This is a genomic window from Halorubrum ezzemoulense, from assembly GCF_004126515.1.
In the GTDB taxonomy this organism is placed as follows: Archaea; Halobacteriota; Halobacteria; order Halobacteriales; family Haloferacaceae; genus Halorubrum; species Halorubrum ezzemoulense.
In genome coordinates this window covers 1,232,102-1,341,413 of the sequence record NZ_CP034940.1, presented here as the reverse complement: position 1 = coordinate 1,341,413, position 109,312 = coordinate 1,232,102, and the positions used below count along the sequence as shown (strand labels likewise).

Annotated in this window: 118 protein-coding genes and 1 tRNA gene (2 of these 119 cut by a window edge); 59 read left to right on the top strand and 60 right to left on the bottom strand. The window is 70.7% G+C overall.

The window, feature by feature from the left end; translation table 11 throughout:
• Together EO776_RS06735 and EO776_RS06730 are read left to right on the top strand one after the other, a co-directional pair.
• Positions 1 to 565 carry the final stretch of an oligosaccharyl transferase, archaeosortase A system-associated gene (locus EO776_RS06735; protein ID WP_100050438.1) on the top strand. The gene continues 2,585 nt to the left of window position 1, outside the view, so the window shows 565 of its 3,150 coding nt (coding positions 2,586–3,150); the start codon falls outside the window, past its left edge; its stop codon occupies positions 563 to 565.
• A 43-nt stretch (positions 566 to 608) separates the two neighbouring features.
• Entirely contained in the window at positions 609 to 1,553 is a 945-nt protein-coding gene (locus EO776_RS06730) for a DUF368 domain-containing protein (protein WP_094521233.1), read from the top strand.
• A 153-nt stretch (positions 1,554 to 1,706) separates the two neighbouring features.
• Here the strand turns inward: EO776_RS06730 and EO776_RS06725 are convergent, their stop codons facing one another.
• The gene (locus EO776_RS06725) at positions 1,707 to 2,204 is read right to left on the bottom strand and encodes a PIN domain-containing protein (protein WP_246041501.1); all 498 of its coding nucleotides are present in this window, start codon (positions 2,202 to 2,204) and stop codon (positions 1,707 to 1,709) included.
• A gap of 368 nt (positions 2,205 to 2,572) precedes the next feature.
• Between EO776_RS06725 and EO776_RS06720 the strand changes: the two genes are divergently transcribed.
• The gene (locus tag EO776_RS06720; protein ID WP_094521234.1) at positions 2,573 to 3,865 is read left to right on the top strand and encodes an RNA-guided endonuclease InsQ/TnpB family protein; all 1,293 of its coding nucleotides are present in this window, start codon (positions 2,573 to 2,575) and stop codon (positions 3,863 to 3,865) included.
• On the opposite strand, the gene EO776_RS06715 is transcribed toward EO776_RS06720, so the two are convergent.
• Positions 3,805 to 4,122 carry an AbrB/MazE/SpoVT family DNA-binding domain-containing protein gene (locus EO776_RS06715; RefSeq protein WP_094521236.1) on the bottom strand — a complete coding sequence of 106 codons (318 nt, stop codon included), beginning with the start codon at positions 4,120 to 4,122 and terminating at the stop codon, positions 3,805 to 3,807. The two genes, EO776_RS06720 and EO776_RS06715, sit on opposite strands and share 61 nt — an antisense overlap.
• Before the next feature lie 178 nt (positions 4,123 to 4,300).
• Between EO776_RS06715 and EO776_RS06710 the strand changes: the two genes are divergently transcribed.
• The 4 genes from EO776_RS06710 (at position 4,301) to EO776_RS06695 (ending at position 6,509) form a co-directional block, all read left to right on the top strand.
• Positions 4,301 to 4,861: a thioredoxin family protein gene (locus EO776_RS06710; RefSeq protein ID WP_094494305.1), complete on the top strand. Its 561-nt coding sequence runs from the start codon at positions 4,301 to 4,303 to the stop codon at positions 4,859 to 4,861.
• 96 nt (positions 4,862 to 4,957) lie between these two features.
• Positions 4,958 to 5,653: a hypothetical protein gene (locus tag EO776_RS06705; protein ID WP_094494315.1), complete on the top strand. Its 696-nt coding sequence runs from the start codon at positions 4,958 to 4,960 to the stop codon at positions 5,651 to 5,653.
• 66 nt (positions 5,654 to 5,719) lie between these two features.
• Positions 5,720 to 6,136 (top strand): MPN domain-containing protein, encoded by a 417-nt coding sequence (locus EO776_RS06700; protein WP_049929741.1) that lies wholly within the window; start codon positions 5,720 to 5,722, stop codon positions 6,134 to 6,136.
• 46 nt (positions 6,137 to 6,182) lie between these two features.
• Positions 6,183 to 6,509: a DUF5789 family protein gene (locus EO776_RS06695; protein ID WP_100050437.1), complete on the top strand. Its 327-nt coding sequence runs from the start codon at positions 6,183 to 6,185 to the stop codon at positions 6,507 to 6,509.
• A 37-nt stretch (positions 6,510 to 6,546) separates the two neighbouring features.
• On the opposite strand, the gene EO776_RS06690 is transcribed toward EO776_RS06695, so the two are convergent.
• On the bottom strand, positions 6,547 to 6,861 hold the full coding sequence (locus EO776_RS06690; protein WP_049929743.1) for a PRC-barrel domain-containing protein: 315 nt from the start codon (positions 6,859 to 6,861) through the stop codon (positions 6,547 to 6,549).
• 147 nt (positions 6,862 to 7,008) lie between these two features.
• Between EO776_RS06690 and EO776_RS06685 the strand changes: the two genes are divergently transcribed.
• The gene (locus tag EO776_RS06685) at positions 7,009 to 10,086 is read left to right on the top strand and encodes an FAD-binding and (Fe-S)-binding domain-containing protein (RefSeq protein ID WP_094521238.1); all 3,078 of its coding nucleotides are present in this window, start codon (positions 7,009 to 7,011) and stop codon (positions 10,084 to 10,086) included.
• Positions 10,087 to 10,174: 88 nt separating this feature from the next.
• On the opposite strand, the gene EO776_RS06680 is transcribed toward EO776_RS06685, so the two are convergent.
• The 3 genes from EO776_RS06680 to EO776_RS06670 form a co-directional block, all read right to left on the bottom strand.
• Positions 10,175 to 10,477, bottom strand: a complete 303-nt coding sequence (locus tag EO776_RS06680) for a hypothetical protein (protein ID WP_094521240.1) — start codon at positions 10,475 to 10,477, stop codon at positions 10,175 to 10,177.
• A 74-nt stretch (positions 10,478 to 10,551) separates the two neighbouring features.
• The gene (locus tag EO776_RS06675; RefSeq protein ID WP_094521241.1) at positions 10,552 to 11,484 is read right to left on the bottom strand and encodes a hypothetical protein; all 933 of its coding nucleotides are present in this window, start codon (positions 11,482 to 11,484) and stop codon (positions 10,552 to 10,554) included.
• Positions 11,481 to 11,942 carry a hypothetical protein gene (locus tag EO776_RS06670; protein WP_094521243.1) on the bottom strand — a complete coding sequence of 154 codons (462 nt, stop codon included), beginning with the start codon at positions 11,940 to 11,942 and terminating at the stop codon, positions 11,481 to 11,483. Before EO776_RS06670 ends, EO776_RS06675 begins: the two co-directional genes overlap by 4 nt.
• 130 nt (positions 11,943 to 12,072) lie before the next feature.
• Between EO776_RS06670 and EO776_RS06665 the strand changes: the two genes are divergently transcribed.
• The 4 genes from EO776_RS06665 to EO776_RS06650 are packed head-to-tail and all read left to right on the top strand — an operon-like array spanning position 12,073 to position 16,690.
• Entirely contained in the window at positions 12,073 to 13,548 is a 1,476-nt protein-coding gene (locus tag EO776_RS06665; RefSeq protein ID WP_094521245.1) for an extracellular solute-binding protein, read from the top strand.
• Positions 13,549 to 13,560: 12 nt separating this feature from the next.
• On the top strand, positions 13,561 to 14,568 hold the full coding sequence (locus EO776_RS06660; RefSeq protein ID WP_094521247.1) for a carbohydrate ABC transporter permease: 1,008 nt from the start codon (positions 13,561 to 13,563) through the stop codon (positions 14,566 to 14,568).
• Positions 14,565 to 15,563 carry a carbohydrate ABC transporter permease gene (locus EO776_RS06655; RefSeq protein ID WP_241898007.1) on the top strand — a complete coding sequence of 333 codons (999 nt, stop codon included), beginning with the start codon at positions 14,565 to 14,567 and terminating at the stop codon, positions 15,561 to 15,563. The genes EO776_RS06660 and EO776_RS06655 overlap by 4 nt, the downstream gene beginning before the upstream one ends.
• A gap of 2 nt (positions 15,564 to 15,565) precedes the next feature.
• A complete protein-coding gene (locus tag EO776_RS06650) occupies positions 15,566 to 16,690 on the top strand; it encodes an ABC transporter ATP-binding protein (RefSeq protein ID WP_094521249.1) in 1,125 nt (374 codons plus the stop codon).
• A gap of 32 nt (positions 16,691 to 16,722) precedes the next feature.
• Here EO776_RS06650 and EO776_RS06645 read toward each other — a convergent pair whose 3' ends face one another.
• A complete protein-coding gene (locus tag EO776_RS06645) occupies positions 16,723 to 17,796 on the bottom strand; it encodes a TrmB family transcriptional regulator (RefSeq protein ID WP_094521250.1) in 1,074 nt (357 codons plus the stop codon).
• Between the two features lie 172 nt (positions 17,797 to 17,968).
• On the opposite strand from EO776_RS06645, the gene EO776_RS06640 reads away from it, so the two are divergent.
• Complete coding sequence (locus EO776_RS06640; protein WP_094521251.1) at positions 17,969 to 19,333, top strand: glycoside hydrolase family 68 protein; 1,365 nt, start codon at positions 17,969 to 17,971, stop codon at positions 19,331 to 19,333.
• Positions 19,334 to 19,428: 95 nt separating this feature from the next.
• Here the strand turns inward: EO776_RS06640 and EO776_RS06635 are convergent, their stop codons facing one another.
• Together EO776_RS06635 and EO776_RS06630 are read right to left on the bottom strand one after the other, a co-directional pair.
• Positions 19,429 to 19,908 (bottom strand): universal stress protein, encoded by a 480-nt coding sequence (locus EO776_RS06635; RefSeq protein WP_094521253.1) that lies wholly within the window; start codon positions 19,906 to 19,908, stop codon positions 19,429 to 19,431.
• A gap of 264 nt (positions 19,909 to 20,172) precedes the next feature.
• Positions 20,173 to 22,299, bottom strand: a complete 2,127-nt coding sequence (locus tag EO776_RS06630; RefSeq protein ID WP_094521255.1) for a glycoside hydrolase family 32 protein — start codon at positions 22,297 to 22,299, stop codon at positions 20,173 to 20,175.
• A 219-nt stretch (positions 22,300 to 22,518) separates the two neighbouring features.
• Between EO776_RS06630 and EO776_RS06625 the strand changes: the two genes are divergently transcribed.
• Both EO776_RS06625 and EO776_RS06620 read left to right on the top strand, forming a co-directional pair.
• Complete coding sequence (locus EO776_RS06625; RefSeq protein ID WP_094521257.1) at positions 22,519 to 24,192, top strand: glycoside hydrolase family 13 protein; 1,674 nt, start codon at positions 22,519 to 22,521, stop codon at positions 24,190 to 24,192.
• A 156-nt stretch (positions 24,193 to 24,348) separates the two neighbouring features.
• Positions 24,349 to 25,287, top strand: coding sequence for a carbohydrate kinase family protein (locus EO776_RS06620; RefSeq protein WP_094521259.1), 939 nt, complete (start codon positions 24,349 to 24,351; stop codon positions 25,285 to 25,287).
• Between the two features lie 31 nt (positions 25,288 to 25,318).
• Here EO776_RS06620 and EO776_RS06615 read toward each other — a convergent pair whose 3' ends face one another.
• The 3 genes from EO776_RS06615 to EO776_RS06605 form a co-directional block, all read right to left on the bottom strand.
• Positions 25,319 to 25,528 (bottom strand): hypothetical protein, encoded by a 210-nt coding sequence (locus tag EO776_RS06615; protein WP_094521261.1) that lies wholly within the window; start codon positions 25,526 to 25,528, stop codon positions 25,319 to 25,321.
• 21 nt (positions 25,529 to 25,549) lie between these two features.
• Positions 25,550 to 26,545 carry a DUF5787 family protein gene (locus tag EO776_RS06610; RefSeq protein WP_094521262.1) on the bottom strand — a complete coding sequence of 332 codons (996 nt, stop codon included), beginning with the start codon at positions 26,543 to 26,545 and terminating at the stop codon, positions 25,550 to 25,552.
• Positions 26,546 to 26,642: 97 nt separating this feature from the next.
• Positions 26,643 to 27,089, bottom strand: coding sequence for a bis(5'-nucleosyl)-tetraphosphatase (locus EO776_RS06605; RefSeq protein ID WP_049929747.1), 447 nt, complete (start codon positions 27,087 to 27,089; stop codon positions 26,643 to 26,645).
• A gap of 172 nt (positions 27,090 to 27,261) precedes the next feature.
• Between EO776_RS06605 and EO776_RS06600 the strand changes: the two genes are divergently transcribed.
• Positions 27,262 to 27,594 (top strand): uS10/mL48 family ribosomal protein, encoded by a 333-nt coding sequence (locus EO776_RS06600; RefSeq protein ID WP_049929748.1) that lies wholly within the window; start codon positions 27,262 to 27,264, stop codon positions 27,592 to 27,594.
• Between the two features lie 84 nt (positions 27,595 to 27,678).
• On the opposite strand, the gene tgtA is transcribed toward EO776_RS06600, so the two are convergent.
• The 8 genes from tgtA to EO776_RS06560 all read right to left on the bottom strand — a co-directional run bounded on the left by tgtA (position 27,679) and on the right by EO776_RS06560 (position 35,032).
• Positions 27,679 to 29,157, bottom strand: a complete 1,479-nt coding sequence (tgtA, locus tag EO776_RS06595) for a tRNA guanosine(15) transglycosylase TgtA (RefSeq protein WP_049929749.1) — start codon at positions 29,155 to 29,157, stop codon at positions 27,679 to 27,681.
• Between the two features lie 85 nt (positions 29,158 to 29,242).
• Entirely contained in the window at positions 29,243 to 30,046 is an 804-nt protein-coding gene (locus tag EO776_RS06590; RefSeq protein ID WP_094521263.1) for a Nif3-like dinuclear metal center hexameric protein, read from the bottom strand.
• 77 nt (positions 30,047 to 30,123) lie between these two features.
• Positions 30,124 to 31,464: a glutamyl-tRNA reductase gene (gene hemA, locus EO776_RS06585; protein WP_094580559.1), complete on the bottom strand. Its 1,341-nt coding sequence runs from the start codon at positions 31,462 to 31,464 to the stop codon at positions 30,124 to 30,126.
• Positions 31,461 to 32,132, bottom strand: a complete 672-nt coding sequence (locus EO776_RS06580) for a precorrin-2 dehydrogenase/sirohydrochlorin ferrochelatase family protein (RefSeq protein ID WP_049929752.1) — start codon at positions 32,130 to 32,132, stop codon at positions 31,461 to 31,463. The genes hemA and EO776_RS06580 overlap by 4 nt, the downstream gene beginning before the upstream one ends.
• 31 nt (positions 32,133 to 32,163) lie before the next feature.
• The gene (gene ahbB, locus EO776_RS06575) at positions 32,164 to 33,249 is read right to left on the bottom strand and encodes a siroheme decarboxylase subunit beta (protein WP_094521264.1); all 1,086 of its coding nucleotides are present in this window, start codon (positions 33,247 to 33,249) and stop codon (positions 32,164 to 32,166) included.
• A gap of 96 nt (positions 33,250 to 33,345) precedes the next feature.
• Entirely contained in the window at positions 33,346 to 33,813 is a 468-nt protein-coding gene (locus EO776_RS06570; RefSeq protein ID WP_094521266.1) for a DUF7112 family protein, read from the bottom strand.
• Between the two features lie 10 nt (positions 33,814 to 33,823).
• A complete protein-coding gene (locus tag EO776_RS06565; RefSeq protein WP_094521268.1) occupies positions 33,824 to 34,222 on the bottom strand; it encodes a 30S ribosomal protein S6e in 399 nt (132 codons plus the stop codon).
• A 66-nt stretch (positions 34,223 to 34,288) separates the two neighbouring features.
• Positions 34,289 to 35,032: a lipoyl protein ligase domain-containing protein gene (locus EO776_RS06560; RefSeq protein ID WP_094521270.1), complete on the bottom strand. Its 744-nt coding sequence runs from the start codon at positions 35,030 to 35,032 to the stop codon at positions 34,289 to 34,291.
• 137 nt (positions 35,033 to 35,169) lie between these two features.
• Between EO776_RS06560 and EO776_RS06555 the strand changes: the two genes are divergently transcribed.
• From EO776_RS06555 to EO776_RS06545, 3 genes are all read left to right on the top strand, one after another.
• Positions 35,170 to 36,846, top strand: a complete 1,677-nt coding sequence (locus EO776_RS06555) for a sensor histidine kinase (protein WP_094494312.1) — start codon at positions 35,170 to 35,172, stop codon at positions 36,844 to 36,846.
• A complete protein-coding gene (locus EO776_RS06550) occupies positions 36,843 to 37,814 on the top strand; it encodes a hypothetical protein (protein ID WP_094521272.1) in 972 nt (323 codons plus the stop codon). Before EO776_RS06555 ends, EO776_RS06550 begins: the two co-directional genes overlap by 4 nt.
• 75 nt (positions 37,815 to 37,889) lie before the next feature.
• Positions 37,890 to 38,351, top strand: coding sequence for a PaaI family thioesterase (locus EO776_RS06545; protein ID WP_049929759.1), 462 nt, complete (start codon positions 37,890 to 37,892; stop codon positions 38,349 to 38,351).
• Here EO776_RS06545 and EO776_RS06540 read toward each other — a convergent pair.
• The 4 genes from EO776_RS06540 to EO776_RS06525 all read right to left on the bottom strand — a co-directional run bounded on the left by EO776_RS06540 (position 38,321) and on the right by EO776_RS06525 (position 44,280).
• Positions 38,321 to 40,357: a molybdopterin biosynthesis protein gene (locus EO776_RS06540; RefSeq protein WP_094521274.1), complete on the bottom strand. Its 2,037-nt coding sequence runs from the start codon at positions 40,355 to 40,357 to the stop codon at positions 38,321 to 38,323. The genes EO776_RS06545 and EO776_RS06540 overlap by 31 nt on opposite strands.
• Complete coding sequence (locus EO776_RS06535) at positions 40,354 to 41,613, bottom strand: molybdopterin molybdotransferase MoeA (RefSeq protein ID WP_099288480.1); 1,260 nt, start codon at positions 41,611 to 41,613, stop codon at positions 40,354 to 40,356. The genes EO776_RS06540 and EO776_RS06535 overlap by 4 nt, the downstream gene beginning before the upstream one ends.
• Before the next feature lie 108 nt (positions 41,614 to 41,721).
• Positions 41,722 to 42,654 carry a CehA/McbA family metallohydrolase gene (locus EO776_RS06530; protein ID WP_049929762.1) on the bottom strand — a complete coding sequence of 311 codons (933 nt, stop codon included), beginning with the start codon at positions 42,652 to 42,654 and terminating at the stop codon, positions 41,722 to 41,724.
• 87 nt (positions 42,655 to 42,741) lie between these two features.
• The gene (locus EO776_RS06525) at positions 42,742 to 44,280 is read right to left on the bottom strand and encodes a universal stress protein (RefSeq protein ID WP_049929763.1); all 1,539 of its coding nucleotides are present in this window, start codon (positions 44,278 to 44,280) and stop codon (positions 42,742 to 42,744) included.
• Between the two features lie 194 nt (positions 44,281 to 44,474).
• On the opposite strand from EO776_RS06525, the gene EO776_RS06520 reads away from it, so the two are divergent.
• On the top strand, positions 44,475 to 44,996 hold the full coding sequence (locus EO776_RS06520) for a nucleoside deaminase (protein WP_049929764.1): 522 nt from the start codon (positions 44,475 to 44,477) through the stop codon (positions 44,994 to 44,996).
• Positions 44,993 to 46,096: a carbohydrate kinase family protein gene (locus EO776_RS06515; protein WP_049929765.1), complete on the top strand. Its 1,104-nt coding sequence runs from the start codon at positions 44,993 to 44,995 to the stop codon at positions 46,094 to 46,096. The genes EO776_RS06520 and EO776_RS06515 overlap by 4 nt, the downstream gene beginning before the upstream one ends.
• A 30-nt stretch (positions 46,097 to 46,126) precedes the next feature.
• Here the strand turns inward: EO776_RS06515 and EO776_RS06510 are convergent, their stop codons facing one another.
• Positions 46,127 to 46,954 (bottom strand): BtpA/SgcQ family protein, encoded by an 828-nt coding sequence (locus EO776_RS06510; protein ID WP_094494927.1) that lies wholly within the window; start codon positions 46,952 to 46,954, stop codon positions 46,127 to 46,129.
• A 76-nt stretch (positions 46,955 to 47,030) separates the two neighbouring features.
• Here EO776_RS06510 and EO776_RS06505 point away from each other — a divergent pair, with 76 nt between their 5' ends.
• The 3 genes from EO776_RS06505 to EO776_RS06495 all read left to right on the top strand — a co-directional run bounded on the left by EO776_RS06505 (position 47,031) and on the right by EO776_RS06495 (position 48,492).
• On the top strand, positions 47,031 to 47,510 hold the full coding sequence (locus EO776_RS06505; RefSeq protein WP_094519518.1) for a DUF7124 domain-containing protein: 480 nt from the start codon (positions 47,031 to 47,033) through the stop codon (positions 47,508 to 47,510).
• A gap of 85 nt (positions 47,511 to 47,595) precedes the next feature.
• A complete protein-coding gene (locus EO776_RS06500) occupies positions 47,596 to 47,943 on the top strand; it encodes a 4a-hydroxytetrahydrobiopterin dehydratase (RefSeq protein ID WP_049929769.1) in 348 nt (115 codons plus the stop codon).
• Positions 47,944 to 48,009: 66 nt separating this feature from the next.
• Positions 48,010 to 48,492 carry a hypothetical protein gene (locus tag EO776_RS06495; protein WP_094519519.1) on the top strand — a complete coding sequence of 161 codons (483 nt, stop codon included), beginning with the start codon at positions 48,010 to 48,012 and terminating at the stop codon, positions 48,490 to 48,492.
• Between the two features lie 32 nt (positions 48,493 to 48,524).
• On the opposite strand, the gene EO776_RS06490 is transcribed toward EO776_RS06495, so the two are convergent.
• From EO776_RS06490 to idi, 6 genes are all read right to left on the bottom strand, one after another.
• Positions 48,525 to 49,439, bottom strand: a complete 915-nt coding sequence (locus EO776_RS06490; RefSeq protein WP_094519520.1) for an ATPase — start codon at positions 49,437 to 49,439, stop codon at positions 48,525 to 48,527.
• Positions 49,436 to 49,777: a DUF5827 family protein gene (locus EO776_RS06485; protein WP_049929775.1), complete on the bottom strand. Its 342-nt coding sequence runs from the start codon at positions 49,775 to 49,777 to the stop codon at positions 49,436 to 49,438. Before EO776_RS06485 ends, EO776_RS06490 begins: the two co-directional genes overlap by 4 nt.
• Before the next feature lie 434 nt (positions 49,778 to 50,211).
• Positions 50,212 to 50,811 carry a superoxide dismutase gene (gene sod, locus EO776_RS06480; RefSeq protein ID WP_049929776.1) on the bottom strand — a complete coding sequence of 200 codons (600 nt, stop codon included), beginning with the start codon at positions 50,809 to 50,811 and terminating at the stop codon, positions 50,212 to 50,214.
• A gap of 384 nt (positions 50,812 to 51,195) precedes the next feature.
• Positions 51,196 to 51,279 (bottom strand) — tRNA-Ser (locus EO776_RS06475).
• A 78-nt stretch (positions 51,280 to 51,357) separates the two neighbouring features.
• Positions 51,358 to 52,113 carry a DUF2064 domain-containing protein gene (locus EO776_RS06470; RefSeq protein ID WP_049929778.1) on the bottom strand — a complete coding sequence of 252 codons (756 nt, stop codon included), beginning with the start codon at positions 52,111 to 52,113 and terminating at the stop codon, positions 51,358 to 51,360.
• Positions 52,114 to 52,209: 96 nt separating this feature from the next.
• Entirely contained in the window at positions 52,210 to 52,818 is a 609-nt protein-coding gene (gene idi / locus EO776_RS06465; protein WP_049929779.1) for an isopentenyl-diphosphate Delta-isomerase, read from the bottom strand.
• Between the two features lie 157 nt (positions 52,819 to 52,975).
• Between idi and EO776_RS06460 the strand changes: the two genes are divergently transcribed.
• Positions 52,976 to 54,403, top strand: a complete 1,428-nt coding sequence (locus EO776_RS06460) for an ATP-binding protein (RefSeq protein WP_086216548.1) — start codon at positions 52,976 to 52,978, stop codon at positions 54,401 to 54,403.
• Positions 54,404 to 54,454: 51 nt separating this feature from the next.
• On the opposite strand, the gene EO776_RS06455 is transcribed toward EO776_RS06460, so the two are convergent.
• The gene (locus tag EO776_RS06455) at positions 54,455 to 55,030 is read right to left on the bottom strand and encodes a class I SAM-dependent methyltransferase (protein WP_049929783.1); all 576 of its coding nucleotides are present in this window, start codon (positions 55,028 to 55,030) and stop codon (positions 54,455 to 54,457) included.
• Between the two features lie 72 nt (positions 55,031 to 55,102).
• Between EO776_RS06455 and EO776_RS06450 the strand changes: the two genes are divergently transcribed.
• Positions 55,103 to 55,732, top strand: coding sequence for a GNAT family N-acetyltransferase (locus EO776_RS06450; RefSeq protein ID WP_049929784.1), 630 nt, complete (start codon positions 55,103 to 55,105; stop codon positions 55,730 to 55,732).
• Here EO776_RS06450 and EO776_RS06445 read toward each other — a convergent pair.
• From EO776_RS06445 to EO776_RS06430, 4 genes are all read right to left on the bottom strand, one after another.
• A complete protein-coding gene (locus EO776_RS06445) occupies positions 55,729 to 56,241 on the bottom strand; it encodes a TspO/MBR family protein (protein WP_094519521.1) in 513 nt (170 codons plus the stop codon). The two genes, EO776_RS06450 and EO776_RS06445, sit on opposite strands and share 4 nt — an antisense overlap.
• Before the next feature lie 35 nt (positions 56,242 to 56,276).
• Entirely contained in the window at positions 56,277 to 57,293 is a 1,017-nt protein-coding gene (locus EO776_RS06440) for an AI-2E family transporter (RefSeq protein WP_086216545.1), read from the bottom strand.
• 113 nt (positions 57,294 to 57,406) lie between these two features.
• Positions 57,407 to 58,003, bottom strand: coding sequence for a DUF6149 family protein (locus tag EO776_RS06435; protein ID WP_049929791.1), 597 nt, complete (start codon positions 58,001 to 58,003; stop codon positions 57,407 to 57,409).
• Between the two features lie 72 nt (positions 58,004 to 58,075).
• The gene (locus tag EO776_RS06430) at positions 58,076 to 59,296 is read right to left on the bottom strand and encodes an outer membrane protein assembly factor BamB family protein (RefSeq protein ID WP_241897928.1); all 1,221 of its coding nucleotides are present in this window, start codon (positions 59,294 to 59,296) and stop codon (positions 58,076 to 58,078) included.
• Between the two features lie 106 nt (positions 59,297 to 59,402).
• On the opposite strand from EO776_RS06430, the gene EO776_RS06425 reads away from it, so the two are divergent.
• The 6 genes from EO776_RS06425 (at position 59,403) to EO776_RS06400 (ending at position 65,266) form a co-directional block, all read left to right on the top strand.
• Positions 59,403 to 59,972, top strand: a complete 570-nt coding sequence (locus EO776_RS06425; RefSeq protein WP_049929795.1) for a DUF1684 domain-containing protein — start codon at positions 59,403 to 59,405, stop codon at positions 59,970 to 59,972.
• A gap of 158 nt (positions 59,973 to 60,130) precedes the next feature.
• Positions 60,131 to 61,369, top strand: coding sequence for an NAD(P)/FAD-dependent oxidoreductase (locus EO776_RS06420; protein WP_049929797.1), 1,239 nt, complete (start codon positions 60,131 to 60,133; stop codon positions 61,367 to 61,369).
• A gap of 61 nt (positions 61,370 to 61,430) precedes the next feature.
• Positions 61,431 to 63,641, top strand: a complete 2,211-nt coding sequence (locus EO776_RS06415; RefSeq protein ID WP_100050435.1) for a PAS domain S-box protein — start codon at positions 61,431 to 61,433, stop codon at positions 63,639 to 63,641.
• 126 nt (positions 63,642 to 63,767) lie between these two features.
• Positions 63,768 to 63,983 carry a hypothetical protein gene (locus EO776_RS06410; RefSeq protein ID WP_049929801.1) on the top strand — a complete coding sequence of 72 codons (216 nt, stop codon included), beginning with the start codon at positions 63,768 to 63,770 and terminating at the stop codon, positions 63,981 to 63,983.
• Positions 63,984 to 64,086: 103 nt separating this feature from the next.
• Positions 64,087 to 64,503 (top strand): DUF7124 domain-containing protein, encoded by a 417-nt coding sequence (locus EO776_RS06405; protein ID WP_049929803.1) that lies wholly within the window; start codon positions 64,087 to 64,089, stop codon positions 64,501 to 64,503.
• Between the two features lie 109 nt (positions 64,504 to 64,612).
• Positions 64,613 to 65,266, top strand: a complete 654-nt coding sequence (locus EO776_RS06400) for a MogA/MoaB family molybdenum cofactor biosynthesis protein (RefSeq protein ID WP_049929805.1) — start codon at positions 64,613 to 64,615, stop codon at positions 65,264 to 65,266.
• A gap of 11 nt (positions 65,267 to 65,277) precedes the next feature.
• Here EO776_RS06400 and trpG read toward each other — a convergent pair whose 3' ends face one another.
• From trpG to EO776_RS06370, 6 genes are all read right to left on the bottom strand, one after another.
• On the bottom strand, positions 65,278 to 65,871 hold the full coding sequence (gene trpG, locus EO776_RS06395; protein WP_086219379.1) for an anthranilate synthase component II: 594 nt from the start codon (positions 65,869 to 65,871) through the stop codon (positions 65,278 to 65,280).
• The gene (trpE, locus tag EO776_RS06390) at positions 65,868 to 67,559 is read right to left on the bottom strand and encodes an anthranilate synthase component I (protein ID WP_094519523.1); all 1,692 of its coding nucleotides are present in this window, start codon (positions 67,557 to 67,559) and stop codon (positions 65,868 to 65,870) included. Before trpE ends, trpG begins: the two co-directional genes overlap by 4 nt.
• A complete protein-coding gene (locus EO776_RS06385) occupies positions 67,556 to 68,200 on the bottom strand; it encodes a phosphoribosylanthranilate isomerase (protein WP_086219377.1) in 645 nt (214 codons plus the stop codon). The genes trpE and EO776_RS06385 overlap by 4 nt, the downstream gene beginning before the upstream one ends.
• Entirely contained in the window at positions 68,200 to 69,273 is a 1,074-nt protein-coding gene (trpD, locus tag EO776_RS06380; protein WP_094519524.1) for an anthranilate phosphoribosyltransferase, read from the bottom strand. Before trpD ends, EO776_RS06385 begins: the two co-directional genes overlap by 1 nt.
• 151 nt (positions 69,274 to 69,424) lie before the next feature.
• Complete coding sequence (locus EO776_RS06375; protein ID WP_086215715.1) at positions 69,425 to 70,123, bottom strand: universal stress protein; 699 nt, start codon at positions 70,121 to 70,123, stop codon at positions 69,425 to 69,427.
• A 158-nt stretch (positions 70,124 to 70,281) separates the two neighbouring features.
• Positions 70,282 to 71,565, bottom strand: coding sequence for a tRNA pseudouridine(54/55) synthase Pus10 (locus EO776_RS06370; protein ID WP_094519525.1), 1,284 nt, complete (start codon positions 71,563 to 71,565; stop codon positions 70,282 to 70,284).
• Between the two features lie 121 nt (positions 71,566 to 71,686).
• Between EO776_RS06370 and nth the strand changes: the two genes are divergently transcribed.
• From nth to EO776_RS06340, 6 genes are all read left to right on the top strand, one after another.
• Positions 71,687 to 72,370 carry an endonuclease III gene (nth, locus tag EO776_RS06365; RefSeq protein ID WP_049929815.1) on the top strand — a complete coding sequence of 228 codons (684 nt, stop codon included), beginning with the start codon at positions 71,687 to 71,689 and terminating at the stop codon, positions 72,368 to 72,370.
• 151 nt (positions 72,371 to 72,521) lie between these two features.
• On the top strand, positions 72,522 to 73,079 hold the full coding sequence (locus EO776_RS06360) for a DoxX family protein (protein ID WP_049929816.1): 558 nt from the start codon (positions 72,522 to 72,524) through the stop codon (positions 73,077 to 73,079).
• A gap of 197 nt (positions 73,080 to 73,276) precedes the next feature.
• A complete protein-coding gene (locus EO776_RS06355; protein WP_094519526.1) occupies positions 73,277 to 74,356 on the top strand; it encodes a glutamate--cysteine ligase in 1,080 nt (359 codons plus the stop codon).
• Between the two features lie 88 nt (positions 74,357 to 74,444).
• On the top strand, positions 74,445 to 75,044 hold the full coding sequence (locus EO776_RS06350) for a winged helix-turn-helix domain-containing protein (protein ID WP_094494936.1): 600 nt from the start codon (positions 74,445 to 74,447) through the stop codon (positions 75,042 to 75,044).
• A 90-nt stretch (positions 75,045 to 75,134) separates the two neighbouring features.
• Positions 75,135 to 75,629, top strand: coding sequence for a phosphopantetheine adenylyltransferase (locus EO776_RS06345; protein ID WP_049929820.1), 495 nt, complete (start codon positions 75,135 to 75,137; stop codon positions 75,627 to 75,629).
• Positions 75,626 to 76,093, top strand: coding sequence for a hypothetical protein (locus tag EO776_RS06340; protein ID WP_094519527.1), 468 nt, complete (start codon positions 75,626 to 75,628; stop codon positions 76,091 to 76,093). The genes EO776_RS06345 and EO776_RS06340 overlap by 4 nt, the downstream gene beginning before the upstream one ends.
• A gap of 36 nt (positions 76,094 to 76,129) precedes the next feature.
• On the opposite strand, the gene EO776_RS06335 is transcribed toward EO776_RS06340, so the two are convergent.
• The 5 genes from EO776_RS06335 to EO776_RS06315 all read right to left on the bottom strand — a co-directional run bounded on the left by EO776_RS06335 (position 76,130) and on the right by EO776_RS06315 (position 79,341).
• The gene (locus EO776_RS06335; RefSeq protein WP_049929822.1) at positions 76,130 to 77,557 is read right to left on the bottom strand and encodes an FAD-dependent oxidoreductase; all 1,428 of its coding nucleotides are present in this window, start codon (positions 77,555 to 77,557) and stop codon (positions 76,130 to 76,132) included.
• A gap of 122 nt (positions 77,558 to 77,679) precedes the next feature.
• A complete protein-coding gene (locus tag EO776_RS06330) occupies positions 77,680 to 78,117 on the bottom strand; it encodes an RNA-binding protein (RefSeq protein ID WP_086219220.1) in 438 nt (145 codons plus the stop codon).
• A gap of 21 nt (positions 78,118 to 78,138) precedes the next feature.
• A complete protein-coding gene (locus tag EO776_RS06325) occupies positions 78,139 to 78,327 on the bottom strand; it encodes a hypothetical protein (protein WP_006113388.1) in 189 nt (62 codons plus the stop codon).
• 100 nt (positions 78,328 to 78,427) lie between these two features.
• Positions 78,428 to 79,009 carry a DUF7524 family protein gene (locus EO776_RS06320; RefSeq protein ID WP_176454919.1) on the bottom strand — a complete coding sequence of 194 codons (582 nt, stop codon included), beginning with the start codon at positions 79,007 to 79,009 and terminating at the stop codon, positions 78,428 to 78,430.
• A gap of 137 nt (positions 79,010 to 79,146) precedes the next feature.
• Positions 79,147 to 79,341 carry a methytransferase partner Trm112 gene (locus EO776_RS06315; protein ID WP_004596226.1) on the bottom strand — a complete coding sequence of 65 codons (195 nt, stop codon included), beginning with the start codon at positions 79,339 to 79,341 and terminating at the stop codon, positions 79,147 to 79,149.
• Between the two features lie 142 nt (positions 79,342 to 79,483).
• Here EO776_RS06315 and EO776_RS06310 point away from each other — a divergent pair, with 142 nt between their 5' ends.
• A complete protein-coding gene (locus EO776_RS06310; RefSeq protein ID WP_049929827.1) occupies positions 79,484 to 79,768 on the top strand; it encodes a ribonuclease P protein component 4 in 285 nt (94 codons plus the stop codon).
• Between the two features lie 108 nt (positions 79,769 to 79,876).
• Positions 79,877 to 80,539: an HAD family hydrolase gene (locus EO776_RS06305; RefSeq protein WP_004596230.1), complete on the top strand. Its 663-nt coding sequence runs from the start codon at positions 79,877 to 79,879 to the stop codon at positions 80,537 to 80,539.
• 115 nt (positions 80,540 to 80,654) lie between these two features.
• Here the strand turns inward: EO776_RS06305 and EO776_RS06300 are convergent, their stop codons facing one another.
• The 3 genes from EO776_RS06300 to EO776_RS06290 form a co-directional block, all read right to left on the bottom strand.
• Positions 80,655 to 81,338, bottom strand: coding sequence for an HAD-IIB family hydrolase (locus EO776_RS06300; RefSeq protein ID WP_094519528.1), 684 nt, complete (start codon positions 81,336 to 81,338; stop codon positions 80,655 to 80,657).
• Positions 81,339 to 81,422: 84 nt separating this feature from the next.
• Positions 81,423 to 82,595 carry a Cdc6/Cdc18 family protein gene (locus EO776_RS06295; protein WP_049929831.1) on the bottom strand — a complete coding sequence of 391 codons (1,173 nt, stop codon included), beginning with the start codon at positions 82,593 to 82,595 and terminating at the stop codon, positions 81,423 to 81,425.
• 94 nt (positions 82,596 to 82,689) lie between these two features.
• Entirely contained in the window at positions 82,690 to 82,893 is a 204-nt protein-coding gene (locus tag EO776_RS06290) for a hypothetical protein (protein WP_049929833.1), read from the bottom strand.
• A 160-nt stretch (positions 82,894 to 83,053) separates the two neighbouring features.
• Here EO776_RS06290 and EO776_RS06285 point away from each other — a divergent pair, with 160 nt between their 5' ends.
• Complete coding sequence (locus EO776_RS06285) at positions 83,054 to 83,452, top strand: hypothetical protein (protein ID WP_094519529.1); 399 nt, start codon at positions 83,054 to 83,056, stop codon at positions 83,450 to 83,452.
• Between the two features lie 113 nt (positions 83,453 to 83,565).
• Here the strand turns inward: EO776_RS06285 and EO776_RS06280 are convergent, their stop codons facing one another.
• Together EO776_RS06280 and glpK are read right to left on the bottom strand one after the other, a co-directional pair.
• Positions 83,566 to 84,732: a hypothetical protein gene (locus EO776_RS06280; RefSeq protein WP_094519530.1), complete on the bottom strand. Its 1,167-nt coding sequence runs from the start codon at positions 84,730 to 84,732 to the stop codon at positions 83,566 to 83,568.
• The gene (gene glpK / locus EO776_RS06275; protein WP_049929837.1) at positions 84,733 to 86,271 is read right to left on the bottom strand and encodes a glycerol kinase GlpK; all 1,539 of its coding nucleotides are present in this window, start codon (positions 86,269 to 86,271) and stop codon (positions 84,733 to 84,735) included. It lies immediately after the preceding gene.
• A 380-nt stretch (positions 86,272 to 86,651) separates the two neighbouring features.
• Here glpK and glpA point away from each other — a divergent pair, with 380 nt between their 5' ends.
• The 14 genes from glpA (at position 86,652) to EO776_RS06205 (ending at position 100,288) form a co-directional block, all read left to right on the top strand.
• On the top strand, positions 86,652 to 88,484 hold the full coding sequence (glpA, locus tag EO776_RS06270) for an anaerobic glycerol-3-phosphate dehydrogenase subunit GlpA (RefSeq protein ID WP_086215703.1): 1,833 nt from the start codon (positions 86,652 to 86,654) through the stop codon (positions 88,482 to 88,484).
• On the top strand, positions 88,484 to 89,863 hold the full coding sequence (glpB, locus tag EO776_RS06265; RefSeq protein ID WP_094519531.1) for a glycerol-3-phosphate dehydrogenase subunit GlpB: 1,380 nt from the start codon (positions 88,484 to 88,486) through the stop codon (positions 89,861 to 89,863). Before glpA ends, glpB begins: the two co-directional genes overlap by 1 nt.
• Entirely contained in the window at positions 89,860 to 91,368 is a 1,509-nt protein-coding gene (locus EO776_RS06260; RefSeq protein WP_086215701.1) for an anaerobic glycerol-3-phosphate dehydrogenase subunit C, read from the top strand. The genes glpB and EO776_RS06260 overlap by 4 nt, the downstream gene beginning before the upstream one ends.
• A 128-nt stretch (positions 91,369 to 91,496) precedes the next feature.
• Entirely contained in the window at positions 91,497 to 92,489 is a 993-nt protein-coding gene (locus tag EO776_RS06255; protein WP_049929843.1) for a hypothetical protein, read from the top strand.
• An 80-nt stretch (positions 92,490 to 92,569) separates the two neighbouring features.
• Positions 92,570 to 93,976 (top strand): CRTAC1 family protein, encoded by a 1,407-nt coding sequence (locus tag EO776_RS06250; protein ID WP_094519532.1) that lies wholly within the window; start codon positions 92,570 to 92,572, stop codon positions 93,974 to 93,976.
• Positions 93,977 to 94,068: 92 nt separating this feature from the next.
• On the top strand, positions 94,069 to 94,269 hold the full coding sequence (locus tag EO776_RS06245; RefSeq protein ID WP_049929846.1) for a DUF7576 family protein: 201 nt from the start codon (positions 94,069 to 94,071) through the stop codon (positions 94,267 to 94,269).
• Positions 94,270 to 94,367: 98 nt separating this feature from the next.
• A complete protein-coding gene (locus EO776_RS06240; protein ID WP_094579642.1) occupies positions 94,368 to 95,093 on the top strand; it encodes a ribosome assembly factor SBDS in 726 nt (241 codons plus the stop codon).
• A gap of 160 nt (positions 95,094 to 95,253) precedes the next feature.
• Positions 95,254 to 95,739, top strand: coding sequence for an aminoacyl-tRNA deacylase (locus tag EO776_RS06235; protein WP_086220561.1), 486 nt, complete (start codon positions 95,254 to 95,256; stop codon positions 95,737 to 95,739).
• Positions 95,740 to 95,872: 133 nt separating this feature from the next.
• The gene (locus EO776_RS06230) at positions 95,873 to 96,916 is read left to right on the top strand and encodes a metal ABC transporter substrate-binding protein (protein WP_094519534.1); all 1,044 of its coding nucleotides are present in this window, start codon (positions 95,873 to 95,875) and stop codon (positions 96,914 to 96,916) included.
• Between the two features lie 100 nt (positions 96,917 to 97,016).
• On the top strand, positions 97,017 to 97,757 hold the full coding sequence (locus EO776_RS06225) for a metal ABC transporter ATP-binding protein (RefSeq protein ID WP_094519535.1): 741 nt from the start codon (positions 97,017 to 97,019) through the stop codon (positions 97,755 to 97,757).
• Positions 97,757 to 98,833 (top strand): metal ABC transporter permease, encoded by a 1,077-nt coding sequence (locus EO776_RS06220; RefSeq protein ID WP_049929856.1) that lies wholly within the window; start codon positions 97,757 to 97,759, stop codon positions 98,831 to 98,833. The genes EO776_RS06225 and EO776_RS06220 overlap by 1 nt, the downstream gene beginning before the upstream one ends.
• A 98-nt stretch (positions 98,834 to 98,931) precedes the next feature.
• Positions 98,932 to 99,216 carry a DUF7545 family protein gene (locus tag EO776_RS06215; RefSeq protein ID WP_049929859.1) on the top strand — a complete coding sequence of 95 codons (285 nt, stop codon included), beginning with the start codon at positions 98,932 to 98,934 and terminating at the stop codon, positions 99,214 to 99,216.
• Positions 99,217 to 99,294: 78 nt separating this feature from the next.
• Complete coding sequence (locus EO776_RS06210) at positions 99,295 to 99,738, top strand: thioredoxin domain-containing protein (protein WP_049929861.1); 444 nt, start codon at positions 99,295 to 99,297, stop codon at positions 99,736 to 99,738.
• Positions 99,739 to 99,775: 37 nt separating this feature from the next.
• Complete coding sequence (locus EO776_RS06205; protein WP_086220563.1) at positions 99,776 to 100,288, top strand: GIY-YIG nuclease family protein; 513 nt, start codon at positions 99,776 to 99,778, stop codon at positions 100,286 to 100,288.
• A gap of 62 nt (positions 100,289 to 100,350) precedes the next feature.
• On the opposite strand, the gene EO776_RS06200 is transcribed toward EO776_RS06205, so the two are convergent.
• From EO776_RS06200 to EO776_RS06190, 3 genes are all read right to left on the bottom strand, one after another.
• Complete coding sequence (locus EO776_RS06200) at positions 100,351 to 100,836, bottom strand: acyl-CoA thioesterase (RefSeq protein WP_100050356.1); 486 nt, start codon at positions 100,834 to 100,836, stop codon at positions 100,351 to 100,353.
• A 79-nt stretch (positions 100,837 to 100,915) separates the two neighbouring features.
• Positions 100,916 to 101,374: a bifunctional nuclease family protein gene (locus EO776_RS06195; protein WP_049929866.1), complete on the bottom strand. Its 459-nt coding sequence runs from the start codon at positions 101,372 to 101,374 to the stop codon at positions 100,916 to 100,918.
• 72 nt (positions 101,375 to 101,446) lie between these two features.
• The gene (locus EO776_RS06190; protein ID WP_049929867.1) at positions 101,447 to 102,136 is read right to left on the bottom strand and encodes an ArsR/SmtB family transcription factor; all 690 of its coding nucleotides are present in this window, start codon (positions 102,134 to 102,136) and stop codon (positions 101,447 to 101,449) included.
• 124 nt (positions 102,137 to 102,260) lie between these two features.
• On the opposite strand from EO776_RS06190, the gene EO776_RS06185 reads away from it, so the two are divergent.
• From EO776_RS06185 to EO776_RS18920, 4 genes are all read left to right on the top strand, one after another.
• A complete protein-coding gene (locus EO776_RS06185) occupies positions 102,261 to 104,045 on the top strand; it encodes a TraB/GumN family protein (RefSeq protein WP_094519536.1) in 1,785 nt (594 codons plus the stop codon).
• Positions 104,042 to 104,716, top strand: coding sequence for a zinc metalloprotease (locus EO776_RS06180; RefSeq protein WP_086215691.1), 675 nt, complete (start codon positions 104,042 to 104,044; stop codon positions 104,714 to 104,716). The genes EO776_RS06185 and EO776_RS06180 overlap by 4 nt, the downstream gene beginning before the upstream one ends.
• 82 nt (positions 104,717 to 104,798) lie before the next feature.
• The gene (gene purM / locus EO776_RS06175) at positions 104,799 to 105,845 is read left to right on the top strand and encodes a phosphoribosylformylglycinamidine cyclo-ligase (protein ID WP_049929871.1); all 1,047 of its coding nucleotides are present in this window, start codon (positions 104,799 to 104,801) and stop codon (positions 105,843 to 105,845) included.
• A 105-nt stretch (positions 105,846 to 105,950) separates the two neighbouring features.
• Positions 105,951 to 106,115 carry a hypothetical protein gene (locus EO776_RS18920; RefSeq protein WP_169514826.1) on the top strand — a complete coding sequence of 55 codons (165 nt, stop codon included), beginning with the start codon at positions 105,951 to 105,953 and terminating at the stop codon, positions 106,113 to 106,115.
• Position 106,116: 1 nt separating this feature from the next.
• On the opposite strand, the gene EO776_RS06170 is transcribed toward EO776_RS18920, so the two are convergent.
• The 5 genes from EO776_RS06170 to leuC form a co-directional block, all read right to left on the bottom strand.
• Positions 106,117 to 106,659: a CBS domain-containing protein gene (locus EO776_RS06170; RefSeq protein ID WP_049929872.1), complete on the bottom strand. Its 543-nt coding sequence runs from the start codon at positions 106,657 to 106,659 to the stop codon at positions 106,117 to 106,119.
• 96 nt (positions 106,660 to 106,755) lie between these two features.
• Positions 106,756 to 107,127, bottom strand: a complete 372-nt coding sequence (locus tag EO776_RS06165) for a DUF555 domain-containing protein (protein ID WP_006113355.1) — start codon at positions 107,125 to 107,127, stop codon at positions 106,756 to 106,758.
• A gap of 95 nt (positions 107,128 to 107,222) precedes the next feature.
• Entirely contained in the window at positions 107,223 to 108,221 is a 999-nt protein-coding gene (locus tag EO776_RS06160) for an isocitrate/isopropylmalate family dehydrogenase (RefSeq protein WP_049929873.1), read from the bottom strand.
• Positions 108,222 to 108,226: 5 nt separating this feature from the next.
• Complete coding sequence (gene leuD, locus EO776_RS06155; protein ID WP_049929874.1) at positions 108,227 to 108,850, bottom strand: 3-isopropylmalate dehydratase small subunit; 624 nt, start codon at positions 108,848 to 108,850, stop codon at positions 108,227 to 108,229.
• Positions 108,850 to 109,312, bottom strand: the 3' end of a protein-coding gene (gene leuC / locus EO776_RS06150; RefSeq protein ID WP_094579646.1) for a 3-isopropylmalate dehydratase large subunit. The gene runs 998 nt beyond the window's last position; the window shows 463 of its 1,461 coding nt (coding positions 999–1,461); its start codon lies off the right edge, out of view — the gene reads right to left on this strand; its stop codon occupies positions 108,850 to 108,852. Before leuC ends, leuD begins: the two co-directional genes overlap by 1 nt.

Genomic DNA, 109,312 nt, shown 5'->3' with positions numbered 1-109,312 from the left:
GTTCGGCGCGTTCAGCGACGACTTCGTCAAGACGTTCGAGCGGGTGCCGGGCGCGACCGTCGAGGGATCGGGCGCGGCCCCCGGTCAGGAGGTCGAGGCGACGGTCGAACTCGAGAAGCCGAACGGACAGACGTTCGAGTACACGCAGTACGCGACCGCGGACGACGACGGGAACTTCGAGTTCACGCTCCCGTACTCGACGACGGGGTACGACGAGTTCGGCCCCGAGAACGGGTACACGAACACGAGCGTCCGCGCGACCGGCCCGTACAATGTCACCACCGAGCGAACGACCGGCGACGACCTCTACACTACACAGCGCGTCGGCCAAGTCGAGGTGACCGAGGGCCAAGTCGTCGGCGCCGACGACGCCGCAGCCACCGTCGAACTCGAAGAGCAAATCGTGGACTGTCCGAGCGGCGACGCCGACTGCCCGGTCGGCGGCGGGAGTGACGGCGGCGGCTCGACGAACTCGACCGACGCGGGATCCCCGCTCGGCGCCGAGCCGACCGCGGCGACGACCGCGAGCGGACTGGTCGCCCCCACCGAGCCCGCGGCCGCCTGATCTCGGGTCTTTCATTACGGACGCTCCGCTTTTTATCGTACGAATGGCCGGACTCCGCGACTGGGCGACGCTGTATCTGAAGGGCGTGGCGATGGGCAGCGCCGACGCCGTCCCGGGCGTCTCCGGCGGCACCATCGCCCTGATCGTCGGGATCTACGAGCGCCTGATCGCGGCGGTCACCGCGGTCGACCCCGAGCGGGCGCGCCGCGTGCTCGCGGGCGTGCGGCCCGGACGCCGCGCCGACGCTCGGGCCGCGTTCCGGGAGGTCGACGGCGCCTTCCTCCTCGTGCTGGGGGGTGGGATCGGGACCGCGGTCGTGACCGTGTTGAGCGCGGTGAACCGCCTGCTCGCCACGCAACCGGTGGCGACGTACGGCTTCTTCTTCGGGCTGATCGCGGCGAGCGCCGCGGTGTTGCTCGGCGATGTCAACCTCTCGACGCCGCGCCGGAAGTCCGCCGCAGTCGCCGGGTTCGCGCTCGCGTTCCTCGCGTCGGGCGTCGCCGCGACCGCGCTCGGGAGCTCGCTGCCGGTCGTCTTCGTCGCCGGGGCGGTCGCGGTCAGCGCGATGGTGCTGCCGGGGATCTCGGGTTCGCTGCTGCTTATCGTCCTCGGCCAGTACGAGTACATGTCCGGCGTCGTGTCTCGATTCGTCGACGGCGCGGGCGCGCTCGCGCTCGGAAACGGGGGAGACGCGCTCGTCGAGACGCTGCCGCCGGTGGCGGCGTTCCTGCTCGGCGGCGTCGGCGGGCTCTTCACGATCGCACACGCCGTCCGATACGCGCTGGCCCGGGCGCGGGCCGCGACGCTCGCCTTCCTCGTGAGCCTGATCGTCGGGGCGCTGCGCGCGCCGCTCGTGGAGGTGTCCGCCCGGCTGGCCGAGAGCGGCGAGTCGTGGCGGGCGGCGGCCCCGCGGTTCGCGCTGGCGGCGCTCGTCGGTGCCGGGCTCGTGGCCGTTCTGAATCGTTACTCCGCGGCGATCGAGTACTGAGCGGCGGGTCCGGTCGCGGCCAAGAAGGGAAAGCGGGTCACAGCTAGTCTGCCGTCACCAACCACCCCCAAATGGGTGGCCTTGTCGGTGGCCCCGGTTCTGGCCGACCTTACAGAGAACAGAGGAGAGAGCCCACAACAGTCGTGGAGGAAGTCAAGCTGGTTCGGTCCAGAACCGAGTGATCGGAACACCGATGACATCGTCGTAGCCGTCGTCGGCACCGACCAACAGCACCCCGCTGACGTGGGCTGCTGTCCCGAGCGCAAAAGCATCACCGAGTGCTGGCGAGTAGCGGAATTTGAAGTCGGCTGCTCGCGCCCATGTCTGTTCGGTGTCGATGCGACGGATGCCACTTTCCTCGAGGACGTCGACGACGGCATCAGCCCGGTCCTCGCCGTCGATTGCCCGCACGATATAGTGGACCTCGGCAAGATTGATCGCCGAGATGTAACCGTCTGCTGCGCCTTCAATGGCGTCAACGTACGTCTCGACGGTGTCGCTCCCTGGTTCGTTACAAAAACACGCGATTAGTGGTTCAGCGTCGAAGACGATCGTTTCGGGAATCTCAGCGCAGTCCGTCGTCACCCTCGTCGTCACCGGCGTAGCGCTGTCGCAACTCTTCTTCACAGTAGTAGCAAGGCGGATGCCCACCGGCTTTAGCCCTGTCTCTTACCCACAAGTTCACTGAGTCCCAAACAGACGTTTCAGACGCTGTCGAACCCAATCTATTCTCGGAAGATCGAGGTGAGGAGTGATTCGGACGGTGATATCGACAGTGGGGGTTGCTGAATGTGGTAAGCGAGATCAGCAAAATCGTCCCATAGAAGTGTTAAATCTGTAGATATCGAGGCTTCGGTCGGATTTATTGACCGCAACAACGACTCGATTTGTGGGTAAGAGACAGGGCTTTAGCCGTGGGAGGAAGCCGACAAACAGAGCACCAAACCACACTGCGATCGCTCTACTGACTCCCCATCAATAGTAAACTATAATAAAAATTGGATACTACTGTGAGATACATGGCGTGGGACGTAACTCGAACGGTTCAGATCCGGCTTGACGTTCCTGACGACCGCAAGAGTGACCTCCACGCCACCAACCAGCAGTTCCAATACTGCGCGAATCGAACCGCTGAGTGGGCATGGCGATACCCACACGGCGACTGCGTAACCAGCAAATCCGAAGCTGAACAAGCCATCTACGACGAGTTGCGGGAAGCGACCGACTACCTTCACGCCAATCTCGTTCAGAAAGCAATCAAGCGAGCAACCAAGGACATCGGTAACTGTGTTGATCGGCTTAGTGATGGGGAGAAAACAAGCCAACCCCACTACGATACATTCAGCATCGTGTACGACAAGCGAGCGGCTACATTCTACCGTGACAAGGTGAGTCTTGCCACTGTCAACGGGCGGGTTGAGTGTGAGTACGACCTACCGGAGCATCCTGAACAAACGCCGCACGGTGAGTACCTGTTGAACGACGACTACTCCTTTTCGACCAGCACTGTCCACTACGACAACGAAACCGACGAGTTCTATCTACACGCCGCGATGGAACGGACAATCGACGCTGACAGTCCTGAGAAAGCTGAGGATTCGAAAGTCCTTGGCGTGGACTGTAACGTTGACGACCACATCGCTGTGACCTCAACAGGCCGGTTCGTCGGGAACGCTGACCTGCTTAATCATGAACGCCGGGAGTTTGAGAAACGCCGTGGCGACCTGCTACAGACCGGCACCCGGAGCGCACACCTGACGTTTCAGCGAATCGGTGATCGTTTCGGGCGGTGGAGCGAAGATTACATCCACCGCTGCTCGAAAGCGATTGTTGCGGAAGCACAGCGGCACGACTGTACGCATATCGCATTCGAGGACTTGGGGCAAATCCGCGAGCGGATCAGCGATGGCAAGAAATTCCAACAGTGGGCCTTCGGAGAGTTGCAAGAGCAGGTCGAGAACAAGGCTGAGATGACCGGAATCGTCGTCTCGAAGGTTGAACCAGCCTACACCAGCCAGCAGTGTTCGCAGTGCGGGTGTACGCTTGAGGAGAACCGCAATGGGCAGAATTTCGCCTGTTTGGATTGTTCGTATGCCGTGAATGCCGACTATAACGCGGCGAAGAACGTCGCCCGGAAGTTAGCGTTACAACTCCAGCGAGGGCAGAAGTCCCCCGCTGGAGGAGCGTTCTGTCAGTACGCTCTGAAGTCAGGGACGTTGATCGTGAACGCTACTGGAGTGGCGTCCGACCACTATTGGTCGGCAGAACGGGAGTCCACTGACAAGCCCATCGCTTCAGCGATGGGTAGCTGACTGGCTTTGTCCGCTGTACGTTCTTCTTGGAGGCGCTCGGTTGCTGACCGCCCCTGCTCGTCGGTTTTCCCTTCCAAAACCCCACGCAGGTCTGTAACCGAGTGGATGGGGCGAACAACGATATCACCCTCTTCAGTCCGAATGAATTTCACACGGCCAGGCGTGTCGATACCCAACTCCTCCCGGAACTGCTTCGGGATTGTGGCTTGCCCGCGCGACGATACGGACACCACCTTTTCAGACTCTACGTCACTCATACTATTCTCTATTATTACTTTTGTTTATTCATAAAAAAGATCAGCGTTGAGTTGGGTAGTTAATAGATCAGATCGGACATTGACTCGCCGGTCTCGAGTGTGCGGCCCGTCGTGGACCCTGACTCGACACCTAGAGTAGCTCGCAACGCCTTTTCGGCTCCCGCTCGTACGCTCGGATATGGTCCAGATGGAATCCGACTCGGAACTCGACCGCGACGACGCCGCGCCCGACTTCGAACTGCCCGGCGCGGACGGCGAAACCCACGCGCGCGACGACTTCGAGACGGACGCGCTACTCGTCGTCTTTACGTGTAACCACTGCCCGTACGCGAAGGCGAAGATCGACCTGCTGAACGAGCTTGCGGCCGAGTACGACGATCTCGCGGTCGTCGGGATCAACCCCAACGACGCCGACGCATACCCGGAGGACTCCTTCGAGGCGATGCGCGAGGCCGTCGCCGACGGCACCGTCGCGTACGACGCGTACCTTCGCGACGAGACCGGCGAGGTCGCGGCCGCCTACGACGCCGTCTGTACGCCCGACCCGTTCCTCTTCGGCCGCGAGGACGGCGAGTGGCGGCTGCGCTACCACGGCCGGCTCGACGACGCGCTCAACCCCGACGACGAGCCGACAGAGTTCTACATCCGCGACGCAGTCGACGCCGTCCTCGCGGGTGAGGACGTCGAGATTCCGGACCGGCCCTCGCGCGGCTGCTCCATCAAGTGGCCCGGCGAGTAGCGGACGGTAGTGAGCGACCGACGCCCTCCCGAAGTCGGAACGCCGCACTAACAGAGACGACTTAACAAGGGACCGGGTCGAACGGGTGGTATGAGCATGAAAGGCGACGAGCCGGACCTCCACGAGATCGACCGGTACGACGGCGGCGTCGGCTGGATCGCGTACCCCGACGAGACGATGGAGCGCGCGAGCCACGCGTTCGCGGTCGAGAACGAGGAGGCGGACGCGGACGACGTGTGGGTCGTCGACCCGGTCGACGCGCCCGGTGTCGACGACCTCCTCGACGGGCTTGGCTCCGTCGCCGGCGTCGTGGTCGGACTGGACCGCCACGTGCGCGACAGCGGCGAACTCGCCGCCCGCCACGACGCCCCGGTGTACGTCCCCGAGTGGATGACCGGCGTCACCGAGGATCTCGGCCCCGATGTCGACGTCGAGCGGTTCGGGTCGCGGCTCGCGGACACCGGCTTCGAGGCGATCCGGATCCGCGACTCGTCGGTGCCGCCGTGGCAGGAGGTCGGGCTCTTCGACGGCGAGACGCTGATCGTCCCGGAGTCGCTCGGGTCCGCGTCGTACTTCCGCGGCGACCGCGAGCGCCTCGGCGTCCACCCGATGCTGCGGCTCACCCCACCGACGAGCGCGCTCTCCGGGCTCGACCCCGAGCGCGTGCTCGTCGGTCACGGCGTCGGCGTCCACGAGCGAGCCGCGGTCGCCGTCGAGGACGCCATCTCGGACTCGCGGCGCAAGGCGCCCGGGCTGTACGCGAAGACGCTCGCGTCCGCGCTGCCGTTCTGAACGCGACCGAGCGGGACGACCCGTGCGTGTCCTTTTGCCAATCCGTCCCATAGCGGAGGTCGAACAGTGATCTACGTCACCCGCGACCTACTGGCCGTACTCCGCGAGCGCGCCGCGAGCGAGGACCCAGACGGTGTGAACGTCCGGCTCTCCGCGACGCCGGCCGGCGAGTTCGAGGCCGACATCGGGCTCGACCCGGAGACGCCGGTGGTGACTCACTTCACACTGCCGTCGGTCGGGAATTCGGTCAACTCCGTGTTCGGCGTCGACCTCGGCACGCCGGCCGGCGAGGGGGGCGCGCGGTTCCTCTCGCACCCGGACGGGTTCCTCGGGGTGTCGCGCACCGACGACCTCGCGGCCGTGGTGATCGTCGCCGTCCCGCCGTACGACGGCGACTCTGTCGCGGCCTTCGACCGCTCCGGAACGGGAGTCGAACTGGCGGTCGTCGACGCCGCTCCGCCGAGCGAATCCGTGCCGGAGTGAGCGGAGAACAGGGGTTTCAAGCCGTCGGAGGGAATACCCCGGCGTAATGGCAGCACGGCCACCCGGCGGCGGCGACACGAAAGAGCCCGAGGCTATCGAGTTCGGTATCGCCGCGCTCGACGCCCGGCTCGACGAGGCGGACGTGTCGTTCCCCGCGACGACCGCGGAGCTCCGCGACGCGCTGGGCGATCAGGAGGTTCCCTACGACGCGCAGGGGCGCTCCCTCGCGCTCGCGGACGCGCTCGACCGCGTGCCGAAAGAGAAGTTCGAGAACGAGACCGATTTCCTCGACGCCCTGTACCCGGTGTTCGACGAGGCACGCCGCGAGGAGCGCGGCGTGATCGCCAGCCTCCGCGACGCGTTGCCGTTCTGAGCGGGAGCCAAGGGGGTCTGGGAGCGGCCGGCCGCGCCTAGCGCGCCTCCGAGCGCGCCTCGACCTCCGGCGCCTCCTCGTCGGGCTCGCCGGCGTCGTATCGTTCGATGACGTCGTTGATTAGGACGACGTCGCCGACGGCGCGGACCCAGCGGTACGGAACGATGACGCCGGTCGAGCCGCCCACCTGCCCGGCGAACAGCTCGTGGTTGAGTTCGGCGAGCGCGAGTCCGGTCACGGCGCGGGCGTCCAGATCGAGCTGGATGTCCTCGACTTCGCCGACGAAGACGCCGTTGCTCGAGTACACCTCGCGACCGACGAGCGACGTGATCTCCTCGGGGGCTGCGTTCATACTCGGTACGGTCACGAGCGCGCCTATTAAGCGTTCGTTGTCGAACGACGCGCGTCGGACGGTGAGCGCGGGCTGGTCCCGCGGCCCGGGTTCCCGCCGCGCGCCGACGGCAGGAGGTTTTTCATAATTCGACCGTGAGGGATTCGTATGGCGACGAACACCTCGGAGCCGGACCCGACAGACGGCGGGGACTTCGACTACACCGGCGGGACGGTGGAACGGCCGGATCTCGTCGACGCGCTCGATCGCCGAGTGGACGGCGACGTGCGGTTCGACGACTACTCGAAGCGGCTGTACGCGACCGACGCCTCGGCGTACGAGGTCACGCCGATCGGCGTCGTGATCCCGGAGTCGACCGCGGACGTGGCCGCGGTCCACGAGTACTGCTTCGAGGAGGGGATCCCCGTCCTCCCCCGCGGCGGCGGTACCTCGCTCGCCGGCCAGACCGTGAACGAGGCGGTCGTCCTCGACCTGACCGACGAGATGGACGGCGTGCTGTCGACGGACCCCGACGCGGAGACCGCCCGCGTTCAGGCTGGCGCGTACGTGGGCGACCTCAACGCCGCGGTCGAACCGGCCGGGCTGAAGTTCGCACCCGACCCGGCGTGGCGCGACAAGTCCGCGGTCGGCGGGGCGATCGGCAACAACTCCACCGGCGCGCACTCGCTGAAGTACGGCAAGACGGACCACTACGTCGAGGAGTTGGAGGTCGTCCTCGCCGACGGCACCGTGACGACGTTCGGCGAGGTGGCGGTCGAGGAGCTCCGCGAGTCAGCGGACCCCGACGCCGACGGGCTCCTCCCGAGGATCCACGCCGAGGTCGTGCGGATCCTCGACGAGGAGGCGGACGAGATCGACGAGCGCTTCCCGGAGCTGAAGCGGAACGTTTCCGGCTACAACCTCGACCGCCTGCTCGCCGAGTACCGCGGCGAGCACGGCGAGGAGGGCGTCGTCAACCTCGGCCGCCTCATGGCCGGCAGCGAGGGGACGCTCGCGACCGTGACTGAGGCGACCGTCTCGCTCGTCGAGATCCCGGAGACGAAGGCGGTCGCGCTGCTGACCTACGAGGACCTCCTCGACGCGATGGAGGACGTCGCCGCGTGCCTCGAACACGACCCCGCCGCCGTCGAGGTAATGGACGACGTCCTCCTCGGGCTCGCGGCCGACACGCCGGAGTTCGAGGACGTCGTCGGGATGTTACCCGACGGCACCGACTCCGTGCTGCTCATCGAGTTCTACGCCGAGGACGACGCGACGGGAGAACAGAAGGTCGCGGACCTGATCGCGGACCGGGTCGGCGCGGCCGACGGCGCCGCGGGAGCCCGCGTCGAGACGACGACAGACCCGAGCGCGGGCGCCGCAGAGACGACGAGCCACCCTCGCCGCGCAGTCGACGCGCTGGAGGCGCACGACCCGGACGAGCGCGACCGGTTCTGGAAGATGCGGAAGGCGGGGCTACCGATCCTCCTCTCGCGCACCACCGACGAGAAGCACATCTCCTTCATCGAAGACTGCGCCATCCCGCCGGAACACCTCCCGGAGTACACCCGCGAGTTCCAAGAGATTCTGGAGGACAACGACACCTTCGCCACCTTCTACGCGCACGCCGGCCCGGGTGTGTTACACATCCGTCCGCTCATCAACACGAAGGAGGTCGACGACGTGGAGGCGATGCTCGACATCGCCGACCGCGTCACCGACGCGGTGGTCCGACTCGGCGGCTCCGTCTCGGGCGAACACGGCGACGGCCGCGCGCGGACCCAGTGGAACCGGAAGCTGTACGGCGACGACCTCTGGGAGTCGTTCCGCGACCTCAAGACCGCGTTCGATCCCGACTGGCTGCTCAACCCGGGCAACGTCTGCGGCGACGTCGACATGGGCGAGAACCTCCGGTTCGACGCCGACTACGAGTACGACGCCGGGTTCGACCCCGCGATGGAGTGGGCGGTCGACAACGGGATGCAGGGGATGGTGGAGCTCTGCCACGGCTGCGGCGGTTGCCGCGGCCCGCAGGAGACCACCGGCGGCGTGATGTGTCCCACTTACCGCGCCTCCGAGGAAGAGGTCCAGTCGACCCGCGGGCGGGCGAACATGCTCCGCGGGGCCATCTCCGGCGAGCTCCCGGACGACCCGACGGACGACGAGTTCGTCACCGAGGTGATGGACCTCTGCGTCGGCTGTAAGGGGTGTAAGGTGGACTGCCCGAGCGGCGTCGACATGGCGAAGCTGAAGGCGGAGGTCGAGCACGCCCACCACGAGGAGCACGGGATCGATCTGCGGACGCGGCTGCTCGGACGCTTCGAGTCGCTCGCGCCGCTCGCCTCGAAGCTCGCGCCGCTCTCGAACCTCCCGAACAAGATCCCAGGGAGCGGGCTCATCGCGGAGATGGCGCTCGGGATCGCGAGGGAGCGGGACCTCCCCGAGTTCCGCTCTGAGACCCTCGTCGACTGGTTCGAAGCCCGCGGCGGCGCGGGCGTCTCGCGCGAGGAGGCCGACCGCGACGTGCTGCTGTTCCCCGACGTGTACACGACCTACACGAACCCCGGCGCGGGGAAGGCCGCGGTGCGCGTGTTGGAGGCCGCGAACTGCCACGTCGAGATCCCGGACGTCGACGGGAGCGGGCGGCCGCCACACTCGAAGGGGATGCTCGACGTGTCGCGCGCGACGGCGAGGGACGCCGTGGAGACGCTCGCCCCCCGGGTCCGGGATGACTGGGAGGTGGTCGTCGTCGAACCGTCCGACGCCGTGATGCTCCAGTCCGACTACCACGACCTGCTCGACGGCGACGCCAGCGACGTGCCCGACGCGGACGTGGCCGCGGTCTCGGAGAGCGCCTACGGCGTCATGGAGTACGTCGACGCCCGTCGGCTCGACGAGGAGCTCCCGCTCGACGCGCCGACCGAGTCGCTCACCTACCACGGCCACTGCCACCAGAAGGCGACGAAGAAGGACCACCACGCGGTCGGCGTGCTGCGTCGCGCCGGCTACGGCGTCGACCCGCTCGACTCCTCCTGTTGCGGCATGGCCGGCTCGTTCGGCTATGAGGCCGAACACTACTCGATGAGTCAGGCGATCGGTGAGACCCTGTTCGAGCAGGTGGACGCCAGCGACGGCGACGCTCTCGTCGCGCCCGGCACCTCCTGCCGGACGCAGCTGGAGGAGGGTCCCGGCGAGGTGCCCGAGCCGACGCACCCGGTCGAGAAGCTGGCCGCGGCGCTGGCGTAGGCGGTCGGGGCGCCCCCGACGAGCAGGAGGGCGTCCCGTCCGCGGGACCGCGCGGTCCGGCTCGGCCGAACCGGCTGGTCACGCGGGATCACTCGTTCCCCTCGATCGGTCGTCGGCACTCCCGACACTCCGTCTCGCCGGCGACCGCGACGGTCCCACAGGTCGGACAGCGCCTGTCGTCGACGCCCGACGTCGCGGCCGCGAGGACGTCCGCGGCCGCGGGCCGCGGCCGCTCGACCGCCTCGCGCGCGGCGAGCCGTTCGATCAGCGCGTCGTCGCGGAGCCACTCCAGGAGCCGCCAGAGTCCGAGGTACAGGAGCGTCGGACCCGCGACCGCGACCGCGGCGACCGCGAGGCGCCACCCGAGCGCCGCCGCTCCGACCGTGTCCATGGGTATAGTTCGCACGGGAAGAACGTATGCGTGTCGCCGCCCGGTCGCCGCGCGACCGAGCGCCGCCCGGCCGGTCACCGCTCCGTGAACACGACGGCGTCGCAGTCGGCGCAGGCCCGGACCGGCCGCTCCGGGTTCCCGCTGACGCCGTTGGGACCGCCACAGCAGTTCCGGAGGGTCGTGTCGCGGATCGGACCGCCGCAGGCCGGACAGGTCTCCAGGAACGCGCGGAGGGGCCGGGCGGCGCTCCGCGCGACCACCGGGTCGACGCCGCGCTCGCGGAGCAGTTCCCCGACGGCCGTCTCCGCGATCGCGATCGGTCGGCTGAGCCACGCGTCGCGCCGCCCGTCGAGGAGGATCCGGCCGTCGTGAACCTCGCCGAAGACGTCTTCGCCCGCGACGGCGGCCGCGCGCTCGGCCAGCTCCTCGTCCGCGGCCCCCCGGAGCGACTCGACCCGCTCGTCGAGGGCGGTCCGGAAGCCCTCGGCGAACCGGAGCGTCCCCTCGTCGTCCACGAGGGCGTCCGCGTCGAGCAGCGCCTCCATCGTCGCCTCCGGGTCCGGGTCGCCTTCGCCGCCGTCCCCCACCCCGTCGGGGTCCGCCGGGTCGACCGCGGGACCGTCGCCCGCCGCGTCCGGGTCGTCGGTCCCACGGTCGACCGCCTCGGAAGCGCCCGCCTCGGAAGCGGCTGCTCCGGAAGCGCCCGCCTCGGCGAGCGACCCCGAGTCGACCCCGTCGTCGTGGTCGGGGCCGAACGCCACGGGGAGCGGCTCGACGAGCCGCGGCGCGAACCGCGGCGTTCCCGGGACGACGTACCCGCGCAGCCGGATCGCAGCCGCGCCGAGCAGCGCGACCGAGACGCCGAGCGCGCGCCGGCGCCGGCCGACGAGGAGCGCGACGACCGCGACGCCGACCGCGTTGACCGCGGTACAGGGCCAGCACCGGTTCTCACCGGTGTGTTCCGGCCGCGAGACCGCGTCGACCGCCTCGCGGAGGTCGTCGATCATCGCTCGACCGCCGGGTGGGTGACCGGCTCGCCGTGGATCGCGTTGTACACCGTCGGAAACGCCGCGACGCCGACCGCCTGGACCGCCGCGCCGGCCGGCGTGACCCACAGCGAGCCGACGACGTCGACCGCGAACACCCCGACCCCGACCGACGCGGTCAGGAAGACGAGGCTGAAGTGGACGGTCCGCAGCGGCAGCGTCACCAGCTCCCCCCGCCTGGGCCAGTCGCCGACGTCGACGACGCCGGCGCGGAGCAGCGCGACCCCGACGCTGCCCGCCGCGAGCGCGAAAAGACCGGCGATCGGGATCGCGTCCGGGTACCGGTTCTGTGACACGAGCGCGACGGCGAAGGCGGGCGTCGACAGCACGGCCAGCTCCGCGCCGCCGAAGAACACCAGTTCGAGCCACTGTACGACGCCGCTCCGGAGCCGACCGACGACCGTTCCGGCGGTTCCCATTGACGAACCGCTCGACGCTCGGGACTCAAAGCCGTTCCGGCGGCCGACGCGACCGCCCCGGCGACTGTCACGGTCGTCTATTATTGGCATCAATAGTTATATACGGATGTATTTTATAACAACAGCTGTAATGGTAGATACAGACTCCGGTTCGGACGGCGGACGCGTGGGGGTATCACGACGGCGCTTCATCGAGGCGGCCGGCGCGACGGGCGCGACGGTCGGTCTCGCGGGCTGTGGGGGCGGCGGTGGGAGCGGCAGCGGGCCGATCCAGATCACCATGGACGCCGAGTGGGAGGGCATCTCGGACTCGGTGACACAGAGCCTGTACGACGCGGGGTTAGACGAGTCGATCGAGGTCGAGATCCTGCCCGGGGACTTCGAGTCGGGCGCCCGCCGCTCGGAGTTCACCTCGGCGCTCGACGCCGGCCGTGCGAGCCCGGACATCTTCATGATGGACTCGGGGTGGACGATCCCGTTCATCGCGCGCGGCCAGCTGGTGAACCTGAGCGAGGAGCTCTCCTCGGAGACGGTCGAGTACGTCCAGAACAGCTACCTGTCGAGCGCGGTGAGCACCGCGAGCGACCCCAGCTCCGGCGACCTGTTCGGGGTCCCGCTTTTCCCCGACTACCCGGTGATCCACTACCGGCGCGACCTCGTCGAGGACGCCGGCTACGACCCGGACGCCGAAAACTGGGCGACCGAGCCGCTCAGCTGGCAGGAGTTCGCCGAGGTCGCGGCCGACGTGTGGGAACAGAACGGCGGTCCCGACGGCGACCAGATCGACTACGGGTTCACCACGCAGGCCGACAACTACGTCGGACTCGCCTGCTGTACGTTCAACGAGACGATGACCTCCTTCGGCGGCGGGTACTTCGGCGACCACGAGAACCTGTTCGGTCCCATCGGCGACCGGCCGATCACGGTGACGGACGAGCCGGTCCTGAACACGATCCGCATGATGCGGTCGTTCATGGAGGGACCGGACGCGGAGTACGCGCACCCTGACTTCCCGCAGATCTCCACGACGGACCTCCTCTCGTTCACCGAGGAACCGTCGCGGGAGCCGTTCACCTCCGGGAACGCGATCTTCCACCGCAACTGGCCGTACGCGATCCCGCTCAACCTCGACTCCGACGCGTTCGACGCCGAGGACTACGACGTCATGCCGCTGCCGTACGGCGTCGAAAGCGGCGAGGGACAGTACGAGGGCACCGGCGGCCCGGCCGCGGCGCTCGGCGGCTGGCACCTCACGATCAACCCCAACACCCAGCGGCTCGACGAGGCCGTCCAGGTGCTCGAGGCGTTCGCCAACGAGGAAGTGATGGTGAACAACTTCTCCGAGGGCGGCTACCTCCCGCCGGACCCGTCCGTCACCGAGTCGGTCGACCCGGAGGAGGTCGGCGCGCTCGGCGACTTCCTCGACACCCTCGCGGTCTCCGGACAGAACACGGTGCCGCGTCCCGTCACCGTCGCGTGGCCCGACCAGGGGTCGCAGGTCGCCTCGGAGGTCTCCGCCGCGTACCAGGGCGAGAAGTCGCCCCAGCAGGCGATGTCCGACCTGGAGAGCTCGCTCAGCTCCATCGAATCCGACCTGGCCGAGTAACGAGGGCAGAGCATGTCCACCGACACGCGGAGCGACGGATCCGGTTCGCTGCTCGCTCGCCCGCTCAACTGGCTGGAGACGCAGAGCGAGGAGGTGTACGCCTACGTCCTGTTAGTGCCCGCCTTCGCGCTGCTCGCAGTCGTCGCGTTCTACCCGCTGATCGAAACGCTCCGTTTCTCGCTCCTGGCCGACGCCGTCGCCTCGGCCGACCCGTTCGGCGAGTTCGTCGGTCTCGAGAACTACCTGAACCTGCTGAGCGGCGACACGACGTTCACCCAACAGTTCATCTCGGTTTCGACGACCGACTCGTTCCCGTTCGTGGAGTTCGGTGCGCCGTTCCTCCAGCAGGCGCTTTTCGTCACGCTGGCGTTCGCGGTGTTGAGCGTCCTCTTCGAGACGCTGATCGGATTCGGACAGGCGCTCGTGCTCGACCAGGACTTCTACGGGCGGCGCTGGGTCCGCGTGTCGATCATCATCCCGTGGGCCATCCCCATCGTCATTCAGGGGATGATCTTCTTCCTCATTTTCAACCCGACGATCGGGTTCGGCACCGAGTTCATGCAGTGGCTCGGCGTGTTCGGTAGCAACCCGCTCGCGAGCAGCAGCGACTCGTTCATGATCGTGCTCGTCGCCGACATCTGGAAGACGACCGCGTTCATGGCGCTTCTCATCCTCGCGGGGCTCCAGAGCATCGACCGCGGGCTCTACGACGTCGCGAAGGTGTCCGGCGCCTCGCCGTGGCAGCGTTTCAAGTACATCACGCTGCCGCTCGTCGCGCCCGCGCTCATCGTCGCGATGCTGTTCCGGACGATGGACGCGATGCGGATCTACGGGCTCATCGACGCGACGGCCGGCTGTGAGACGGTGCCGTCGCTGACCTGTCTCGTGATCATCGCGCTCCAGGAGAGCCGGCGCTGGGCGACGGCCTCCGCGGTGGCGTTCCTCACCGCGGTCGTGATAAGCGGCTTCGTGGCGGCGTACCTACTGGCGCTGCGGAACAACGACGGGGGTGTGGCATGAGCGACGGAGCCACCGACGGGGGGACCGCGGCGGAGCCGGACCCGACGGCGGACATCGCCGAGCAGGCGCGGACGGAGGAGCCGGACCTCGACCGCGGCCTCATCGAGGCCTGGGCGGCGCGGATGATATCGAACCCCGACCTCGCGTACCGCGCGACGTTTTACGTGGCGACGATCTTCTTCCTCGTCACGACGCTTTTCCCGTTCTACTGGCTGTTCGTACTCGCGGTGACGCCGCGGAACAACCTCTCTGAGGTCGGCGTCTTCCTGCCGGCCGGGTTCAACCCCGCCGCGTTCCTCGAAATATTCACCACCCTACCGTTCCACCGGTACGTGTTCAACAGCTTCCTCATCGCGACGATCGCGACGGTCGCGGTGCTTTTCGTCGGGAGCCTCGCCGGCTACGTGTTCGGCCGGCTCGACTTCCGCGGCCGCAACCCGCTGCTGTTGTTGGTGTTAGTGACGTCGTTCTTCCCGCCCGCGGCGTTCTTCATCCCGCTGAACCGGCTGTTCAACACGAATGTCGACGTGTTGCGGCCGCTGCTCTCGTCGGGGTCGCTGTACAACACGCCGTACGCGATCTTCATCCCGCTGTCGGCGATCTTCCTGCCGCTGTCCATCTTCATTCTAATGACGTTCTACTCGCAGATCCCGGACGGCTTAGAGGACGCGGCCCGCGTCGAGGGGACGACCCGAATCGGGGCACTGTTCCGCGTCATCGTGCCGCTGTCCGCGCCCGGCGTCGCGACGGCGGGCGTGTTGACGTTCATCTCGGTGTACAACGAGTACTTCTTCAGCTCGCTGATGACCGACGGACGGCCCGGAAGCTGGGCGCCGATGCTCGAGGGCATCCTCCGGTTCCAGGGCGAGTTCGAAGTGTTGTACAACCTGATGGCCGCCGCCAGCATCGTCGCGGTGCTGCCCGTCGCCATCCTCGTCGTCGTCGCACAGGAGAAGATCGTCAGCGGTCTCACCACGGGCGCGGTCAAGGAGTAACCATGGCATCAGTCAAACTCGAAGGAATCACGAAACGGTACGAAGACGTAACGGCAGTCGACGACATGAACCTGGGGATCGAGGACGGCGAGTTCGTCACGTTCGTCGGCCCCTCGGGGTGCGGGAAGTCGACCACGATGGAGACGATCGCGGGACTCACCCTCCCCACCGAGGGGACGATCGAGATCGGGGGCCGGGACGTCACCGACCTCCCGCCGAAGGACCGCGGGATCTCCATGGTGTTCCAGAACATCGCGCTGTTCCCCCACATGGACGTGTACGACAACATCTCCTTCGGGCTCCGCCTCCGGAAGTACGACCAGGAGGAGGTGGACCGCCGCGTGGAGGAGGCGGCCGACATCGTCCAGCTGGAGGGGATGATGGACCGGATGCCGAGCGAGATGTCCGGCGGGCAGCGTCAGCGCGTCGCCATCGCCCGCGCCATCGTTCGCAACCCCGACGCGTTCCTGATGGACGAGCCGCTGGCGAACCTCGACGCGGAGCTGCGCGTTCACATGCGCACGCAGCTCCAGCGGCTCCACCGCGAGCTGGACACCACCATCGTCTACGTCACGCACGACCAGGCGCAGGCGATGACGATGTCCGACCGGATCGCGGTCATCAACGGGGGAGTACTCCAGCAGGTGGCGCCGCCGCTCGAGTGTTACAACGAGCCGGCGAACCGGTTCGTCGCCGGCTTCATCGGGTCCCCGTCGATGAACTTCATCGAGGGGAAGGCGGTCGAGAGCGGGTTCGAGTCGACCTACGCCGACGTCGAGTTCGACCCCGACGCGCAGGGAGTGTCGCCGGGACAGGACGTCACGGTCGGGGTTCGCCCGGAAGACGTTCACCTCGAGCGCAACGCCGAGGAGGCGGGCGCGCCGACGAGGGCGTTCGACGCCGTCGTCGACGTGATCGAACCGGTCGGCAAGGAGGTGAACGCGTACCTCCTGTTCGACCGCGACGTCGAGGCGAGCGCCGAGGGCCGCGGCGAGGGACAGCTGCTGATCAACCTGGAACCCGACACGACCATCGCCGAGGACGACGACGTGCAGGTCGTGTTAGACCGCGAGAACGTTCACCTGTTCGACCGGGCGAGCGGCGACGCGATCGGTCACTCGCTGTAGTCGGCGCCCCGCGGTCGAAGCCGCCCCGACCGTTACGCGACGCCGACGAGCGTGATCCGGTGGGCCTCGATGTCTTCGACCATCGCGCCCCACCCGCCCACCTCCACGGGACCCTCGTCGGTCTCGACCACGAGCGCGACCTGCCCGCCGTAGCTCGCGATGACGTCGACGTCGGCCGCGTTCTCAGTGCCGGTGACGAGGATTTCGGAGAGCTCCCCCTCGACGGTCCGCGTCGCTCCGCTCTCGGTGTCGGTCCCCTCGATCCGGACCCTGACGGTCGCGCCGTCCCGGACGAGCGGCGCGACGTCGCGGACGCAGTAGCGGATGTCGACGTACTCGATCGGCGGCTCGTCGCCGATCGAGGAGTAGATCGGCTCCCAGGTGTCCCACTGCGTCGTGAGGAAGTACCAGTGGAACACGTACGTGTGGGTCCGGTCGTCGACTAAGACGCCGTACTCGTTCGTCGACCCGGCGTGAGGGGCGAAACACGTCTTCGTCCGGTCGACGATCACCGCGAACGGCGAGGGGAGCCGACGGTGCCGCGCCTCCGAGCAGACGTCGCTCAGCGCCTCGGGGTCGGGCAGCGCCGCCGCTTCGTCCTCCGGCGTGTGGATCGAGAGGTTGACGCGGACGCCCCGCTCCGTCGCGTCGCGAAGCGCGGGTCGGAGCTGTTCGAAGTCGTCGACGGCGACCGAGACGTTCACTTGCGACTCCGCCCCGCGGATGAACTCGTCTGCGTTTTTGATCACGGTCTCGAACCGCGTGACGATGGTCACGGTCGACTGCTCGACCGAGGGCTCGTTCCAGCGGCGCTCGATCTCCTCGGTCGCCGCGGCGAAGCGGCTCGCCCGTGACTTGAGGTCGTCGACGATCGCGTCGAGGTCGTTCGCCCGCGCGTACATCGACTCCCGCTCGTACGTCTCGATGTACCCCGTACTCTCTAAGTCGCGCAACACGTCGTAGATCCGGGGGTCGGGGACGCCGCTCGCGTCCGCGATGCGGGTCACCGGCGCCGCCCCGAGCTCGAGGACGGTGATGTACGCGTCCGCCTGATACGGCGAGAGTCCCGCCTCCTCTAACGTCTCGGAGAGCTCTGCGCGCTCCACGGTTACCACTCGACGGCGACACCGACTCGGCCGGCCGTTCGATCGGTCATGGACCGAGCTACCACGGCTGTAATAAAATGTTTTATCATTGTGTTTCCGGGCGGCGGCGTCGCCGAGCCGGGACGCGATTCCGACTGAAAAGGCTTTATTCGGTCCGTCGTCGATGGGGGGTATGAACAACGAGCGCGCCGGCGACGGGGGTCAGCCGCGGTCGCGGTGGACCCGAGAGCAGGCGGGAGGGATCGAGCGGCGCCCCGGAAACGTCGCCCCGGTCGCCGGCCCGCCGGGGGTCGACCCGTTCCCGGACCTCCACGTCTGGGACACGTGGCTGCTGCGGGACCGCAACGGGGCGATCGCCGACGTCGACGGGTGGCGCCTCGCGTTCTCGCTCACCGCCGACGCGGACCTCCTCCCCGGGACCCGGCACGACGTGGCCGAGATCCGGTGTTTCTACTCGGCGGACGGCGAGCGCTGGCGCGACGCGGGTCCTGTCTTCGACGGCGGCGCGCTCGGGCAACGCCAGTGGGCCGGCTCCGCGCTGTACGACGACGGAGACCTGTATCTCTACTACACCGCCGCCGGCCGCGACGACGCCGCGGAGCTGACGTACACGCAGCGGATCGCGGTCGGACACGGCGGATCGGTGACCGCGGACGACGACGGGGTCGCGCTCGAGGGACCGTGGCGCCACGAGACGCTGTTAGAGCCGGACGGCGAGTGGTACGAGACCGAGGCGCAGTCGAGGGGGATGACGTACACCTTCCGCGACCCGTGGTTCTTCGAGGACCCCGCGACCGGCGAGGCTCACCTCCTCTTCGAGGCCAACGTCCCGGCGCCGGAGCGCGAGGGCGACGACGCCGAGACGAGCGAGCGCCGCGAGTTCAACGGCTGCGTCGGGGTCGCCGCCGCCCCCTCGGGCGACCCGCTCTCGTGGGAGCTCCGCCCGCCGCTCCTCGACGCCGTCGAGGTGAACCAAGAGCTCGAACGGCCGCACGTCGTCGCCGCCGACGGCCGCTACTACCTGTTCGTCTGTAGTCACGTCCACACGTTCGCCCCGGGCGTGACCGGCCCGGACGGCCTGTACGGCTTCGTCGCCGACGCGTTCGAGGGACCGTACCGCCCGCTCAACGGGACCGGCCTCGTCGCGACGAATCCTCCGGACGCCCAGTTCCAGGCGTACTCGTGGATGGCGTTCGCCCACGACGAGGAGGTGTTGCTCCAGAGCTTCTTCAACTACCACGACTTCGCGGGCGACTCGCTCGACGCGGTCGCGGAGTTCTCGGAGACCGAACAGCGCGCGCGGTTCGGCGGCACGCTCGCGCCGACCCTTCGGCTCGCGCTCGACGGCGACGAGACGCGGCTGCTCGGCGCGCTCGACGCCTGGCGGATCCCGACACCGGACGAGGCGCTCCCGCCGGTCGACGAGTCCGGACTGCCGGACGACGACTTCGACGGAAAGATCCGCGAGAGCGGCGTTCGCGGCGGCTACGACGCCGACGCGCGGTCCGGGTCGGAGTACGACGAGCCGTTGCCCTAGCTCGCGGGCTATTTCGCGGCGTCTGCGACGCGTGCGATCGCCGAGTGGCCGAGGCTCGGTCTCCGGTGCGTCCGGCGCGGCGAAAGGCGACGGTCTCAGGCCGGGACCGCCGCTTCCGTCCGCTCTTCGGACCGTTCTTTGACGAACGTCACCGGGCAGTCGGCTCCGAGCAGCACGCGCTGCGCGGTCGAGCCGAACAGCGCCTTGCCGGTCGCCGAGCGGGTTCGCCCGCCGACGACGACGAGGTCCGTATCGAGGGCTTCGGCCTCTTCGAGGATGCTCTCGGCGGTCTCGCCGAGCGCGCCGCGGACTTCATAGTCGACGCCGGCGCGCTCGAGGCGCTCCGCGACATCGGTGACGATCTGCGACCGCTGCGAGACGTCGTCGGGCGTGACCTCCGAGTCGGGGTCGATGTTCAGCTGGGTCTCGATCGTGTCGTACCGCTCGTGGTCGAACACGTGGAGGAGGGCGATGCGACCGTTCGGGTCGACGACGGACGCGGCGGTCTCTGCGAGCTCTTCGAGTCGGCTCTCGTCTTCCGATCCGATAGCTAGGAGGACGGTGTTCATGCTCATATCAACTACACGTAGGTGACGAGGGAATTTATATCTTCGCAAAGTTAATCCGGAGTTGAGTTAATATTCATGTAGTTCGGGTCATGCGTGCTCGGGGTCGCGCTCGCGGACCGTCGGGGGAACGGAGACGCGAGGCGGCCGTCGATGGGGTTCAGTCGCCCTACCTCCGAGAGTGGCAAAAAGGCACAGCCGCCGGTCACGGCGAGATGAATCCCGAGTCGAGGCGGGCGACAGCCTACCGTCGTCGCCTCGGTGCCCGCCGAGTCAGTCGGTGCGCGGCGTCGCAGAGTCCGTGTACGCGTCTCCGAGCTCCCAGACGGACACGTCCTCGACGGCGGCGCGGCCGCCAGACGCCGCGAAGGAGATCCCGGTGCTATCCGCTCGGGTCGGGTACACGCGGCTCGTCAGGCAGTGCCGCTCGTTGGCGAATATCTCCACCGTGGAGCCGTCGAGGAAGACCCGGAGCGTGAGCGGTTCGTCGTACGGCGTCACCGACATCCGCTGCTCGTCGCTCCGGGCGCGCGGGTCCTCGCTCGCGGCCGAGCGGTCGACGACGAGCTCGTTCGTCGCTTCGTACCGGATCTCGGTGCGCTCCCGCCGGTCTGGCGACTCGAAGACCGAGAGCGTCACGCCGTCGGCGTCGTCGAGCGCGACCGTCGCGGTCAGTTCGAGCGCCCGGCCGCCGCAGGGCGGGGTCCAGCGGTCGCCGTCGAGCGAAGCCGACTCCCCATCGATTTGTTTCGCCTCTCTGAGGCCGGTCAGCTGTGGCGCCGGACGCTGGGTAAGCTCGCCCGATTCGTCCACCTCGATCCGCCGCGGCACCGACAGCGAGCCGGACCACCCCGCGTCCCACTGCGCCGCCTCGTCGCGGGCCTCCGGGAGCCACCCCCACGTCAGGTAGCCGTCGTCGACGGCCATCGACTGCGGCGCGTAGAAGTCGCCGTGGTCGAGAACGCCTCGGGACGCGACTTCGAACGCCCCGTCGCGTCGCTTACCGACGAAGTACGGCACGGTCTCGTAGTCTGAGACGTGGAGGAGGTCCCACTCTCCGAACCGGAGCAGCTCGGGGCACTCCCAGACCGCCCCGGCGTCCGCTCGCTCGGCGGTCAAGAACTGTCCCTCGTAGCGCCAGTCGCGGAGGTCCTCGGAGCTGTACCGGAAGACCGTCCCGCCGACGTCGGCGAGTCCGGACCCGATGAGCTGGTGCCACCGGCCGTCCTCGCGCCAGACGCAGTGGTCTCGGAACTCCGCCTGCCAGTGTTCCGTCTCCAGCACGTCGACGTCGTCCGGCGGCGCCTCGATGACCGGGTTCGACCGATCTTTGGTCCACGACCGGAGCGTCGGGTCCGCGGCGGTCGCTAGGCAGGGGAGCTGACGACGGTCGCGCCCGCCGGTGTACAGTATCGTCGGTTCGCCGTCGAACTCGACCGCACAGCCGGACCAGCAGCCGTCCCGGTCCGGGCCGTCCGGCGAGGGCGCCAGCGCGACCGGCTCGTCCCGCCAGTGAACGAGGTCCTCGCTCGTGGCGTGGCCCCAGTGGATCGAGTTGTGGTACGGCCCGCCCGGGTTGTACTGGTAGAACAGGTGATACGTTCCGTCGCGCTCGATCAGCCCGTTGGGGTCGTTGAGCCAGTTCGCCGGCGACGTGACGTGGTACCGGGGGCGCTGCCGGTCGCCGTCGAGTCTCGCGCGGAGGCGCCGGAACCCCTCGGCGTCGACCGGGCGGTCGAACCGCGGGTCCGGGCCGCTCGCCAGCGACTCGACGAGCCCCTCGACGAACCGGTCCCGGTTCGTGCCGTACGGCTCCGCGATCTCGGAGGCGAGCGACAGTTCGCTGACGCCCAACACCGCACCACCCTCCGGCTGCCACGAGACCACGCCGGTCTGCGTCGGCCGGTCGCGTTCGCCCTCGACGGTCGACGCGAGCACCTCGCCCTCAGCGGGGAGCTGGTCCTCGTAGCGGGCGTACGGGAGCGTTCCGCGGTCCGCGACCGGGGTCCGGAGCCCGTCGAACGCCTCGACCGCGGGGTGGTCGTCGTACACCGACCGCCAGAGGGGCCCGGTGGGAGCCGTGACGGTCCGCGTCCCGACGGCGTCGGGAGCGACGGACTCGAAGCCGAGCGACGTCACGGCCTCTACGGCGCGGAGGCTCAACAAGAGCCCGCCGTTGCCCCGGACGTACGCCGCGAGCGCCGACGCGGTCCGGTCGTCGACCGCCGGCGCCTCCGCGCGGTGCCACCAGAGGACGTCGTGCGGCGTCGACGCGGTGACCTCTGCCGGGTCGACGGTCTCGACGTCGTACCTGGCGTCCGCCCACTCGCGCGCTGCCTCCTGTCGGTCGCTCGGGGCCCCCTCGACGAGAAGCCCGACGCGAACCGGCGTGGCTGTCATGCGTCGGTTACCGCGTCCCGGGGTAAAAACGCGATCCATCTCGCGGCGCGGGGGCGGCGGTCGTCTGCCGCCGCCGACCGCTCGAACCGGGTGACTGCGAACGCCCCGGTCGGTTTCGATACTTATAATCAACGAGGGGCAAATGACGACGTAGTACCGGTCGGACCGGCGGGGCGCCGCGCGGACCGTGGGCCGCGCCGACCGGATCACACGCACAAAATGACAGAGCGCACATGGTGGAAGGAGGCGGTGGTGTATCAGATCTATCCGCGGAGTTTCAACGACAGCGACGGTGACGGGGTCGGCGACATCCCCGGAATCGTCGAGAAGCTCGACTACGTCGACGAGCTCGGCGTCGACGCCGTCTGGCTCAGCCCGGTGTACGAGTCGCCCCAACGCGACAACGGGTACGACGTCAGCGACTACCGCTCGATCCACTCGGAGTACGGGACGATGGACGACTGGGAGTCGCTGCTGGACGGCCTCCACGACCGCGACATCCGCTTAGTGATGGACATGGTCGCGAACCACACGTCGTCCGAACACGAGTGGTTTCGTCGGTCCCGCGCGGATCCGGACGGGGAGTACGGCGACTACTACGTCTGGCGCGAGGGCGACCCCGACGAGCCTCCGAACAACTGGGAGTCGTTCTTCGGCGGCTCGGCCTGGAGCTACGATGACGGGCGCGAGGCGTGGTACCTCAGCCTCTTCGACACGACGCAGCCCGACCTCAACTGGCGCAACCCCGACGTCCGGGCGGAGATGTACGAGGTGATGAACTGGTGGCTCGACAAGGGGATCGACGGGTTCCGGCTCGACGTCCTCAACCTCATCTCGAAGCCCGAGGAGCTGCCCGACGGCGATCCCGACCGGGAGCTGGTCGGCAGCGAGCACTTCGTCGACGGGCCGCTGATCCACGAGTACCTCGCGGAGATGCGCGAGGAGGTGTTCGCCGGCCGAGACATCGTCACCGTCGGCGAGATGCCGGAGCTCACCCTCGAATCCGCCCGCGAGTACACCGGCGAGGACGGCCCGCTCGACCTGGTCTTCCCCTTCGAACACGTCCAGATCGACTTCGGCCCGAAGGGCCGGTGGGACGCCGGCGAGTGGACGCTGCCGGAGCTCAAGTCGGTCCTCGACAGGTGGCAGCGCGGCCTCGGCGACGAGTGGTGGACGACCCTCTTCTTCGAGAACCACGACCAGCCGCGCAGCGTCTCGCGGTTCGGCGACGACGAGCGGTACCGCTACGAGTCCGCGACCGCGCTCGCGACGGTCCTACTGACGCTTCGCGGAACGCCGTTCGTCTATCAGGGCCAGGAGCTCGGTATGACGAACACGACCTTCGAGAGCCTCGACGACGTCGCCGACGTCGACACCGTCCGCAACGTCCGCGAGTTGATCGCGGACGGCGTGTACGGCGGGTACGGGGAAGTCAGGGGCGTCGTCGAGGCCCGGTCGCGCGACAACGCCCGGACGCCGATGCAGTGGACCGACGACCGGCACGCGGGCTTCACCGACGGGGACCCGTGGCTCCCGGTCAACGACGACTACGAGGTCGTTAACGCCGCCCGAGAGCGCGAGCGGACGCCGTCCGTGTTGTCGTACTACCGGACGCTGATCGAGGTGCGGGGTGACTCGGACCCGCTCCGGTACGGCTCCTACGAGCTCCACTACCCCGACGACGAGCAGCTGTACGTCTACGAGCGTCGCCTCGACGGCGAGCGGGTCGTCGTGGTGCTCAACCTCTCGGGCGAATCACGGTCGGTCGACATCGACAGGGTCGACGCGTCCGCCGCGCTGCTCCTCGGGAACTACGAGTCGGTGCCCGAGGCGCCCGGAGAGCCGTTCGACCTGCGCCCCTACGAGGCCCGGCTGTACGCCGAGTCGCGCTGAGGACGCCGCGGGCGTCGGCGGCGAACGCCGCAGCGGGCCCGTGGACTTAATACCGGCACACGCGAGGTTGCGGTCGAGAGATGTCCCGCCGGCGACGAGGGGAGACGACCGCGGAGCGATGGCACGGCCAGCACAGCGGACGTGGCGGGGCGCGACATGGCGCGTGAGGCGCTCGTCGCCGGCGAGGCGCTGATCGACTTCATCCCCGACAGGCACGGTCCCCTAACGGCGGTCGAGTCCTTCTCCCGACGCGCGGGCGGCGCGCCGGCCAACGTCGCGGTCGGGCTCGCCAGGCTCGACCGGACGCCGTGGTTCTGTACGGCGCTCGCGACCGACGCCTTCGGCGACCACCTCGCGACCGTGCTCGACCGCGAGGGGATCCCGGACCGATTCGTGCGCCGCGAGCCGGACGCGCGGACCGCGCTGGCGTTCGTCTCGCACAGCGAGGACGCCGACCGGGAGTTCACCTTCTACCGGCAGGGGACGGCCGACAGGCTGTTCGACGCGAGCGGCGTCCCGGACGACGTCCTCGACTCGGTTGACGTCGTGGTCGTCGGCGGGGTGACATTGACCGTCGAGCCCGCACGGTCCGCGACGTTCGACCTCGTCGAGCGCGCCCGGGAGACCGGCTGTCGGGTCTGCTTCGACCCGAACGTCCGGCCGGAGCTCTGGGAGGTCGACCCCGAACCGACGCTGCGGCGGATGCTCTCGGCGACGGACGTGCTCAAGGCCTCAGGGGAGGACCTCGGCGGCGACGCGCTGCCGGCGGACCCCGACGAACTGCTCGACGCCGGACCGGACGCCGTCTTCCTGACGGAGGGCGACGCGGGGGCGCGCCTGATCGCCGGCGAGGACTCCCCGTGGGGGCGCGGCGAGTGGCGCCACGGCGGCTACCGCGTCGACGGCGTCACCGACACGACGGGCGCGGGCGACGCGTTCACCGCCGGCGTCGTCGCGGGACTGGTCGACGGGACCACGCCCGAGGAGCTCCTCGGGTTCGCGAACGCCGTCGCCGCGGCCTCGACCCGGTCCGAGGGCGCGATGACCGCGCTCCCGAACAGGGAGGCGATCCGGCGTGTCCGGGAGGACGCCTGACCGCCGCTCCTCCGATCGCTCGCGGCGAGCCTCACTCGGCGTTCGACCGGGCGTTCGCGACGACGACGTCGATCAGGTACGAGAACGCCGGGAACAGCACTGCGACCACGGCGAGGTGTCCGGGATCGATCCCCGCGGGACCGTCGAGGAGAAGCCCGGTGTACTGGAGGACCGCCAGCGTGAGCACCACGACCGTCGTTCGCGCGGCGTACCCTGCGAGCGACCGGTTCGGGAACCGCATACGGCGGGCTGGCTCCTCCACTCACTCAACGCTTTCGGGCCGGTCCCGCTCGCGTTCCCGCCGTCGATCCAACACTCGCTCGAACCCCTTCCCCGGCCCGCCCTCGATCGGCCACCCCTTCGTCCGCCACTGAGGGGGTTCCGGCGAGAACTCGGCGCACGACCCCGAACACTCCCGCGCGGTCGGAACCTTCTCCTTCGCCGCGCAGTGGGGAACGAGCGCGCGCCCCTCGCGCCGGAGTTCGAAGTGTCGGCAGTCGGGTCGCATCGTGTCGTGGAACGAGCGCCACCCCTTCCCGTAGGCGCGCTCCGCGATCTCCAGCCGCAGCGTCTCGGTCTCGGCGTCGCGGCGCTCCTCCTCGCCGGGCGCGAGGTCGCTCGGGTGCCACGCCACATCGGCGGCGTCGGCGTCGACGCCCGCGGAGAAGTCGGTCGCGAGGATCCCCGCTTCGACCGGCAGCTCGCGGAGGAGGGCCGGCTCGACGCGCTCGCCGGTCGTCTCGGTCGCGAGCCACGCCTCGTCGGCGAGGGCGGTCTCCACGTCGTGTTCGAGCTGGTCGGCGAGCCGGTCGGCCGCGGAGCGGTCCAAGTCCGGCTTGTTCTCGACCGCGACGATCCGCTCGACCCAGTCCGGGAACGGGCGCACTCGGCGGATCTCGATCCGGTTCCCGTCGCGCCGCTTCTCGATCAGGCCGCGGCCCGCCGCCCGGTGGACCGCCTGTCGAACGTAGCGCCACGGGTAGCCGGGGTCGGACAAGGCGTCGCGGTACCACGCCCACGCGGCTGGCGCGCCGCGGACGACGTGGAGGAGGTCCGAGTCGATCGTCCGCTCGCCGAACGCGCGCCGCCGTTCGAACGCCGCGGGGTCGACCTCGATCACGACGGTGTCCCAGCGGCGCGCCTGCGTGCCGAGCTGGCGGGCGACGAGCGCGGGACGGCGTCCCTCGCTCGGGTGCCACTCCAGCTCGGCGTACCGACAGACCAACAGCTCGTAGCCGAACTCGGCGTCGGGCGTCACTGTCCACACCGTCGCGGGGCGCGGACAAAAGCGAAACGCTCGGGGCGGGGGCGCCCGCTGTCGGCCGATCGATCGCGCGCCCGTCCCCGCCCCCCGATCAGACGTACTTCCCGTCCTCCTCGTCTTTCCGCTCGTCGAGGTACACGTGGGCCTCCTCGAGGATCTCGCGCGGGCCGTCTTGGGTGATCGTGTTGAGCGCCTGGTCGTAGTCGCGCCACTGGAGGTCGCGGTGCTCCTTCGAGAGTTCGGCGCTCGCCTCGAACGAGCGGGCGATGAACAGGTGGACCGTCTTGTGGATGGTCTTGCCGTTCGCCTCGAACACGTAGTCGTACTCCTCGCGGAACCCGTCGATCAGCCGGAAATCCTCGATCCCGGCCTCCTCGCCGACTTCTCGTATCGCCGTCTGCTGGAGCTCCTCGTCCCCCTCGACCCCGCCTTTGGGGAACTCCCAGTCCCCCGGTCGGCTCTTCAGGAGCAAGTACTCCCGTTCGCCGCGGGTATCGCGGAAGAGGATGGCTCCGGCACTGGTCGCTTCGACCGTCATTGGCCGCAGGTAAGCGATCACCCCTAAAGAGCGTGTCGGACTCCCGAACGGATCCGAACGGCTCGGCCGCGTCGACCGGTCTTCGGCCGGATTCGCGGCGGGGTCTCGCGCGGCGACCGCGGGTAGGTGCGTTTTTACCGCTCCGGCGGTCATTCACGCACGACCCCCAGCCATGACCTTCGTCACGAAACTCCACTTCGCGTCCGGCGACCGCGACGTGCTCGCCGAGACCGTCCAAGAGCTCAAAGAGACGCTCGAACGCAAGGGCGCCGAGTGTAAGGGCCCGCACGCGAGCCCCTCGGAGCGCGTCACCGTGCCGCTGTACAAGGACCTCTCACCGGGCGACGAGTTCTCGCCGTGGCGCTACGACGTGTATCACCGCTCGATGGAGATCCACGGCGCCGACGACATCGCGCGGTCCGTCGTCGCGCGCGGCTTCCCCGACTCGATCCACGTCGAGGTCGAGGTCGGCCAGAAGAAACCGCTCGGTCACCGGCGCGACTGAGTCGCTCGACGCCGCCGAACCGACCGACGACTCCGGTCACGGCTGCGGTTTTCGCCGCGTCGGAATCCACGCGCCAGCGCCGGCTCAACCGAGCGTCCGGAGGTTCTCCGTCTCGACGCGGTCCGGCAGCCGCGCCAACGCGGCGTCGCACCACGCGTCGTGCCCGAGCGTGAGCGTCGTCTCCGGGTTCGCCGCCGCGAGCGCGGCCACACCCGCCGCCGCGGCGACCTGCGCCGCATCGTCGGTCCGCTCCGGAACCTCGGCGGTGAGCGGGTACGTCTCCGAGAGCGCGGGCGGATACGGCCCGAACGGTGGCTTCACGCGCCACACCGCGTCGTACGCGTGATTCGAGGGGGCCTTCGACTCGGTGAGCAGGAGGTCGTCGGGCGCCGCCAGCCTATCGAGTCGGTCGTGGTGTCGCATCACCTCGGGGCGACGGGCCGCCTCCCGTGAGGTGTAGAAGAACGCGTCCTTCGACCCGGGGTCGGTCCGCTCCAGTTCGTCGGCGTGGTCGAGCAGCGCGCGGTAGCCGTCGAGCATCGCCGGGTGGCCGCGGGCGCGGCGGTCGACCAGCTCCAGCAGCGTCCCCGAGCGGATCGCCTCCTTCACGCGGCGCAGTTCCTCGAAGGTGACGTGGAGGTTGTGCTCGGCGAGCAGCCGCTCCGCCTCGCCGTCGTCGAAGCCGCGGAGGTCCGCCGGCTCGTGGTCGGCGCACACGGGACACGAGCAGGGGAAGTAGTCGAGCGCTTCGAGGTGTTCGGTGCCCGAGACCGTCAGGTAGCGGCCGTCGCGGGCCATCAGCGCGTACGCGGCCGAGTCGAACAGATCGCAGCCAGCAGCCACCGCGAGCGCCAGCATCATCGGGTGGCCGGCCCCGAACAGGTGGACCGGCGCCCCCGGCCCGAGCCCGCGCTTCGCTGCGCGCACCGCCTCGACCACCTCGGCGTAGCGGTACGAGTTGAGCAGCGGCACCATCGCCCCGACCGGGAACACGTCGAGGTCGGTCGCGGCCGCGTGGCGCCCCGCCTCCTCGCGGAGGTCGGCGTACGTCGCCCCCTGGACCGGCCCGTTGACGAGCATCTCGCCGGTCTCGGCGGCCTCGGCGTCTGCGAGCGCCCGCTTCGTCGTCTCGAGCTCTGACTCGGCGCGCTCGCGGTCGGCGTCCGGGGGCGTCGGCACGTCGACGGGCGTCGCCACGTCGCTGCCGATCTGTCGCTGGAACTCGATTATCTCCTCGGTCGTCACGTCGATGTCGCCGTACTCGGCCAGCTGGAAGGAGCCCGAGTCGGTCATGATCGCGCCGTCGAAGCCGAGGAACTCGTGGAGCCCCTCGTCGAGCACGCGGTCGCGGATGCGGTCCGTGCTGCGGATGATGTAGGAGTTCGTGATCAGCATCTCCGCGCCGAACTCCTCGCGGAGCCGCTCCGGCTCGATCGTGAGCACGTTGGGGTTGACCACGGGCAGGAGCGCCGGCGTCTCGACCGTGACGTCGGCGCGGGGGACCGTCAGCCGACCGATCCGCCCGGCGGCGTCGTGGTCCCGGATCTCGAAGTGATCGCGCATACCCGGACTGCGCGGACGCGAGCGGTAAGGGTTGCGTTCGGCGGCGAGCGCGCCCGCAGGGGCCGCCCCCCGGCGCGAGCGGGGCTCAGAGCCCGGTCGGATGCGAGAGGTACGTCGTCTCGACGCCCCAGTCGGCGGTCAGCGACTCCAGCGCCCGAACGCCGAACGTCTCCGTCGCGTAGTGGCCGGCGAGGAAGACGGTCACCCCGGCCTCGCGGGCGTCGTGGTACACCTGTTGTTTCCCCTCGCCCGTGATCAGCGCGTCCGCGCCCGCCGCGACCGCCTCGTCGAGCCAGTCGACCCCGGAGCCGGTGACGACCGCGACCCGTTCGACCTCGTCGGGCCCGAAGTCCAGGACGCGCGTGGGCGACGGCTCGCCGTCCGGTTGGCCCTCGAACCCGTCGAGCGTCTCGCGGAGCGCGTCCGCCGAGCGCGGCGCCGCCGTCTCCCCGATCGTGCCGATCGTCACCGGGCCGATCTCGCCGAAGGGGTCACGGTCTTCGAGTCCGATCTCGGTGGCGACGCCCGCCGCGTTGCCCAGTTCCCGGTGGCCGTCGAGCGGGAGGTGCGAGACGTACAGCGCGATGTCGTGCTCGATGAGCGCCGCGATCCGGTCGTGGACGCGACCGGTCACGCGTTCGATGCCGCCCCACGAGAGCCCGTGGTGGACCACGAGGACGTCGGCGCCCGCGTCCGCGGCGGCCTCGATCGTCGCCGTCGCGGCGTCGACCGCGAAGGCGACCCGTTCGACCTCGGCGGGTCCGGTGCCCGGGCTAGCGGCCTCGCCGCCCGGGCCGACCTGAAGGCCGTTCGCGCTCGCGTCGACGTCGGCGTACGCGGCCGTGTCGAGCTCCTCGTCGAGTCGGTCGACGTACTCGGAGAGCCTCATACCGGTCGGTGTGCGCGTCGGCGAATAAAGGGCGCGGAGCGGGCGCGGTCGAGAACGTCGGGGCCGGCGGTCGGGGGTCAGTCGTCGAGCTCCTCGGCGACGGAGTCCGGGACCGCGTCCGGGGAGCCGACCCCGGCGTCGGGAGCGTCCGACTCGACCGAGTCGCCCGTCTTCGGCGTGAAGTCGGGGTCGAACAGCCGGAGCGCCGTGCGGATCGTCTCCCAGTCGTCCTCGCCGGCCGCGTCTCGGAGCGAGTGCGTCGGGGCGGCGAGCAGCTGGCCGACGAGGGCGTCGGCGAGGTCGGCGACCGTCTGGCGCTGCTCGTCCGTGAGGTCGCCCTGCGCCTCCAGCTTCGACATCGCGCGGTCGAGCTCGCGCGCCTTCACCCGGTCCGCGCCGGCGTACATCGCCGAGATGGCGTCGTCGGCGCGCTTGCGCTTGTACGCCTCGAGGATGCGGTCGAGCTCCGCGTCGATGATCGACTCGACCTCGCGCGCCTCCGCGGCGCGGCTCTCCCTAGTCCGCTGGGTCACGTCTTCGAGGTCGTCGATGTCGAAGACGGTCACGCCCTCGCGCGCGCCGGCCGCCGGGTCGACGTCGCGGGGCTGCGCGATGTCGATACAGACGACCCGGCCGGCGCCGTCGACGTACGACGGGTGGACGACGAGGTCGGGGCTGCCGGTCGCGGTGACGACGAGGTCGGCGTCGGGGACCACGGCGGGGAGGTCCGCGAGCGGCACCGCCTCCGCGGGCGTGTCGACCTCCTCGGCGACGAACTCCGCGTGCGGGACGGTGCGGTTCGCGACGACGATGTCCGAGACCGGCGTGTCGTCGAGCGCCCGGGCCGCGAGCGTCCCCATCTCGCCGGCCCCGACGACGACGGCCGAGCCGTCGGTGAGGTCGATCTCGTCCGCCGCGAGCCGGACCGCGGCGGAACCGAGCGAGACGACGCCCTCGTTGATCTCGGTTTCCGTCCGCGCCCGCTCTCCGACGTGGAGCGCCTTCGTCACGGCGTCCTTGAGGACGGGGCCGATGCCGCCGGCGGACTTCGACTCCTCGTAGGCCTCCCGCAGCTGCCCGATGATCTGGTCTTCGCCGAGCACGAGCGACTCCAGCCCGGAGGCGACGCGCATCAGGTGTTCCAGGCTCTCCTCGTGGTCGAGGCGGCGGACCGCGCCGCCGCGGACGTCCGGCGCGAACGTCGACAGCGCCGTCGTGCCGTCGACGGTCCGGTCGGTGACGACGTACGCCTCCGAGCGGTTACACGTCTGCACCGCGAACGCCTCTTCGACCCCTTCTCGCGCGAGCAGGTCGGAGACGGTCGCGCGGACGCCGTCGCCGCCGGCGGCCTCGATCTCGTCGACCGTCGCGTCGGCGTGGGCGACGCTCACGCCGGCGATCGCACCCGTCTCTCTCATCGGTCGAGTACCTCCTCGATCACGGTGTCGGCCTCTTGCCGTCCGTTGGATCTCCCCTTTTGTAAACCCTTCCAAACCCCCCGGGATCTGACAACGCGTCGAACCGCTTCCCGGCGTTTCTCGGGAGGTATACCCTCGGATTTCAGTTCCTCGCGGATCTCGCCAGAGAGCGCCGCCATCTCGCCCGCCCCCTCTATCTCGGCCTCGATCCGCTCGCGTAACGCCTTCGCGAGCGCGGGGCTGGTCCCGCCCGTCGAGAGCGCGACGGTCACCGGCTCGTCTTCCACCGTCGCGGGCACCACGACGCTCCCGGGGTCGCGACCCCCGGAGACGTCGGTCCGGTTGACCAAGATCCCGCGGTCGAGCGCGGCCGACTCCACGGCGGCGTTGACCGCGGCGTCGTCGGTCGCGGCGACCGCGAGCGCGGGACCGAGCCGATCGATCCAGCCGGCGACCGCGTCGGCGTCCGGAGCGGCGCGTAGCAGTTCGATCGCGGTGTCGCGCTCCGCCGCGGGGTCGTCGGGCGAGGGCAATCGCTCGTCGAAGTCGGGACTCACGACCACGACGCGCGCGGCCTCGTCGAAGCCGCGGGCCTTCCGCGAGCCGACGGCGCCGCCGCCGAAGACGACCACCGTCTCGCCCGCGAAGTCGTGGTACAGCGGCGTCACGGACGGCCTCCGGTCCCCGCGATTCGGGGAGTCACGCCGTGTTGCTGTCCGCCCGGTCCGCGATGCGGATACCGGTCTTCTTCAGGATGCGCGTCGAGAACAGGGTGTCCCAGTCGTCCGCGCCGACGTCCCAGTAGTCGTCCATCAGCTCCCTGACCTCGGCGATCCGGCGCTCGCTCTCGGCCTCGGTGCGGCCGTGCGTCATGGCGAAGAAGTTGTACTCCCAGACGCCGGCGTGGCGCGGGCGCTCGTAGCAGTGCGTGACGAAGCCTAGGTCGGCGACGGCGGGGCCGACCTCGTCAAGGGCGTCTTCGGGCACGTCCCAGACGGTCATCCCGTTCTCCGTGTAGCCGAGCGCGTAGTGGTTCGGGATGACGCCGACGCGGCGCACCTTCCCCTCCCGCTCGAACCGCTTGATCGTCTCGATCACCCAGTCCACGTCGGCGCCGACCGCGGCGGCCACGTCGGCGTACGGCGTCTCGGTCACCGGGAGCCCGCCCTGGATCTCGACGACGAGGTCGCGCTCGTCGGGCGTCAACGTTCCGCGGTCGCTGGGCGAGACGTCGGGCCCGAGCCCCGAGAGGTCCACGTCGCCGTCGGGGACCGGCCCGTCGACGAGGAACTTCGCGCCGACGTGGAACTCCCGGAGCTTCGGGAGGTTGTACGTCTCCTGGCTCGTCGCGTCCTCGATCTCCGCGAGCACCTCCTCGACGCGGTCGCTCCCGTCCTTGTCGGGGTCCGGGTGGTCCGCGACGCTCACCACGAACCACATGTTGAGGTGCGGGTGCTCCCGCTCGTAGTTGTGTGCGACCGCGGTGAACTCGTTCACCGTCTCCGCGACCTCGTCGTAGCGGTCCTCGGGCGCGTGCATCGCGACGAGCGAGGCGGCGCCGCCGATCTCCTCGGCGTTGACGAGCGCGCCGAACCGCGAGAGGATCCCCTCCTCGTCGAGCTCGCGGACGCGCTCGCACAGCTCCGGTCCCGTCACGCCGACGCCGCGCTCGCGGAGCGCGGCCGCCGCCGCGTCGAAGGGGCGCTCCGCGACCGGGAAGCCGCCCTGGAACGCGTTGATGATCGCGCGGTCGAGCGCCGTCAGGTCCGCGTCGACCTCCTGCATGGACCGATCTCGGAGCCGCGCGAGAATAAGCGATCCGACCTGACGCCGCGCCGCCGCGGCGGAGGGTGACCGTCGACGCCCGGCGCGCTCCGGGAGCTACCCGTCCACGTCGCGGGCGATGTCGGCGAGCGACGACCGCGGCCCGCGGTCCGCGTCGTACACGGTCCGCTCGCCGGGGATCCGCAGCCCGTACAGCTCGCCGGACACCACCACGTCGAGGACGACGCTCTCGCCCGGCTCCCGGCCGTTCGCGTCGAGCCACTCGACCAGCCGGTTCGTCCCCTCGCCGGACTCGCGCGCCAGCCGCCGGTTGTCGAACGCGCCGCGGAGGAGCCGCCCGCGCGAGTCGGCCGCGACACGCGCGTGGTACTCGCCGCGACCGATCGCGACGCGGATCAGGTCCCCCTGACTCACTCCGAGCGCGTCGCAGGCCCCGGACTCGACGCGCCTGTCGAGCGCGTCGTCGTCGGGAAGTCTGACGCAGGGGCGGCGAGTGCCGCCGCTCCGGGCGAGCGAGACGCGAACCGAGGAAACGTCCTCGCCGTCGGAGGGAACGCGAGGCATCGAAGCGCCGTTACTCGTCGGCGTCGGCGTCGCCCTCGCCGAGCGCGGCCGCCACGTCGCCGTCGCCGTCGACGACGCTCGCGTTGATCTGCGCGATGTCGTCGTCGACCTCGCGGCCGCGGACGGTGATCCGCTTGCGCTCGCCCTCGCGGGAGGGCTCGAAGCCGACGCCGCCCTCGAGGAGGAGCTCCTTCAGGCGGGTGCCGGAGACGTCTTCGCGCATCGGGCGCCCGGTTTCGTCGGAGCCGCCGGTGAGTTCGATCGTATGGTCGGAGAGCCCGACGGCGTCGCCGCCGATCTCGTCGCCGAGTTCGCGACCGAGGAATCGGTTGGCGTCCTGTCCGTCGACCTCTCGCTGGAACGTCTCGCCGGTCTCGGGGTCGGCGACGACGACTTTGAATTCGGCCATGCCCGAACGCAGACCCCCGCGCATAAAAAGCACGTCGAAACGTCGGAACCGCGCGCCGCGCAGCGCTCAGTCGGCTGCCCCGCCGACGCGCACGATCCGGCGCTCGCCGTCGCCCCACGGCCCCTCCACGAACGCGGTCTCGACCGCGCGGGCGACGGCGTCGGGGTCGTCCGGACCGCCGGCGTCGGCGACGCTCCCGACCGAGCCGGGATCGAACGGCAGGCCGAGCGCGTCGTAGACCGGTTCGGTGACCGACGCGATCGGCGCGGCGTCCGCCGCCGAGACGACGAGGACGCCGGCGACGAGCGCCGCGTCGGCGCGCACGCGCTGCGCGAGCCCGGCGACCTTCCCGCCGCCCGCGGCCCCGCCGGTTTCCGTCGCACCGCCCCCAGCGACGCGCAGGGAGTGCTCGCCGGGGCAGAACGCGGCCGGGGGCTCGCCGCGGACCACGTCGGCGCCGAGGTCGCGGAGCGCGTCGCGGAGCGTCTCGGTCGCGGTCTCGTACCGCGAGTCGATCGACCCCCGGTCGCCGCCGGTCGGTACTGCGACGCCGAACGAGAGCGTCGACCCGGTGTACGCGACCGCGCGACCGCCCACGTCGCGCTCGACGGCAGGGAATCCGGCCGCGCGCGCCGCCCGCTTCGCCCGGTCGAACCCCGGCTCGCGGGTGTCCCGCCGGCCGAAGGCGACCTGCTTCGGCGGCGCCGTGACGCGGACGGCCGGGACCCCCTCCGCGGCCGACGCGAGCAGGTCGCCCGCCGGCTCCCGGTCGGCCGCCGGGGTCGCGAACTCGCCCCTGTACACGCGCATGGACGTGCCGACGGCGGCGGCACACAAGCCCCTTGCGCCGAGCGCGGTCGCTCGGGGCGGGGAGAAACCGAGGGCCCCGGGGGGCGCCGGCGCGTGACACAACAGTTTTGTCGGCGCTGGAAGTGGTACCGGTATCGATGAGCGACCTGAGCGCCCTGCCGGTTCAGGCGTACCTGACCGCCTGCCTGCTGGCCGGCGTCATCGGGCTCTGGCTCGGTCGGGTCGCGTGGCGGGAGCGCGACGAGCCCGGCGGCCTCGAGGTCGCGCTGTACCTCCTCAGCGGCGGCGGCGCGTCGCTGCTGTACGGCCTCCAGATCGCCGCGTCCGGTGAGCTCGCGATGCGCGTCGCGCTCAGCCTCGCGACGCCGCTCCTCGGCGCGCTTCCCGTCCTCTGGATGGCGTTCGCGCTGGCGTTCACCGGGCGCGAACGCTGGCGGACGGAGAACCGGATCGTCGCGCTCGCGACCCCCGCGTTCGTCTGGGTCCTCCTCGCGTGGTCGAGCGGGACCCACGGGCTGGCCCGGCGCTCCGTCGCCCCCGTCGCCGACGGCCCGTTCACGCTGCTCGGATACGGGTTGGGTCCCGCCGGCGGCGCGTTCGTCCTCTTCGCGTACGCGCTGTGTCTCGCCGGCGCGTCCCTCGTCGTCGACCTCTACGACCGGACCGGGAACCGCTACCGGCTCCAGACGTTCGTCGTGCTGCTCGGCACGCTGTTCCCGTTCCTCGCGGGGGCCGTGACGTTCGTCGACGTCGGGAGCTACGGGGACCTCTCGTGGCTGCCGACGGCGTTCGTGATCCACGGCGTGTTCCTCTACGGCACCGTCTTTTGGCTCGGCACCCTCGACGCCGCGGTCGTCGCGCGCGACACCGCGGTCGAGGTGATGCAGGACCCGGTGATCGTCTCCGGCTCCGACGGGCGGATCCGCGACCTCAACCCCGCCGCCGAGTCGCTCCTCCCGCCCGACGCGGTCGGCTCGTCGCTGTCGGACGTGTTCCCGCGGCTGGAGTCCGGCGTCGAACACCCGATCGCCATCGGGGACCGCGAGTTCGACATCCAAGAGAACCCGATCACGGACCCGCGCGGGACCGACCGCGGCCACGTCTTCCTGCTCCGCGACGTGACCGCGCGGGAGCGGCGACAGGCGGAACTCGAACGCCGGGAGGCGGAGCTCGAACGGCAGAACGAGCGGTTAGAGGAGTTCGCCGGCGTCGTCTCGCACGACCTGCGAAACCCACTCGCCGCCGCGTCTGCGGCCGTCGAGCTGGCCCGCCAGCGCGACGGCGACCCCGACGGCGCCTTAGAGCGGGCCGCGAACGCCCACGAGCGGATGGACGACATGATCGAGGGACTCCTCGCGCTGGCGACGGCGGGGGAGACGGTCGACGACCTCGACCGGGTTTCGCTGGACGGGACGGTCAGACGCGTCTGGTCGCGGCTCGAGACCGCCGACGCGACGCTGACCGTCGAGGGCGACGCGACCGCGTTGGCCGACCGCGACCGGCTCGAACAGCTGACCTCCAACCTGTTCCGCAACGCGATCGAACACGCGGGAGAGGACGTGGCCGTCACGGTCGCTATCACCCGAGGCGGCGACCGGGCCGCGCTCTCGATCGGCGACGACGGTCCCGGGATCCCGGCCGAGGAGCGCGAGCGAGTCACCGAGCGCGGCGTGTCGCTCGGCGGCGGCACCGGGCTGGGGCTGGCGATCGTCGGCGACATCGCCGAGGCGCACGGCTGGACGCTCTCGGTCGCCGAGTCCGACGCCGGCGGCGCGCGGTTCGTGATCGAGGGGATGGAGGTCGCCGACCCGTGACCGACCCGCCGGAGGCGACCGTCACGCTCCCCGCGGAGGTCGTCGAGCAATACGAGAAGTTCTCGCGGTTCAACTCCCCGTACCCCGCCCACGAACGCGGTCGCGCCGTCGACCTCTACCCGGGCGACGGGGTCGGCCGCTCTCCGGTCGCCGGGACCGTCAGCGCGGTCCGCACCGTCGGCTGTCCGGACCGCCCGTATGCGGCCGACGAGGACCACCTGATCGTCGTCGGCCTCGACGACGAGTGGTGTGCTCGCGCGGGCGCGCCCTCCGGCACCGTCGCGCGGATCCTCCACGTGATCCCGGCGGTGACGCCGGGCGACCGGGTCACCGTCGGCGACGCGCTCGGCCCGACGACCCGCTCGGGCTTCTTCGGCCAGTGGGTCGACGACCACGTCCACCTCGGGTTCCGCCCGCCGGACGCGAATCCCCTCCGAGCGAGCGGGTCGCTCCCGGTCGCCGCGGACCTCCCCGTGGAGCGGGTCGCGTGGGACGGGACCGGAACCGTCGTCGAGCGGGGGCCGACCCACGTCGTGCTCGCCGGCCCGCGGCGGACCGAGCCCGGACCGTCGTTCGCGGCGCTCGCGAGCGACGGGGGGGTCCCGCTCGACGGCGGGCTGACGCACTACGCGGGCGGCGGGACGTTCGCGGCGAGCGACGCGGCGCCCGGCGAGGACGGAAGAGACGAGCGACGCCCGCGGTCGGGCGACGCGGTGTCCCTCCTCGGGACCCGGATCGGAACCGCGGCCGCCCACGGCGGGGGGTCGTCCGGGGCGCCACGGGTCGAGTGGGGGGCGGTCGACGTCCGCGCGAACGGCGATCGCATCGTGGGGCTCTCCCTGTTCGCCGCGCGCGGCGAGCGCTTCGGCGTCAAGTTGGTCTGTCCGGACCGCTCGTTCGCGATCGGCGAGTCGGTGACGGTCGAGCTCGTGCCAAGCGACGACCCGATCCGGCTCGGCGTCGGGTGAGCGAGGCCGTCAATCGATCGCCGGTTGTCGCCCGTTTCCGGGGGGTACAAGCCGTCCCGGGACGACCGGCGGGACATGGATCAGACGGACATCGCGGAGATGGACCCGCTCCCCGACGCGGCGACGCGGTTCGTCGAACAAAAGTTAGAGGACGAACACGGCTACCTCTCGTGGCTGAACACGTCGGTCGAGACGGTCGAGCGCGGGCGCGTCGTGCTCTCGATCCCCTTCGACGAGAAGCTCACGAACACGGACGGGCAGACGATCCACGGCGGCGTGGCGGCGACGCTGATTGACACGGCCGGCGGCGTCGCGCAGCGCACGACGTTCGAGGACCCGCTCGACGGCGGCGTCGCGACGGTGAACCTCAACGCGAACTACCTCCGCCCCGCGACCGGCGACCTCCGCGCGGAGGCCGAAGTGATCCGGGCCGGCGGCTCCATCGGCGTCAGCGAGATGACCGTCACCAGCGGCGTCGACGGGGACCGCGGCGAGGTCGTTGTCGGTCAGGGATCGTTTCGGCTGTTCCGCGAGTAGCCCGGGAGGTCGGCGAGGATCGCGTTGATCCCGCCGCGACCGCCGTCGCCGTCGAGTGCGGCCGCCAGCGCCGCGACCGGCTCGCGGCCGGCGCGATCGGGGGCCGCCCTGACGACGACCGACTGCTCGCCGAGCGGGACGAACGCACAGCCCAGCCGTTCCGCCGTCTCGCGGAGCCCGAGCCCGGCGTCCGCGTCGCCCGCGACGACCGCGCGGGCCGGGCTCTCGAACGCCTTCGCGGTCCGCTCGTAGCCGTCGATCCGCTCGGCGAGGTCCCGGCGGTCGGCGTCGCGCTCGTCCGCGAGGTCGTCGAGCGCCGTGTCGAGGCTCCGACGGAGGCCCGAGACTGTCGGCCGGTTCCGGAAGCGGAGGTCGCGGTCGACGAGGTCCGCGATCCCGGTCACCGCCTCCGGGTTGCCGTCGGGGACGACAAGCCCCCACTCGCGGGTCCAGCCGCCGAGGGCTTCGGCGCCGACCTCGCGGTCGGTCGGTCCGGCGGTCACCGCCACGTCGGGGACGCCGTCGCGGAGGCGGCGGTGCCCCTCGCGCGAGCCGACGGCGAGGTACCGCGGGTTCGCGAGGCGGTCGAGCAGGCGGTTGAGCGCGGGGTCGTCCTCGCCGACGCCGAGCAGCGTCGGCGGGCGCACGTCCGGCGAGAACAGCTGTACCTCGACCGCCTCACCGGCGTCGAGGACCTCCGTGTCCGGGTCGACCGCGACGACGCCGTCAGCCTCGACGAGGCTCGTCGTCGCGCCGGACCCCTTGTCCACCGGGTAGACGAGCGGGGGGGCGTCGTCGTCTAGGTCGAGCAGGCCGACGGGCATCAGCCGGAGACGGCCCTCCGAGTAGCGCTCGCTCACGCCCATCCGCCCCTCGACGGTCGCCGTCGCGGGCTCGGGCTGGCCGGCGGCGTCGCGGATCGCGGGCGCGACGAACGTGCGAAATATGGTGAGCGCGGACACCGGGTAGCCGGGGAGGCCGACGTACGCGGACTCGCCGACCGAGGCATCGTTCCGGGCGGCGTCCTCGCCGACGCCTTCGTCGCCGTCGCCGTCGCCGCCGTCGGAGCCGCCCCGGTCGAGCCGGCCGATCAGCATCGGCTTCCCGGGCTTGACCGCGACGCCGTGGAGCAGGAGCTCCCCGCGCGCCTCGATCACGCGGTAGATGACGTCGACCGCGCTCGCCGAGGTCGACCCCGACGAGAGCACGAGGTCGCACTCGTCGGCCGCCCGGCGCAGCAGCCGCTCCATCTCGTCGTAGTCGTCGCCGGCGTGCGGGTAGAGGACCGGCTCGCCGCCCGCCTCCTCGACGCCGGCGGCGATCGTCGTCGAGTTCACGTCGTAGATCTCCCCGCGGTCCGGGTTCAGCGCCTCGCCCGGGCGGACCAGCTCGTCGCCGGTCGAGACGATACCGACCCGCGGCCGCCCCTCGACCGGGACCTCGTCGACGCCGAGCGCCGACAGCAGCCCGATCTCGCGGGGCGTCAGCCGCGTGCCCGGTCCGAGCGCGCGGGCGCCGGCGGCGATGTCGGTCCCGGCTGTCATCACGTGATCGCCCGGCGCGACCGACGTGCGGACAGCGATCCGCGAGGGACCGTCGTCGTCGACCCCGTCCCCGCCCGAACCGAGCTCGTCGGTGCGCTCGACCATCACGACCGCGTCGGCGCCGTCGGGCATGACGGCGCCGGTGGAGATCTCCGCGCAGGTCCCCGGCTCGACGGTCACGTCGGGCGCGGCGCCCGCGTGGACCGCGCCGACGAGGTCGAGTTCGGCGGGATCCGCCTCGTCCGCGCCGAAGGTTTCCCGCGCGCGGACGGCGTACCCGTCCATCGACGCGCGGTCGAAGCCGGGCACGTCGATCGCGGCGTCGACGCGCTCGGCGAGAACGCGACCGCGGGCGTCCGCCAGCGAGACCGTCTCCGGGGTCGGCGACAGGTCGAGCGATTCGATCGCCTCGCGCGCGGCCTCGGGGGTCGCGAGGTCCCGGAACTCCTTGCGGTCGCTCATTCCGTCACCTCCCACAGTTCGACGTCGACCGACTCGCCGGCGTCGAGCCCCTCCCGCGGCTCGGGCACGACCACCCAGCCGTCAGCGAGCGCGACGCTGGAGAGGATGCCGGAGCCGCTCGCGCGGGTCGGCGTCGCGGTCGGGAGCGCGTCGTCGACCGCCGCGTCCCCGTCGGGGCCGTCGTCGGGACCCGAAAGTGACACGCGCGCGAAGGTCCGTACACCGGGCTCGCTCGCGACCTTCCGGCCGAGCGTCGCGCGCCGCGTCGGGAACGGCTCTACGTCGGCCCCGCCCGCGCGCTTCATCGCAGGGCGGAGGAACTGCGCCGCGTTGACGATACACGCGACCGGGTAGCCGGGCAGCGACACGATCGGCGTCCCCTCGGCGCGGCCGAGGCAGACTGGGTGCCCGGGCTTCAGCGCGACGCCGTGGACCAGCACCTCGCCGAGGTCGCCGACGACCTCGGGGATCAGGTCCCGCTCCCCGACCGACGAGCCGCCGGTGGTGACGACCACGTCGGCGTCGAGGTCGGCGGCGACGGCCTCGCGCAGCGCCTCCGGGTCGTCGGTGACGACGTCGCGGTAGCGCGCCTCGCCGCCCCAGCGCTCGACGAGCCGGGAGACGGTGAGCCCGTTCGTCTCGATCACCTCGCCGGGGCCGGGATCCGACTCCACCAGCTCCTCGCCGGTCGGAATCACGGCGACCTCTGGCGGCTCCCGGACCGTGACGGTGTCGAAGCCCACCGAGCGCAGCAGGCCGAGGTCGGAGGGGCGCAGGGCGTGGCCGGGCTCGTAGAGGCGCTGGCCGTCGGCGACATCCTCGCCGGCCTCGCCGACGTTCTCGCCGGTCGCGACCGCCTCGAACACCTCCACCTCGCCGTCGACCGACTCGACCTGTTCGATCATCACGACCGCGTCCGCGCCCTCCGGGACTGCGCTGCCGGTGTGGACCCGAGCGGCCTCGCCGGGCGCGACCGCGTCCGCCTCGGCGGGCTTGGCGGTCAGGACCGCCGGCGATCGGTCGCCGGCGCCGAAGGTGTCGCTCGCGCGGACGGCGTACCCGTCCATCGCGGCGCGGTCGTACCCCGGCACCGGCGCCGGCGCGTCGATCGGTTCGGCGACGACGCGGCCGTCGGCCGCCTCGACCGGGACCGTCTCCGTCCGGTCGTTCGGCGCGACGGCGTCGAGCAGCGTCGCCCTCGCGTCCGCGACCCGGGTCCGCCGCTTGAACCCGGACTCCCGTCTGTCGTGGCTCATGCTCACACATTCGCGGCCGCGGGCAAAAACCCCGTTCTCCGCGGGCGCCGGCGTTCGGACCCTCGGTCGCGGCCGCTCGCCGACGCCCCCGGCCGCCGACGCGCCCGGTCAGGCGAACCACGAGAGGAACCGGCGAGTCCGGTGGACCGACTGGAGGGCGGCGACCTTCGCGGCCGTGAGCGCGCCGAGGGTCGTCCGCCTGGTGGCCCGGGCGCCCCGGGCCGCGCCGGTCCGCGCGTAGTACCCGGACCGGCGTCCGGCTGCGCCGACGTAGTGTTTCGCCGCCATTCGGATCGGCGCGCGCCGGCCGTCGACGGTCGTCGTGCCGCGGCGGATCGCCGTCAGCACGTCGTCCGCGGTGACCTCGCCGACCGACTCTCGCCCCTCGATCGTCAGCTCAGTGAACGCCCGGCCGACGTACTGGAGGTGGTGCGCGTCGCTCGCGGCGACCCCCGGGTAGCCGTGGGTCGCCGCGAACCGCCGCGCGCGTCGGTTTCGGTACCCCGTGAACAGCCACGCGTTGAACACCTCGACGGCGTCGACCTCGGCGCCCGGCGCGGCGGCCCCGGCCGCGTCGACCGCGTCCTCGTCCGGCAGTTCCGCGTCCACGCCGGACGTTTCGGCGTCCGGCGCTTCCCCGCCGGAGCCGTCGCCCGATCCGGGCGTCGGGATGTCGCGCTGACGGACGCCGTGGCGCGAGCGCTGAAACGGGTGGGGAACGATCGCGACGCCGCCCTGCTCGTGGATCCGCCGGACCGTCTCGGCGTACGGCTCGCCGCGCGGCGGCATTCGATCGACGCCGATCGCCAGCAGGTGGCCGTGCGCGGTCGACACCTCCACGCCGGGGATGCCGATCAGCCCGTACTCGGCGGCGGTCTCCGCGGCGCGTTTCGACTCGCGGATCACGTCGTGGTCGGTGATAACGACCGCGTCGAGCCCGATCTCGGCCGCGTGTTCCAAGATCAGATCGACCGGCTCGTGCCCGTCGTAGCTGTCCTCGGAGTGCACGTGCGGGTCGATGCTGACGGTGACGCGGGACACGACCGAACTACGCGGCGGGAGGTATATAAATGGAGGAGCGGCGGCGGTTGGCCGAGAAGGGATCCGTCGCGCGCGCCGTCGACGGTCTCACCCCTCTCGTAACACCCGCACCTCGTGGTCCGCGTTCCCGCGGTCCACGATGGCCACGTCGCACTGGACGTCCTGGATGCGCTCGAAGGTCGGCGGAGAGACGAGCCGCGAGGCCGCGGAGCGGTCCCCGCTCGACCCCATGAGGACGAGGTCGTAGGCGTCCGCGTTCGCGCCGAGAAACGCCGTCACCTCCGACCGCGCGACCCGCGTCTCGACCGGCCCCGTCGTGGTCTCGACGAGGTTCGCCAGCTTCGTCTCGGCCCGTCTGCGCTCGGACTCGGCGTCGATACAGGTACAGACGCTCACCCCGCCGCTCTCGCCGGCCAGTCGCTCTGCGAAGTCGATCATCGCGTGCGCCGAGTCGCCGGGCCGGGCGACCAGTACGAGGACGCGCCGCCAGGTGTGGACGCCCGTCGTCGACCGGAACGCGACGGCGTCGAGTGGACCGGCGAAGACCTCCCGGGCGAACGGCGAGAGGAGGCCGTCTTCGGTCTCGTACGGCGTCACGATCAGGTCCGAGTTCGTCGCGCGGGCGGTCTCGACGGCGACCCGGGCCGGATCGCCGTCGGCCGCGACGACCACCTCGCACGGCACGTCGAACCGGGCTCGGATCTCCGCGGCGTGAGGTTCGAGCCGCTCGACCGCCGCCGCCGCCGCTCGGTCCGAGACCTCCTCCTCAAAGTCGCCGTCGAACGACGCCCGCACCGAGTCCGGGAGGTCTCCGGGCGTCGCGGCGCCGTGGTCGGCGGACACTGCCCGCTCCGCGACCGCCATCTCCGCGTCGTCGACGATGTCGAGGAGGACGACCTTCCCGGCGTCGTGGGCGGCCGCGAGCCGCGCGCCGAAGAACGCGGTCGCCTCGCTCGTCTCCCCCCGCATCGGCACCAGGACGTGGTCGTCAGCCTGCGTGGTCCCGTAGAGGTAGCGAGCGCGCTCCTCGTAGAACCGCGTGCGCCAGACGGTGAACGCGCCCGCGACGAGACTGCCGGAGACCGCGACGGCCACGACGTAGGCCGCCGCCGGGTCGACGGTGGTGCCGAACACGAGCACCGCGTCGCCGCGCGCGCTCACGAGGACCAGAAGCGCAGTCGAGAAGGCGGCCGGTTCCTCGACGCTGGCCAGCCACGTCAGGCCGCCGCAGAGCATGATCGACAGCCCGGCGCTGAGCGGACTGATCGCGCCGGTCGAGACGCCGCCGACACCGAGCAGCGAGAGCTCCAGCGCGGCCCACCCCGCGAGCGCCCCCGCCACGAGCCCCCCGACGAACGTTCTCGGCGAGGAGTACTGTCCCTGCGGGTCGGAGAAGAGCGTGTAGGCTCCCGACGCCAGCGGCGGGAAGAGGAGAAACGAGAGGTCGGTCAGGTTCGTTATCTGAGTGACGAGCGCGATGAGCATCGGCACGAGCAACAGCGTCGTCAGGTGGAGCAGATTGCTCGTGTCCTCGGCCCACTGCCGGAGTTCCGCGAACTCCCGGCGTTCGATCCGACGTGCCCGTCGGCGAGCGGCGCCGAGTTTCGCTCGCAGCCTGTCCAGCATTACTCTTGCTTCGCTCGTGGCGGTCAAGAGCGTGGCGGAGCGTCCGACGCGAACGCCGAGCGTGACCCCGACGCGCGTCGGCGACGGAGACGACGCGGACCGAGACGCCTCGACGGGGAACCGAGCTCGCCGGACGACGACCGCGCGCAGCCGGCGGTACCAACCGTTAGGTTCCCGGAGGCGAACGGGGACGTATGACCGACGCGGACGACGCCGGCGATCCCAGCGAGTTCCGTGACCTCGACGACCTGCCGGACGACCCGACCGACCGGGAGTACGTGGAGCGAACGATCCGGCTCGCCAAGGAGGCGGTCGAGGCCGGAAACACCCCGTTCGGCGCCCTGCTCGTGGTCGACGGCGAGGTCGTCAGCGAGGCGCGCAACGAGACGCGGACCGAGGACGACGTGACGGCGCACCCGGAGCTGACGCTCGCGCGGTGGGCCGCGCGGGAGCTCGACGCCGACGAGCTCGCGGACTGTACCATGTACGCCAGCACGGAGCCGTGCCCGATGTGTTCGACCGCGATCCACTACGCGGGGATCGACCGGGTCGTCTTCGGCGTCGACGGCGAGACGCTCGGCGAGCTCTCCGGCGGCGTGGTGCCAATCCCCTGCGAGGAAGTGGTCCGGCGCGGCGGCGGGGAGACGAGCGTCGAGGGACCGATCGCCGTCGACGCCGCGATGGCCGTTCACCGCCCCTTCTTCGGCGAGTCGTGACGGCGGAGTCAGATGCGAGCGACGGCGGAAGCGGTGGTTCGCCGGCCGTCCTCTGCGTCGGGGCCGCCGCGATAGACGAGTGGTACGCGGTCAGCAACCTCCCGGAGCCGGACGGCGGCGCGTTCGCCCGGGAGGTCACGTCCGCGTTCGGCGGCGTGGGCGCGAACGTCGCGGTCGCGCTCGACCGCCTCGGCCGCGACGCGGGGCTCGTCAGCCGCGTCGGCGACGACGAGTACGGCCGGAGAGCCCTGGAGTACCTCGGCGAGACGGGCGTGGACGGGACGCACGTCGCGGTCGGCGACGACGCCCACACCCGGTCCTTGATCCTCCGCGACCCGGATGGGGAGCGCGCCATCGTCACCGCCGGCGAGAGCTTCCGCGGGCTCCGCCTCGACGGCGACGCGCTCGCCGCGATGGCCGACGCCGACGCGGTCTTCCTCACCGCCTACACGCCTGACAGCGTGGCGCGGCGGGCCCTCGACCGGGTTCGGTCGCTCCGCGAAGCCGCCGAATCAGGCGAGTCAGGGAGCGACCCGCCCGCGCTCGTCTTCGACCTCTCGGGATCCGTCGAGGAGCTAGTCGGGCGCGGCACGGAGCCGGCGACGGTCCACCGGTTTCTCCATGAGGCCGACCTGTTCGTCGCGGACGGCGTCGCCGCGCCGGCGTTCTTCGGATCGGCGGACGCCGCGGTCAAGCGGGTCGCGAGCGCGCATACCCGAGCGGCCGAGTCGGCGCCCTCACCCGGGCCCGAGTCGCGGTCGCGGGGTGGCCCGACGTGGCCCCGCGCCGTCCTCACGCACGGCGCCGACGGGATGACGGCGATCGCGGGCGGCGAGGTGTCCGAGTTCGACGCGTTCGACGTCGAGACGGTCGACGCGACCGGCGCCGGCGACGCGTTCACCGCCGGGCTGATCGACCGGTGGATCGCTGGAGCCCCCGCGGGGCCGTCCGCCGACCGTGACGGCGTCGCTGGCGGCGTCCGGTTCGCGGCCGCGATCGCCGCGATCAACTGTACGAGCCGGTTCACGCAGCCCGGGCTCCCGACGCGGAGCGAGGTCGAGGCGTTCCTCGCGGACCGCGGCGTCGACGTCGGCCGGTAGGGGACCCTCCTCCCGATCACCGCGCCCCGCTCACCGAACCGCGTCGGCGGCGTCGACGAGGTCCGCGACGCGGTCGGCGTCGACCGGGGCGGTCGTCTCGCCGCCCCGTTTCAGCGCGGTGCCGACGATCGCGCCGTCGGCGACGTCGAGCAGGTCGGCGACCGTCTCCGGCGTGACGCCGCTGCCGACGAGGACGGGCGTGTCGAGGCCGTGGCGCTCGCGCTCGGCGACGACCGACCCGAGGGCGTCGGTATCGACCGCCTCGCCGGTCCCCGGCCCGGAGGCGATCACGGCGTCGGCGAGGCCGCGCTCGGCGGTGTCGGCGAACGACTCGGCCGTGTACCCCGCGGGCGTCAGCGGGGCGGAGTGTTTCACGTCGGTGTCGGCGAAGACGCCGACGTCGACGCCGAGGCGGTCGCGCAGGCGGAGCGTCTCGTGGGCGCGCCCCTGGACGATCCCCTGGTCGGTGACGCGGGCGCCGGTGTGGACGTTCACCCGGACGAAGTCGGCGCCGACCGCGGCGGCGACCGAGAGGGCGGCCTCGGCGTCGTTCCGGAGGACGTTGACCCCGAGCGGGAGGTCCGTCTCGGCGGCGACCGCGGTCGCGGCGCGGGTCACGCCGGCGACGACGTGCGGCGGGACTTCGTCGGGGTAGAAGGGGGCGTCGCCGAAGTTCTCGATCACGATCCCATCGACGCCGCCGCTGTCGAGCGCGCGCGCGTCGCTCGCGGCCCGGTCGACCGCCGCGCGCATCGCCTCGCGGCCGTCGTCGGGCGCGTTCGGGGCACCGGGAAGCGGCGGGAGGTGGACCATGCCGAGCAGCGGCGCAGCGGTGTCGAAGGTGGATTCGAACTCCATTCTCGGGGACGAGGAGGGCCTCGGACAAAAGCCTCCCCACAGCGTTTAGGCCGCCGGCCACCTGGATCCGGTCGAGATGGGAATCGACGCGACGACGACCGGCGACGGCGACGTGACGCTCGTCTTCTCGCTCGGCGCCGCGCGGTCGCTCGCCGACCCGGCCGCGGCGTTCGCCGACGCGCGCCAGTGGAGCCGCCACGTCGGCATCGTCGCGAACGAGGCGGACCGGGCCGCGCAGTTCGCGGGCGACTACGGGATCGACAACGACTACGCGCTCACGAAGTGGGACAAGTGGGGGACCCTCGCGGACATCCGTGAGCAGAGCGCCGCCCCGCGGTGCGTGTTCGTCGGCACGACCCGCGCGGACGAGCGCGTCGCCACCGAGACGGGCTACGAGTTCTTGCGCGTCGACGAGGCCGCCGAAAAGGCCGGCTGGGAGCTCTCTGACCCGAGCGCGACCGGCGCGGACGGGGGCGCCACTGACGACGAGCGCGGGAGGGGGCGCCTCGGCCGGCTGCGGCGCGCGGTACGCGAGGCGATCTCGCGGCTCCGGTAAGGCCTCGGTCCGCGCTTTTCGGTCGCCCGTCGTCCTCCGGGGTCGACCGCGGAAGGTACAAACCGTTCGTCGCCTAACGTGGGGTATGTCCTCACCGCTCGCGGACGAGCCGGTCGAACCGGCCGGCGACGACGCGGAGCCGCTCGACGGAGACGAGTGCGCCGACCACCTCGACGAACTGGGCGACGCGTGGGAGGTCGTCAACGACCACCACCTGGAGGCGAGCTACGAGTTCCCCGACTTCGAGACGGCGCTCGCGTTCACGAACGACGTGGGCGAGCTCGCCGAGGCGGAGTGGCACCACCCGGACATCTCGCTGTCGTGGGGCGAGGTCGGGATCGAGATGTGGAGCCACGAGGTCGGCGGCCTCACCCGCGCCGACTTCGTGATGGCGGCGCGGATGGACCGCCTGTACGCCGCCGACGGCGAGTGACCGCACCCGTCCTGACCTGACACATCAACAAACGGGTTTAAACCCCTCCCGGCGAAACGACGGGTAATGAGCGAGAACGTCTTCCTGGTCCCGATCGACCCGGAGAACTTCGACCGGACCGTCCGGTCCCCGGTCGATCTCACCGACTACCCCGATCGCCCCGAACCCCTCGCCGACCTCGACGAGACGCGCCTGTGGGCCGTCGACGACGACAGCGGCAACGGGTCGACGTTCGAGAAGATGGCGTCGGGCGACCTCCTGCTGTTCTACGCGGACGACGAGTACGTCGCGACCGGCCGCGTCGGCGAGGCGTTCGCGGACGAGGACCGCTGGGTGAGCGGGACCTTCTGGACCGCCTTCCCCACCACGCGGGTGTACACGGTCACCGACTTCGGCGCCGTCGCCGCGCCCAAGCGCGCAGTCAACCGGATCTTCGACTACTCGTCGTCGTACACGCCCGGCTTCATGCGCGTCGCCGACAACCGCGTGACCGCCGACCTCTCGTCGATCGAGTCCGCGCTGGAACACTACACGAAGCGGAACGCCTGAGCCCGGGCCGCACGCGACGCTCCGTCGCTCCTTCAGTTCTCGACCGAATCCGTGAGCGTCGCGTACGCCGGCTCGTACGCCGCCGCGATCCGGTCGGGATCGCCGCGGACGTCGCCGGACAGCGCCGGCAGCGAGACGGTCGCGAGCGGCTCGATCATCTCCGTCACCGCGTCGACGTGCTCCTCGCGGCTCCCCTCTCGCGGGCTCCCGGCCGCGACCGCGCGGGCCTTGGCGTAGCGGTCGCCGGCGTATAGCCGCGCGCGGCCGGGGTCGACGACGGCGACCGCGTCGGGCGCGACCGGCCCGTCGCGGGGAAGGGTCCCGGCCACGTCGGCGTACGACTCGACGACGACCGGGACTGGCGTCCGCGCGACGCGGTCCGCGAGCCGCTCGATCGCGGGGAGGTGCGCCTCGGCCATCACCTCGTTGAACGCCGGTACGTCGCGCACGCGAGTCGCCTCCGCGAGGGGGAGGCGGTCGGTCAGCGCGTCGGGGAGCAGCCCCGCCTCCTCGGCCGCGCCGTTGACGACGAAGCGCGTGCCGGACGCGGTGGTGACGCGGTCGCAGAGGAACGTGCGCTCTGCGTCGCCGAGCATGCCCGTCCGTCCCGGCGTCGGTCGCCAGAGCCGGTGGACGGGGTTGATCGATTCCGGCGTGACCGCCGAGGGCGACGGGGAATTGTCGTCGGCCGCCGCGAGCGCGCGGGTGTTCGCGGCCGCGAGGGTGCGGGCGTCCTTCCCGTAGAGTCGGGCCGCGTCGGTCGCGATCAAATAGTCGTCGTGGTCGAACCAGAGGTCGTTGCCGGCCCGGGGCTTGACGCCGACCGCGTCGCCCGCGCGGTCGGCGAGGTGGGCGACCAGCCCCGCCGAGAAGGTGGTCTTGCCGGCGTCGACGCGCGCGCCGCCGGCGACGAGGTACGTCGGCGGGTCGGATCGGTCCCCGGTCACGCCGACTCGTCGAGTTCGTCGGAGTCAGCGTCCGACTCGGCGTCGGTGTCGGACGCCCCGCTGTGGTCCTCGTCCGTGGCGAGCCCGTAGTATCCCGGGCCGTCCTCGGTCAGGGGCTCGGCGACGACCATGTCGTCGGCGTGGACCATCACCCACGGGACGGCCCAGTCGACCAGCACGGCCTCGGTGTCGGGGTCGACCTCGGCGTCCGGTTCTAACCCCTGAAGCAGGCGACCGATCTCCGGGATCGTGTACATCTGGTCCGGCTCGAACAGCTCCGCGGGCTCGTAGAAGTCGCACGGGTAGGTGGCGTCGAACGCCGACTTCGGTTCGGGCATGCGCGAGCGTACGCGACGGCGTCCGTAAACGCTGCCGATACGGTTCGAACCTCATTCCGTGGGGTGGCGCGCGCCTTCGAGTGGCCGCCGAAGGCGGCCGCGAGGAGCGCGTGCGAGGGAGTCGGCCGACTGGAGGGAGGCCGACGAGGCTGGGGCGGTGAGAGGTGCGGTGCCGTGCGGGACGGGGCTCAAACGGGCAGCCGCGCTCGCCGAATCCCAGCGACGCAAGCACCGCAGGGAGTGAGCACGGCGGACGACCGCGGAGCGCGGCGAAGCTGTGGGAGTCGAGCGCGGCTGGGGCTTCGGAGGCGTTCGTCATCGCCTCGCCGGCGACCAGTCATGACTCACACCGCCTACGCGAACCCGTCGCTCACCGGGCAACACGCTGCGAAAAAATGCGGATCTCGACGCGCGTAACGCGTCCGGAGACGCGCTTACTCGAACAGCTCGACGGCCTGCTCGTAGCGGGTGGACGGCTCGTCCCAGTCGACGACCTCAAAGAAGTTGTCGACGAACTCGCCGCGAGCCGGGCCGTAGTCGTGGTAGTAGGAGTGCTCCCAGACGTCGAGCGCGAGGATCGGGTGACCGCCCCAGACCGCGCCCTCGTCGTGGTTGTCGACCACGACGTTGCGAAGCTGATTCGAGAACGTGTCGTACACCAGCAGGGCCCAGCCGCTCGCGCTGCCCGCGGCGGCTTCGAACTCGCCCTTCCAGGCCTCGTACGAGCCGAAGTCCTCCTCGATACGGTCGGCGAGGTCTCCTTCGGGCTCGTCGCCGCCCTCCGGCGACATGTTCTGCCAGAACAGGTCGTGGAGGATGTGGCCCGACGAGTTGTGGGTCACGTCGCGGATGGCCCCGGCCGACGAGGAGAAGTCGTGGTCCTCGCGGTTGGCCTCGAGCGTCTCCTCGGCGGAGTTCCAGCCGTTGACGTACCCCTGGTGGTGGGTGTCATGGTGCCATTCGAGCACCTGTTCGGAGATGTGCGGTTCCAGCGCGTCGTAATCGTACGGCAGCGGATCGAGTTCGTAACTCATGCTTGTATCACCTATCACGAACATGTGCCGGAAACCTGTTAAAGATAATGCGGCACGTGGTACCACGCGTCACCGGACGTGAGTGTTACCGGGCGTTTCAGGCCAGCAGCGATGTGATTGCGGTTCCGGCGGTCGAAAGCGCGAGACGAGAGACCGATCCGAATCGGCTGTCGAGAGAACCGAGTAACTGAATTCGGTTTCGCGGTCGCTCACTGATTCAATCCCGCACGAAACGCGCGCAGCACGAGCTGCGCCGCGCACCTACGGTGGGACTGGGATTCGAACCGATGTGAGACGTTCACCCTCGCTCCGCTCTGGCGCTGCGACTCACAGGCTTCGAATCCCGCACGAGACGCGCGCGGCGCGAGATGCGCCGCGCACCTACGGTGGGACTGGGATTCGAACCCAGGAAGCCGTGAGGCTACCTGCTTTCAAGGCAGGCGCAATGGGCCACTCTGCCATCCCACCACACGTGACTGCTCGGCGTCGGACGACTAAGTGGTGTCGGATCCGACGCACCGGGCCCCGCCGCCGCGCACGAGACGCTCAGTCCCGAACCAATCGTTGCTCGCCGTCCTCGACGACCACGTCCAACCCCTTCTCGTGGACGAACGCGGCCGTGTAGTCCGGCACGACGCGCTCCGCGGCGAACCGCGCGCGGAGCATCGGGACCACGTCGAGGAGGTCCGCCCCGGTCTCCAGCGAGGGGGACGGCTCGACGAAGTCCACGGAGCGGTCGGCGTCGCGGCCGCGCTCCGCGAGCGTCGGCAGCGCGGGCGCCTCGAAAGCGCCGTCGAAGTCGATCGGTTCCGTGAACCCGGCGTAGTACGCCCGGCCGTCCGTCGAGGGCCCGAGGACCACTTCGGTCGTCCGGAGCTTCATCGCCGCGGAGTCGACGCTCGTCCGCGAGAGCAACGGCGCGGTCGGGGTGACGACCGCGACGGAGTCGGCGCCCTCCTCGCGTAAAAGGTGGGTGACGGTGTTGCCGGCGCGCGCGCCGAACGACGAACCGACCTGCCGCTCGAAGCGGACCTCGTCGGTGCCGCCGAGGGTGTCCGCGACGAGCGTCCGCAGCTCCGCCTCCGGACTCGTCTCCGTCCGGTGCTCGGCGGGGAGGTCCTCGTCGTCGGGATAGTTGACGAGGAGCTCGCCGCCGGAGCGGTCGACCGCGAGGACGGCGTCACGGAATTGCGCCTCGTAGAGGTCAGCCGCCTCGGCGGCGGACAGCGGCGTCGACTCGGCGATCGCGGTTCCGACGAGCCCCTCGCGGGGCGGATTCGCCAGCAGGACGACGACGGTCATACGGGATCGCGGCGCGGGAGCGCCTTCAAGTCGCCGTTTCGGTCCGAGGAAGGGGAGCCCGGACGCGCGGACCGATCTGGGAGATGCGGCGGTCGGTCAAGAGAAGTCGCGGCGCATCGCGATCTCGAACCACGGGCAGAGGCGGAGCTGCCGGTACAGCTCGGGGTTCTCGTGGAGGTGGTCGTAGTCGGCCCACAGCATCCCGCCGATCTCGTCGTCGTCCGGGTCCAAGGCGGTGTCGTCGAGGGTCACCTTCAGCACCGCACACACCTCCCACTCGACGCCCTCGTTCGGGTAGTAGCGCTTGTACTCGAACTTGTCCGTCACCCGGAGGTCGTCGTACTGGTCGGGCGAGATGCCCAGCTCCTCTTCGAGGCGCTGCTCGGTAGCGTCCTCCTGAGATTGTCCCTCGACGGGGTGGGAGGCGACCGTGCCGTCCCAGTGGCCGTCCCAGAGGCGCTTGTTCGGCGCGCGCTGGGCCAGCAGGATCCGGCCGTCCCGGTCGAAGACCAGGCAGGTGAACGCGCGGTGGCGGATCCCGTCGCCGGTGTGCGCGTCGAGTCGGTTCACCGTTCCCTGCGCGACGTCGTCCGGGTCGACAGCGATGACGTCCTGAAGCGCGTTCTCGTGGTCGGTGTCGCTCGCCTCGCCGGTCGCGTCGTCGCCGGCGGGATCCCCCGGTGCGGCCGCGTCTTCGGAACTCATGCGCGGTACGTCGCAGACCAAGGCTAATAAGGGTTCGATACGACGGTCGCCTCGCCGCGCCGGTCGTTCCGCTTTGGCCCGCCATCCGCCGATGCTACCGCCCGCCGCCCGGGGCGCTTCGACGCTCTTAACCGCGTCCCGGCGCTACTAGCCGCGGATGAGTGACCCGGCGCTCGACGTCGTCGAGTTCGTGTTGACGACGCACTTCTACACGCAGAACCGCGACCTCGACGAGAACGACCTGCCCCCGCGGTTCCGACAGGTGTTCTGGTCGGCCGACGCCGCCGAGGACGCCCCCGGCGGCGTGGAGCGACCGCTGAAGGCGACCGACGAGGCCACCCGCACCGCGACGGGCGTCGAGCGACCCTGGGACGCGGTCTCCGACCTCCTCTTCACCCAACGCACGGAGTTCTCCGGCGAGATATCGCTGACGCAGCCCGGAATGGGACTGGAGTGGTACCGCGACCACGCCGACGACGACCGGATCGCCGGGAACCCGACGCTCGTCGCCGCCTTGGAGGCCGCGGACGACCTCGATGCGCCGGTGACGCGCGAGGCGGCGAGAGACGACGTGCGGCCGGTCCAAGCCGACCGCGTCTGGATCGACGCGCTGCTCTCGCAGTACTTCGACGAGGACGAGGACGGGGAGATGCTCGACCTCGTCAACGTCCGCGCGCCCGAGGAGATCGAGACGACGCTGGCGGACCTCGTCCTGACCGGCGACCAGGAGGGCGAGATCCAGAAGATCGTCAAGGCGATCGAACACCGCGAGTACCTCGCGGAGATCGGCCTCCGCGAGATCGGAAAGCTGCTGTTCGTCGGCCCGCCCGGCACCGGAAAGACCACCGTGTCGCGCGCGCTCGCTCACGAGCTCGGGCTCCCGTTCGTCGAGGTGAAGCTCTCGATGATCACGAGCCAGTACCTCGGCGAGACGTCGAAGAACGTCGAGAAGAGCTTCGAGGTGGCCAAGCGGCTCTCGCCGTGTATCCTCTTCATCGACGAGTTCGACTCGGTGGCGAAGACGCGCCGCTCGGACGAGCACGCCGCCCTGAAGCGCGCGGTGAACACCCTGCTGAAGTCGATCGACGAGGTGTCGCTGGTCCGCGACGAGGTCCTCCTCATCGGCGCGACGAACCACCCGGACCAGCTTGACGCCGCCGCGTGGCGCCGCTTCGACGAGATCGTCAACTTCCCCAAGCCGGACCGCGACATGCGCGCGGACATCCTCCGCGTGGTGACCAAGGAGATGAAGATCGCGGACTTCGACCCCGAGGAGGTCGCCGACCGGACCACCGGCCTCACCGGGTCCGACCTCCGGATGGTGCTCCGCGAGGCCGTCCTCGGCGCGCTCACGGAGGACCGGATGACGATCACGCAGGCGGACGTGATGGAGGCGGTCGAGGACTTCGAGGAGCGCGACAACCTCAAGAACATGGACATGATCGACGGGGAGGGCGCCGAAGTCCTCGGCGAGACGGGGTCGAACGACGCCCACGACCACGCGGATCACGACCACGATCACGCCGACGAGGGGTCACCCGACCCGGCCCGCGGCGCCGAGCCGCAGGGACGGACGCAGGACTGACGCGTCGGCTTCGGTTCTGCGGTCGAGTATGAACGCCGAGTTCGCGGCGACTCAGCGCCGAACGCCGGCGACCGTATAGCCGAACCCGCGATCGACGATCCGCGGGTCGAGGCCGGCGTCGTCCATCGCGGCCGCGAGGTCGTCCGGCGCGCGGAACCGCGACTCCATCCCGATCGCGCGTTCGCCGACGGCGAGGAGCCGTCCGAGCGGGTGGTCCGGATCGAACTCCCGGACGACGAGCGCGCCGCCGGGCACGAGCGCGCGGGCTGTCTCCGCGAGCGCGGCGTCCTGATCGGGCAGGTGGTGGAACGCGTCGACGACCGTGACCGCGTCGACGCTGGCGTCCCGGAACGGGAGTCGCCCCGCGTCGCCGGCGAGGCCAGAGAGTCCGCGGACGCGCCGCGCCCGTGAGAGCATCTCGACGGAGGCGTCGACGACCGTGATGTCGGGACCGGTCAGCGCAGCCGCCGCCCGTCCGGACCCGCCGCCGACGTCGAGGAGGCGCTCGATCGGACACTCGGCGTGGGCGAGCCCCGCGGCGAGCGCCTCGCCGTCCGCCGGCGGCATCGCGAGGTCGTACAGCGGCGCTACCCGGTCGAAGAAGCCCACGTCGCCGAGTCCGTACATGAGCGGAATGAGCCCGGCGACGGATAAAGAGCCACCGACCGTGTTTAACCGCTCGACGCCGTACGACGACCTATGGAGTACGCGCTCGTCTGTCCCCCGGACGAGGGGACCACCCTGCGGCTCGATTACCGGGCCTTCGCGTACGCCGGGAAGTTCGTCGTCGGCGGGCCGGGGAAGTCGGTGATCCGGACGCCGGACGGGAGCCCGGCCGCGCCGGAGTGGGAGCCCGACGAACCGCTGCCGGAAACGGTCAACCCCGACGCGTTCGACGAGGACGTGATCGCCGCCGTCTCATTCTCCGCGGACCGCACCGACCCCTCCTGCTGTCGACTCCGCTACGTCACCGTCCACGCCGCGCGGCGCGGCGAGGGGGTCGGCCCGCGGCTCATCGGTGAGACCGTCGCCGACCTGTCCGCCGCCGGCTTCGAGCGCGTGAAGATCGCCGTGAACAACCCGTTCGCGTACGAGGCGTGCCACAAGTGCGGCTTCGCGTACACGGGGGAGCAGACGGGTATCGCCGAGTTGGAGCTGGCGCGACCGGCGGCGGCGCCCGCGGACGCAGAGCCAGAGCGGTACCGCGAGGGGCTGGAAGCGTTTCGCGAGACTGACGGGGAACTGAGTCGAGCGGAGCGCCGATTCGTCGCCGAGCGGCTGAAGCGCGGGCCTCCGGAACTCGACCGGAGCCCGCGTGACGGCGGCTAGTTGAGCGCCCAGATCGCGTAATTGAGCGCGGTCGCGAAGCAGACCCACGCGAGGTAGGGGAGGAGAAGCGCCGCCGCGCGCCGGTCGACGCGGTCGAACGCCCAGACCGTCGCGACGACCAAGGGGAGGAGGACGGCGAGGACGACGAGCCCGAGGTCGGGGCGTTCGAGCCCCCAGAAGACCGGCGACCACGTGACGTTCAGGACGAGCTGGATCCCGAACAGCGCGAGCGCCGTTCGTACGCGCCCCGCCGACGCCGCACCGTCGCGTCCGGCGAGAGAGACGAGGGCGGCCGCGGCGCCGCACAGCGCGTACAGGATCGGCCAGACGACGCCGAACGCCCAGCCGGGCGGGTAGAAGGCGGGCAGCTCCAGCGCCGCGAACCACGCGCTCTGTGTCGTGGTGAAGGGGACGCCGAGCGCGCCGATCAGGTTGACGGCGACCGCCGCGCCGGCGATGCGGAGGATGTCGCGTCGGTCCGGAAGCCGAGAGGTCGCGGTCGTCGCCATGGGCGTTCTCGACCCCGCTCGGGCTTAAATCCCGCTCAGATCGCGTCGTAGTCCTCCCGGAACGTCTCCAGCGTGGCCGCGAGCACGCCGATCACGATGGGGCCGACGAAGAGCCCGGTGAACCCGACCGAGTAGATGCCGCCGAACACGCCGAGGAGGATGACCGCGGGGTTGAGGTGCGCCTGCTGGTCGATGACGAGCGGTCGGGCGTAGTTGTCAACCATCGCGATCACCGCGACGCCGTAGACGGCGAGGAACACGCCCGCGGTCACCTGGTCGATGATCACGAGGTAGGCGGCCGCCGGCCCCCACACGAAGAAGGCCCCGATGAGGGGTAAAAGCGCCAGCACCGCCATCACGAACGTCCAGAACACCACGTTGGGGATGCCGGCGGCCCACAAGCCGAGCCCGGCGACCAGTGCTTGGAGCAGCGCGACCGAGATGTGGCCGATGACGACCCCCCGAGTCATCACGTTGACGCGGTCGACGAGGTCGGCTGTGACCTCCGCCGGCAGCGGGCTCGTCTCTCGGATCCACCCGACGAACGCCGGACCGTCGATAAGGGTGTAGTACACCAGAAAGAGCGCGAGCGACAGGCCGACCGACGCTCGGATCGCCGTGTTCAAAACACCGCTAAACCCGCCGAACAGCGTCTGGACGAGTAGTTCGCCGCCGGTCTGGAGGAGATCGCCGATCTCGGGATCCTGTCCCGTGAGCGTCGCGATTTCGGCTTCGATCGCGGCCACGTTTATCGACGTCTCGCCCGCCGCGATCGCGGTGAGGTCGCGGACGAACACCAACGTGATGTACGCAAGCGGCAAGATCACGGCGACGATGGCGGAGAGGATGAGCGTCAACGCCGACAGCATCTCGCCGAACCGCGTCGAGACGCGACGGCGGAGCCGGCGCGTGAGCCGCCGGTGGAAGGGGTAGAGGATGAACGCGAGGATCGCCGACGCGATCACGTACTCGACGAACGGGAGGATGACGAAGAGCGTGAGGAGCGAGACCGCTCCCATGAGCAGGAGGAGGAACGATTGCCCGCGGTTCATACGCCACGGTGTCCCCCGCGGATTATAAACGTGCCCGGCAGGCGGACGCGGTCGGCGGGTCTGCCGGCGAACGCGAGAGCGAAGGCGGATCTACCGACCGACCGTGACGGCGATCAGGCGCTCGCTTCGTCTTCGTCGAGGCCGGGCGCGGTCGCCGGGTCTACCTCCTCTGGCTCCTCTGCGCCGCCGCCCACTACCGTCTCGCCGTCGTCGGTCTCGACGTACACGTCGTCGGCGAAGCCGGCTAGCGCGTTCTCGTACTCCGGCTCGTCGAGCTTCCCCGGCGTCTCGGGGGCCTCGGCGAGACCCTCGGGCGGGCGGAACTCGCCCAGCGGGTCGTCGATGGTGATCCCGAAGTCGGTGAAGAAGGACTCGTACCGGCGGTAGTGCGCCTCGAGCTCGTCGCCCGGGATCTCCATCATCTCCGTCCAGCCGTGGTTGAAGAAGTCGAAGTTCGCCTGAACGTGGGTGATCTCGCGGGCCTCGGCCTCCGGGAACCCGGCCTCCAAAGCGGCGACGTAGGTGTCCATCGTCGCGTCGAAGAAGCTGTCGAGGTGATCGCGGCGCTCCTCGCGCCGGTCCTCGTCCGCCTTGTTGAGGAAGATGCTCGTGTGGAGGTCGACGAGCTTGTCGTTGGCGACGTCGCCGACGACCGGCGTGGTCAGCGCCTTCTTGGCGGCCCAGTGACGGATGTTCTGCCGGATTTTCATATCCGCGATTGGGCCGGGACGCTCTTGAATGTGTGGCGTCTCATCGGGTCGAAGCGCGACCCGGCAACCGTTTCAGCTCTCGCCGAGCGCGTACACGTCACCCGCATGGGTCGCCGCGAGGACGACGCCGTCGACGACGGTCGGGGCGGCGCGGACGCCCTGGAGGAGGACGTCGGTGTAAGAGCGCTCGCGACTCCGGAAGGACCACCGCTCTGTCCCGTCTTCGACCGCGATCGCGCGGACGGTCCGACCGTCGCCGAGGTACGCGACCCCGTCCGCGACCATCGGCGCGGTCGCGCCGGCGATCTCTTCGTCGCTCCACAGGCGCTCGCCGCCGTCGCCGACGGCGACGAGGCCGAGTTCGGTCGGAACAACCGCTCTGTCGGCCGTGACGGCGACCGATCGCCGGACGGGCCCCGGGAGGTCGTCAGTCCATTCAACGCTTCCGTCGCCGAGGTCGAGCGCGTACAGGGTCCCGGCCCGCGTTCCGATCAGGACGCGGCCGTCGGCGACGGTCGGCGTCGCGGTCGCGTCGCCGTCGACGTCGGTCGTCCACAGTTCCGCTCCCGAGGCGGCGTCGTAGGCGACGACACGAGGACCGCCCGCGCCGTAGACGACAGTTCCGTCGGCGACGGCGGGCGCGGAAGCGTACTCAGCGAGGTCGTTGCGCCACCGTTCGGTCCCGTCGCGGTCGAACGCCGCGACGGTCTGCGTCTCGTAGCCGCCTCCCACGAACACGCCGTCGGTGGTCACGGTCGGCGCCGTCGTGATCTCCGCGTCGGTCAGCCGCCGCCACCGCACCTCACCGCTCTCGGCGTCGACGGCCGCCAGTCCGCGGTCTGTCTCGCCTCCGCCGTTCCACACCGTCACGTATGCGATGCCGTCGCGAACCGCCGGCGTCGACGACCCGTCGTGACCGACCTCCGTCGACCACTGTACCTCGCCGGTCGCGAGACCGAGACGAAACAAGGTCCCCGAGAACGAGACGTACACCCGATCGCCCACGACGACCGGCTGTGAGTGGTCGTACCGGTACGGCGTCCGGCGCCAGAACACGTCGACATCGTCTTTCGGTCCCGCCTCCTCGCGGTGTCCTCCGTGCGCCGGTCCCCACTGGAACTGCGAGCGTGCGCTGTCCTCGGCGCCGTTCGTCTCGACCTCCCGGTTCAGTTCGGGGTCCGGGCGGTCGCTGTCCGATCGCTCGTCGTCGCCGCCGCGCACGTTGTCGAGACAGCCACCAACTCCGACGAACCCACCGACCGCCAAGGTGGAGAGGGCAGTTCGTCTGTTCACGCCGCAACGTCCCCGAGAGGATTATAAGTGCCTTCTGTCGCCGGCGGGGTCGAGGCTTCCGTGGTCGGAATTATTATTGTGTGTGGAGCGCAATACTAAGCCGATCATGGACGACGCTGACGACTGGGCGGCGCAGGTGGAGGCGCAGCGAGCGGCGAAGGTCGAGCAGTTCCGCGACTCGGCCCGGTCGCCGCTGCCGGTCTCGATGCGAGGCGACGCGTTCCCCGGACTAGCGTACTTCGATCCGGACCCGGCGTTCCGGTTCGTGGTCCCGCTCCACGAGCACGACGAGAAGGAGACGGTGACCGTCGAGACGACCGCCGACGGTGAGCAGACGTACAGCCGCTGGGGCGAGTTCCGCTTCGAGGTCGACGGCGAGCAGGCGACGCTTCAGGCGTACCGACCGGCCGACGGCGCGGACCGGTTCTGGGTGCCGTTCCGCGACGCGACCAGCGGCGAGGAGACGTACGGTGCCGGTCGCTACCTCGATCTGGAGCCCGACCGCGACCGCGTCGACGGCGAGTGGATCGTGGACTTCAACCTGGCGTACAACCCGACGTGCGCGTACAACCACGCCTACGAGTGCCCGCTCGTACCGACGGAGAACTGGCTCGACGTCGCGATCGAGGCCGGCGAGCGGGACTTCCCCGCGGAGCCGGCCGGCGCGGACCACTGACCGGGACGCGACTTTTTCCGCGGGCGTCCGCGATCGACCGCCCTCGCCCCGTCGCGAGAAGGCCCCGAGTACGGCGTTTCCGGCGGGCGTGCGTCTCGGCCGCACAGTGGCGGGCGCGGATGACAACCCACATTAACCGTGAATCCGAACGCCGGGATATGAGCGATTCGTACGTGATCGTCGGTGACGGTATCGCGGGCGCGTCCGCGGCCGAGACCCTCCGCGATGAAGTGCCCGACGCCGAGATCACGGTTCTCACGGACGAGGGAGAGTCCCTCTACAACCGGATCCTGATCAAGGAGTACGCGAAGGGGAAGCTCCCCGAGGCCCCGATCTCGATCCATCAGGAATCGTGGTACGACGACCACGACGTCGACCTCCGGCTCAACACGGTCGTCGTCGACATCGACATCGAGAACGACGCGGTCCACACCCACGAGGGCGAGACGTTCGAGTACGATTCCCTCCTGCTGGCCGTCGGCGGCACGCCCCAGCAGCTCCCGGTCGAGAACGCCGACGCGGAGGGGATCCACCACTTCTGGACCTTCCAGGACGCCCGCCGGATCAAAGAGAGCGTCGAGGGCGCCGAGCAGGCTGTCATCGTCGGCGCCGGACTGCTCGGCATCGACTTCGCGGCCATCTGCGGCGCGCAGGGCGTCGAGGCGAAGTACCTCATGCGCGGCGACAACTGGTGGCGCTACGCGCTCTCGGAGGAGGGCGCAGAGATCATGCACGAGGCGATGCGCGAGCGCGGCGTCGAGCCCGTCTTCGGCTCGGGCGTGGACCACTTCGAGGTCGACGACGACGGCCACGTCGAGGCCGCGGTCGACCCGAACGGCGAGCGCTACGAGTGCGACTTCGCGGGCGTCGCCATCGGGCTCGACTTCAACACCGAGCTCCTCCAAGACACGCCGCTGGAGCTCGACGACGGCATCGTCGTCGACGAGTTCATGCGAACCAACGTCGACAACGTGTTCGCCGCGGGCGACATCACGACGTTCAACGACCTCATCCTCGGCGAGCGCGCGAAGAACGGCTCGTGGGGGTCCGCGAAAGAGCAGGGGACGATCGCCGCCCGGAGCATGGTCGACTACGGCGCCGAGGAGTTCGAGTGGGTCTCCTCGTACTCGATCACGCACTTCGACTTCCCGTTCCTCTCGTTCGGCCACCCGACGCTCGGCGACGACTCCGTGGAGGCGACCACCGGCGAGAACGAGTGGCGCCGCGTCGCGCTGAAGGACGGGAAGGTCGTGGGCGGCGTGCTCATCGGCGACCTCTCGCCGCAGTCCGCCTTCAAGCAGCTGATGCGCGAGGGGCGCGACGTGAGCGGGCAGACCGACCTCCTCATGGAGCCCGGGTTCTCAGTCGACGACCTGGCGGCGACGACGGAGCAGTAGACCGCGGCGCCGCCGCGAGTTCCGGTACCTTTTGGGCCGCGAGCGCGTATTCCTCATACCGATGAGCTCCGGACGGTCCCCCGACAACGAGTTCTTCGCCGCCTTCGTCGCGGAGTGTTCGGACCCGGTGGTCTCACTCGACCGCGAGGGGACCGTCGTCTACGTCAACCCCGCGACCGAAGCGGCGTTCGGCTACGCGCCCGACGAGCTACTTGGACGCGACCTCGCCTCCGTCGTCGTGTCGGACGTGGGCGATGCGGGTAGCAGGTCGGTTCGCGACCGGCTCGCTCGGGCCGAGGGGCTCGACGAGAGCGGGAGCGTCTCGGTGCCGATCCGGCACGCCGACGGTCACACGGTGACGTTCTCCGCCCGCTTTCACGAACACGGCCCGGGTCGAGAGGGCCGCGACGGCGACGGAGACGACGACGGCAGCGGGGGCGGCGACGGCGAGCCGAGTCCGGACGACTGCGACGCGGTGTACACTGGGATCTTCCGCGACGGCGTCGAGGAGATCGGCGGGCAGCGGGCGGAGACGTTCCGCAACCTCGTCGAACACGCCGGGCACGCGATCTACGTCACCGACACCGACGGGACGATCGAGTACGTCAACCCGGCGTTCACGGACAACACCGGCTACGAGACCGCGGAGGCCCTAGGGGAGACGCCGGCGATACTCAACTCCGGCGAGATGTCCGACGAGTACTACGACGCGCTGTGGTCGACGCTCTTGGCCGGGGACGTGTGGGAAGAGGAGATCGTTGACCGGCGGCGCGACGGCACGCCGTACCACGCCCACCAGACCATCGCGCCGGTCGTCGACGACGACGGCGAGATCACGCGGTTCGTCGCCATTCAGACGGACATCACGGAACGGAAGGCCGCAACGGGGCGGTTGAAGCAGTACCGGGACATCGTCGAGCAGCTCGACGACCCTGTCCTCCTCCAGAACCGCGACGGCGAGTTCGAGCTGCTCAACGAGGCGGTGAGCGAGTTCGCCGGGATACCCCGCGAGGAGCTGTACGGCGGCGACGAGTTCGCGTTCATGGACCCGGAGGCGGCCGCCGAGGTCGACGCGCGGCGGCGGGAGGTGCTCGAAACCGAGGCGATGACCGAGTACGAGATATCGCCGACGTTCCCCGAGAGCGACCGGGCGGCGACGTTCAGCACGCAGCGGTACCCCTACTACGACGCCGACGGCGATCTGGCCGGCACGTTCGCCATCTGTCGGGACGTCACCGAGCGCAAGGAGCGCGAACGCGACTTGGAGCGGTACGAGCGCGCGATCAACGGCGCGACCGACCTCATCGCCGCGGTCGACCGCGAGGGTCGACTCCTGTTCGCGAACCCCCAGTACCGCGAGTATCACGACCTCGGCGACGGCGACGTGACGGACGTGACGCTCGCCGACATCGTCCCCGACGACGACTACCGGCGGGTCGAGCGTGAGGTGGAGAGCGCGCTCCGGGGGGAGTCGGTGGAGTACCGGACGACCCGGACGCACCCGACCCGCGGGACGCGGACGATGGACGTGCGGTACTACCCCCTCGACAGCCCCGAGAGCGAGGAGCCCGCCGGGGTCGTCGGCGTGCTTCGGGACGTGACCGACAGCGAGAACCGCGCGCGACAGCTCAGGGTCGTCGACAGAGTCCTCCAGCACAACCTCCGGAACGCGCTGACGGTCGTCCGGGGACGGGCGAAGCAGATCGCGGCGGGGGCCGTCGACCCCGCCGACGCGGCCGAGTACATCGTGTCGCGGGCCGACGACCTGCTGGAGACGAGCGAGAAGTCCCACCACATCACCGAGGTGCTGAGCGACGCGCCGGAGACCGAACCCGTCGACATCGGGCGCGTCGCCCGACAGGTGGCCGCGGAGCGGGACGAGGAGTTCCCGAACGCGACGGTCGGCGTCTCGGTGCCCGACGACGGGCACGCGACGGCGTCCGCGACGACGTGGATCTCGCGGGCGATCGACGAACTGGTCCGAAACGCGGTCGAACATCACGACCGCGACCGGCCGACCGTCGCGGTGTCGGTCGAGGCCCGGCCCGACGCGGTCGAGGTCCGCGTCGAGGACGACGGGCCGGGGTTGACCGGGATGGACCGAGACGTCCTCGTCGGAGGCACGGCGGTCGACGCGCTGTACCACGGCAGCGGCCTCGGGCTGTGGCTCGTCTACTGGGTCGTTCGGCAGTCGGGCGGCTCGGCCGCCGTCGCGAGCGCGGAGCCCCGCGGTACGGCGATCACGCTCACGCTCCCCCGAGCGGACGACTGAGCCGCCGACAATCGAACCGCTGCCAACGGCGGTGGAACGTCGCGCCCGCGACGCGGGGCGAACGGCGTCGGTCGAGTCAGCGACCGCCGCGAAACGTTTATGATTAACCATGTCATACGGTACCACATGTCACTTAGAGACACCGGACGGCGGCTACGGCTGCGTCGCACCGGTCGCGTTCCGGCCGACGCGCGGGTCCGGCACTACGACGAACTGGACGACGACGAACAGGAGATCGTGCGGGAGCTAGCCGACGAGCCGCAGACGGCGCCGGAGACCGGCGACCTCGACGACGGCGACGTGGTGAAGTTCACCGATTACTATCGGGTGCGAGCGCGGTGAGACCCCCGCGGCCGCCGAGAGGACCGCGACCGGTCGGTGAGCGGCGGAGGGGGTGGCTGCGCGGAAGCGAAGTTGTTTTCGCCGGGCGGGGGTAACCTGGCGCATGGACAGCGGCGGATCCACAGACATGACGCTGGCGTTCGAGCTGAAGGCGCTGAAAGCGCTCGCGGACCCCAACGCGGTGTTCAACAACGCCCGACAGTGGACGGAGTACGTCGGCGTCGTCAGCGAGAAGCCGACCTACGTCGTCACGAACTTCACGCGGAAACACCGCGTGCGACAGGACTTCTTCTCCGGGCCGCGCGGCGTCGAGGAGAGCTTAGAGAACATCAGCGGCCAGTTCGACACGGACCGCCACGTCTTCGTCGGGATCGACGACGAGGACGAGGCGGTCGCCGAGGCGACCGACTGGGAGTTCCTTCACGTCGAGGACGCTGCCGAGGCTGCGGAGTGGACGCTCGCGACCGAGGACGAGACCGACGAGGCGCCGGAAGAGCAGGCCCGAGACGACTGGCCCTGAGCGGCGACGGGTCTCCGAGCGGACTCCGGCCCTCCGGCGGTCGCCCGGAACGGCCATGCGCGGCTCGCCGACCGGGAGATGTTTTCACGCGGGCGCCGAACGTCGGTCCATGAGCGACCACGACGACCACGGCCACAGCCACGACGACCGAGAGGATCACGGTCACGGTCATGACCACGACCACGGCCGCGACCACCATCACCACCACGACGCCGAGTCGGTCGCGGTCGCGGTCGTCACCGTGTCCTCCTCGCGGTCAGCGGACGAGGACCCGGCGGGCGACTACGTCGCGGCCGCGTTCGAGGAGGCGGGCCACGAGGTGGCTGTCCGCGAGCTGATCCCCGACGACTACGACAGCGTCCAAGGCACCGTCGACCGCCTCGCCCGCCGGAAGGACACCGACGCGGTGGTGACCACCGGCGGGACGGGCGTCACGCCGGACGACGTCACGCCGGAGGCCGTGCGAGGGCTGTTCGCGAAGCGGCTCCCCGGGTTCGGCGAGCTGTTCCGCCGGCTCTCTCACGAGGCGGTCGGCACGCGGACGATCGGGTCGCGCGCGACCGCCGGGGTCGTCTCCGCCACGCCGGTGTTCTGTCTGCCGGGCTCGGAGAACGCGGTTCAGCTCGGCGTCGACGAGATCATACTCGCCGAGGTCGGCCACCTCGTCGGCCTCGCCGGGCGGGGCCTCGACGAGGAAGGTGACGAGAAAGACGCCGACGGGCAAGCCGACGGCGACGAAGATTCGCCGAGCGACGGGGCCTGACGCCCGGACCCTCAGACCGAAGTGAGGAAGTTCCGGACGAGGTCGTGGCCCGACCCGGTCAACACGCTCTCCGGGTGGAACTGGACCGCCTCGATCGGGTGTTCGCGGTGACGGATCCCCATCACGATCGACTCGCCGTCGTGGTCCGTGGTGGCCGTCACCGCGAACGCGTCGGTGACCTCGGTCGCCGCGAGCGAGTGGTAGCGGCCGCCCCGGAACCCCTGGTCGAGCCCGCGGAACACGCCCTCGCCGTCGTGGTCGACGGGGAACGCCTTGCCGTGAACCGGCTCCGGCGCGTGCCCGACGGTCCCGCCGTACTCGTACACGGCGGCCTCCAGACCGAGGCACACGCCCAGCGTCGGCACCGTCGGCGAGAGGTCGCGCAACACCGGCATCGTCACGCCCACGTCGCGGTCGTTCTTCGGGTGGCCCGGCCCGGGACTGATGATCACCGCGTCCGGATCCGCGGCCTCGACCTCGGCGAGCGACGCGGTGTTCTTGAACACCTCGACGCCGACCGGCTCGCCGTCGATCGTCTGGTCGGAGACGTACTCGACGAGGTTGTAGGTGAACGAGTCGAAGTTGTCGACGACGACGACCTTCATCGCTCCGCCTCCGAGCCGGTGGCGATCGGGTCGGCGTCGCCGGGCTCCCGGTCGGCGTTGCCGCCCTCGTCGGCTGCGTCCTCGCGGATCCGGTCGATCGCGGTCAACACGCCGTCCATTTTCTGTTCTGTCTCCTCGTACTCCGCGGCCGGGTCGGAGTCGGCGACGAGCCCCGCGCCCGCGCGGACGCCCACGACCGACTCGTCGCCCGACTCGTCGAGCGTCGCGGTCCGGATCACGATCGCGAAGTCGGCGTCGCCGGTCCACGAGTAGTAGCCGACGCCGCCGCCGTACGCCTCCCGCGGCGTCGTTTCGAGGTCGTCGATGATCTCCATCGCGCGCACCTTCGGCGCGCCGGTGAGCGTCCCCGCGGGGAACGTCGCGCGCGTCGCGTCGAAGGCGTCCGCGTCGGCCGCGAGCGTCCCGGTCACGGTCGACTCGATGTGTTGGACGTGACTGTACTTCAGCACGTTCATGAACTCCTCGACCCGGACGGAGCCGGGCTCCGAGACGCGCCGCACGTCGTTGCGCGCGAGGTCGACGAGCATCGTGTGCTCGGCGCGCTCCTTCCCGTCGGCGAGCATCTCGCCCGCGAGCCGGCGGTCCTCGACCGGGCTGGTCCCGCGCGGACAGGTCCCTGCGATCGGGTTCGAGACGACGCGGTCGCCCTGGACGGAGACGAGCGTCTCGGGGCTCGCGCCGACGACGCTCCGGTCGTCGTGGCGCAGCACGTACATGTACGGCGAGGGGTTCACGTCGCGCAGCGCCGCGTACAGGCCGAGCGAGTCCACCTCGCCGCGGAGCTCGCGGCTGCGCGAGATCACGCCCTGGTAGATGTCGCCGTCGAGGACGTGTCGCTTGGCCGTGCGGACGGCCTCCTCGTACTCCCCGCGCGGGTCCGCGGACTCCTCGCGGACGCGCACGCCGTCGGGGTCTGGCGGGGCTGCCTCTCGCAGTTCGGCGGCGACGCGCTCGGCCTCCGCGAGGAGGTCGTCGTACACCGCGGCCGGGTCGTCGTCGACGCCGATCACCGGGGTGAACACGAGTTCGGCGCCGCCCTCCCGCTCGTCGAAGACGACGGTCCGGGTCGTGAGGGCGAACTCCGCGTCCGGGAACTCGGTCTCGGGGCGGTCGACACCGACCTCCTCTAACCAGAGGTCGTAGACCGCCTCGTACGCGAGGAAGCCGACGAACCCGCCCGAGAGGATCTGGCGGTCGGTGTCGGGGAAGCCGCGCAGGGCCACGTCGGGGAACGCGGCGCGGACGCGGTCGACCGCGTCGCCTTCGTCCGGGCCGAGGCCGGGCACGGTCGTCGCGGCCCCCGCGTCGCCGTCGAGCCCGTCGCCGAGGAACTCGGCCGCCGGGCCGAGCTCGGTCACCTCCGTGCGATCCGGGTGGACGGAGACGACCGCCTCCGGGTCGTAGCCGACGAACGAGTAGCGGGCGTGCCGGTCCGCCTTCCCGCCGTTCGTGAACGCGCCGTCAGGGTCGCTGGAGGCGACCTTCTCGCCGGACTCCAGGAGGAACCCGTACGGCCCCTCGCCGACGAGGGTCGCGTACGCGCCGAGCGGGGTCACGTCGGCGTCGAGCGACGCGGACGCGCGGACGACGACCGGCTTCTCGGCATCGGCGGCCAGATCGACGAACTCGGCCTTCGAGCGGTCGAGCGAGGGGGCCGCGTCGCTCATGCCAGCTCCATCTCCCGGCCCGCGTTGGCGACGAAGCGGGCCACCGCGTTGTGGTCCTTCCGGCCACCCTCGATCTCGACGCCCGACGCCACGTCGACCGCGAACGGGTCGGCGACGCGGACCGCCTCGGCGACGGTGTCTGCCGTGAGCCCGCCAGCGAGCACGACGGGCGTGGTGAGTCGCTCGGCGAGCTCGCCGGTCGCGCGCCAGTCGTGCGTCTCGCCGGTGCCGCCCGCGCCCGAGTCGTCCGTGGAGTCGACGACGAAGGCGTCGACCGCGCCGTCGAACTCCTCGGCGCGGGCCGGGTCGTCGGCGTCGACCGTGAGCAGCACCTTGCGCTCCGTCTCCGCGCGGATGTAGCGGAGCTCGTCGACGGTCCACTCGCCGTGGAGCTGGATCGCGTCGGGCGCGGTCGTGCGGGCGAGCTCGACCGCGCGCTCGGCGGACTCGGGCATCGTCACGAGCGTCGCGGTGACGAACGCGGGCACGTCCGCGAGCAGCTCCGCCGCCTCGGCGGGGTCGACCTCGCGCGGCGAGTCGACCGGCACCTCCGTGATCACGCCCACCGCGTCGGCCCCCGCGTCGACCGCGGCGCGGAGGTCGGCCTCGCGCGTGATCCCGCAGATCTTCACCCGCGCCATCAGTCGTCGTCCTCCGCGGTCGTCGCGCCGTCCGCCGCTCCGCTCGTCCCCGCGTCAGCCGGGGGCGCCTCGTCGCCGTCGCAGAGGGCCGCGAACTTCTCGGCGGCCGCGCCGGAGTCGATCGCCTCCGCGGCGCGCTCGACGCCCGCGGCGAGGGTCTCGGCCTCGCCAGCGACGTAGACGGCTGCGCCCGCGTTCGCGAGGATCAGGTCGCGCTTCGGACCGGTGACCGAGCCGTCGACGATCCCGCGCAGGTCCGCGGCGTTCTCCGCGGGCGTCCCGCCGGCGACCGCCTCGATCGGGGCGCGGTCGAGCCCGAGGTCGGCGGGCTCGATCGTGAACTCCGTCACGTCCTCGCCGTCGACCTCGGCCGCGACCGTCTCGGAATGGATTCCGATCTCATCCATGCCCGCGCCGTGGACGACGAGCGCGCGCTCGACGGGCATGTGCGCCAGCGACCGCGCGATGACGGGGACGAGGTCGGGGTCGTACACGCCGAGCACCTGCGCGTCGGCGCCGGCGGGATTGGTGAGCGGGCCGAGGACGTTGAAGATCGTCCGCATCCCCAGTTCCTTGCGCGGACCGATGACGGCCTTCATCGCCGGGTGGAAGACGGGCGCGAGCATGAAGCCGATCCCGTCGTCCTCGATCGCCGCCTCGACGGCTGGCGGCTCCGCATCGACGTCGGCCCCCGCGACCTCCAGCACGTCCGCGCTGCCCGAGGAGGAGGAGACCGAGTAGTTGCCGTGCTTGGCGATCGGGACGCCCGCGCCAGCGGCGACGACGGCGGCGGTCGTCGACACGTTGATCGTGTCGTGGTCGTCGCCGCCGGTGCCGCAGGTGTCGACGAGCGGCTCGCGGTCGGGCTCGATCGTGCGCGCCGCGTCGCGCATCCCCTGCGCGAACCCGGCGATCTCGGCCTCGGTCTCGCCCTTCGCCCGGAGCGCGGCGAGCAGCGCCCCGATCTGGGCCTCCGTCGCCTCCTCGAAGACGAGCCGCGCGGCCTCGCGCGCCTCCTCTACGGTCAGATCCTCCCCGTCCGTCACGCGCTCGACCGTGTCGTTGAGATTCATTGTGTCCACCGATGTAGTATTCCGCGTTATGATGTACAAGTATGTACACTGTTTTAACGCTGTCGCCGAGACGTGAGACGGTAACACGCAGTCAACGGGGCCGAGAACGGCGAAAACGGGCCTTTGTCGTAGCAACGACGGCGGTCGGCGCCTACTCCGCGTCGAGGGCGGTCGACCCGTCGGCCTCGACGACGACGACGGGGACCTCGGCGTCGCCGACGACCGTGTCGGTCGTGGAGCCGAACACGAACCGGCCGACGGTACCCGTCGTCGGCGCGCCCACGACGACCAGGTCGTAGTACGCGGACTGCTCGACGACCGCGCCCGCCGCGGTCCGGTCCTCGACGAGCCACCGGTCGGCGCGGTCGAACCCGGTGAGCCGGTCCTCGGCCGCGTCGAGGAGTCGTTCCCCCGCCGCGGCGTAGTCGGCGTCGGCCGCGCCGGCGGGGGCGACGGTCCCGGAGGCGTCGTCGTCGGGTGCCGCGTCGGCGAGCGCCGCGTCGGAGGGCACGACGTGGAACAGTTCGAGCCACGCGTCCGTGGCGTCCGCGATCTCCCGGGCGACGTCGACGGTGGCTCCGGAGTGCGGCCCGGCCCCGACGGCGACGAGGACCGAAGAGACCCGGTCGGGTCGCTCCGCGCGGTCGGCACCGTTCAGCGATACGTCGGCGGCGGTCGGAACCGCCCCCGCGTCGTCGACGGCGGGGCGGATCACGGGGTCGCCCACCGCGGGCGAGCCCGCGCGACCGGCGTCGCCGGCCGCGGTCGAACCGTTCGACTCGCCGCCGGAGGCGCCGTTTCGGGTGCCACCCTCTCGGGCGTTTCCGCCGTCGGCGTCGCTCCCGTTCATATTCGAACGTCTGACGCTCGTCAGATAAATCCCGTTGATTCCGCGTCCGCGGCCGGCTCGGTACGGTGCGTCGGGGCCCCCGACCGGAGCGGGCGGCGCCGGATCGGATCGACCGGACCGGACGAGATGCGACGGCATCGGCCGGGCCTCGGAGCGCGCTACTCCCGGAAGAACTCGTCGCGCTCGAACGGCTCGTCTTCGCCCTCCACCGCGAGGACGTCGAGCGCGGTCACCTCGGCGCCGACGCCGAGCAGGCCCGCGAGGCTCGGCTCGGTCCGGCCCTCGTCGCCGGAGATCAGCTCCTTGATGTAGAGGCCCCCCTCGCCGCGGATCTCGACGGTCGCGTGACGCGCGTCGTCGAGATCGGCCGTCGCTTCGGACACGTCGCGCTCGCGCGTGATGCTCGCGCGGCGGTGGTCGACCCGGTTCGGCGTGTACTGCTCGACGGTCGCCCCCTCCAGCGTGGCGACCGCGTCCGCGAGGGCGTCGGCGTCCACGTCGGCGTCGAACGTCACCGCGGCGCGGTACCGCTTCGCGGCGTCGTGCTCCTTGACGCGCTCGACCATCTCGTAGGTCGCGAGGCGGAGCCCCTCCACCTCGACCGCGCCGTCGGCGAAGGCGTTGATGTCCGACTGGAGGCGGTCGGTGTCGACCCGGCGACGGCGCGGCTCCTCCACCTCGACCACGAACGGGCGGCCGGTGCCGAGCATGAGCGCGTCGACGTCCTCGCGGCCCGCGCCGTGGAACGTCGCCTCCGTCCCGTCCATCACGTCCTCGACGACCGGCGCGGTGTACTCCTCGACGCTGTCGTCGTACAGGTAGCCGGAGCCGCCGCAGTGGTCGCAGGGGTCGGCCCCTTGCCGCCCGGAGCCCTTACACTCGCGACAGGGCCACTCGGTCTGGGGGATGTCCCGCTCCAGTTTCCTGTAGCGGCCGTAGACGAACGTGGAGTTCACCTTCGCGTCGATCTCGTCTTCGGCCAAGTCGATCGTGAACTGGATGTCGGGGCGGTCGAAGGAGACCTCGACGCCCGTGAGCCGCCCGAACCGCTTGCCGACCTCGCGGTTGAACTCCGACTTGAACGGCTCGCCCGCGTCCTCGTCGAGGCCGGCGTCGGCGCGGAGCAGCGCCTCGTTCTCCTCGATCAGCGGTGGCGGGCGCGTGCCGACGTTGTAGGTGGCGAACTCGACGCCCTCGACCGCCTCGGCGGCGCGGTCGGCCCAGTCGTCGAACGCGGCGCAGCGACCCTCGCACACCCAGCAGTCCGCGGTGTCGACCGCTTCGTGGTCCTCGTCGTCGCGCAACGCCAGCGACACGCGGAGCGCCGAGCCCCGGTCGGCGTTCGACAACCCGAAGCTCCGGTCGGCGACGAGCCGGCCGAGGCAGGCGTCGCACACCGGCCCGGTCTCTGTCGCGCGGGCCGCGACGTCGAGTACGTCCATACGCTCACCAGCGCGCCGCGTGGTAATTGTCTTACTACTCGGCGGGGCGGGCGGCGTGCCGATCCGTCGCGGCGGGGCGCACAGTCGGATCGTTCAATGTCGCCCGGACGGAGGGATTCGTATGGGAACGCCACTCGATCCGCGTGAGGAGCAGGTCGCCGAGGTCCTCGACCGGCTGTACGAGGAGTACCCCGACTCGACAATCTCGCTCAACTACTCGAATCGGCTGGAGCTGCTCATCGCGGTGATCCTCTCCGCGCAGTGTACGGACGAGCGCGTGAACAAGGTGTGCGCAGACCTGTTCGAGACGTACGAGACGCCCGAGGAGTACGCGAACGCGCCCCAAGAGGAGATGGCCGAGGCGATCAACTCGATCACCTACTACAACAACAAGGCGAAGTACATCCGCTCCGCGTGCGCGGACATCGCGGAGGAGCACGACGGCGAAGTGCCGGACACGATGTCCGAGCTGACGGACCTCGCGGGCGTGGGTCGCAAGACCGCGAACGTCGTCCTCCAGCACGGCCACGACGTGGTCGAGGGGATCGTCGTCGACACCCACGTCCAGCGGCTCACGCGGCGGCTGGGGGTCACCGAGGAGGAACGGCCAGAGGCGATCGAACAGGACCTGCTGGACGTCGTCCCCGAGAGCGACTGGCAGCAGTTCACTCACCTCATGATCGACCACGGGCGCGCGACCTGTACCGCGATCAACCCCGACTGCGCCGACTGCGTGCTCGCCGACATCTGTCCCTCAGAGAAGGGGGACGCCGAGGTCGACCTCGCCAGCGGCGAGGCGTGGTGAGCCCGGAGAAGCGGTCCGATCCGATGAAGTTCGGGAATTGTATTTAAAGACCCGACAGATAGGGGGCCAGGTCAAATTCGTCTCGGCGAAGGGGAACCCGCTTTCCGGTTTATATACTCGTCCGGCGTATTCGCAAGTGAGGAGAGACACAATGTCCACGAAGACCACAAACGAGTTCGGCGGCGAGTTCGGCGGAATCACGTTACTGGGGAAAGCGCACTCGCTGTCGGCGCTGTTCATCGTCCTGCTGCGGGCGACCATCGGCGGGATGATCCTGTTCGCGGGCCTCGGAAAGGTCTCGGAGTGGCCGTTCGACGCCAGCGGCTACCTCGTCCACGCGCCCGACGCGGCGAGCCCGGTCAGCGGCCTGTACGCCGCGATGGGGTCGACGCCGTGGTTCGTCGAGTTCGCGAACGTGTTCGTTCCCGCGACGCAGCTGCTGATCGGCACGGCGCTGATCCTCGGCGCGTTCGTCCGCCTGGCCGCGCTGGGCGGGGCGATACAGATGACGCTGTTCTACCTCGGCGGGTGGAGCGGCGACTTCCTCGCCCTGTTCGACTCGACGCTGGTGTACGCGATGGTGTTCCTCACCGTGGCCGCGTTCGGCGCGGGCCGCGTCCTCGGCCTCGACGCCTACATCGAGCAGATTCAGGTCGGCGGGCAGGCGCTCGTCGAGAAGGTCCCGGCGCTCCGGTACGTCCTCGGCTGAACGGGACGCGGGACCGAGCGTCGCAGCCCCCGGCGCGCGAACGCGCGCCGCCGACTCGTTTTCGACGCGCGGAGTGCGGTTCGGCCGATTCGATCTTCCCACTCGATTCACCTGCCCGAGCGCTCGTCGGAGAGCGACGGCGCCGCGCCTTCCGCCTTCCAATCCTTATAAGAGCGAGCGACCGGTACGGAGCGGTAATGGAACTCGGTTCGCGGGACGCGTTCTCCCGGATGGGGACGCTCGGCATCGAGGAGGAGTTCTACATCGTCGATGCCGAGGGCCGCCCGACGTCCGGGACCGACGACCTCGTGTACGGTCGCGACCCGCCCGCGGCGGTGCCGGAGGGGTTCGACCACGAGCTGTTCGAGTGTACGATAGAGGCCCAGACCGAAACGATCGAGGAGGGTGACGACCCCGCCGAGGCGCTCGCGACGGTCCGCGAGGCGCTCGTCGACCACGCCGCCGCCGACGGCTACCGGATCGCGGCCGCGGGGCTCCACCCGACAGCGAAGTGGCGCGAGCTCGACCACGTCCAGAAGCCGCGGTATCAGGCACAGCTGGACCGCATCCAGTATCCCCAGCACCGCAACGTGACCGCGGGGCTCCACGTCCACGTCGGCGTCGACGACGCGGACAAGGCGGTCTGGGTCGCGAACCGGCTACGGTGGCACTGCCCGGTGCTGCTCGCGCTGTCGGCCAACTCCCCGTTCTGGAACGGGTTCGACACCGGGCTCGCCTCGGCCCGCGCCAAGGTGTTCGAGAACCTCCCGAACACCGGGATCCCCTCCGCCTTCGAGGACTTCGACGCCTTCCAGCGGTACGAGCGCCGGATGGTCGAGACGGAGTCCATCGCGGACCGCGGCGAGCTGTGGTTCGACGTGCGCCCCCACACCGGGCACGGGACCGTGGAGGTCCGTGCGCCCGATGTACAACGCGACCCGGCGATCACCCTCGCGCTCGCGGAGTACGTCCGTGCGCTGGTCGTCGACTACGCCGAGCGGTACGAGGACGGTGAGTCGCCCCGCTCCCTGCGCCGCGAACTCCTCGACGAGAACAAGTGGCGCGCGATCCGTCACGGCCACGACGCCGCGTTCGTCGACCGTGACGGCGAGGAAACGACCGCGCTCGGCGAGGTCGTCGACGCCGAGTGCGACCGGCTCGGGATTTCGGGGATCCGCGAGGTGTACGAGGCGGAGAGCGGCGCCGCGCGCCAGCGCCGGATCCACGAGGAGTCGGGCGTGGACGCGCTGTGTTCGGACCTCCTCGTGAGACCCTGACGACGCTCAGGACGATCGGCGTCGAAGCGTTTCGTCGGAACGAAAGCGACGAGAAACCCTTTTGCCCGCGTGGCCCCCTGTTTCGGATATGACCACGGACGACACAGCCGCCGAGCCGGTCGACGACCCGGAGGAGTCGCCGACGGACCGGACGCGGGAGGAGCTTCGGAAGACGAAAGAGCGGCTCAGCGAGGGCGCCGACCAGGCGGTGAAGGGGTTCGACGACAACGTCGTCGACCTGCTCGCGTGGCTGCTCGACACCGAGACTCGGGCGCGCATCTACGTCTACCTGCGCGATAACCCCCACAGCACGAGCGACGAGGTCGCGGACGGGACCGGCCTCTACCCCAGCACCGTCCGCGAGGCGCTCGCCGAACTCCACGACGAGGGGACCGTCGAGCGCGGCAAGCGGAAGGCGGAGGGGGCGGGCAACAACCCCTACGAGTACGAGGCCATCGCGCCGAGCGAGCTGGTCCGCGGCGTCGTCGGCGACGTTCAGGCGGAGCTGAACGCCGTCTTCAATCTCGACCGGCGGCTCGGCGGCGAGTCGCCCGACGGCGACACCGAACCCGTCCAGATATCCGTCGACGCCGAGGGCGACGGCGGGGACGAGGGCGGCGACGCCAGCGTGGGCGAAGCCGACGACGGCGCGGAGGGCGACGGAGCGGACGACGAGACGGAGAACTGAGCCGGTCGACGACTCGGCCCCGCCGCCCGACTTCACCGGGCCGGGACGCGGTTCGGGACGTTTTAAGTTTGACCCGCGCAACGGAGAGGCATGAACGTCGCGCTGGGAGGTACGTTCGACCCCGTTCACGACGGCCACCGCAAGCTGTTCGAGCGGGCGTTCGAGCTGGGTGACGTCACCGTCGGTCTCACCTCCGACGAGCTGGCGCCGGAGACCCGCCACGTCGACCGGTACGTCCGCCCGTTCGACCGGCGCGAGCGCGACCTCGAAGCGGAGTTGGCGCCGCTGGCCGAGTCGCACGGGCGCGACTACGAGGTCCGCGAGCTGACGGAGCCGACCGGCATCGCGGTCGAGCCGGAGTTCGACGCGCTAATCGTCTCCCCGGAGACGAAGGCGGGCGGCGAGCGGATCAACGAGATCCGTCGCGAGCGCGGGCGCGATCCCCTCGACTTGGTCGTCGTCGACCACGTCGCGGCCGAGGACGGCGAGCGCATCTCCTCGACGCGGATCGTCGCGGGCGAGATAGACGAACACGGCAACCTCACCCCGGACCGCGAAGGGCGGGGGGCGACGCGACCGGAATGACCGACGCGAACGCGACCGAGGGCGACGCGAGCGGGGCCGATGGTGCCACTTCCGGTCGCGCGGCGCTCCGGCGGATCGCGCTCGGCGAGACGGGCTTCGAGCGAGCGACGGTGTGGAGCGCGGTCGGGCTCGCGCTGTCGTACGTCGCCTTCGACGCGACGGCGGCGGTCGGCGTCGGCGCCCCGGCGACCACCGGCGTCCTCGCCGCGGTGGCGGCGGTCGGCGCGGTCGCGTTCGCCGCGACCGGAGGCGGCGCCCTCCCGACGGCCCTCCTCGCGTACGGGCCCTTCGCAGGGACCCTGCTGCGGGGGCTCGGACCGACGCCGTACGCGGTCCCGGGTGGCCTCGGCGGCCCGCCCCTCTCGGCGGTCACCGCGCCGCTCGCGCTCGCCGCCGCCGCTGCGGTCGCGGTCGGCTTCGCGGCGGCGGTGGTCGGGTTCCTCGTCGGTCGGATACGGGAGTGAGCGACTTCGTCCGGGCCGCACCGCCGTCGCCGCCGTTCAGTCCTCGATTTTTCCGTTCAACACCTTCGCGGCGACCAGTATCGGGTCCCACACCGGACTGAACGGCGGCGCGTACGCGAGGTCGAGGCGCTCTACCTCGGGAACGGTCATGTCCGCCTCGATCGCGGTCGCGAGCGTGTCGATCCGGATCGCCGCGCGGTCGGTGCCGACGACGCTCCCGCCGAGGAGTCGCCCCGTGTCGCGGTCGGCGACGAGCGTCACCTCGGTCTCGGCCGCACCGGGGTAGTAGCCGGAGCGCGACCCCGCGGTCACCGTCTCGCTGACCGGGTCGAACCCGGCCGCCTCGGCCGCCTCGGGGTCGAGGATCCCGACCCGGGCCCCCTCGGTGTCGAACGCCTTCACCGCCGCCGTGCCCGCGATGTCCCCGACCGGCGCGGGATCCCCCGCGACCGTCGCACCGATCGCGCGACCGGCGCGGTTCGCGGTGAGTCCGAGGGGCATCCAGTCGGGCTCGCCCGTCACCGCGTGGCGCGCGGTCGCGCAGTCGCCCGCCGCGTACACGTCCGGGAGGCTAGTCCGGCCGTGGTCGTCCACCCGGACCGCGCCGCCCGGTCCGAGGTCGACCCCGGTGCCGTCGAGCAGTTCGGTGTTCGGTCGAATCCCGACCCCGACGACGGCCATGTCGACCGGAACGCGGTCGCCGCCGACGTCGATCGCCTCGATCCGCTCGTCGCCGACGAGCGCCTCGACCGGGGCGTCGGTGCGAACGCTGACGCCCTCGGCCTCGAGCGCGGTTTCGACGCGGTTCCCGACCGCCTCGCCGAACGGCGAGAGGAGGTGCCCGGACCGGTGGAAGACGCGGACGTCGACCCCGCGCTCCGAGAGCGCCTCGGCGACCTCGACGCCGACGTACCCGCCGCCGACGACCGCGGCGGTCTCGGGGGCCGGCATCGCCGCGTTGCGCTCGACGCGGTCGCGGTCGACCGCGCTCACGTCGACGCGGTCCGAGTCGTAGTCGTCGGGGTCCGCGACGTACGCGTCGATGGCGGCCGCCGCGTCCATGTCGTGAAGCGTGAACGCGCCGTCGAGGCCGCGCACGTCGAAGGGGCCGGAGTCGGCGCGCGCGCCGGTGGCGACGAGGAGGTCGCCGTACGCCTGCTCGACTCGATCACCGTCGGCCGTCTCGACCGTGACGCGCTTCGCGTCGGGGTCGACGGCGACCACCTCCCGGCCGCGTCGGAGGTCGATCCCCCGCTCGTCGACCTCGCTCGGCGACAGCGACAGGAGGTCCGACATGCGGTCGACGTAGCGGGCGATGAAGTACGGCATCCCGCAGTAGGCGTACGAGATCCAGCGACCCTTCTCGAAGACGACGACCTCTCGGTCGGGCGCCTCGCGACGGAACTTGCTGGCCGCGCTCAATCCAGCCGCGTCGGCGCCGACGACCACGAACGGATCGGTCATGACGTGACATCAACGGGACAGGTGAAAAAGTCACGCCGCGGGTGCGGCCGGGGCACGCGACCGGGAGAGCGCGGCTCGATCGCGCGGCCGTCGTCGATCAGTTGTCGCCGAGCAGTAGTCTGTCAGTCGTCGTCGGCCAGCCGCGAGAGCGTCTCGCGGGCGTTCGCGACTGCCTTCTCCTTCTTCGCCGGGTACGCCTCGACCTTCGTGCGGACGGTGAGACCCGGGCCGAGGCGGACCTCGTCGCGGAACGCCGCCTGTTTGTCGAGGCGGAGGAACAGCGCGCAGTTGTCGTCGACCCGCTCGTCAAGCTCGTCGAGGACGCGGTCGAGGTCCTCCAGCTCTGCGAGCCGGTCTAACACGTGTCGCATCTCGTCGGCCCGCTCGACCCGCGCCGAGAGCACGACGATGCGGTCCCCGTGGTGCCCCACGTTCTCGACGCGGTCGAGTTCGACCTCGTCGGGGAGGAGGGAGTACAGCGCCTGCTCGACCCGTTTGACGTCTTCGGTGGCGTACGAGAACGCGCGGAGGTCGACGTAGTGGAAGGGGACTTTCGGCATGCGGGACGGGTGGGGGCGGCGTTACTCCTCGCTCTCGACGGCGTCGAGCGCGTCCTCGGGGACGCCCGTCTCCTGGCCGTCCTCGAAGCTGACCGTGTACGTCGCGTCGCCGAACATGGTCTCCATCACCTGCGTGATCGTGCCCGACTCGCCGTCGTACTCGCTGTGTTTGTCGTGGAGCACGACCTCGTCTTCCTTCTCGAAGCTCATGGCGTTTCGTTCCGCCGGGACGGTTAAAAGCGCGCGGATCCCGACCGAGAGGACGCGGACCGCGCGCGGGGGAACGGGCGGGACGGCGACCCGCGTCGCCTCACGTCACCGCGAGCAGCACCGCGCCGAACGCGGTCATCAGCGCGACCCCCACCGCGAGCCAGACGACGGCGCTGTCGGCGGCGAGCGCGACTCCCACCGCGGCGACGACCGCGATCAGCCCGAACGCCGCGCCCGCGACCCCGCCGCGCCGAACGAGTCGGTCGAGCGCGTTCACCGCGCGCTGCCCGGGCGGCACCTCCGGGGTCTGCTCCGGGGGGGCGGAGAGCGTCTCGTCGACGGCGACGGGCTCGCTCGGGGAGTCGGGCGACGGATCGACCCGCACGTCGACGTAGCGCGTGTTCGACCCGTAGCCGGTGACGATCTTCAGCTTGCCGCGGACCCGCTCGTCGACGTCGGCGGTCGACACGTGGACGTGACGGGTGGCCTCGTCGGCGACGAAGTGGTTCCCCTCGTCGAGCGTCGCCACCCGGTCCAGCTCGTCGTCGAAGTGAAGGTGGACGTGCGTCGAGCGGCCGCTGTTCTCGAGCACGACCGGGAACGGCCCGTCGGTGACGAACGAGTCCGGCGCGTCGATGTCGTGGACCGCCTCCCCGTTCAGTTCGACGTCGAGTGTCGGCACGGGTGGAACCACGACCCCGCACTAAAAAAAGATTCACACGAGCGAGGAGTTCGGGCGGCGGCGTCGACCGCCGGAGGCCGTCGCCGCGGTCGGCGCCTCGGGGCGGATCCGCTCCCGCCGCTCCGGAGCGGAACCCCCTACGCAGCCGCCTCCTCGCGCATGTCCGGCGGGAGGAGGTTCGGGATCCCGTCTTCGATGGGGTACGTCTCGCCGCACTCCGTACAGGTGAGCGTCCCGGCGAGGACCTCCTCGTCGTCCGCGTCGTCGACGTCGAGTTCGAGAGTCGCCTTGTCGAGCGGACAGCAGATCACGTCCATCAGGGATTCTTTCATATCACTCGGTTGGGTCGGACCGATAAAAAAGCGTGCGGGTCCCGGCCGGCGCCCCGCGTCCGGAGCGTCGGCACGGTCCGGGCGGCCGCCCCGCCCGACCCGGATAACAACCTCTTTGACGCCGCGCGCCGCCCTCGGTGACATGGGCATCCCGGCGGAGCGGATCGAGCGGCTGTTCGCGCTCGCTCGCGAGGCCGTCGTCGACGACGAGTACGATCGCGCCCGCGAGTACGTCGCCCGCGCCCGCCGGATCGCCGAGCGCAACCGCTGCGGCGTTCCCGCCGAGCTCTCACGGCGCGCCTGCGACGACTGCGCCGTCTACCTCCGCCCCGGCAAGACGAGCCGCGTCCGGACGCGACCCGGGCGCGTGGTCGTCCGGTGTACGGAATGCGGGTCGACGGCGCGGTACCCGTACGGTGAGGAGTGATCGCAGCGGTCGCTGGCCGACGACGCCACCCTCTCGACGCGGCCGCCGTGTGGCCGGTCGAACCGGGACACCGAAACGACTAATCCGAATTTCGGGAAACACGGAGACGTGACCGGATACGACGCGGTTCTCTTCGACAACGACGGCGTCTTGGTCGAGCCGCCGGCCCACGAGACGGCGGTCGAAGCGACGCGGGAAGCGTTCGAAGCGGTAGGCGTCCGAGACCCGGACCAAGCGCACGTCGACGACGTCGTACGCGGGACGACCGTCGAGAGACTGCGTGAGATGTGCGCGGTCTACGACGTGGACGTGGAGGCGTTCTGGCGAGCCCGAGAGCGGCTCGACGAACGGTCTCAGTTCGAGAAGTTCGAGTCGGGGTCACGGGCGCTCTACGACGACGTTCAGAGCGTCACGAACCTCGATCGACCCCGTGGCGTCGTGAGCAACAACCACCACAGCACGGTCGCGTTCGTGTTGGACTTCTTCGGCCTGCGGCACGCGTTCGACACCTATCACGGCCGAGAGAAGAGTGTCGAGAGCCTGGACCTGAAGAAGCCGAACACGCACTATCTCGACCGGGCGCTCGCGGAGCTCGGCGCCGAGTCGGCGCTCTACGTCGGCGACAGCGAGAGTGACGTGAGAGCGGCCCACCGGGCCGGGCTGGACTCGGCGTTCGTCCGACGGCCACATTGCCGGGACACGACCCTCTCCGTCGCGCCCACCCACGAAATCGACTCGCTCCGCGAACTCGCGGCCGTGACGGACGCGTGAGCGGAGACCGACCCCGAGGGCGATGCCCCCGAATCGAACTGATGACCCGTACGCGTCCCCCGGAGTCGCCGGGACGAGCTGAGCAGAGCGGACGCGCTCCGCCGCCGGATACGGACTACTCGGCGCGCTCGCGCAGCCGTTCGAGCACCGAGACCGTCCCGTTCATGTACCCGTCGTCCACCACCTCGTCGGCGGCATTGCGGGCGGCGGCGTCGGCGTTGGCGACCGCGTACGACTCGCCGGCGACGCCGAACGTCGACGCGTCGTTCTCGCTGTCGCCGATCGCGACGAACGCGGCGGGGTCGACGCCGAGCGCCTCGGCGACGACGCGGAGCGCGCGACCCTTGCTGACCCCCACCGATTTTACGTGGTAGGCGTAGCCGGTGTCGACGATCTCCACGTCGTCGCCCGCGGCCGCGGCGACCTCGCGGAGCAGCCCCGCGTCGACGTCGGGTCCGAGCGCGACCTCCGTCTCGCGCCAGCGGTTCACCGTGTCGCCGTCGCCCCAGCCGATCGCTCCGCCGCGCTCGCGGAACGCCTCGACGACGGCCCACGCCGCGTCCGGGTCGCCGACGAGCGTCGTCTCGCCGCCGACGTACGCGACGCCGCCGTTCTCCGCGATCACGGTCTCGTCGCGGCCGAGGAAGTGCGCGAGCGCCACCGGGTACGGGAACGCCTTGCCGGTGGCGAACACGACCGGCGCGTCCCACCCGGGCAACAACTCGAAGACTCGCGGATCGATCCGGCCGCTCGGCGTCGTCAGCGTACCGTCGATGTCGAGCGCGAGGGGCGGAACCATACCATCGGGTCGGCGGCACGGCGACAACTGTCTTCCGTTCGAACGGAGGCAGGGCGGACCGGACGGCGGCCGCCCGCGCGGCGCCTACCCGGAGCGGGTGCGACGGTCGAACAGCTCGCTGAAGACGACCGTCGGGAACAGCGGGACGAGCCGGCTCGGCGGTCGGCCCTTACCGTCGGTCTCGCGGACGGTGACTCGTTCGAGCAGGCCGGCGTCGGCCAGCTCGTAGAGCACGCGCCTGACCGTCGACGCCGAGAGGTCGACGCCCGAGCGCGCCGCGATGGTCTCCGTCGCCACGCCGACGGTCGAGCGCTCGTCCTCGGAGAGCCCGGCGAGCTCGTAGAGGAGCCGCTGGCGGCTCTCGGGGAGCGCGAGCACACGCCCCAGCGCCACGCAGGGCCGGGGAACGCCGTCGACGCCGGCGTCGACGTCGCCGGATCGGATCGTCGACGCCCCCGACCGCTCCGCGTTGACCGCCGCGCCCATCACGGCCGCGAGGGCGTCGTGGGCGTCGCCCGCGGCCCACTCGACGACCTCGCGGATCTGGTCGTGGCTGAGCGCGTCTCGGCCGAGCCCCGTCGAGCACCGGCTCGTCAGCAGCTCGACGAGCACGTGTCGGCGGTACTTCGCGAACTCGACGGTCGTCTCCGGCTCCCAGCCGATCGCGTCCGGCGGATCGCGGCCGAGGAACGCGGGGACGAGCCGCTCGCCCACGTCGTTCAGCCAGTCGATCAGCGTCGCCGCCGTCGGCGTCTCGGCCTCGTTCGCGTGGTCGACAGCGACGACGAGGTCCGGACCGGTGCGCATCGCGTCGCGCAGGGAGGCGGCCAGCTCCTCGGTCCCGATCCCGTGGTCGGGAACGGAGTCGTCGCTCATGGCGGCCAGCATCGCGTGGTACAGTCGGAAGCGGGTCGACGCCCGCCGGGCGTCGACGTAGACGAACCCGGGGATCGTCGGTTCGACCGCCCGCGTCGTCGTCTGGATGGCCCGACGGGGGCCGCTGTGCGCCGCGAGCCGGTCGAACAGCGAGGAGACGACGGCGGACTTCCCGCTCCCCTTCGGGCCGTACACGTAGACGCTCGGCGGGAGCGACCCGGAGAACGCGGGCTCGAACACGTCGAGCAGGCGCTCGATAGCCGGGCCGCGGCCGACCGGCGAGTCGACGTGGGTGACCGGGGAGACGGCCTCGAAGTCGGCGAGAACGCTCATGCCCGCGTCGTAGCCGAGCCGTCGCTCGATCCGGTCGTCGATGTTCACGGGCCCCCCTCCGTGATCGCCGAACAAAACTGTCGCGACTCGCGGAGCGCGCGCGGCGGTGCGGTCGGGCGGGTTCGGCGCGCCGACCGGCCCGTTACCAGTGTTCGGGTTTGTATCGGTTGATGAGCGCCGTGGAGACGACAAAGACGACTCCGCTGATGAGGCCGGCTATCACGCCGACGACGAGCCGAACGGAGATCGTTCCCGCCGAGACCACCGCCGTCACGGCCGCGACGACTGCCATCACGACGAGGAGGTTCCGCCGATCCCGCCGGTCGAGCCCGAGCCGGTCCAACATACCACCACCTCCTCGGCGCGGTGATTAAATACCCCACGTTCGCTCCGTGGCGAGGGCTCACCGGACGCGCGCCCTCGACGGCGCCGACCGCGGTCGCGGGAGCGAGCGCGGGACTCGCCCGATGGAAACCTATACCAGCGTCGGGCGAACTACGACTGGTATGTCGAACGACCCGGGCGTGGAGGCGCTCCACACGGTCGACGACCGGAGCAAAGTTGTCGCCGTCCTGACGACCGTGGCCGCGTTCGGTGCCGGCATGTTCACCGTCGGCGACATCGAGTTCGTCTCGATCGCCGCCGCCGCGATCGGGATCGGCGCCCGGTTCGGCTCGGTGTGGTGGGGCGCCCGGATCTTCGTCGACCGCGACTCGGCGGCGGTCGCCGACCAGCCGACTGCGGGGCGCTACCACCACGGCGCGGTCGGAGTCGCGCTCGTTCTGGCGGGCGCGCTCGCCCTGGTCGCCCGGTACCTCGGCGTCGAGGTGACGACGGTCGCCGTCGCCGCGTCCGCGGTCGCCGCCGGCGCGTTCCTCGCCTTCTCCGCGTTGCTCCCGGACTGACGGTCGCACCGGGGCGCCGTCACCGAGACACCGGTCGCTGTCCGGGCGATTCCGACCGACCGCGGATGAGCGATGTGCCATAATAAAAGACCCCTGCCGAAAGTGAGGACGCGTTAGATCCCCGTGCCGGGGATCCAGACGGCCCAGTTGAGCAGTCCGGCGATGACGAGCAGGCCGAGCGTCAGCGACCAGACCACGATGGCGGCCGCCGGCGGGTCGAAGTGCGTGTCGGAGTGCGCGTAGAACACGCGCTGCGACGCCTCACCGACGACCGCGGCGAACACGCCGAACAGCGCGCCGAACAGCAGCGCGGGCGCGGCGCCGAACGCCAGCGGCGCGGTCAGGTCGGCCGCCGAGAGGTCCGTGAGCGTCGTGATGCCTCCCTGCCACACGGAGAGGAAGGCGGTCGACCCCGCCAGCGTCATGTGGTGGGTGACCGGGATCCGGTCGACGCCGAGGTTCAGGAACAGCAGCGACCCGGCACTGATCCCGAAGCCGGCGAACACGGCGATGAGGCCGTGCCCGCCGGTGATCATGTTGTACGTGATGACGGCCGAGGCGAGACCGGCGAAGAAGCCGATCGCCGCGACGTGCGACCACTTGTACATGTTCGGCAGCCACGGCTCGACGGCGAGGCGGTCCTCGCTGGCCTTGCCGCCGTCGCCCACCACTTCGCCGGGCTCGCGCATCTGCTCGCGCTCGAACGGCCCCATGTCGAAGTAGCCGTTCGCTTTGTCGCTCACCTTGCCGACGATGCTGTATCCGAACACCGCCCGAACGACGAGGGCGCTGATGACGATGCTCACCGGGATCGGGTCGACCGGGATCGCCAGCTGCCGGGAGAGCTGCTCGATGAGGACGCCGAAGACGCCGAAGACGGCCCCCACGGCGAGGATGTCGGGTTTACTCCCCAGCGCGAAGCCGATGTCCTTCGCGTTGTGGTAGTCGAATCCGGACTCCATATAGCCCTTGTTGGCAGCGTAACCGGCGGCCGCGACACCTCCCGCGAAGGAGATATGCGGGCCGAAGACGGGACCGAACCCGACGTCCACGCCGAATCCACCGCCGCCGAGCGACCCGCCGATCACGAGGAAGCCCGTGAAGATGAACGCCGGCAGGGCGCCGAGCGCCGCCCCGAAGGCGCCGCCCGCGAGCGCCCCGAGAAGGATCGCTGGATTGGTCAGGCTCTGGATCACGTCGGTCGGCGCGCCCGGGTCGTAGCCGACCTGTAGCACGGTGTCGGCCGTGACGGCCAGTTCCGGCAGCAGTTCGACGCTCATCTATTCGTCCTCCTCGTCGATCGCCCAGTTCTTCGAGCGCTCGACCGCGTCGTCCCAGCGGCCGTAGAGTTTGTCGACATCGGCCTGGTCCTTCTCGGGCGTGAACTCGCGGTCGATCTGCCAGTTGTCGCGCAGCTCGTCGACGTTGTCCCAGTAGCCGACCGCGAGCCCGGCGGCGTACGCCGAGCCGAGCGCGGTGGTCTCGTCGACCTCGGGCCGCGCGATGTCGGTCTGGATGATGTCGGACTGGAGCTGACAGAGGAAGTTGTTCTTCACCGCGCCGCCGTCGACGCGGAGCGTCGTGGTCTCCACGCCGGAGTCGGCCTCCATGGCCTCGGCGATGTCGCGGGTCTGGTAGGCGATCGATTCGAGCGTCGCCCGGACGATGTGCTCCTTGCTCGTGCCGCGGGTCATCCCGACGATGGTCCCGCGTGCGCGGCCGTCCCAGTGCGGCGCGCCGAGTCCCGTGAACGCCGGGACCATGTAGACGCCGTCGGTCGAGTCGACCGAGCGCGCCAGCTCCGCGGTCTGTGCCGCGTTGTTGATCAGGTCGACGTCCTCGAGCCACTCGATGGCGGCGCCGGTGATGAAGATGGACCCTTCGAGCGCGTACTGGACGGGCTCGCCTGACATCTGGAACCCGATCGTCGTCAGCAGTCCGTGGTCGGACTCGACGGCGTCGGTCCCGGTGTTCATCAGGTAGAACGAGCCGGTGCCGTAGGTGTTCTTCGCGTCGCCCTCGTCGAAGCAGGTCTGGCCGAACAGCGCGGCCTGCTGGTCACCGAGCGCGCCGGCAACCGGGACCTCCTCGCCGAGGAAGCCGTCGGCGTCCGTGTGGCCGTAGTAGTCCTCGTCGGAGGAGGGGCGTACCTCGGGCACCATCTCCTTGGGCACGTCGAACTCGTCTAAGAGCTCGTCGTCCCACTCCAGTTCCCGGATGTTGTACAGCATCGTCCGGGAGGCGTTCGTGACGTCCGTGATGTGGTTGCCCGTCAGGTTGTAGATGAGCCACGAGTCGATGGTGCCCATCACGAGTTCGCCTGCGCGAGCGCGGTCGCGGAGGTCGCCGCCGCGCGAGCTCTGCATCTTGAGCGGCTCCGCGTTGTCGAGGATCCACTCGGTCTTGGTCGCCGAGAAGTACGCGTCGGCCTCGAGGCCGGTCTTCTCGCGGATCTCCTCGACCTTCTCGTCCTCTTGTAGCTCCTCGACGCGGTCGGTCGTCCGACGGTCCTGCCACACCAGCGCGTTGTGGACCGGCCGTCCGGAGTCTTTGTCCCAGACGATGGTCGTCTCGCGCTGATTGGTGATGCCGATGGCCTCGAGCTGATCGGCGTCGAGCCCGGCCTCGGCGAGCCCGTCGAGGACGACTTCTTGGGTGTTCTCCCAGATCTCGATCGGGTCGTGTTCGACCCAGCCCGGGTTCGGGTAGATCTGTTCGTGCTGTTCGTAGGCGTTCGCGACGACCTGGCCCTCATGGTCGAACACCATGAATCGAGTCCCGGTCGTCCCCTGGTCTATCGCACCGACGTACTGTGTCATGTTGTGGATCCCTCCTGTGGCGCTGGTCCGCGTGCGTCGGCGACCGGCTCGGCCTCGTCGTCGAGGGCGCATCCGGGGTCGCGTTCGCCGTCACGGCGTCCGACCGTCGAGGCCGACCCGTCCGGAGCCGGACCGAAACGGCCGGAAGACGCACCGCCGCCGCCGCGACATATCTTCACGGAAGCTACCACGCCGATCGTGAACATAATGTACTACCATAATAATCTTCCTGTTGAAATCCGGACATCGGCGCGAATGAAAAAGTCTAGTATATAAATAAATCGGCGCTGGCAGGGATTACACTACTTGAATATCCGTGATAGTTATGGGTGGGGCACCTCGGGAGGTAAAGTAAAGTGGTCGGGGTCCAAGTGGCTCGCATGGACAGACAAGTGGACGTCGTCGTCGTCGGTGGGGGCTCGACGGGGTGCGGCGTCGTCAGGGACCTGGCGCGACGGGGGCTCGACGCGGTCCTCGTCGAGAAGGGGAACCTGACGCACGGCACGACCGGACGGATGCACGGGCTCCTCCACAGCGGGGGCCGCTACGCGGTCTCGGACCAGAAGAGCGCGGAGGAGTGTATCGAGGAGAACCGAGTTCTCCGCGACATCGCGGCCCACTGCGTCGAGGAGACGGGGGGAATGTTCGTCAAGCGACCCGAGGACTCCGAGGAGTACTTCCAGGAGAAGCTGGAGGGATGTAAGGCGTGTAACATTCCCGCCGAGGTGATCGACGGCGAGGAGGCGCGCCGTCGCGAGCCGTACCTCGCGCGCGACGTCGAGAAGGCGATCGCCTTACCAGACGGCGCGATCGACCCGTTCCGGCTCTGCGTGTCGAACGCCGCGGACGCCCGCGAGCATGGCGCGCGAATCGAGACCCACGCACCGGTGACCGACGTGCTCGTCGAGGACGGCGAGGTCGTCGGCGTCGAGATCGAACACGAGACGGGACCGGGGAAGCGCGTCCACCGCGAGCCGGGGACGACCGAGGAGATCCGCGCGCGGCACGTCGTCAACGCGACCGGCGCGTGGGCGGGGAACGTCGGCGAGATGGCCGGCGTCGACGTGGAGGTGCGCCCCTCGAAGGGCGTGATGACAGTGATGAACACCCGGCAGGTCGACACCGTGATCAACCGCTGTCGGCCGAAGGGCGACGCCGACATCATCGTCCCCCACGAGACCGCCTGTATCCTCGGCACGACCGACGAGGAGGTCGACGACCCCGAGGACTACCCCGAGGAGGACTGGGAGGTCGACCTGATGATCGAGACGCTCTCGGAGCTCGTGCCGGCGCTCGAAGACGCCCGCACGCTCCGCTCGTTCTGGGGGGTCCGCCCGCTGTACGAGCCCCCGGGGACCGGCACCGAGGACCCGACCGACATCACGCGCGACTACTTCCTCCTCGACCACGGCGACCGCGACGACCTTCCGGGGATGACGACCATCGTCGGCGGGAAGCTCACCACCTACCGGATGATGGCCGAGTCCATCTCCGACCACGTCTGCGAGACGCTCGGCCACGAGGCGACCTGCGACACCGCCGAGGCGCCGCTGCCGGGCTCCGAAGACCCGGCGCGCATGGAGGAGCTGATGGACGAGTTCGGGCTCCGGTCGCCCGTCGCGCGGCGCTCGGGCCAGCGGCTCGGCTCCCGGGCCGACGACGTGCTCGACGAGTACGACCCGAACCCGATCGTCTGTAACTGCGAGAGCGTGACCCGCGCGGAGGTCCAGGACGCTGTCGACGACGCCGGCTCCGACCTCAACGCGGTCCGGCTGCGGACCCGCGCCTCGATGGGGAACTGCCAGGGCGGCTTCTGTACGCACCGCATCGCGTCGGAGCTCGCCGAGGAGTACCCCGAGCCGGTCGTCCGCGACGCGGAAGACGAGCTGTACCAGGAGCGCTGGAAGGGCCAGCGCCACGCGCTGTGGGGCGAACAGCTCTCGCAGGCGATGCTGAACCACCTGCTCCACGCGACCACGATGAACCGCGACGGCGACCCCGCGAACCTCGACGGCGAGGTGGACTTCGGCGCGTTCGACGCGGGCGCCGACGCGCCGGGCGCCGACGGCTCCGGCGGCGACACAGGGACCGCGGCCGCGGACGGTGGCCGCGCAAGCGACGACGCGGCGACCGACGGGGGTCGCGCAAGCGACGACGCGGCGACCGACGGGGGCCGCGCAAGTGACGACGCGGCCACCGACGGAGGGCGCTGATGGCGATAAACAGCGACGTGCTCGTGATCGGCGGCGGCCTCGCCGCGATCACGGCCGCGGTTTCGGCTGCCCGCGAGGGCGCGGACGTGCGGCTCGTCTCGCACAAGTCGAGCACGCTGCGGCAGGCCTCCGGGCTGATCGACGCGCTCGGCTACGTCCCGGCGACCGAGCCCGCGAAGCCGCTCCGGGACGGGCCGCCGACCGCGGGCCGGAACCTCGACCGCGACGAGTGGCCGGACCCGGAGGGGCCGCTCGCCGACCCGTTCGAGGGGATCGACCGGCTCCCCGAGTCGCACCCGTATCGGGTCGTCGGGAGCGACGCGCTCCGGGAGGGGCTCGACCTCTTCGACGACCTCGCGGGCGACGCGTACCGCGGCGGCCACACCGACCGCAACGCCCTCGTCCCGACGTTCGGCGGCGCGGTGAAGCCGACGGCGCGCTACCCCGCGGCCGCCGAGGCGGGGCTCGCGAGCGACGACCGCCCGATGCTGGTCGTCGGGTTCCGGTCGCTCACGGAGTACGACGCGCGCGCCTTCGCGGGGCGGCTCGAGGCCGCGGGCGTGCCGTTCGACGCCGCGGGCGCGGAGGTCGAGTTCGCGGAGGCGTTCCGCGCCGACGCGAAGATCACCCGGCTCGCGAAGGCGCTCGACCACGACGAGGAGATAGACGGCGTCCCCGCCCGCGAGGCGCTCGCGAAGGCGGTCGCGCCGCACCTCCACGACGTGGTCGACGAGGCAGGCGGCGTCGACCGCGTCGAGCGGGTCGGCTTCCCCGCGTTCCTGGGCGACGACCGGGGCGAGGAGGTCCGCGAAGAACTCGCTGACCGGCTCGGCGCCGACGTGTTCGAGATCCCGATGGGCCCGCCGAGCCTCCCCGGCCTGCGGCTCGAAGACCGCCTGTTCGACGCGCTCGACGCCGAGGGCGTCCGGTTCGAGACCGGGAACCCCGTCGTGGGCGTCGAGTCCGCGACCGACGGTCGCGTGGAGACGGTCGCGGTCGATCGGAAGGGTCGCACGGCGCCGTACGGCGCCGACGCGTTCGTGCTAGCGACCGGCGGGCTCGTCGGGAAGGGGCTCGACTCCGACCGGGAGGGGGTCCGGGAGCCCGTCCTCGACCTCCACGTCGACCAGCCGGACGACCGGTACGAGTGGTTCGTCGACGACGCGTTCGGCGACCAGCCGTACGCGCGGTTCGGGGTCCGGCCCGACGAGCGGTGTCGCCCCACGGACGCCGAGGGAACGGTACAGTACGAGAACGTGTTCGCGGCCGGCGGCGTCGTCGGCGGCGCGGACGCGGCGCGGGAGAAGTCCGCGAGCGGGGTGTCGCTTGCGACCGGCCTCGCGGCCGGGCGACAGGCGGCGACGGAGGCGAACCAATGACACGACACACGGACGACGACGGAGACGCGGGGGAGTCGAACGAGGCGACCGAGTCGAGCGACGGCGGCTACGAGGGGCCGACGCCGGGCGTCCCGGAGTCCGGCCGCGACGAGCAGCCGTCGGTGTTCGTCCCCGACGAGGGGGAAGTCGCGGAGACGGACGCGACCGCGGGCGACCGCGCCGCAACCGACGGCGGCGTCGAAAGCGCCTCGGCCGGAGCGGATTCGACCGAGCTCGACCCGGACGCGTACGACCCGGTCGACGTGTTCCCCGGCGGCGACCTCGACCTCCGCGAGGGGGCCGACTCCTGTTACAAGTGTACGAGCTGCGATACCTCCTGCCCGGTGGCTGAGGTCGACGACGAGTTCCCCGGGCCGAAGTTCCAGGGCCCCGAGCAGTGGCGGCTCAAACGGAAGGACGACCACGACATCGACGAGTCGATCACCTCCTGTTCGAACTGTATGCGCTGTGACGACGCCTGCCCCTCGGGAGTGCCGCTCTCCCAGATGCACAACGAGGCCCGCGGGCAGTTCGTCGAGCGCCAGATGGAGAAGCTCTCCGTCGAGTACATCCGGAATCGGGTGTTAGCGAACTACCGCACCTCGGCGAGCCTCGCGAGTATGTTCCCCCGGACCGCATCGTTCGCGATGAACTTCGGCCCCGCGCGGTGGGCGATGGAGAAGGTTATGGGGATCCCGAAGGAGCGCGACTTCCCCGAGTTCGCCACGGAGACGTTCCGCGAGTGGTGGAAGGCGCGCGGCGGCGCACAGGTGGAGAACCCCGACAAGCGCGTGGCGTACTTCCACGGCTGCTACTCCAACTACAACACGCCCGAGGTCGGCAAGGCGTTGGTCTCAGTCTACGAGCACTTCGGCTACGAGGTGATGGTCCCGCCCCAGAAGTGCTCGGGCACGCCGATGTTCGCGAACGGGATGCTGAAGGACGCCCGCCGCCACGCGGAGACGAACGTCGAGAACCTCGTCGAGGCCATCGCCGACGGCGCGGACGTGATCGCCTCCTGTACCTCCTGTTCGCTGTCGCTGCGCCAGGAGTACCCCGAGCTGTTCGACCTCCACGGGATCGACGACGTCGCCGAGCACACCTTCGAGGCGCTGGAGTACCTCCGCATCCACGAGGACCTAGAGGAGGCGCTCGACGAGGCCGGCGGGCTCGACGACGAGCGCGCCTTCGCGTATCACGCGCCGTGTCACGCCCGGAATCAGGGGCTCTCCCGGCAGGCAGTCGAGACGTTCCGCGACGTCGACGGCGTGAAGATGGAGGACGTCGGCGACTCCTGTTCCGGCATCTCCGGCACCTACGGCTGGAAGGAGGAGAAGTACGAGAAGTCGATGGAGATCGGCGCGGAGATGTTCGAGCACATGGAGGACGCCGAGGGCGAGGTCGGGATGACCGAGTGCCCGACCTGCGCGATGCAGATGGAACACGGGACCGGCTACGAGATCGAACACCCGCTCCAGCTGCTCGAGGACGCGCTGGGAGCGTAAGGTCCCGTCGCTCCGCCCCCGCGCCGGACCCGACTCGGCACGTCGCGGTTTCCCCGCTCACCGGTGGTTATCGGACGCGATAACTGTGCGAGAATCCTTATGAGGAGGACACGCCCACACCGGTACACGTGACACTCGAACAGTTTCTCGATCGCTTCGACGGCCCCGAGCGCTCCGTCGTCATCGTCAACCGGACCGACCCGGACCCCGTGCTGAACATGCTCGTGGACACGTTCGGCGACGACGCGGTGGGAGTGGTCGACGGCCGCGTGATCACCGGCTCGGGCGATCGACGAGTCACCGACGGCGCGGGGCCAGCCGGAGCCGCGAGCGGCGAGCGGACGCACGGTCTCACCGCCCGAGAACTGGCGACGACCGGCGTGCTCGACGATGACACCGGGACCGTCCCCTCCCTCGATGTCGAGGTGCTTCGCCGCCACGACGACGTTCCGTTCGACGGCGGCGACCCCGACGAGATCGAGAACCTCGTGCTGCTCATGGAGGGCGGCGAGGTGGTCGCCGGCTCGACGCTCGCCGAACTCGGCGACGCGGTGCTCTTCGTCAACTCGGACCTGTACGTCACCGGCAGCCGGTCCCTCGGCGACGTCGATCTCCCGTCGGTGATAAGCGGCCTCGGCGACGCGACGTTCACGCTCCGCGGGTATCCCGAATCGAACCGACAGAAGCTGCTCCTCATCACCATCTCGCGGTTCATCGAGCGCGCGGCGTGGGCCGCCGGCGACGGCACCCTGCGCTCGTCGTTCCAGCGGCTCTCGCGGATCGACGACGAGGTCGGCACGCGGAACGTCTACGAGCGCGTCACCGAGACCGCCGTCGACACGCACCTCTACGGGGTCCCCGACAGGCTCCCGGCGGACCTCGACGCCGTGATCCACGCCGGGAACGACCCGGACTTCACAGATAGCTGGTTCGTGGTGTACCGGCCGCCGGAGGGACCGCACTCGGCCGCGAGCGACCCGAGTAGCGACCTCAAGCGCGGTGTCGAGGGCGGCGTCGGACTCCTCGCGGTCGAGACGGAGCCGCGAGTCTGGCGCGGGCTATGGACGTTCGACGCCGACCGGATATCGCGGGTGAACCGGTACATCGAGCGGAACCTATAGCCTCGGTTACCATTTCTCACCGCGGGAGCCGCTCGTATCCAACCCGTGCGTTCATATTCTCGGAGCGGTGACGGGCGGCCATGTTCACGGAGCGGTCCGGTCTCCTCGACGACGGACGCCCGATGCGCGGATACGGGGTCGCGGTGACGCCCGGCCGCGACGGACCGCTCGTCTTCGTCGCCGGCTACGGCGAGCCGAATCGGCTGTACGCCCGGAAGGACGGCCGCTACGTCGACACCGCCTGCGGGATCGTCGCCGACGGGACGCGCCACGGGATGGGCGTGTGCGCGGCCGACCTCGACGCCGACGGCTGCGAGGAGGTGTACGTTCACAACTGCGCGCGCGGCGTCGACGGCGGCGACCCCGACCTCCTCTTGAGCCGACTGGAGGCCGACCGGTACCGCTGGACCGACGTGTTCGCGCGGGAGGTGAACGCCGACCGCCTCGACGTCCGCGCGGGCCGGTCGGTCGCGGCGCTCGACCGACTGGGGACCGGCCGGTACGGCGTCGCGGTCTCGGGCTACGCCGCCCCGCTCGCGTTCTACGAGCTCGGCGACGACGGCGAGGTGACCGACATGGCCGAGGCGGTCGGGCTGGAGGTCGACGGCGGCTGTCGGTCGCTGCTCGCGGTCCCGTACCGCTCCCGCGAGGGCGACCTGTTCGCGGGCGTCGAGGGGGGACCGAACCGGCTGTTCAGCAACCGCGACGGCCACTACGACCGCACGGACGGCGGTCCCGCCCTCTCCGATCCCAGCGGCGACACCCGCGGCGCGGCGGTCGTCGACGAGGGCGGGACGTTCGCGCTCGCGGTCGGCAACGAGGCCGCGCCCAGCCGCCTCCTGCGCTGTTCGCCGGCGGGCGGCTACGACGACGTGGCCCCCGCCCCGCTCCGCGAGGTGGGCGCGGTCCGGACGGTCGTCGCCGCGGACTTCGACAACGACGGGCGCGAGGAGCTCTTCTTCAACGTCTGCGGCGCGGAGAACCGGCTGTTCGAGCGCGTCGACCGCCCGGGCGAGCCGCCGGGGTGGGAGCCCGTCCCGCCCGGGCCGGCCGCGGAGCCGGACGGGTTCGGCACCGGCGCGGTCGCGGCCGACGTCGACGGCGACGGGGCCCTCGAACTCCTCGTCGTCCACGGCGAGGTCGCCGCGCAGCCGGTGACGGTGTACGGCGCCACGGACGCGCCCGACGCCGGCTGGCTCCGCGTGCGCCCGACGACGCGGCAGGGCGCGCCGGCGCGCGGCGCGGTCGTCACGCTGGAGACTGCCGACGGCGTCCAGCGGCGGGCGATCGACGCGGGCGGCGGCTGCCTCTGTCAGACGGAGCCGGTCGCGCACTTCGGGCTCGGCGGCGCGAAGCCGCTGCGCGTGGACGTGCGGTGGCCCGACGGCCGCGAGCGGACCGTCGTCGGGCCGAGCCCCGACCGAGAGATCACCGTCGAACACCCGTCGCGCAGGGCGACCGACCGCGACGCGCGAACGAGGCGGTAGCTGCCGGACCCGTCCCGCCGAGGGTCGGGCGTCGTCGTGGCCAGAACTGCCGCCCTTCGCGGGTTCAAGTGCCCCCGGACGTACGGGGAGGTATGGTAGATCCGACCTCGGACCTCGAGGAGGACGTCGACGAGGAGTCCGCGCCCGGGTGCGCCACGTGCGGCCAGCCGGCGCTGGGGAGCGGTCGTCGAACGATCACGTGGGTCGACGGCGACGACATCGTCCACCGACACTTCTGCTCGGAGTCGTGCCGCGAGGAGTGGGACGACGAGCGGCCGTCTGCGGGAGGGTAGCCGGGTCGGCGCGGGGGCGCCGCGACCGGACGCCGCGGTTCATTGCGGCGAAGACGGCGGCGGGAGGCTTTTTGCCCGCGGGGGTGGTAGCGTCCGGTATGATATCGCTCGACGAGGCCGTGACGGCCCGACTGGAGTCACACGGGGAGCGCTTCGAGGTCCTGATCGACCCCGACGCCGCGCTCGCGATCAAGCGCGGCGAGTTCGACGGTGACTTAGAGGAGGTCATCGCCGCGGAGGACGTCTTCGAGAACGCCTCGCGGGGCGACCGACCGGCAGAGGAGGATTTAGAGACCGTCTTCGGCACCACTGATCCGCTCTCGATCATTCCGGAGGTCGTCGAGCGCGGGGAGATACAGATCACCGCCGAGCAGCGCGCGGAGATGCAAGAGCGGAAGCACAATCAGCTGGTGACCACCATCACGCGCAACGCCGTGAACCCGCAGATGGACGACTCGCCGCACCCGCCCGAGCGGATCGAGCGCGCGCTGGATGAGGCCGGGTTCCAGATCGACCCGATGGAAGCGGTAGAGAACCAGGTCGACGACGCGCTCGACGCGCTGCGACCGGTGATCCCGATCCGGTTCGAGGAGGTGACGATGGCGGTCCAGCTCCCGGCCGACTACGCGGGGTCCGGACAGGCGCAGATCCGGGAGTTCGGCGACCTTGAGCGCGAGGAGTGGCAGAACGACGGCTCCTGGGTTGGGGTACTCACCTTCCCGGCCGGGCTCCAGAACGACCTCTACGACCTCGTCAACGAGATCACCTCGGGCGAGGGCGACGCCCGCGTGATCAAGGACAAAGACGAACTCCGGACCCGGTAACGGGTCCTGACGGCCCGGCGACGGCGACCGCGCCCGGAGAGCGACCGCAACGCCGACCGCGCTCGCGACACCGACCACGACGCGGACCGCGACTCTGCCCGTCGCCGCAGTTTCACCGCCTCCGAGAGGTTGATGTCCGCGGGGCGCGGTCTCGTATCGCATGCACCCACGCGCGGCGGAGTTCGAACGGCGGGCTCGGGAGCGGTACGGCGTCGAAATCGACGTGCTGGAGTTCGACGCCGGCACGGAGACGGCGGCCGCGGCGGCCGACGCGCTCGACCGCGAGACGGGCGCGATCGCGTCGACGATCGTCGTCTCGCTCTCCGGCGGCGACCGAGACGGAAGCCTCGTCGCCGCGATCACGAGCGGCGCGAACCGGCTTGACCTCGACGCCGTCGCCGACCACTTCGACGCCGACGACGCCGAGATGGGCGACCCGGGGCGCATCCGCGAGGTCGTCGGCTGGAGCATCGGCGGCGTGCCGCCGATCGGCCACGAAGCCGCGCTCCCGACGGTGTTCGACCCGACGCTCGCCGAGTACGACACCGTGTACGGCGCCGCCGGGACACCGAGCGCGGTGTTCGCGGTCGACCCCGAGACGCTCGCCGACCTCGCGGACGCCGCGGTCGTCGACCTCACCGAATGAGGCGGCGTCGCGCCGGGCCCGACGCCGCTCCGACTCCGGCGTTGTTAATCGACGGTCGGTTTCGGGGGCGAGATTATTAAGACTGGGTTATGAAATAATAACTTTTTTCTATTAATCTACGCTACAGATCGGTATGACTCACTCACGGCGGTCGGTGCTGCGGCGCGGTGCCGGGTTGGCGGTCGCGGGAACGGCGGCGTCGCTCGCGGGGTGTGCCGGGAACGGTGGCGGCGGCTCCGAGGGGTTCGAGTCCGGGTACGCCGCGTTCTTCACGCTCAACGACTGGGCCAACGAGGTCGCGGGCGACAACGCGAGCTTCGAGGACCCGGTCGACGTGGGCCAGCTCGGCCACGGGTGGACGCCCGACGGGACCCTCGCGGCGGACGTCGCGGCGACGGACGCGTTCGTCTACCTCGACAGTCCGGAGTTCGCGTGGGCGCAAGACCTGGCGGCGACGCTGGAGAGCGACTACGACACGGTCGCCACGGTCGACGTGCTTGACGGGCTCGAAGGCGATCTGCTCGAGTGGAACCACTCTCACGGGGAGAGCCACGACGGGGAGAGCCACGACGAGGAGGGCCACGACGAGGGGGACCACGACGGGCAGGGCCACGATGAGGGAGACCACGACAACGGGACCCGGTACGACCCCCACGTCTGGACGGACCCGGTCCTCGCGGCCGAGATGGTCGACACGATCGCGACCGGGCTGGGCGAGGCGGACCCGGACAACGCCGAGGCGTACGCCGCCAACGCCGAGGCGTACGCCGCGGATCTGGACGCGATCGACGACGCCCTCCGGTCGATCGCCGAGGACGCCGCGCGCGACGTGGCGGTGTTGGCGGGCCACAACTCTTTCCAGTACCTGGAGGCGCGCTACGGGTTCCGGCTCCGCTCGCCGGTGGGCGTCTCACCGCAGAACGAGCCGACCCAGTCGGAGATCGCCGACACGATCGACCTCGTCGACGCGGAGGGGATCGACGTGGTGCTGTACGACCGGTTCCAGTCGCCGCGGCTCGCCGAGTCGATCGTCGAGAACAGCGGCGCGGCGGAGGCGGTTCCCGTCACGCCGGCCGGGGGGACGACGCGGGAGTGGAACGACGCCGGGTACGGCTACCTCGAACAGATGACCGAGATCAACGTCCCGGCCTTCGAGCGGGCGTTCGGGGCGCAGTGACCGGCACGGTCGCCGGCGCGCCGAGCGACGCCCCGACCCGGCGGCGCGGCGACGGAGTAAAAGAGCTAAACGTGCGGCCGGTCCAGATGGGGCACACGAAGTGACCGCGATCGTCGACCTCGACGGCGTGACGTTCTCCTACGGCGACACCGTCGCCGTGAGAGACGTCTCTCTCACCGTCGAGGAGGCCGACTTCCTCGGGCTCGTCGGACCGAACGGCTCCGGGAAGACGACGCTGCTCCACCTCATGCTCGGCCTCCACGAGCCCGACGAGGGGTCCGTCGAGCTGTTCGGCCGGCCGGTCGACGAGTTCGACGACGGCGGCCGGATCGGCTACGTCTCCCAGAAGGCGACGAGCCGCGGCGGCGCGATGCCCGTCACCGTCCGTGAGTGCGTCACGATGGGGCGGTTCGCGCACGCCGGGCGAGGGCGGCTCTCCGCGGCCGACCGCGCAGCCGTCGCGGACGCCATCGAGACGGTCGGGGTCGGGGACCTGGCCGACCGGCTCGTCTCGGAGCTGTCCGGCGGGCAGAAGCAGCGAGCGTACATCGCTCGCGCCCTCGCGAGCGACGCGGACCTGCTCGCGCTCGACGAGCCGACGGTCGGCGTCGACGCCGAGTCGCGCGACGCGTTCTACGCCCTCCTCGACGAGCTCAACGAAGACGGGATTACGATCATCCTCATCGAACACGACATCGGCGTCGTCACCGACCGCGCGGACCGCATCGCCTGTATCAACACCGAGCTGTACCACCACGGGGACACGGAGTCGTTCGTCGATAGCGACGCCCTCGCGGAGGCGTACGGCGCGACCGGACAGGTCGTCCACCACCACCACTGATGACCGGGGAGACACCGGCCGACCGGGAGCGGGAGCGTCCGCGTCCGGACCGGACCGGCCGCGAACGAGGACTCCGCCGGACCGCGGAGCTCGCCGGGATCGGGCTCACGGGCGTCGTCGCGGCGGTCATGCTCTCGTTCCTCCTCCTCTACTGGACGCAGGACCTGCCGGTGGCGAGCGAGCTGTACGCCGCGTTCCGCTCGATGGGGCGCGCGATGGACGCCGCGTTCGGGACGAACGTCTTCCGACACCCGATCATGTGGCAGTCGATGGCGGTTGGCGTGCTCGTCGGGGTGGTCGCCCCGCTCGTCGGCTCCTTCCTCGTCCACCGCGAGATGGCGCTGATCGGCGAGACGCTCGCGCACACCGCGTTCGCCGGGGTCGCCGTCGGGATCCTCGTCACCTCCTCGACGGGGTGGAACGGCTCGCTGCTGCTCGTCGCGCTCGCGGTCGGCATCCTCGGGGCGCTCGGGGTCCAGTGGCTCACCGAGCGCACCGACGCGTACGGCGACGTACCCATCGCGATCATGCTCAGCGGGAGCTTCGCGGTCGGGACCCTGATCATCAGCTACGGCGACGGGCTCACCGGCGTGAACATCCAGGGGTACCTGTTCGGGAACCTCGCGGTCGTCACGCCGGAGGGCGCGCGCCTCATGGGAGCGCTCTCGCTGATCGTCGTCGCAGGCGTTGCGCTGACGTACAAGCAGCTCCTCTTCATCACCTTCGACGAGCAGGCCGCGCGGGTCGCCCAGCTGAACGTCACCGGCTACAATACCCTGCTCGTCGTGCTGACCGCGGTCGTCGTCGTCGGCGCGATGCAGGTGCTCGGCGTCATCCTCGTGGCGGCGATGCTCGTCGTCCCCGTCGCGGCCGCCTCGCAGGTGGCCCGGAGCTTCCGCGAGACGATGTACCTCGCCGTCATCTTCGGCCAGCTGTCGGTGATCGGCGGCTTCGCCGTTTCGATCGGACTCGGCCTCCCCTCCGGGGGGTCGATCGTCGTCACGGCCATCGCGGTGTACCTCGGCAGCATCGTCGGCTCCGGCTCCTCGGTGAAGGCGATCTCGTCGCACGGTTGACGGGTCGGACCGGCGGCCTCGGAGGCCGCAGGCGGCGGTCGTGCGCGGCTCGCGTCCGGTTTCCACAGACCCTTATGTCGCGGCCGCGACCGACGGATATGGGAGAGACAGAAACCTACACGGTCACCGGTCCCGACGGTGACGAGGAGTCGTTCGAACTGCCCGCCGGCCTCGTCGACGTGCTCAGCGAGCAGGGCGAGGCCGCGACCGCCGTGGTCTCAGACGTCGTCGTCCAGGCGATGGCCCAGCAGGCGCACGTCATCGTCCACCACAGCGAGGGCGACGTGCCCGAGGACATCGCGGAGATGAACGAGACGGCCGCGGAGCTGTTCGAGGAGCGGTTCGGGCAGTCGCTCGAAGACGCGCTCGGCCACTCGCACTGAGCGGGTCCGACGCGCCCCGGCACCCGAACGAGTTCGTCCGACCGGCCGCTTAAGCCGGTCGAGTCCCTACGTTTTCGCATGTCTACTGACCCGGACGGCGCGGACGCGCCGGTGTTGATCTTCGACGGCGACTGCCCGTACTGCTCGGTCGCCGCGGTCGCGCTCCGCCGGCTCGAGGGCGTCGTCGCGGTCCCGTGGGAGGCCGACCCGGTCGGCCCGTTCCTCGACGCGCAGTTCGGCTCGCGCCCGTTCGCGATGGTGCTCGTCGACCCGGTCGAGCGGCGGGTGTACGCGGGGCGGTCGGCCGCCGAGGAGCTGGCCGACCGCGCGGGAACGCCGGGCATCGTCGGCGGGCTCGTGCGCGACAACTACGACCGCATCGCCGACGTCGTCGGGACGCTGTCCGGCCGGGGCCGCGACCCTGCGGACGTCCACGACACCTACCGACTGGACGACGACGCGGGCGAGATGGTCGGGTCGCTCCGGGCGGCCGCCGACGAGGCGCCGACCGCGCTGTCGTGAGCGCGACCGGGACCGGGTCGCGGCCGGCGGGGGACGGATGACCGACGCCGACGGCGGCAGCTACACCCTCATCGTCGCCCTCGCGGCCGACGCCACGCTGTCGGCGGGCGCGCTCGGCGAACACCGTCTCCCGGCCGGCGCGTACGCGTACACGGGCAGCGCGCTCGGCGCCGGCGGGTTCTCGCGGGTCGACAGGCACCGGCGGACGGCGCGGGGCGACCACGACGTCCGCCACTGGCACGTCGACTACCTGCTCGGTCACCCGGCCGCGCGGATCGACCGCGTCGTGCGGAGCCTCGGCGTCGACGTCGAGTGTCCGGTCGCGGAGCGCCTACCCGCCGGCCCGGTAGACGGGTTCGGCGCCTCCGACTGCGACTGTCCGAGTCACCTCGCGGCAGGCGACGGGTCCGAGGCGGCCGAGGTGAGCGGACCCGACCGCGACGCGCTCAACGGCCTCGCGGAGCGCGCGCTGGCGGCGCACGAGGCCGCGGTCGCGGCCGCCGCCGACCCGGACGCGACCGTCGAGGTCGTCGCGGGCTCCGGAGAGTAACGGGCCGTGCGGTCGGCGGTCGTGCCGGTTCACGGGGCTGGAGGTCGTGTCGGTCTGCGCGGTCAGAGGTCGTACCGGTTCACGACCTGTCGCAGCTGCTCCTCGCGCCCGTTCATAGCGTCCTCGCGGAGCGCTTCCTCGTCGGCGGTCGGACAGTCGAGGTCGGGGACCGGCGTGGGGCGCCCGTCGTCGTCGTCGAGCGCGACGAAGGTGAAGTAGGAGGTGGTGGTCCGGCGCGTCTCGTCCGTGCGGGGATTCTCCGCGCGCACGTCGACCTTCACGTCGACGCTCGTCCGGCCGGTGTTGAACACGTATCCCTCGACGATCGCGACCTCGCCCATCTCGATCGGGGAGATGAAGTCGACGTGGTCCATCGACGCGGTGACCACCTGTCGGTTCGAGAACCGCATGCCGGCGATGGCGCCGCAGATGTCCATCCAGTGGAGCACGGCGCCCCCGAGCGCCCGGCCGAGGTTGTTCGTGTCGTTCGGGAGGAGCATCTCCGTCATCTCCGTGTGCGAGGAGGCGAGCGTCGCGGTCTCGTCCATGCCCGTGGTGGGAGATGCGGCAACTTGAACGACGGGCTTCGGCGCGGGCCCGCCGCCCGCCGAGTCCGGGGCCCCGGGCTCAGCGCTCCTCCGATGGGTCGCCGTCGCCGCTAAACTGGACCGAGTCGGGCGGTCGCCCCGCTTCGTCTATCACCTCGTCGGTGACGACGATCGGACAGTCGAGGCGCACGGCGAGCGCGAGCGCGTCGGAGGGACGGGCGTCGAAGACGAACCGCTCCGGCTCGCCCTCCTCGTAGCGCTCGGCGTCGACCTTCGCGTAGAAGGTGCCGTCGCGGAGGTCGTCGACGCGGACGCGGTCGATGGCGCCGCCGAACTCCGTGAGGATGTCAACGAGCAGGTCGTGCGTGAGCGGTCGGTCGAACGGTTCGCCCTCCAGCGCCATACCGATCGATCGGGCCTGGTCGCCGCTGACGAATATCGGGACGTACTCGTCGCGCGCGGAGAGGATCACCGCCGGGACGTCGCCGCTCGGCGCAGACCCCGCACCGACCCCGACGACCTCGGCTTCGTGTTCCATATCGGAACGTGGTGACGGCCGCTTGAATAGCTGTCCCACGCGCGTCCCGTTCGGTCCGCGACCCCCGCCGCCCTAGCTCGACGCTCGGTACCAGTACGCCCACGCCAGCGTGAAGACGAGCGCGGCGGCGACGAAGAAGACGACCCCCGGCTCGACGAGCGAGACCGCGTACTCCGCGAGCGGGCGGCCGACGAGGTCGACCGCACTGTCGGCGCCGTCGGCGGCGGTGTTCTGGTCGGGGACGCTCTCTATCGAGGGGCCGTCGGTGCTGGCCGTCCCAACGTCGTCACCGCCCGAGGCGCTCGTCCGCGGGTCCGCGAGCGAGCCGACCGCGAGGAGCCGCTGGGCGGCGACCGCGGCGAGTCCGATGATCCCGTACCCGCCGAGCAGACGCATGAGCGCGGTCTTGATCCCCGTCGACTCCTCGGAGCCGCCAGCGAACAGCACGAGCGGCTCGTCCGCTGCGGCGTACACGTCCATCTCGCGGCCCTTCTCGGAGTAGGCGGTGTCGACCACCTCCACGAGGTCGGCCTCGTCGAGCCGGGAGAGGTGGTACTGGACGTTCTGGAGCGAGGTGTCGACCTCGTCGGCGATCTCCGACTTCGTCGCCGGGCGGTCGTGGAGCGTCGAGAGGATCGCGCGCGCCGTCTCGGAGCCGAGGGCCGCGATGAGGTCGTCGGCCTCGTCGTCGTCGACGCCGACGACCCGGGGCTCGCGCTCCTCTGGCGTCGCGTCCGGCAGGGAGGGCAACAGCCGGGACATACGACATCCTGTGGCGCGTGAGGATACAAACTTGTTGGATCGTTGGGGACGGGGTCGACCCTGCCCGAGCGGGAGCCGGGACCGACGCACAAACCCTAAACGCGGTGACCGAGTACGTCGGGTGATGACAGAGACGTCACGGGGGACCGACGACGAGGCACCCCCGTCGACCGACAGACCGCCGCGCACCGACGGCGGCGACCTCGACCGGAATCCGGGCCGCGGACCCGCCGCCGACGGCGAGGGGAGCGTGACGGTCGTCGGGACCGCACACGTGTCGGAGCGCTCCGTCGACGAGGTCGAGGAGACGATAGAGCGGGAACGCCCCGACGTCGTCGCGGTCGAGCTCGACGAGGGGCGCTACCGCCAGATGAACGGCGAGACGCCCGACGACCTCGACGCCGGCGACCTGCTCAGGGGGAACACGGTGTTCCAGTTTCTGGCGTACTGGATGCTCTCGTACGTCCAGACCCAGCTCGGCGAGCGGTTCGATATCGAGCCGGGCGCCGATATGAAGGCCGCCGTTGACATCGCCGAGTCGCTCGGCATCGACGTCGCCTTGGTCGACCGCGACATCCAGACCACGATCCAACGCTTCTGGGCCCGCATGACGATCACGGAGAAGCTCCGGCTCGTCGGCGGGCTCGCGTTCGGCGTCAGCGACCCGCGGGTCGCCGGCGCGATCGGCGGGCTCCTGGTCGGGATCCTCGCCGGGCCGGCCATCGGCCTCTTCGGCGGCGCCGTCGGGATCACCGACGCGATCCTGACGAGCGTCGCCGCGGGCGTCCTCGTCGCGCTCGGCGTCGGGATCGCCGTCGACCAGGTCGGCTCGCTCGCGCTCTCTCCGGACCAGCGGCTCTACGCCGCGGTCGGCACCGGGCTCTCGACCGGCGTCGCCGCCGGGGTCACCGGGGCCGCGAACGGACCCGTCTCGGCGTACCTCGGCGGGTTCCCCGTTGCGGCGATCGGGGGCTTCGGGATCGGGATCGGCCTCGGTCTCGTCGTCGGCGCCGTCCTCGCGATCGCGGTCAGCGGGTTCGGCGGCGGCGAGGTGGACCCGGAGGCCGGGGGTATCGAGGAGCTGGACGCCGCGGACCTCACCGACACGGACGTGGTGACGATGATGATGGAGGAGTTCCGGCAGTTCTCCCCGGGCGGCGCGGAGGCGCTCATCGACGAGCGCGACGCGTTCATCGCCCACCGGCTCGTCGCGCTCCGCGAGGCCGGGCACGACGTGGTCGCCGTCGTCGGCGCGGGCCACCAGGCGGGGATCGAGCGGTACCTCGCCGAGCCCGCGACCCTCCCGGCGATGGACGACTTGGTCGGCGAGGAATCGGGACGCGGGCTCCCCTGGAAGAAGGCGATCGGCTACGCGATCACCGTCAGCTTCGTCGGCTTCTTCCTCCTGCTGGCGCTCGGCGGCGCCGGCAACGCGTTCCTGCTCCGGCTGTTCGGCGCGTGGTTCCTGATCAACGGCGTCTTCGCCTTCGCCTTCGCGAAGGTCGCCGGCGCACGCTGGCTCTCGGCGGGCGTCGGCGGCGCCGTCGCGTGGATGACCTCGATCAACCCGCTGCTCGCGCCCGGCTGGTTCACCGGCTACGTCGAACTGCGGAGCCTGACCGTGAACGTGGCGGACATCGGCGCGCTCAACGACCTGCTCGGCGACGAGACGCGGTCGGTCGGCGAGTTAGTCTCCGCGATGCTCGACGTGCCGCTGTTCCGGCTCATCGTCGTCGTCGCGATGACGAACGTCGGTAGCATCGTCGCGAGCTTCCTCTTCGCGGCGTACGTCATCCCGGCGATGTTCGGCGCCGAGGTCGGCGGCGTCGACGAGGTCGGGCGGCTGCTCGTCGAGGGCGCGGTCAACGGCGCCGACCTCGTGCGCGGCGCCGTGGGGGGGATCGCATGAGCGGCGGCGCGACGTTCTCGGGGCGGCGAATCGCGGGGCTCTACTTCAGCGGCGCGGAGCTCCGCGACCTGCTCGTCGCGTGGCTCGCCTTGGGCGTGGCGTTCACCCTGTTCTTCGTCGGCGGCTCGGCCGGGATCGGTCGCATCCTCGCCGCGGGCGTGATCCCGCCGCTGTTCGTCGGGCTCGCGACCGCTGGGGTCGCCTTCCTCCTCCACGAGGTCGCGCACAAGGTCGTCGCGGTCCACTACGACCAAGTCGCGGAGTTCCGCGCGGACAACAGCATGTTGTTCCTTGCCGTGATGAGCTCGCTCCTCGGGTTCATCTTCGCCGCGCCCGGCGCCGTCCACCACCGCGGGCGGCTGACGCCGCGGGAGCACGGGCATATCGCGCTCGCCGGCCCGGCCGTGAACCTCGGGCTGATGGCCGTGTTCTTCCCGCTGTTCGCGCTCGGCGGGCTCCTCGGCAGCGAACTCGTGACGATCCTCGGCGCGCGCGGCATCGCGATCAACGCGTTTCTCGCGGCGTTCAACCTCGTCCCGTATGGCCCGCTCGATGGGAAGACGGTGCTGTCGTGGAGCAAGCCGGTCTGGGCGGCCGTCTTCGTCCCCTCGGTCCTGCTCGCCGTCGGGCTCGTCTTCGTCGTCGGGCTCGGCTTCGGCGGCCCGTTCTGAGCCGCGGTCGGGCGACCGCCGCGCGTCCGGCGGCTTCGCCCGGAACGGTGCGTTTTTGCTCCGCCGGCGTGCCTCCACACACATGACCGAGGGCGACGGGAGCGGCGGCGGGGGACCGGACGGCGACGACGAACTCACCTACGCGGACGCGGGCGTCGATATCGACGCGAGCGAGGCCGCCACCGCCGCGCTGATCGGCGCGGTCGGCTCGGACTCCGACGCGGACGGCTCGGGGAGCGACTACGCGGGCCTCCTCGATATCGGCGACCGCTACCTCGCGCTCGCGACCGACGGCGTCGGGACGAAGCTCCTCGTCGCGGAGGCGCTCGGCGACTACTCCACGGTCGGCATCGACTGTATCGCGATGAACGTCAACGACCTCGTCGCGGCCGGGGTCCGCCCCGTCGCGTTCGTCGACTACCTCGCCGTCGACGAGCCGGACGAGCGGTTCGCCGAGCAGGTCGGCGAGGGGCTCGCTCGCGGCGCCGAGCTGGCGGACATCGAACTCGTCGGCGGCGAAACGGCCGTGATGCCGGATGTCGTCCGCGGGCTCGACCTGGCCGGTACGTGCGCGGGCCTCGCCGCGAAGGACGGCGTGTTCGACGGCCGCGCGGAGCCGGGCGACGCGCTCGTCGGCTGGCAGTCGTCGGGGATCCACTCGAACGGGCTCACGCTGGCCCGAGAGGCCGTCACGCGCGACCACGCCTACACGGATCCCTGCCCGTTCGGCGACTACGAGACGCTCGGCAACGCGCTGCTCGAACCGACCGCGATATACACCGACCTGCTCGACCCGATGCGCGACCACGGCGTCCGCGGCGCCGCCCACGTGACGGGCGGCGGCTGGACGAACCTCGACCGCCTCGGCGATCACCGCTACGTCGTCGACGACGCGTTCGACCCGCAGCCCGTCTTCGAGTTCGTCCGGTCCGAGGGGAACGTCTCCGACGAGGAGATGTACCGCACGTTCAACATGGGGACGGGGTTCGTCGCCGCGGTCGACGCCGACGCCGCGGACGCGCTGGCCGACGCGACCGACGGTCGCGTGATCGGCCGCGTCGAGGACGGCGCGGCGGACGCCGGAGGCGACGACGGGGCGAGCGTCGCGATCCGCGGGCTGGAGCTGTGAGCGGTCGCGTCCGAGGTACCGGCGATCGTTGCGGCCGCCGCGGAGCGGCGGCGGGGCGTGCCGCCGACTGACCCGTTATGACCGGCCACCGCGTAGGCCGAGTCAATGACGGACGGGGCCGTATCGGAGGAAGAGAGCGGGACCGAAGCCGACGGCTCCGAGGACGACGGGGACGGACGGGCCGAAGAGTCGGCGCACGTCGAGGACGTGCCGGACGGCGCGGGGTGTACGGAGATCTGGGAGCGACTGTCGGAGCGGCGCGAGGAGTGAGCTACTGCGACAACTGCGCCGCAATGTCCGCCTCCGTGATGATTCCGACCGTCTCCCCGCCGTCGGTGACCATCACCGCCTTGTAGTGGTCGAGGAGGTTCCGGACCTCGTCGACGGTCGCCGACGGCGCGACCGTCGGGAACGACTCGCTCATCACCTCGCTGACCGGGTGATCGCCGACGTTCTCGCCGGCGTGGACCACGTCGCCCTGGCTGATCGACCCGACGGGCACGCCGTTCTGGAGAACGGGGAGCTGCGAGTACGCCTCGGCCTCCATCAGATCGACCGCCTCGCCCACGGCGTCGTCGGGCGCGACGCTGATCACGGTCTCGTTCATCAGGTCGGCCGCGCGCACGACCTCGCCCTCCGCCTCTTGGAGGGCGTTGACGATCCGGCGCAGCGTCGAGAGCCGCGGGTCGACGTCGCCGCCCTCGATCCGCGCGATGAGTGGCTGGGAGACGTCCGCGGCGTCGGCGAGTTCGCTCTGGGTCAGCTCCAGCGCGGTCCGGCGCTCGCGGAGGTCCTGTGGCGTCGGCAGTTCCATGCCGGCTAATTACTTAGGGTTATTAGAAAAGCTTTCGGCACCGACCGGGCACCGGGATCGCTCCCGGCAGATCCGTCCGACGCCCCGCGTCCGTGCCTATCGCTCCGGCTCTTCGTCCTCGTCCGCGTCGGTCTCGAAGACGTCGATGACTTCGAGGGGAACGTCGCGGAGGGCGCCGCCGACCTCGCTTTTCGCGATCCGTTCCGCGTGCTCCTCGCTGTCGGCGTTGAACACGTCGATCTCTAGGAGCAGCCCTACGAGGGCCGTGTTCGCCGCGAGGAACGCGGCGTCGAACGGCTCGCCGCAGGCCGGACAGCCGGTGACGCCGGGCTCGACCTCGACGTACTGCTTGTCCGTCTCGTTGAGTCGCTTGCCGGCTTCGCTGACCGCGACGCCGATGGCGTCGTCGGTCTCCTCGACGTCACGGACCAACCAGGCGGCTTCCATCGCGACTTCGTAGTTGCTCATACGCGGTCGGAGGAGCCGCAGGGTTTCTTGTCTTGTGGTTTGGCCGCGGTCGAAAACGAGCCGTCGATCACGCGGAACCGGCGGCGAGACGCGCCCTACAGGCGGTCGACGATCGCCGCGGTGACCTCGTCGGTCGTCGCCGAGCCGCCGAGGTCGCCGGTGCGCGGGCCGTCGGAGAGGACGCCCTCGACCGCGTCGCGGACCCGCTGCCCCGCCTCGACGTGGCCGAGGTACTCGAGCAGCATGGCCGCCGAGAGGACCGCCGCGGTCGGGTTGGCGACCCCCTCGCCCGCGATGTCCGGGGCCGTGCCGTGGACCGGCTCGAACAGCGCGTTGTCGTGGCCGATGTTCGCCGACGGGAGCAGACCGAGGCCGCCGACGAGCCCGGCCGCGAGGTCGGAGAGCACGTCGCCCGCGAGGTTCGGGCAGACGATCACGCCGTACTGGCCCGGGTCGAGCGGGAGCTTCGTCGCGAACGCGTCCATCAGCTCCTCGTCGGCGTCGACGCCGCGCTCGTCTGCGACCGCCGCGACCTCGTCGCGGAACCGGCCGTCCGTCTCGCGCATCACGTTCGCCTTGTGGGCGACGGTGAACCCCTCCTCTGGGTCCCCGGCGGGGCCGCGCCCGTCCTCGACAAAGTCACAGGCGTACTCGGCCAGCTCGCGCGAGGCCGACGACGTGACGACGCGTGTCAGCGTCGAGAGGTCCTCCGAGAGGCGGTCCTCGTGGCCCGCGTAGACGCCCTCGGTGTTCTCGCGGAGGAACACCACGTCCGTCTCCGGCCGGAGCGCGTCGACGCCCGGGAGCGCCTTCGCGGGCCGGACGTTGACGAACGAGTCCACCGCCTCGCGCAGCGGGAGGATCACGTCGGCGGCCGTCTCGCCCGCCGCGCCGAACAGCGTCGCGTCCGCGTCGGCCACCAGGTCGTACGTCTCGTCGGGGAGCGCCTCGCCGGTCGCGTCCCGGGTCGCGTCGCCCGCGTCCCCGCGGACGAACTCGAAGTCGGGGTCGAGCGCGTCCAACACCTCGACGGCGGCCGGCACGACCTCGCGGCCGATGCCGTCGCCCTCGATGACGACGATCTCGTCGGTCATCCGGCTCAGTCGTCCCCCTCGACGTACGGCAGGTCGGCGACGGTCTCGTCGACCTTGCTCCGGTTCGAGTACATCAGCGCGGTCGTGTCCCAGATCCCTTCGACCAAGGCCTCGCGCATCGCGTCGTCGACCTCGACGTCGATGACGGTGTCGCCATAAGTGACAGTCTCCCCTTCCACGTCGACCTCGATGTCGCCGTCGGGGTTCGCCTCGATCCACTCCTGGAGCTCGACCACGGTCTCGTGGTCGGCGGTGACCGCGGGGATGCCGAGCGACTTACAGTTGTCGCGGAAGATCTCGGCGTAGGACTCGCCGACGACGCCGTCGACGCCCCACCGCATCATCGCCTGCGGCGCGTGCTCCCGGGAGGAGCCGCAGCCGAAGTTGGAGTTAACGACCGCGATCGACGCGCCCTCGAAGCGGTTGAGCGGGTGGTCGTTGAACTCCCCGTCCTCGTCGCGCCGGGCGTCATAGAAGAGGTAGTCCGCCATGTTGTCGAACGTGACCTCCTTCATGAACTGCGCCGGCAGGATCTGGTCGGTGTCGACGTCGTCGCCGGGGATCGGGACGCCCGTACCCGAGACCTCGGTGATGTGTTGGTCGTCGCCCGCGTTGGCGTCGGGGGCCATCAGTCGGCCACCTCCTCGACGCCGCCCGCGCCGCCGGTCGGCCCGTCGTCCAGGTAGTCGCGCGCGTCGACGACCTCGCCCTCGACGGCCGCGGCCGCGACCATCGCGGGGCTCATCAGCACCGTCCGCCCCTCCTTCGAGCCCTGCCGGCCGACGAAGTTGCGGTTCGACGATGACGCACACACCTCGCCGGCGCCGAGCTGGTCGTCGTTCATCGCGAGGCACATCGAGCAGCCGGCGCGTCGCCACTGGAAGCCGGCCTCGATGAACGTCTGGTCGATGCCGCGCTCCTCGCACTGGGCGCGGACCGTCTCCGAGCCGGGTACGGCGAGCGCGCGCACGTCCTCGTCGACGCTGTGGTCCTCTAGGATCCGCGCCGCTTCCTTGAAGTCCGAAAGGCGGCCGTTCGTACAGGTGCCGAGGAACGCCACGTCGACGTCGTACCCGAGCATCGACTGCCCG

Bases quoted from the DNA above. Each gene is read 5' to 3' on its own strand.
- EO776_RS06730 (WP_094521233.1), top strand. From the start codon at position 609: ATGGCCGGACTCCGCGACTGGGCGACGCTGTATCTGAAGGGCGTGGCG.
- EO776_RS06720 (WP_094521234.1), top strand. From the start codon at position 2,573: ATGGCGTGGGACGTAACTCGAACGGTTCAGATCCGGCTTGACGTTCCT.
- EO776_RS06715 (WP_094521236.1), bottom strand. From the start codon at position 4,122: ATGAGTGACGTAGAGTCTGAAAAGGTGGTGTCCGTATCGTCGCGCGGG.
- EO776_RS06710 (WP_094494305.1), top strand. From the start codon at position 4,301: ATGGTCCAGATGGAATCCGACTCGGAACTCGACCGCGACGACGCCGCG.
- EO776_RS06705 (WP_094494315.1), top strand. From the start codon at position 4,958: ATGAAAGGCGACGAGCCGGACCTCCACGAGATCGACCGGTACGACGGC.
- EO776_RS06695 (WP_100050437.1), top strand. From the start codon at position 6,183: ATGGCAGCACGGCCACCCGGCGGCGGCGACACGAAAGAGCCCGAGGCT.
- EO776_RS06690 (WP_049929743.1), bottom strand. From the start codon at position 6,861: ATGAACGCAGCCCCCGAGGAGATCACGTCGCTCGTCGGTCGCGAGGTG.
- EO776_RS06685 (WP_094521238.1), top strand. From the start codon at position 7,009: ATGGCGACGAACACCTCGGAGCCGGACCCGACAGACGGCGGGGACTTC.
- EO776_RS06680 (WP_094521240.1), bottom strand. From the start codon at position 10,477: ATGGACACGGTCGGAGCGGCGGCGCTCGGGTGGCGCCTCGCGGTCGCC.
- EO776_RS06675 (WP_094521241.1), bottom strand. From the start codon at position 11,484: ATGATCGACGACCTCCGCGAGGCGGTCGACGCGGTCTCGCGGCCGGAA.
- EO776_RS06670 (WP_094521243.1), bottom strand. From the start codon at position 11,942: ATGGGAACCGCCGGAACGGTCGTCGGTCGGCTCCGGAGCGGCGTCGTA.
- EO776_RS06665 (WP_094521245.1), top strand. From the start codon at position 12,073: ATGGTAGATACAGACTCCGGTTCGGACGGCGGACGCGTGGGGGTATCA.
- EO776_RS06660 (WP_094521247.1), top strand. From the start codon at position 13,561: ATGTCCACCGACACGCGGAGCGACGGATCCGGTTCGCTGCTCGCTCGC.
- EO776_RS06655 (WP_241898007.1), top strand. From the start codon at position 14,565: ATGAGCGACGGAGCCACCGACGGGGGGACCGCGGCGGAGCCGGACCCG.
- EO776_RS06650 (WP_094521249.1), top strand. From the start codon at position 15,566: ATGGCATCAGTCAAACTCGAAGGAATCACGAAACGGTACGAAGACGTA.
- EO776_RS06640 (WP_094521251.1), top strand. From the start codon at position 17,969: ATGAACAACGAGCGCGCCGGCGACGGGGGTCAGCCGCGGTCGCGGTGG.
- EO776_RS06635 (WP_094521253.1), bottom strand. From the start codon at position 19,908: ATGAGCATGAACACCGTCCTCCTAGCTATCGGATCGGAAGACGAGAGC.
- EO776_RS06630 (WP_094521255.1), bottom strand. From the start codon at position 22,299: ATGACAGCCACGCCGGTTCGCGTCGGGCTTCTCGTCGAGGGGGCCCCG.
- EO776_RS06625 (WP_094521257.1), top strand. From the start codon at position 22,519: ATGACAGAGCGCACATGGTGGAAGGAGGCGGTGGTGTATCAGATCTAT.
- EO776_RS06620 (WP_094521259.1), top strand. From the start codon at position 24,349: ATGGCGCGTGAGGCGCTCGTCGCCGGCGAGGCGCTGATCGACTTCATC.
- EO776_RS06615 (WP_094521261.1), bottom strand. From the start codon at position 25,528: ATGCGGTTCCCGAACCGGTCGCTCGCAGGGTACGCCGCGCGAACGACG.
- EO776_RS06605 (WP_049929747.1), bottom strand. From the start codon at position 27,089: ATGACGGTCGAAGCGACCAGTGCCGGAGCCATCCTCTTCCGCGATACC.
- EO776_RS06600 (WP_049929748.1), top strand. From the start codon at position 27,262: ATGACCTTCGTCACGAAACTCCACTTCGCGTCCGGCGACCGCGACGTG.
- tgtA (WP_049929749.1), bottom strand. From the start codon at position 29,157: ATGCGCGATCACTTCGAGATCCGGGACCACGACGCCGCCGGGCGGATC.
- EO776_RS06590 (WP_094521263.1), bottom strand. From the start codon at position 30,046: ATGAGGCTCTCCGAGTACGTCGACCGACTCGACGAGGAGCTCGACACG.
- hemA (WP_094580559.1), bottom strand. From the start codon at position 31,464: ATGAGAGAGACGGGTGCGATCGCCGGCGTGAGCGTCGCCCACGCCGAC.
- ahbB (WP_094521264.1), bottom strand. From the start codon at position 33,249: ATGCAGGAGGTCGACGCGGACCTGACGGCGCTCGACCGCGCGATCATC.
- EO776_RS06570 (WP_094521266.1), bottom strand. From the start codon at position 33,813: ATGCCTCGCGTTCCCTCCGACGGCGAGGACGTTTCCTCGGTTCGCGTC.
- EO776_RS06565 (WP_094521268.1), bottom strand. From the start codon at position 34,222: ATGGCCGAATTCAAAGTCGTCGTCGCCGACCCCGAGACCGGCGAGACG.
- EO776_RS06560 (WP_094521270.1), bottom strand. From the start codon at position 35,032: ATGCGCGTGTACAGGGGCGAGTTCGCGACCCCGGCGGCCGACCGGGAG.
- EO776_RS06555 (WP_094494312.1), top strand. From the start codon at position 35,170: ATGAGCGACCTGAGCGCCCTGCCGGTTCAGGCGTACCTGACCGCCTGC.
- EO776_RS06545 (WP_049929759.1), top strand. From the start codon at position 37,890: ATGGATCAGACGGACATCGCGGAGATGGACCCGCTCCCCGACGCGGCG.
- EO776_RS06540 (WP_094521274.1), bottom strand. From the start codon at position 40,357: ATGAGCGACCGCAAGGAGTTCCGGGACCTCGCGACCCCCGAGGCCGCG.
- EO776_RS06535 (WP_099288480.1), bottom strand. From the start codon at position 41,613: ATGAGCCACGACAGACGGGAGTCCGGGTTCAAGCGGCGGACCCGGGTC.
- EO776_RS06525 (WP_049929763.1), bottom strand. From the start codon at position 44,280: ATGCTGGACAGGCTGCGAGCGAAACTCGGCGCCGCTCGCCGACGGGCA.
- EO776_RS06520 (WP_049929764.1), top strand. From the start codon at position 44,475: ATGACCGACGCGGACGACGCCGGCGATCCCAGCGAGTTCCGTGACCTC.
- EO776_RS06510 (WP_094494927.1), bottom strand. From the start codon at position 46,954: ATGGAGTTCGAATCCACCTTCGACACCGCTGCGCCGCTGCTCGGCATG.
- EO776_RS06505 (WP_094519518.1), top strand. From the start codon at position 47,031: ATGGGAATCGACGCGACGACGACCGGCGACGGCGACGTGACGCTCGTC.
- EO776_RS06500 (WP_049929769.1), top strand. From the start codon at position 47,596: ATGTCCTCACCGCTCGCGGACGAGCCGGTCGAACCGGCCGGCGACGAC.
- EO776_RS06495 (WP_094519519.1), top strand. From the start codon at position 48,010: ATGAGCGAGAACGTCTTCCTGGTCCCGATCGACCCGGAGAACTTCGAC.
- EO776_RS06485 (WP_049929775.1), bottom strand. From the start codon at position 49,777: ATGCCCGAACCGAAGTCGGCGTTCGACGCCACCTACCCGTGCGACTTC.
- sod (WP_049929776.1), bottom strand. From the start codon at position 50,811: ATGAGTTACGAACTCGATCCGCTGCCGTACGATTACGACGCGCTGGAA.
- EO776_RS06470 (WP_049929778.1), bottom strand. From the start codon at position 52,113: ATGACCGTCGTCGTCCTGCTGGCGAATCCGCCCCGCGAGGGGCTCGTC.
- idi (WP_049929779.1), bottom strand. From the start codon at position 52,818: ATGAGTTCCGAAGACGCGGCCGCACCGGGGGATCCCGCCGGCGACGAC.
- EO776_RS06460 (WP_086216548.1), top strand. From the start codon at position 52,976: ATGAGTGACCCGGCGCTCGACGTCGTCGAGTTCGTGTTGACGACGCAC.
- EO776_RS06455 (WP_049929783.1), bottom strand. From the start codon at position 55,030: ATGTACGGACTCGGCGACGTGGGCTTCTTCGACCGGGTAGCGCCGCTG.
- EO776_RS06450 (WP_049929784.1), top strand. From the start codon at position 55,103: ATGGAGTACGCGCTCGTCTGTCCCCCGGACGAGGGGACCACCCTGCGG.
- EO776_RS06445 (WP_094519521.1), bottom strand. From the start codon at position 56,241: ATGGCGACGACCGCGACCTCTCGGCTTCCGGACCGACGCGACATCCTC.
- EO776_RS06440 (WP_086216545.1), bottom strand. From the start codon at position 57,293: ATGAACCGCGGGCAATCGTTCCTCCTCCTGCTCATGGGAGCGGTCTCG.
- EO776_RS06435 (WP_049929791.1), bottom strand. From the start codon at position 58,003: ATGAAAATCCGGCAGAACATCCGTCACTGGGCCGCCAAGAAGGCGCTG.
- EO776_RS06425 (WP_049929795.1), top strand. From the start codon at position 59,403: ATGGACGACGCTGACGACTGGGCGGCGCAGGTGGAGGCGCAGCGAGCG.
- EO776_RS06420 (WP_049929797.1), top strand. From the start codon at position 60,131: ATGAGCGATTCGTACGTGATCGTCGGTGACGGTATCGCGGGCGCGTCC.
- EO776_RS06415 (WP_100050435.1), top strand. From the start codon at position 61,431: ATGAGCTCCGGACGGTCCCCCGACAACGAGTTCTTCGCCGCCTTCGTC.
- EO776_RS06410 (WP_049929801.1), top strand. From the start codon at position 63,768: ATGTCACTTAGAGACACCGGACGGCGGCTACGGCTGCGTCGCACCGGT.
- EO776_RS06405 (WP_049929803.1), top strand. From the start codon at position 64,087: ATGGACAGCGGCGGATCCACAGACATGACGCTGGCGTTCGAGCTGAAG.
- EO776_RS06400 (WP_049929805.1), top strand. From the start codon at position 64,613: ATGAGCGACCACGACGACCACGGCCACAGCCACGACGACCGAGAGGAT.
- trpG (WP_086219379.1), bottom strand. From the start codon at position 65,871: ATGAAGGTCGTCGTCGTCGACAACTTCGACTCGTTCACCTACAACCTC.
- trpE (WP_094519523.1), bottom strand. From the start codon at position 67,559: ATGAGCGACGCGGCCCCCTCGCTCGACCGCTCGAAGGCCGAGTTCGTC.
- EO776_RS06385 (WP_086219377.1), bottom strand. From the start codon at position 68,200: ATGGCGCGGGTGAAGATCTGCGGGATCACGCGCGAGGCCGACCTCCGC.
- trpD (WP_094519524.1), bottom strand. From the start codon at position 69,273: ATGAATCTCAACGACACGGTCGAGCGCGTGACGGACGGGGAGGATCTG.
- EO776_RS06375 (WP_086215715.1), bottom strand. From the start codon at position 70,123: ATGAACGGGAGCGACGCCGACGGCGGAAACGCCCGAGAGGGTGGCACC.
- EO776_RS06370 (WP_094519525.1), bottom strand. From the start codon at position 71,565: ATGGACGTACTCGACGTCGCGGCCCGCGCGACAGAGACCGGGCCGGTG.
- nth (WP_049929815.1), top strand. From the start codon at position 71,687: ATGGGAACGCCACTCGATCCGCGTGAGGAGCAGGTCGCCGAGGTCCTC.
- EO776_RS06360 (WP_049929816.1), top strand. From the start codon at position 72,522: ATGTCCACGAAGACCACAAACGAGTTCGGCGGCGAGTTCGGCGGAATC.
- EO776_RS06355 (WP_094519526.1), top strand. From the start codon at position 73,277: ATGGAACTCGGTTCGCGGGACGCGTTCTCCCGGATGGGGACGCTCGGC.
- EO776_RS06350 (WP_094494936.1), top strand. From the start codon at position 74,445: ATGACCACGGACGACACAGCCGCCGAGCCGGTCGACGACCCGGAGGAG.
- EO776_RS06345 (WP_049929820.1), top strand. From the start codon at position 75,135: ATGAACGTCGCGCTGGGAGGTACGTTCGACCCCGTTCACGACGGCCAC.
- EO776_RS06340 (WP_094519527.1), top strand. From the start codon at position 75,626: ATGACCGACGCGAACGCGACCGAGGGCGACGCGAGCGGGGCCGATGGT.
- EO776_RS06335 (WP_049929822.1), bottom strand. From the start codon at position 77,557: ATGACCGATCCGTTCGTGGTCGTCGGCGCCGACGCGGCTGGATTGAGC.
- EO776_RS06330 (WP_086219220.1), bottom strand. From the start codon at position 78,117: ATGCCGAAAGTCCCCTTCCACTACGTCGACCTCCGCGCGTTCTCGTAC.
- EO776_RS06325 (WP_006113388.1), bottom strand. From the start codon at position 78,327: ATGAGCTTCGAGAAGGAAGACGAGGTCGTGCTCCACGACAAACACAGC.
- EO776_RS06315 (WP_004596226.1), bottom strand. From the start codon at position 79,341: ATGAAAGAATCCCTGATGGACGTGATCTGCTGTCCGCTCGACAAGGCG.
- EO776_RS06310 (WP_049929827.1), top strand. From the start codon at position 79,484: ATGGGCATCCCGGCGGAGCGGATCGAGCGGCTGTTCGCGCTCGCTCGC.
- EO776_RS06300 (WP_094519528.1), bottom strand. From the start codon at position 81,338: ATGGTTCCGCCCCTCGCGCTCGACATCGACGGTACGCTGACGACGCCG.
- EO776_RS06290 (WP_049929833.1), bottom strand. From the start codon at position 82,893: ATGTTGGACCGGCTCGGGCTCGACCGGCGGGATCGGCGGAACCTCCTC.
- EO776_RS06285 (WP_094519529.1), top strand. From the start codon at position 83,054: ATGTCGAACGACCCGGGCGTGGAGGCGCTCCACACGGTCGACGACCGG.
- EO776_RS06280 (WP_094519530.1), bottom strand. From the start codon at position 84,732: ATGAGCGTCGAACTGCTGCCGGAACTGGCCGTCACGGCCGACACCGTG.
- glpK (WP_049929837.1), bottom strand. From the start codon at position 86,271: ATGACACAGTACGTCGGTGCGATAGACCAGGGGACGACCGGGACTCGA.
- glpA (WP_086215703.1), top strand. From the start codon at position 86,652: ATGGACAGACAAGTGGACGTCGTCGTCGTCGGTGGGGGCTCGACGGGG.
- glpB (WP_094519531.1), top strand. From the start codon at position 88,484: ATGGCGATAAACAGCGACGTGCTCGTGATCGGCGGCGGCCTCGCCGCG.
- EO776_RS06260 (WP_086215701.1), top strand. From the start codon at position 89,860: ATGACACGACACACGGACGACGACGGAGACGCGGGGGAGTCGAACGAG.
- EO776_RS06250 (WP_094519532.1), top strand. From the start codon at position 92,570: ATGTTCACGGAGCGGTCCGGTCTCCTCGACGACGGACGCCCGATGCGC.
- EO776_RS06245 (WP_049929846.1), top strand. From the start codon at position 94,069: ATGGTAGATCCGACCTCGGACCTCGAGGAGGACGTCGACGAGGAGTCC.
- EO776_RS06240 (WP_094579642.1), top strand. From the start codon at position 94,368: ATGATATCGCTCGACGAGGCCGTGACGGCCCGACTGGAGTCACACGGG.
- EO776_RS06235 (WP_086220561.1), top strand. From the start codon at position 95,254: ATGCACCCACGCGCGGCGGAGTTCGAACGGCGGGCTCGGGAGCGGTAC.
- EO776_RS06230 (WP_094519534.1), top strand. From the start codon at position 95,873: ATGACTCACTCACGGCGGTCGGTGCTGCGGCGCGGTGCCGGGTTGGCG.
- EO776_RS06220 (WP_049929856.1), top strand. From the start codon at position 97,757: ATGACCGGGGAGACACCGGCCGACCGGGAGCGGGAGCGTCCGCGTCCG.
- EO776_RS06215 (WP_049929859.1), top strand. From the start codon at position 98,932: ATGGGAGAGACAGAAACCTACACGGTCACCGGTCCCGACGGTGACGAG.
- EO776_RS06210 (WP_049929861.1), top strand. From the start codon at position 99,295: ATGTCTACTGACCCGGACGGCGCGGACGCGCCGGTGTTGATCTTCGAC.
- EO776_RS06205 (WP_086220563.1), top strand. From the start codon at position 99,776: ATGACCGACGCCGACGGCGGCAGCTACACCCTCATCGTCGCCCTCGCG.
- EO776_RS06200 (WP_100050356.1), bottom strand. From the start codon at position 100,836: ATGGACGAGACCGCGACGCTCGCCTCCTCGCACACGGAGATGACGGAG.
- EO776_RS06195 (WP_049929866.1), bottom strand. From the start codon at position 101,374: ATGGAACACGAAGCCGAGGTCGTCGGGGTCGGTGCGGGGTCTGCGCCG.
- EO776_RS06190 (WP_049929867.1), bottom strand. From the start codon at position 102,136: ATGTCCCGGCTGTTGCCCTCCCTGCCGGACGCGACGCCAGAGGAGCGC.
- EO776_RS06185 (WP_094519536.1), top strand. From the start codon at position 102,261: ATGACAGAGACGTCACGGGGGACCGACGACGAGGCACCCCCGTCGACC.
- EO776_RS06180 (WP_086215691.1), top strand. From the start codon at position 104,042: ATGAGCGGCGGCGCGACGTTCTCGGGGCGGCGAATCGCGGGGCTCTAC.
- purM (WP_049929871.1), top strand. From the start codon at position 104,799: ATGACCGAGGGCGACGGGAGCGGCGGCGGGGGACCGGACGGCGACGAC.
- EO776_RS18920 (WP_169514826.1), top strand. From the start codon at position 105,951: ATGACGGACGGGGCCGTATCGGAGGAAGAGAGCGGGACCGAAGCCGAC.
- EO776_RS06170 (WP_049929872.1), bottom strand. From the start codon at position 106,659: ATGGAACTGCCGACGCCACAGGACCTCCGCGAGCGCCGGACCGCGCTG.
- EO776_RS06165 (WP_006113355.1), bottom strand. From the start codon at position 107,127: ATGAGCAACTACGAAGTCGCGATGGAAGCCGCCTGGTTGGTCCGTGAC.
- EO776_RS06160 (WP_049929873.1), bottom strand. From the start codon at position 108,221: ATGACCGACGAGATCGTCGTCATCGAGGGCGACGGCATCGGCCGCGAG.
- leuD (WP_049929874.1), bottom strand. From the start codon at position 108,850: ATGGCCCCCGACGCCAACGCGGGCGACGACCAACACATCACCGAGGTC.